We start from the raw sequence: 115,343 nt of genomic DNA on the forward strand, positions 1-115,343 counted from the left end.
ATCGATTTGTGCAAGGTCTTACTGAGGCTGGTCACAATGTTGAGATATTGGATTTACATGGGATTGGCTTCGATCCTATTCTGCGAGGCATGGATGAACCTGATTACACCCAACCGAATCAAATGTTTTCCCCTGAGGTTAAAACGGAGATGGAGCGATTGAAGAAGCATGATGCTGTGGCTTTTGTGTTTCCCCTCTGGTGGTGGCATCTGCCAGCCATGCTGAAAGGGTATGTGGATCGTGTCATGAACAACGGATTTGCCTACGGTTCGAACAAGCTTCACCATCAGAAGATCATGTGGATCGCGCTTGCAGGCGTGACCGAAGATCAGATGAAGAAGCGAAACTACGATGAATCGATCACGAACCTGCTCAACGTGGGAATTGCAGATTACTGCGGCGTCTCTAACTCCAGTGTTGAATTTCTGTACGAGACGTTGGATGCCAAGCCCGAGCACTATGAGAACCTGCTTAACCAGGCGTATCAATTGGGACTGAAACATGACAAGGATATACGCTAACCATACGCAAGTCGGGTAATCGAAATGAGACGCACACGCATAATCAACCCAAAAAGGTCGCTCCGAAGAGCGACCCTGTCTGTTCTAAGCATTATTTTACTGTCGAAAGAAGAAACTTCTCCAGCATGGTGAGGTCGGTAATGCTATTGTTGCAAGCCGCGCTATCCATGCATACGTACTGGCCAATGGAAGCAAAGTTATCCGGCGAGTGACCCTTCGTCTTCACGTTGAAGAATCCAAGCTCCTGATGTCGATTACAGAACATGCAGTACCCCTTCTTGTTCGTAGCCGTAATCCGTCCCTCGATGCCGAGAAACTTCTCTTCGTACGGGTACACAATGAACAGGCGATTGGTAGCAATATCCGTCCATCTCAAATAGGTCGTATGTGCGTAATCGACCGTTTCCAGATCGGGCAGTTTGAGTTTCTTCGCCTTCGAAAATAGCTTCTGAATCTGCTTCGCCGACACTTGTGGGAATGGAATCAGATGTGCTTCGAGCCGATTCAGATATGCCTGCAGTTCATGTGCTGTGTCATAAGTGGATAACTGCTCCAGCAGTTGCTTCTGGTCCGAAGTGAGTCCTTTGAAGATGCCGACTGCATTCGTCCCGACTGTGTAACGGACAGTTTCTAATACTTTTCGATCCACGACCGAGCGTAGCGTTTTGAGCAGGAAATCAGCTTGTTTTTGAATATAATTAAATTGATGATTGTGGATAAATGGTGTTTGCATGGCTTTCAGCCCCTTATTTTTATTGGTAAAACAAATAAGGTGCAAAGCCTGCGGGATCATACGTTTATGCTTCATTCAGGGCGATCGATGTTCTTCTCGTCGCGCCCTACACAAAGTCCGCCCCTAACAGGCTTTGCGTAAGGCCTTTCTAGCGAACGAGCAATCCGGCGCTGCCAATATTGCCACGGTATAACCCCCAATGCAATAGATATACCGGAATTATAACAGCACTGGGACTGTATGGGCAACGGAGTTTGTACCGATTTTTCGCAATTTGTATCGTTCACTACTAATTCTTCGTAGTTATTCGGACCACACTCTGACCGTTATTGGATTCCCAATGGATCTCTTTTCCATATGCTTCACTAACGGCTCTTAGCGGTAAATAAACTCTTCCATCCACCATTATGGTTTTACTCTTTAATTCAATTTGCTTGTCGAACTCGGTAAAATGGCTTTCTCCCACCTTGAAGGTTAACCTTGGCTTGGGGTAATCATCTATGTCTACATATGCAAAAGTTACACTTTTAGCTTTGTTATCCCACCATATCCCTTTACCAGGCACAGCGAAATCTAGCACACTAACGATATAGACTGGCGAAACCAGTATATGACCTGCAGAGATGATATAATCAGTTCCTTCTACTAACTGGAAGGTCTCTTCGTCAATCTTTACCTCAATTGATTTTTGATGAGCTTCGGCACTTATTGAATTGGCACTAGTGATAAATAGAAAAATCGCAAAGATGAATAATATTAATTTTTTCATTCTATGATCTCCTCAAATTTAGTGAGTTTTCCTGACTTCGCTTAACTTACTCGTATTCACGAGATATCCCGCAATGTCTGGTGAGTCCATCCCTCTTCTTCATACCTCAAAATTTTCCGGTCAAGATATCCATACACTACTTTATTGCACTAGTAAAACTCGCTTTAAAAATAAGATCATATACATTTGTATATGATTCGTAATACTCAAGTGCCTGTTTTCTTGCTTGATAGAAAGACTTCAACTTTTCCTTGTCTCCAGTATCGACATAAGCTATTAACTCATGCACTGCTTTTTTGTATGCTTCCACACTTTCCCTGGCAGGAGAAAAATCAAAAGAATTATAATCCAATACAGGAGTAAAGTTATCCGGACTAATTCCGGCATTCGATCCAGCTTCCTCAATGAGCTCATGTAATCTTGAGAAGTCTGTTGGCTCTTCTAATATCACTTTGCCCAATATATTAACTACTTCTTGGTCGATCTTGTTGAATCTAGTTGTAAATACATGTTTGAAAACATGCATTTCCATTAAATTTTTCGTGTAGTGAAAATAGCTATTCACCAAATGAAGCGTTGAGTTTTTATACTCTACCGAAAACCTGGCACTTCGAAGGACAGTGGCCGGGATGTACACACGATTATCGATGAGTTTGGCTTCAGTACCTGCTTGAGTCTTTATTTCCTTTTCATTAAGTACGATGTCGATCTTTTTTGTTGCACTTGTAGCTGTAAAAGCCATGGATCCGCTTAATAATACACAAGCAAGAGTAACTACCATCATCTTCTTCACTTCTTACTCACCCCCTCATGGTCAAAATGCTAACGCTCGGAACCCCACCCATAATACCATTTAATTCAAATTAAGGTAATTACATCTTTTTCACATAAAAAAGAGCCACCTCCCTGGCCTGAGACCAGTTCAGCAACTCCCTTTTCACAACCCTATTCCATCCGCTTCACGCGGCTACTCCTTCACAGCCCCCACCACAATCCCCGTTACAAAGTACCGTTGCAGGAATGGATAAACAAGCAGGATCGGCAGCGCACTAATAAAGATCTGTGATGCCCGAATCGTCCGCTGTGACAGGTTCGCAATCGCTTCCGGATCAAGCTTCGTCATGTCGGCCTGCACGATGATCGTCTGCATGAATGTCGCGAGTGGCAGCTTTTCCGAATCACGGATATAGATGATCCCGTCAAAATATGCGTTCCAATGACCAACCATCATGAAGAGAGAAACGGTGGCGATAACAGGCACGGAGACAGGCAGATAGATTTTGATGAACGACTGAAAGTGTCCTGCTCCATCGATAAATGCAGCCTCCTCCAGATCCTTCGGCACCGTACGGAAGAAATTCAGCAGCAGGATGATATTGAATACCGCCACGAGTCCCGGCAGAATGAGTGCCCACAATGTGTTCATCAGCCCGAGCTTCAGAATGAGGATATACCCCGGAATGAGACCTCCGCTGAACAGCATCGTGACAACAAAATACCACAGATAGATGTTACGTGCCCGGAACACACGTGTCTCCTTGGAGAGTGCATAGGCAGCAATCGTATTCACGATGAGCGCAAGCCCAGTTCCCAGCACCGTCCGCTCCACGGACACCCACAGGGAGGACAGGAAATTGGCGTTATCGAACGTCTTGGCATATGCTTCAAGCGTAAATCCAATCGGCCAGAACGTCACCAGACCGGCATTCGCAGGTGCGGACGCGCTGAGCGATACCATCAGCAAGTGATATAGAGGCAGCAGGCAGAGCAGCGAAAGGATGGTCAGGAACACATTATTGAAGATGCTGAATATGCGATAGGGCAGCGTTTTATGATACATGGCTCGTCATCATCCTTTCTAGAAAATTCGGTATCCGGCGAATCGGTAGGCCAGTCGGTAAGAGATCACGATGAGAATCAGACTGATGACCGATTTGAACAGATTCACCGCAGTAGCGAAACTGAACTGCCCACTCAGCAGACCTTCACGATACACGAACGTATCGATGATATCCGCTTGCTGGTAGATTAATGGACTATATAAGTTGAAGATTTGGTCGAAGTTGGCGTTAAGCACATTCCCCAGTGCCAGTGTGGCGATTACGATTCCGATAGGAATCAGCGCCGGGATGGTGATATAGATCGTCTGCTTCCATCGTCCCGCCCCATCCACTTCAGCTGCTTCGTACAGTGACGGATTAATGCCGGACAATGCCGCAAGGAAGATAATCGTGTTGAAACCAAACTCTTTCCAAACATCACTCGCAATGATCGTAAATCGGAACCAGTTGCCATCCCCCAGGAAGAAAATCGGCTTGATGCCGAACACCGAGACAAGGAACTGATTGAGAATACCCGTCTGTGCCAGAATATCGATCAGGATACCGGACAGCGTTACCCAGGACAAGAAGTGTGGCAGATACACGAGTGTCTGAATGGTTCTTTTCAGCGCCATCTTCCGTACCTCATTAAGCAATAGCGCGAAGACAAACGGTATGATCAGATTCATGATGATTTTGGAGCAGGCAAAGAACAGCGTGTTCCACGTAATCTGCAGGAAGTAATCATTTTCCCACATATACCTGAAATGCTTCAGTCCCACCCATTCCGAACCCGCGAACCCAAGCGCAGGCTTGTAATCCTGAAATGCCATTAGAACTCCCGACATCGGAATATACGAAAAAATAAAAACCATAATGGCCGCCGGCAGCACCATGAAGTGCAGTACCCACGGCTGTTTGTAGCGTTTCTTTCTCTTCTGTTCCAGCTTGTTCCCCACATTCGCCTGTGGGACCCGTTGACCCTCCATTTTAGCCTCCATAGTGCCCTTCTCCTGTTCCCAAAAAAAGTTTTGTGTGTTAATGGGGTTCTCTGCTATAAATAGTATCAGGCCATTCTGAGCTCTGACTATATAACATTGTTAGGCCGGATAGGGTTTTGTTAGGAATCTGGTGAATACCAGTCTTTACGAACACCAATACGAAGGAGACTTTTTATGCATATATGGAAGCGCTTTATATTATTCGAAAAAAGGACCCGTTCCCGCTTCAGCCTGTTTGCAAAAATCAACTGTTTGATCGTGTTGCTGTTCATCCCCATTATTATCATGTATACCTACTCGAACAACGTCACCTATAACGTGGTCAGCAAAGAACTGCAGATTTCGAATACGAAACAGCTCACGTTTCTGGCCAGTCAGATCGATTCCCGCATTAATCAGATGATGGATTTCAGTCTGATCCTTTCAAGAGATCCCAATGTCCGCGCATTTAACGGTCTGAACATATGGGATGATCGGTATGATCAGATGCAGACCCGCTATGCCATTCAGGAAAAAATGGTGCTCCAATCCGGCGTCACGGATATATGGAACACCCGATATGCCGTATACTCACAGCAGAATCAAGATGTTATCGCCAACTACAACCGCTCATCCGGGTATGACGAAGACTATCTGAAACGCAATATGAGCGGACAATGGACATACGGGGATCAAGGGGCCGAATCGCAGGAGGGTATGCAGTCCTTTTACTGGTTTTACACCGATTCCTTAGCCCAACCGGGGATGTTGACCGGCAGCAATCTCGTCATTGAGGCCAGCTTCAGTTATGAGAATATTCAGAACATGCTCGATACGTACAAGGCAGGTGGGCAGGGAGATCCTTTCCTTTATCACAAGGGCAATGCCCCCATTATGAATCGTAGTGCGGACAGTCAGTTATCGGAGGAACTTATTCAATATCTGGATACACACTCCCTGGAGGATACTACACAGGACGTTGTGAAACTGAATGGGAAAAAGTATCTGGTGAGCGCAGTCAAATCATCCTATCTGGATTGGCATTTGGTCGACGTGGTCCCGCTATATCAGATCTTGCAGCCAATTTCGCTCAGCCGAAATTTGTTCTATCTCTTTATGACGCTGCTGTTTGTCGTGGGCATATCCGCTTCGATTCTGCTGTACAGAAACATTCAATCTCCGATCAAAAAGTTGATCCAGGGCTTGCGACGCGTGCAGCGAGGTGACTATTCCGTACGACTGCATAGCAAGGATCAGAATGAGTTCTCATTCCTGTTTCATCGATTCAATGATATGTCTCACCAGATTCAAGACCTGATCGAGAATGTATTCCATGAGAAAATCAGAGCCAAAGAAGCAACCCTGAAGCAGCTGCAGGCGCAGATCAATCCCCATTTTCTATATAACTGTCTTGGCTACATCATCAACATGGCTCAAATGAAGGACGAGCAGGCCGTCGTTTCCATGGCACATAATCTGAGTGCATATTATCGGTACACCACCCGCATGGAACGGGAGACGTCCTCGCTTCGGGACGAGATCAAGCTGCTCATCAACTATCTGGATATTCAAAAGCTGCGCAATGGACGAATTGAGTATCATATCGATATCCCTGAGGACATGCTTGCCCAGTCTGTACCGCGATTAATGCTTCAGCCGATGGTCGAGAATTCCGTTATACACGGTGTGGCGAAGTCCTATTCATCCGGGGAGATTCGCATTACCGGCGAGAGCGTGGATGGTTTCGGCAAAATCTATATCGACGACGACGGCCCCGGCTTAAGCTCGGAACAGTACGAAGCGCTGAACCTGAAAATGCAGGAGCCACTACAGGAGGAAATGGGCTGCGGCCTCTGGAATACGAACCAGCGAATCATGCATCTGTTCGGCAGCCAGTCCCACCTTCAATTCGGCCCATCTCCACTTGGCGGATTCCGCACCGAAATCGTCTGGGAGATGCCGAAGGACGATACAAATTCTGAGTGAGATACCGACATTAATATAAGTTGAGCCATTTCATTTGAAACGAAATATCTACACGTGAACGTAGAGGACAGAAAAAACCTGAAGAAGCGAAGCGTTCGCCTTTATCCCCAGATTTTCACCTTTATAAAGTATTCATAAAAAATCTGGGGGTAACAGCGATCGGAAGGTTGTTCTGTCATTGGAGTGGCAAGTGTAAATAAGCCTTAGTTCAATCAACAAGGAGACGAAAGAATATGCAGATGATCATCGTAGACGACGAAGCACACTGGGTCGATAACCTGTCCATGACCAAGCCCTGGCACACCCTGGGGATCGAACAGGTACATAGGGCGTACTCCGCACATGAAGCCTTACAACTGATTGATACCCACCCCATCGATATCGTGATCTCAGACATTCAGATGCCGGAAATGACAGGCATTGAACTGATCGAACGCATCCGGATCCGGGACAAAAAAATAAAATGCATTCTATTATCGGGTTATTCCGAATTCGATTACGCCAAAAAAGCCATCCAGTACGAAGCCGTGGACTACCTGCTCAAACCGCCGACAGACGATGAATTAATGGGCGCCGTGCAGAAGGCCATCGATCAATTAAATCATGAATGGGAGCTCGTCAGTTCACTGAGTCGGACCCAGTTTACTTTACGAGAGAACCTGCCACACTTGCGTGGACGACTGCTTTTGGAGGCATTGCAGGGGCACCAGTTTTCATCCGGCGAATGGGAGCGGAAACTCACCAATTATGATCTACCCTTTCAAGCCGGGGACGCCGCACTCATGCTCGTTCGGTTGGATGAAGAATTCGGACACTATGACAGCCATGATCAGACCCTGATCGAATATGCCATCATCAACATGGCGGAGGAAATTATGGGTGAGTTTATGCACGTGTGGGGTGTGAAGGAGGAGCACGGATATGTGGTGTTTTTGCTGCAGCTGAAGGAACAGAATGACGATATTGGAAAAGAGACCATTCTGGAGAAGCTGTCCATTCAGCTTCAATCCAAAGTAAAACAGTTTCTGAAAGGCTCCCTCTCCATTGTCATGACCGAGTGGTTCACCTTTCCGGATCAGCTCTACGATCGCTTCCGTCAGGCCTCCGCGTATTTCCGGCAGATCGTCGGGGACGAGCGCGAATTCGTCATGCGCGTCAGTGATGTGGAGACACCTTCAGCTCAAGGTCCGCTGGACGTGCTGTACACCCCGCCCACCTTCATCCATCTGCTGGAGAGCGGACAATGGGATGCTGCTGAGGAGAAAATACTCGCCGTCTGCGCAGAGCTGGATGAGAAATGGTCCGAATCGTGGGAGCATTGCATGGAGGCTGGTTTTCTCATCACGGCTTCGTTCACTAACCTCGCCCACCGGAACAAGCTTACCCTGACAAGCCTCATGGGCAGCGATATTGAGTATCTTCAGAGCGGGGAGGCCTTCTCCACCATCGGCAAATTACGGAAGTGGTCGCTTGGCGTCCTCGCCAAGCTCAAGGAAGGTACATCCAACGAGATCAAGGATATCCGGTCCGAGTATGTGAAGAAGGTTCAGGAGTTTACGGATAAGAATCTGCATCTGGATGTGTCTTTGCGTGTGCTCGCCGATCATGTCAATCTGCATCCGACCCATCTGTCCAAGATTTACAAGATCGAAACGGGCGAAGGAATAAGTGAATATATCTCGCGCCTGCGCATGGATCGGGCCTGCCACAAGCTGGTCACGACCACCAAAAAAGTATATGAAATCAGCCTGGAGATTGGCTATATGGACCCGGCGTATTTTATCAAAGTGTTCAAACGTCAGTTCGGCGTTACGCCACAGGAGTACCGAGACCAGCATTAATAACATAATAGAGTCCTATCGAAACTAACAAACTCATATAGATGCCCTCCCGCCCGACTTGGTACAGTTACACTTGTAAAGATCATACACCGTAGGGGGATTGAACAATGATCAAATTCAAAACATGGTGGTCCTTGCTCATGGTCATCGCACTCATCACCATCACTGCGTGCGGCAGTGGCGATTCAGCCAGTGAGAATGGTACAGACGATACGCCGGCGACGGTCGGCTCAGCCGAAGCTGAAGCTGCTTTTGCCAAAGGAAAATATGATCCACCCATCGAATTCAGTTCGGTTCGTATGCCGAAGAAATACGTACAAGGTGACACCAAAGAAAACAACGTACACGATCGCTGGATGCTCGAAACGCTGGGCATGAAGCATAAGGATTCGTGGTATCCTGCCAATGACGATCAATACAGACAGAAGCTGCAGCTGGCCATTGCTTCAGGCGAGAAATTGCCTGATTTCGTATCCGTTCCAACGAACGCAGTACTCACCAATCAGCTGATCGACTCCGGTCAATTCATCGCCATCGATGAACTGTTCGACAAGTACGCCAACAAAATTCTGAAGGATCACGCTGCAGCGCATCCCGAGCTGTGGTACCCGTTCACCAAGGATGGCAAGAGATACAACATGCCGATCCTGGAGTACACGGATAACGACGATACCCTGCTCTGGCTCAGAGAAGACTGGATGGAGAAGCTGAACCTGGAAGCACCTAAGACCATCGCAGATCTTGAGAATATCATGGATAAATTCAAAAACGAGAACCCGGACGGCCTGTCTCCGGATAAAGTATTCCCACTGGCAATCTCGCTGAAAAATAACACCAACACCTGGATGGGCTCGCTCGATTGGTTGTTCGGCGCTTACGGCACGATCCAGGAACAATGGAACAAAGATGCAAACGGCAATCTGGAGTACGGCTCCATTAATCCCGGTGCCAAGCAAGCCCTTGCCAAACTGAATGAATGGATGAACAAAGGGTATATCCATACCGACTCCGCGCTGTGGGACGAAGGTAAATCCGCCGAGAGCTGGACTGCTGGCACGGCTGGTATCCTGCCTGGCGCAAACTGGGTACCCGACTGGCCTGCACCAGACCTGCTCAAGAACGTACCTGGCGCGAAATACAAAGCCTACCCTATTCCGGCTGGTCCAGACGGCAAGATCGGTACGAAGTGGCAGAACTCTGGCGTCAACGCCAGCATCATGATCAATAAGGATGCCAAGCATCCGGAAGCGATTTTCCTGTACTACAACTACCTGCTAGATAACCTGGCCAACCCGGCTGCGGGCAGTCCATATGAGTACGGCTTTGCCAAAGGATACGACTGGGATATCATTGACGGTAAACCGACCAGTGACAAAGAGAAGATCAAAGACTTCTCCAACGAGTTCCCGTTCCTGACCGGTCCGGCCCGTATTCCGGATTTGTACATGAAAACCCTCGTGAAGCTGGCTGACGGCGAGAAGCCCGAAACCCCATACGAGAAACAAATGGCCGAATTCCGCAAACCTGAAAACTGGGCCGCTGCCAAAGTCGTGATGTCGCAGCTCGACATTCGTAAACAAAACTACTTCACCGGCGCAGCCACACCAACGATGGTCTCCAAATGGAACCTGCTCCGTCAGTCTGAGATGGAAACCTTCAACAAAATCATTTACGGCAAGCTGCCGATCGATGCCTTTGACCAATTCGTCGCCAACTGGAAGTCCAATGGCGGAGATCAGATCACACAAGAAGTGAATGATTGGTTTAAGTCGGTAAGTGCGAAGTAAGATTGGGTTATAGTTTAGTTAAAAAGTAAACAAACAAAAAACAAGCCGAAGCGTGTATTTCTGCCGCTTCGGCTTGTTTTATTCGTTCAAGATTAGGATAACCACCCATTGTTTATGCGAACCTCTGAGTGGTTTTAAGATGGATAATACCCATTTCTATTGTTCGGTCAACTCATACCACGTCTCGTACCCCTCAATGTTTGTATCTGAGTGGTCACTGGCGTCGGATGTCTTGAAATACCTAGCATAATATGCATGTTCAATTGTCTTTTTATTCTTATCCGTGTTGATATCCAGATAGATTTTGGATATTTCCAACCCCCATTTGACACTTCGAGCAATCTCGTTGATATTATCTACAGTTGAAAATTCGTCCATTTCCATAAGAATGGATTCCAGTTCCTCTTTACTCGGCTCTTCACTCATATCTATTCTGCAAGAAAGGTTTGGACGAGTAAATGTAAGTTGGACTCTTTCGATTGACGGAGAAAGTTCCTTCAAGTTTTTTGTTAATTCTTTGGTTGTATCGGTGTTGATCCTGTATGTAGTACTGCAACCTGTTGCAAATAGAAGGAAACAAATTAAGAGTACGATCCATTTATTCATTTCGCACCTTCTCAAAGATTTCATACAACGTTCTTGCACAGACAACGCTCAAGCGACTTATACGACAAAGGAGCGAACACGATGCTCAGGCGATGCGGATGTGCCCGATGAGCTGCTTCCCTGCCTATTGTTTCCCGTGGACCGAGGATCCATTAGGCTCCGATGTGTGGATATGATTTTAGTATATGTCTCCTGCAATCCAGATTAACTTTCAACAGTTCTTTACCTGTTCCGTTGTATACAATCCTTCTTGGAAAATTAAACAATTCAACTGCATTCCATATGCACACCCGCCATCAATTCCTATCTTGTCATCACTAAACCAAATATCGGTTGTGCCATGGATATCCATCGTTCGTGTATGTCCAAAGATAACTTTTTTATTTAGATTCTCAAAAGTGTGTCGAATGAATTCATCTTTAATATACATAAAATCACGCTCTGGCTGGTTCTTCCAGTCCATAACACTGGGGTTCAACCCCGCATGAACATAAATGTGATTATGGTCCTCGTGATATAAAGGTAATTTACTTAGAAAATCGATGTGGTGACCAAAAGAAGTCTTCATTGCAGCCTTCACTTGATTAAATATCTCATTAGATATTTCACTATTTATGTTATTCATATCACAATAACTTTGAAGGGTTGGTATTCCCCCATGTTCGATAAATTTAGATCTAATCAATTCGCTATCATTATTTATTAAATCAACCAATCGTTGGTCATGATTACCTCGTAAAGCAATGGCATGATGAACAGTTACTAACTCGATTACTTTATCAACTACTGCTTTACTATTAGGCCCTCTATCTACATAATCCCCGAGCAAAATCAACTGATCATCTATCGAATTAAATTCGATCAGATGCAGCATTTGATTCAATGGATCAATACATCCATGAATATCGCTAATCATAATTGTTCGCTTCATAGAGGCTCCTAACTGTAATTTTATGATTATTTGTTATTTTGAAATAAGGATGTAATAATAATTTCCGCACATTCTTCTGGCGAATTTAAACTTGTATCAACTGAGCAGCTATAGCGAATGTTTTGCGACATTATTTTGTTTTGCTCATCAGATTGATCTTCCCTTCTGTCACCACGTTCTACATTTCTCTTACGACAGATATCCAAAGGACAATACACTTCAACGATATCCAAAGGATACCCATTAAAAACTTCTATGACCTTATCGTAATGTGGCTTTAACTCAGGTCTTTCAACAAGTATCCCATCGATTAAGATATTCTTTCCACGATCCGAAAATAATGTTGCTGTGTGATACATCATAATTATGGCTTCACTTAGATGCTTCCAGTAATTATCTTGTAGGTGTTTATCACCAATCGTATTTTCAAAAAGATCATTGGCCACTACATAAAAAAACGGTTCAGAGTAAGTTTGCATAGCTTCTACTATTGAGGTTTTACCTGAACTTGTTACACCATTCAAAAATATAATTCTCCCTTTTTCCATATTTCTCATCTTCCTTTGCATCGGTTATTTTATAGATTCGGGGCCGGATAACTGTATGTATTCACCAACCCGAAAATTTTATGGCAGCTACAGCCGATCCGCAGGTGAATATAACGATAGCTGCTGTTTCTGCCTTCTTAGAAATACTAATAATTACAATTCCTAAAAAAACCACTCATACATTCTATCTTTCATTTTATTAGCTGTAGCTTGATCTCTTCGATAAATCCAATCAAAGAGCGGCTTATCAATAAAATCTTTCAAGTCATATTGGGATTGCTCAAGACAAGATAAAATTTCTTCAAACTTAAAATCAATATGGAAAACGTCCGATCTATCATTAGAATCTGGATCATCAGACCAGACGAATGCCATGTTATCCTTATAAGTTATTTCCGGTGAAGGATCATGTCCAAGCCATGGACTCTCTCTATTAAGAATAGAATTATAAATCTCCTTAAATTGTTCTAGACCACAACAACAACTTGGCATAATATATTTTTCTTCACTTTCATAAAAAGCAACACCACCCAAAATAGCTACAGATTCATTCGCAAATAGTTCATTAAAAGTATCTTCCATTGATTGATCTATATTTGTATTGCTATATCCAAATAAATGTATTAAAAAGAGTTCCACTTCAGAAGATGTGCACTTGCCCGAGAGCGTAAGATAATCTGAACGATGCACATCATTATCAAACCACTTTGGACAAGCATAATAAGGTTCTCTAATAACCGGTTTTGTATAAGACATCTCTGAATGTACACCTCTAAATAGGTAGTTTAGGGAATTTAGCTAACGTTTATTTTATCTACGAACCAAAGAGGTTTAAGAAGCGACAGACTTAGCCCCGTAGGGTGGTAAGATGAATCCGCTTCTCTGGTTACCTCAGCTTGCAAATCAACGGCCGAATGGAATGCAGCGAAGAAGCTTTGTTATCAGATGTAACCGTCTACCTGAAATACACTTAAATATCTTGATATTCATTCATTATTCTCGTAATAAATTCTGTCTTTCCAGCACTATAGGCTTGGCGATTGTTTCTGTATTTATTTGCTAGTTGGAATTTTAAATTCGCATACTCAGATACTAATAAGGGATGCTTTCTTAGTATATTTCTGAACATTATATGTCTTTTCAATTCTTCACTTTCCCTATTGCATACGTATAGATGATGTTCGTGCTTCTCATTGCCTTCACTAGTGTAGGGTACATAAACGTCCCTTCTTGCAAATGCTTCTCTGTTTTTAATCCCCAAATCACCTTCATGAATATATCCCAATTCTTCTAGCTTTTTGATTACCTGTGGTAGGCAGTCCATAGATTCAATTACTACATCTATATCAATAATTGGTTTGGCTGAAAGACTCGGGATTGATGTACTTCCAACATGTTCAATTTCTAATACCAGACCATTTAATTTGTTGGAAATAACCGATTCTATTATATTGAACGATCTTGGCCATTCATTATTGTATCCTTCAATAATTACTGGTTTTTGAATCTTCATTGGATGCTCCTTGCGTAATTATTATTTACGAAGATTCCTGATAGTGTTCTTGTATTCTCGAAACGACCCAGTTATAGATAATCTTATCTTCGGCTGGGTCGTATGTTATCTGACTGTTCTTCCATGATTATACATCTAAAAACCAAAGGGTGGTATCCAGCAGCTTGAATACAGAGATATACGCCGTTACTGCATTCGAAGCATCACCTAAAAACCTTTTTCAACTTTATTTTTTATTTTGGTAAACAAACTCAACTTCACTATCTAGTAAATATCGATATTCCAATAATTGCATTGTTCTTTCTCTAATTCTCTCCCTTATAGAAGTTGTTAGGCTTACCGGTCCTTTTGATCCAAGATAACCATTATAAATAAATGTCTCCTCTACAAATTTTGATTCCCTTAAGTGATACTGCAACCATTCTTTCTGCGATTCAATTAGTGCTTCTCTTGGTTCTCTATCCAACTTAGAAAGAAGCGTTTTATATATTTGATTCAACTCTTTATCCCAAATCTCTGTATATTTGCTTTCAAATGCCCCCCATTCCAATGTTGTAATAATCTCTTTAGAATTTTGAAATTCATTAAATTCCAATTCATAATCATGATCTATAGGGTTACGAAGCATTTCATCATAAAATTCTCCTTTCGAATCAAGCTTTCCAATGCTCATGGGTAATATTTTATTGTTAGCAGGATCTGATCGACCTTCCGTTTTTTCTTTTAATTTTGTTCCATCACCTGTACTCACTACATCAGGAGGAAGTTCAGAATTCTGTATTGAATTAGTTTCGCTGTTCAAAGTAGTCGGTTGACTACTATTTTGACAAGAAGAACACATTATCGTCATAAAAAATAATAAGAGTATCTTACCTTTCATAAGTTATCTCCTTAAATATTATCTTTAATATTTACAGGTAATTACGCATAACGTTCCCGTATTCACAAGCCAGCGTATGCTAAGTGTCCGACGAATCTCCACAGTGTTAATATATTGTTATAGGCAGTGCCCACTTCTACGAACAAGCTATTAACTATCTGTTCTTTAGCTTTTTTAATAGTTCTATCTCCTCTTCCCTTGAAAGTTGTTCTTCCGCTTTTATTCTCGTCTCATCTATCTTCCGTACTTTTAATCCTCTTTTTATGAGCCATTCTTCACCAGGTTTCATTGTAGTTGCTGGATGTGAGTATACATCCTCACTTAGAATCTCCTCATCAATTATGTAAATGTAGCCACATAACTTACCATTATGAAATCTTGCGCCATCCTCGTCAAAAGCAACAATAGATGGTTTGTGTGAAAAGATTCTTGCTAACTCTCGATCCTGAGTTATTGTACTTTCGACTAGTAGTTCATTTAATAATATTGGAGAACCATGAAACCAAGGCTTACTATAGTCCCATTCCTTCATAAGTATCACCTTCTATTAAGTTTTATTATGTTTCTTCTTTTTATTGTTCCTTGGTTTCTTCGTAATGACTTTAGGGATTGCGTCTAGCGTCTGACAGTGTAGAAATTAGTTCTTCGTTTTTTACTTCATAGATATATTCCTTAGCTATGTGATCTCTTCCCCCGTGGAGTTCATACCACTCATTGATCTTCTTATAATGTTCTTTGTCACTTCTGATATTCGTTTCAATCTCTTCATATTTTTCAATACTATCATATTCCCAGATTGCGAAAATCTCAGTTGTTTTCTCTGAATGTGGGAGCATCCATCTACCTACTAGACGAGCTCCATTCTTCAACTGATTAGGTAAATTGGTTTCAATGAAGTGTCTGTTGAAGATGTCAACGAATTCATTATTGAGGACATAATGCTTTCTTCGATAAAACATAGTAATCATCTCCACTAAGTAATATTAAGTACGCTTCGTCTTACGCACTTCGGATGTTTCAGATAACGTTGTTGTATTCACGAAATGACCTAGCCTTAGATAGCTCTTATCTTAGGCTGGGTCATTTGTTGTCTGAGTCTCTTCCATGATTATGCATCTGACAACCGAAGGGGTAAGCCCTGATGCGAGAATATTTTGTTATCAGATATCAGTACCTTCTATGTAAACTCTATCAAATACTCTTAGAGATTTTTAGTCAGTATTACTTCAAGAGGTTGAGTCTCCAATAGTAAACATCCAGCATCACGATATCCAAGCTTCCTGTAAAAATGTTGTGCTTCTTCATTAGATTGCGTTGACGTCATTATTAGTTTAAATCCTCTTTGACGCATAATTTCTTCCCAATACAGTACAATTTTCTTACCGATTCCTTGTCCTCTATATTCTTCATCAATCCATATCATGTTCATAAAAGGAATGTTATCCCAAAAATACCCATATCTCATCCAACCAATTTCTTTCTCTGAATCTTTAAGTATAAAGATCTCCTTTTCTTTAATCTTCGTTCTTACAAGTGTCTCAGGAATATGTCTATCTCTTTCGACAATGTACTTATAATCTTTTTCTGTTGCCAATTCTATCTTCATTGCAAATCCCCCATATACTCTATTTCGTAGATTTTTCATCGTATATACTCCGCACTGATTTTTGATAACGTTCCTGTATTCACGACTCGACGCATGTCGAGTGTCCGGCGAATGCCGGGCCAAGGACGAATGTCCGCAGCGTGAATATATTGTTATGTGATGCTCCAGACCTCTTCGAATTTATCCTACTATATTAATCTCTCCAACTTACGCTGGAATGAACTTCAATCTCTTGTAACATGAATTCCTCGAATGTATAAAATAACTTAATAGCTGATGCCGGGTTTTCCATTCCTTCGTACCAAAGAAATACAGGTGGATTCTCGCCCATATTGACATCAAAAAATCTAATTTCATACCCTTGGTGCATTGAAAAGACAAATGAAGTACTACGAATTCACCCATTTCCTGCGTAGGAGCCAATATATGAAATTCGCGTAATGTTCCCATATATATTATTAGACGAAGAGAGGGCTAATCCTCCATCTCCGACAGGTTGCTTCTTATAAGTCGGTCCAGAGGTTTACATTTATATCAAATCCACAAACTATCGTTCCATCTGCCCGCGGGCCTCATTGTTATGCAGAATGCATTGGTACGCAAAAAGGCAGCTTCTGCTTTACATGTCGCTGCCTTTTTGCTTATTAACTTTTTTCCAACGGACCTATCAATCGTTATCTACATAAAAATCGCGGTCGCCGATTTGGATATCCTGCGAATTCAGATTTCCATCTTTCCCCGAATGGACGAAGAATACGAACCGCTCAGTTTTGCCGTCCGCAAATTTGAGCGTAATCGTATTTCTGAAAATGCTGTATGTTCCCGCGCCGCTTACGACCCACACCCTTACATTTAATCAAATTCAGCATCCCTTCACTGCCTTGGTCCGTCCTAACCTCCCTTGGGTCCCGCATCGCTTGGAGCTTCATTCATTCAAATGATGTTCAACCTTTTATACCGCTAAATGTAATGCCGCTAATAAACGTCTTTTGAAGAAAAAAGAACAAAACGATAATAGGTAATGTCATCAAGGTGGATACGGCCATTAATAGACCCCATTCCGATCCCTTTTGGCTCTGAAATTGCTGCAGTCCGAGCGAAACCGTGTAAGATGGTTCATTGGTTAAATAGAGCAAGGGACCCATGAAATCAGTCCAGCTCCCCATAAATTGAAACAATGCCACGGCTAATACGGCGGATTTGGCTAGTGGAAACATGATCTGTAAATATATGCGGAACTCACTAGCGCCGTCTAAGCGGGCCGCTTCGCGCAGGGCATCAGGCAGTCCCATGAAAAACTGCCGCAACAGAAAAATGTAAATGGGCACTCCAAAAAATTGGGGTACAATCAGTGGAAGAGGTGTCCCTACCCAACCTAATTTAGTAAACAACAGGAATAGAGGAATCATGGTCACCTGTCCGGGAATCATCATAACAGCAAGGGTAACAAAGAAAAGTATACCTCTCCCACGGTACTCTAACTTGGCAAAACTATATGCAACCAAGGGACAGGATATGATCACACCAAGCGTACTAACGATAGTTATAATCGCCGTGTTTTTCAGATATGTCCAGAAAGGGATATACTCAACAGCACGGGAATAATTACTCCACAGAATTGGACGCGGAATCCACTCTGGTGGGAATGTAAAGATTTGTGTGAGTGGTTTAAGAGAAGTCGAAAGCAGCCAAATGAACGGAATCATGAAAAATGCAGAAGCAACAATTAGACATACATAGGCTAACGCACGATTGATTCTTTTGATAGCGGTAGGATTCATCCCTTACTTCCTCCTCCTTATTTCCCCTGATAATGAACCCAGCGTTTAGACGTAATAAAAATAATTCCGGTTAATGCCATAACGATAATAAATAGGATCCAGGCCATTGCGGAGGCATAACCCATTTTGAAATACCTAAATCCGTTCTCATATAAATACATGACGTAGAAAGTCATGGAATTTGCAGGAGTTCCTTGCCCTTTGGTCAACGTATAGGGAAGAGTAAACTGTTGGAATGCACCAATCATTCCCATGACAAGGTTGTAGAAAATAACGGGAGTGAGCAAAGGCAGGGTTACCTTTCTCGTTTTCTGAAACCAGTTAGCTCCATCGATTTGCGCCGCTTCATAGTACTCCTCAGGGATGTCTCCTAATCCAGCAAGGTAGATAACGACAGCTTGCCCAATACCCCAAAGCGACATCAGAATGAGAGAGGGCTTGGACCACGACTCACCACCAAGCCAAGCGGGCCCATCGATACCGATATTCGCTAACATCCCGTTCACCAATCCGAAGTTTGGATGTAACAGCCACATCCACAGAACAGCCAGAGCTACTTGTGGCACGAGAGTAGGTAAGAAAAAGATCGTTCTGAATACAGCCATACCCTTGACCTTCATATTCAACATCATAGCGAGTGCCACACCAATAAATATACTTAAGGGAACAAAAAATACCGTAAAATAAATCGTGTTGTATATGGATTTCCAAAACAAAGGATCATGGAAAAGATCTCTATAATTATTCATTCCGACAAATTCACCAGGCTGTAGAATGCTGTAAGTAGTGAAGCTGAAGTAGATGGACATTAGCATGGGAATTGCATAAAAGCATAGCAGCCCTATAGCCCAAGGTGAAGCAAACAGCCACCCAATCACGTGAGTTCTGCGGAGTGCTCGTTTCCTTGCCGATGGAATTGCTTTTACTTGAACTGGATCGGCCAGTTTCGCCATGTACATTCTCCTTCCAATTGTCATTTATGAATAGGCAAGGAGAGAGAGTTCGCTCCCTGCCTACCGAGCACTCTATTTGTCGTATTTTTCTAAAGCCTTATTAACAGTTTCTGTAACTCTATCCAGGTTCTCTTTCGGAGTACCGTTACCGCGGGTAGCCTTTTCCGTAGCGGAAGCTAACTCGTTCCACAGCAGTTGTCCTTCAGGAATAACCGGGCGGTTATGTGAATTGGGCAAAATATTGATAAATTCCTTCATAATCGGATCGTCCTTGTAACCGTATTTGTCGTTAACCGAATCGATAACTGAAATTTGAGAGTCAGCGTTTAATAACGTTTGCCCCTCTTCTTTCCCTAAGAATTCGAGGAATTCCCAAGCAGCAGCGACGTTCTTGGCGCCTTTAGGGATAATAGCGGACCCGCCTCCCGACCATGTCGTAAAATTAGTACCTGTTGGGGTCGGTATTGGTGCAACACCGTAGTTTAAATCCGGCTTAAATTTTTCGATACCCTTCACCGTGAAGTTTCCACTTATCTTCATGCTGACTTGACCGGAAATGAACGGATCCATTTCCTCCGTACCCGCTGCACTTGTGAATCCGGCGATATCCTCGACATTGTATTTTTTGCCGAAGTCGGTCATCCATTGTAATGCTTCCACGACTTTAGGATCATTTGCGGTAATTTTGCCAGTGGCAGCATCCTGGAATTCTCCCCCAAATGCCCATCCCCAAGTATACAGCCAGCCTTGCGAATACCATGGGATGAACCCGATCCGTTTGAAACGTTTACCTTCCTTGATGGTTAACTTATCGGCGGCCGCTTCAAGCTCGGCGATCGTTTGTGGTGGTTTGTTGGGATCCAACCCCACTTCTTTGAAATGATCCTTATTGTAAAATAGCAGGCGAGAGTCCGTATCCATCGGCATTGCATAAAGCTTTCCTTGATAACTGGACTCCTCCCATGCAAATGGATAATACATTTCCTTACGTATTCCGGATTCTGCTGCCATCGAGGATAAGTCAGTCAGAGAACCTTGCGCAGCCCAAGTACCGACCTTAAACCGATCGAAAAGTGCAACGTCAGGAGGATTACCGCCTGCGACTGCAGTCAGCAGCTTCTGATCGGATCCCTCGTTGGATTCTGTATAAACCAAATTCATTTTGATCGCAGGGTTTTTCTCTTCAAATGCCTTCACGACTTTATTCATATTATCTAAATCAATTGAGGTAAGACCATGCCACATCGTAACCGTTGTAATCCCCTCTCCGGCCTGATCGCTAGAGCCTCCCTTCGTTGAACAAGCCGTTACAAGTAGTAACATAACCAGAAAGCAAACAAGAATTGGAAATGCGGATTTTTTGGATCTCCTCATTCAAAGTCCCCCTTAGTTAAATGAATTCGTTTAACTTGAATTCCTATAGGATCCACTTCATTTTCTGATCATCCACAATTTATGTAAGCGTTAACAACTTTGGTGATATGAACTATTAAAATCAGAAAATGATGAACACCGTGAATTTGTTATAGGAACCCACTCGTTATACTAAGTATATTAATATGACATCATAAAACATGTCAATTGCAATATTACGACATCACTATTCATGATGTATGGCTATAATTTAGATATAGAAATCGACGTTTCAAAGTTGGTTAATCTCCGGTCCCCTAACCAATTCCCTGATGTGAAACATGCTTTACCATAAGAAAATCGCCTTTCGATATACTTCATAGAAGACAGACCGCGTCTAAAAGGGGGGGTTCTTGCGATATCAGGTCAGGAAGGTCCCTGCTTCGAAGTTTATATGTCTGATATCAAAAAAAGTGCCGATAAGCCCCTTGGGACTTCTCGACACTTTGAACAATTGCTTTAGTTTAGCTGCACTTGTATAAACCCTACCCGTTATTTTTCACGACCATACGATGTTTAATAATGTTCAGCTCGGGAACTGCTGTTCCATGCAATTGAGAGATTAACATATCCACTGCCAATTCACCCATCTGCTTCTCATCCTGCTTAATATGAGTGAAGATGGGTTGACCCAGGTGATCGTTCAGGGAGTCGAAACAAACGATCTCGAATTCCTCCAGAGATTTCCCCATCGAGTGGATGACTTGAGCCAGCATGGTAGCTATTAGAAATTCCGATGCGACAAACGCCTTTACATCAGGGTGTTGTTTCAAAAAATGCTCTACTGTTTCTTTATCACTTTCAATCGCTGTTCCGTTTATGTTCTTGGGAAGGGTGCCCTTCAAGTTTGTTAATACATAATCTTTGTTCAAATTCATTCCTTCCTGGGTGAAGGCAAACGTATATCCGAGCAGCCTTTCCTCCAATGTTGAAGTGTTCTCTTCCGGCGGAGATAAAAAGGCAATTTTTTTATGACCTTTGCTAATCAGATGACGCGTAAGATCCATGGCTGCTTTCTTATTGTCTGTATATACCGAACAAACCGGAATTCCTTTTAGATATCTATCGGCCAAAACAATTGGAAACCGATCTAATACAAGTCGAAGCAGTTCAGAATTATAGTGTTGACCATGAATGGGGGTCACGATTAATCCTTTGATGCCTAAACCAATAAATAAGTCAATCGCACGTTTTTCCTCATCCCGATCCCCCCAGGTTCGCTTGATAATGAGTTGATAATTATGCTCAGCACTCCGCTTTTCCATCGATCTAAGAAGTTGTAAACCAAACTCGTCAGAAAAATTCGGTATAATAAACCCGATCAACTGCTTATCATCCTCAGGAACCAAGGTCGTTCTTACCTCTGAATAATGCTTCGGTTCTTGTCCTCCAATGATACCATCGGCCACAAATGAACCCTTCCCTTGTATTCGTTTAATAACTCCAGAATCTGCCAATTTCTCCAGAGCCTTTTTAGATGTAATACGACTGACACCAAATTGTTCAGCCAACTCTTTTTCAGAAGAGACACGGTCTCCTTCTTTTAATCGACCGTCTTTGATCTCTTGTACAATATAGATATATATCTGCTCGTATAAATGCAATTCCACATGACCACCCTGACATCATAATATTAATATACTAAGTATATTACACAAGAAGTAATTCGCAAAGTTAATGAGAATTCTTTTCCGCTCATCCACTTGCACCTCATCGATAACAAAAAAGAGCCCCACACAAGTTGTATCAACTCATGTGAAGCTCCTCTTCTACTTCATGTTTCCTACGACTTTCACTCGAAGCCTCGTCGCATTTCCCGGATGATAAGCGAGCGGGGTTTCTTCCACTTCCACGAGCTCAACCGTTGCCGGATCGGCGCCAGCAAGTACTGCCTGTTTCACGGCTTTTTCCCGAGCATCTCTTAATGCTGCCTCACGGGGCTCTGTAGAATAGATGTAAATCTGCTCATATTGGCCGCTGATTTGGGCAATACACGCACCAATGGCGTTAGCCACGCCCCCGTTCTCAGGCTTAATCATATGAGATACCCCACGAATGGTGTCCGGGATCACCACACTGCCTCCGCCTACCAGCACAAGCTCAACATCACCTGAAGATGTCTTCATTTTATCAATGGTCTGTTCAATGATGGCTGCAATTTCGCCTTGCACCTGTTTAGCAAAGTCTTCATCCAGATGCGCTACCAGGCTCTGATCCCCTACATCTGCAAGACCCAGCCGAACGGCAATGTCCGTAGTCGTGAGCGTATTCCCGCCAAAGACAAGTGCCTCTTGTCCGATCCTGTATCCTACGCTGTCCGGGCCAACTGTAATTTTGCCATTCTCCGAGCGCACGATGCTTCCGCCGCCCAGTCCCACTGAGATAATATCCGGCATGCGGAAATTCGTGCGGATATCGCCCACCTCGACTGCGACCGACGATTCCCTCGGGAAGCCGTCCTGCAAAACGCCGATGTCCGATGTCGTGCCGCCCACGTCGAGAACCATCGTATCTTTGATTTTTGCCAAATAAGAGGCCCCGCGTATGCTGTTCGTAGGTCCACAGGCAATGGTCAGGATCGGAAACTGTTTAGCGTAATCTACTGACATTAAGGTACCGTCATTTTGGCATAAAAACACTGCTGCATCCAGAATGCCTTCTTCTTCCAAAGCCTGCACAAACCCCTCGGTTGTCGTTTCAATGACCTTGCACAGTGCCGCATTGAGGATGGTCGCATTTTCCCGTTCGATTAAACCAACCGAACCAATCAATGAAGAACAGGAAACAGGAAATTCAGGTCCGTACATTTGATGGATGAGATCGCGAACGTGGAACTCCTGGTCATTTTTAAGGGATGAAAATACGCCGATGACCGCTATGGATTCAATACTACCGCGCCACTCCTCCAGAAGAGCTGTGATTTCGCCTTCATCGACTTCTCCAAGCAATTGGCCATCGTATTCGTATCCGCCCTGTACGAGAGCATATTTGCCCGAAAGCTTCTGAACCATATCCTCAGGCCATGACGTGTACGGAGCAACGGAAGCCGTTGCCGGGTATCCCAGACGAATGACACCGACTTGGGCCAGCTTTTTTCGTTCAACAATGGCATTGGTGCATTGTGTTGTGCCTAACATGGCATGTGTGATTTGATTTTTATCAATATTCGCCCCCTGCAGCAGCTGCCGGAGCGAGGTTTCAATCCCTGTGCGAATATCCAAGGTTGTTGGGGATTTCACCGCATGGATCAACTGATGATCCTCGTTCAAAATGATGGCATCTGTGTTGGTGCCGCCTACATCGATCCCGATTCTATACATTCTCAGCCACCGCCTTTTTCACCATTTCCTCAAGTGGTACATAATCGTAATCATAGCCGAAGTATCTTGGACCTGCGGTTTGGATTCCCTTATCCGTTCTCCACTTTTCATGAGCGGGCAATCCAATAACCCGTACGCGTTTACCGTATTTCAGGCTCTCTGTGGTCACAGGCAGCAAGGTTTCGAAATCAACCAGACAGATCAAATCGGGCGTCATCGCTATCACCTGACCGTTCTTTTCAGCAATCAGGTTTTCATTTTGAAAATGAACCTTCATCTCCCCGGCTTTAAACGCCTCGATGCCTTCAAGATGCATGCAGCCTAGATTAAATCCACCCTTGGTTTCACGGATGACATCCACAATTTTTCCTTGGAATAGCTCATAGCCGGATACCCGTTTCAATAGTTCTTGAAGCTTGTCCTTGGCATCTCGATTCTTCGATGTAATGATTGCTCCGATCTGTTCGGACAGGGTTACGATGTGATGAACGCCACTCTGCTTCATTTGTGCACCCGTTGCCGGATACAGGCTGACTAAAGAGCTGGCCCCCATTTCGACTGTAGCTACCCTGGCGAGCCGTTCTGTCCATTTGTTGTCAATGGTCTCAAAGATGCCAATATTCCCTTTCTCATCCGTTATGGCCATCGGTGTCGCTGGAATGCCGTCCAGGTTAAACGTCACCATCTGGAGCTCTGGGAACGCCCGGCCCATACCGTCACAGTCGATCAGAGGCAATCCTAGCTGTGCCGCAACAACAATAGGAATCATGGAATTGACGCCCCCCGCTTCCATCGGAAACGTACCCGCAATCTTGTCTTTTCCTAAATAATTCGCTAATTTCTGAAAAACCTTCACAAACTCGTCCCCGCGAGGGAATTTCTCCACTAATACGGAAGGCGCCCCCATCATCGCAGCTGGAATGAAAAAGTCCTCATCCCCAATCTCGTCCACGGAATATAGTTTGACTGGTCCAAACTTCTTAATGGCCGAGAGAGCCATCAATTTTCCGATATAAGGGTCTCCCCCTCCACCCGTTCCCAGAAATGCTGCTCCGACGGCAATATGTTCAACAGCTGTTTCATCTAAATATCTCATTTATGATTCCTCCAATATAACTGTCTTCTGAGCAAACAAACGATAGCCGATATAATATATGACAAAAGAAATGACAATTCCGGTCAACGGCTGATTGGGTACCTGCGGCAGGCTTGGGAACAAGGATAACACGACAGGCGTGCAGGCTATGATCGCTCCCACAAGCCATGAGACAACGCCCAACACGTTCACGCCCTCTACCTCTTGCCAGCGTCTCTTATCCCCTTTGCCAAGCACCCAATACGAAGCAATCATCACGCCTGCCACCGGCGGAATCATAGCCGACAGAATGGACATGATCGGAGTAAAATAGTTAAGTATGCCAACGACAGCCAGTACGGTCCCAAGGGTTCCCGCAATACCGACAGCCCACTTCTCTTTCTCCTTCGAAACGTTGAACACGTTAATTAAGGCAAAACCACCTGAAATCACATTCACAAGATTTGTTTTCCATGTAGCCAAGATCAAAATCACACCGCTAACAAACGGCGTCATGATGCTCAAAAAGGTGGCTGTGATATCGCTGGCTTGGTAAGCAATCGTCAGGACGGCTCCTGCACCAATCATCAGCAAGCCTGCCGGAACAATCCCGAATAGAGCGGCTTTCAAGACATCAGACCGTTTTCTCGAAAATTGCGAATAATCTCCCGCGATGACTGCCCCCAGCGCAAATGAACCTAGGGTTACTGCGAGTCCGTCGGTAAAATTCATAACGGCCGCAGGCTTATAATTTTGGATGATCTGCAGAGAGTCCCCAGTCAATGCTTCGATCAGACCGTACACGCTGATTCCGATCAATAAAGGGACAGCAATATAACTGATCACCCGCAGCACTTTAACGCCGTACATGGCCGAAACGACCATCACGAGACCGCAGATGAGTGATGCCAGCGGTACAGGAATAGTTATACCGATCTCGGCTAGCAGATTGGCCAAAGCTTCCCCGCATACATTCGCCTGGATCCCGAACCATCCAAGACACGCAATAGCGAGGATAATAGACAAAATCGTTCGAGATCCTGTTTTGCCAAACACCTGACCTGCGACCTGAACCGTCGGCCTTCCCAAATCCGTGCTTTGAATCCCCTGCAAAATCATGAGCAGCACAATAATGGAGTAACCTGCTAACGTGACAAGTAATACCTTCGATACTCCCATGCCAGCGATCAGCGCATTCCCCACCAACAAACTAGGGATGCTGATGACTGCGCCAGCCCAGATGATCCCCAGACTGAACCAGGATTGATGCTCTTTAACGGCTTTCATATGATCCCCCCAATCCTGTTCGTTCGAATATTGTTTTCTTATTGTAAAAGATGAAGGAGGTCAGCGTCTTTTTCAGAAAACAAAAAAAAATCCGATGTTTTTGTCTTATTGGACAAAACATCGGAACTTTTAGTCATGAATGAGACGGTAGACCATGCAGGCGATATAAACATCGTACGATTCGGAATTGATGGTCACATCATATCCGATGAGCTCGCAAATTTTTTTAATGCGATATTTCACCGTATTTTTGTGGACGAACAACAGCTTGCTGCAATCATCGATATTCCCCTTCGCATCCAGCAGAAAAGTCATCAGGGTTTTCAAAGCGTCAGGGTCGTCCATAATTGGTTCCATGACGGACAAGCATTCTTCAGTGATTTCTTCCCCTTGCTTACTGAGGTCTATGGCTCGTTTCATGGAACGAACTTCAGCTGCGGTGTATAGTTTGCGGTGATGATAAATGCGGTGAACCTCTTTAGAGACTCCGTTAACGAGCTGATACATTCGGCGTACGTCCTGTGTGTTACGCATTCTCGGGGAATAAACGATGCTTGATATGTCAGCGATGAGACCCGTCGTTTCGATATATTCCGCTGCGATTTCAAACTCATTGTATTTAGAGGAACAATTCCCTAGCAACACGACAACGCAGTGATCGATCGTTTGAATGACCGCGGTTTTATAATATTGCAGGAGATGTGCTTTTAAGTCTTCCCTTACCCTTCTTTCCTCCGACAAATCCCGAACGTACACGAGCCACATCATTTGAATCCCGGATACGTCAATATGGAGCAAACTGGCCAATCTGCGCATTTTTTCGCTTTCGTCATTCACGATGGCTTTGACCAAAGCGTACTCGCTGACGTCATTATGCTTATCTCCCCACAAATTGATGGCCACCTGCACCACTTCGCTAATTTGATCCATCGTCTTCGGAGGCAGCTTCGTATTCTCTTTAATGAGAAACAGGTAAAGGACCTCCCCGTTTTTTTGATGAACACGTTTGTATTCAACAAAGCAAGACGAATCGTGCTCATCTTCTCCCATTCTGCCGTTCAAAATGGAAGGCGCCATGGACCGAATCAGACTCGTCACATCAAGCGATGAATTGCGCGGCCACATGACACGATTGATGATACCCAGGTTGCTGTTTGTCAGAACGATGTTCGCTTTCATCCGATCCGACAGCAGTTTAAGGGTAATTTCCACGCTCCGCAAATGTTCGGGCAGCAGCGAGACCTTTTCCAGTGATTCATTCACGAAATGCTCATTCACCTTCTGATTGCTTACGATTGCCTCCATGGCTTCATAAATGACTTCATTATACCTAAGCGAGTAATCGTTTCTCGGCATGCAAATGATAATAAAATTCAGCGATTCTGCCAGCTCAAGCACTTCATCGGCGATATCCGGCAATACAATGCCAACATAGTACAAAATCAATCCCATTTCACCAAGGTCATGCAAGTATTGAACCGTCTGACATTGCTGCTCCACGCTGTCCTTAATGGAATAAAAAGAGCTGATGACCAGCTCTTCAGCATACCATTCTTCTTGAACCGTTTGAATAATTTGCGAGAAGAAATTGACATCCGCCACTTCCAACACAGATAAAGAGGAAACGGTCTGATGAAGCCTGCTTGTTCCAGTGAGCACCTGAGCTCCTCTAAATGAAGGAAGCTGCAGTAAATCTTTAACGGTTACCCCAATTCAACCACCACTTTTTTGTTCAATTCATGCTGCTATGTTTCAATCTGTACGTAATCTGTATCTATAATAGACCATTTCAACCAGAAGGAGTTTCTCTTCGTAAAAGCTTGTTAAAACCAGGCTATGATGCACGGCATAACGAAGCAGCCTAAGATAGCTCTCATTATATATTAGTATAACCCTCGCTATGATAAGTAACCAAGTGAGTTCGTGGCCAACTATGAAATTTATTGTATACTCGGCTTAGTCCACTTAGATGCTGAGTCGAGTATCGATCCGTACCGATATCGCAATTCGTAAACCGCTTTATGATTTTCTCATTACATTTAAGGCATTTTCAAAATAGCTATATACTTCATCTGCAATTCCCAGAAACTCTTCAACAAGTACATCACTATCCAAGTAACAAGCATACAGATACTCAACTAAAGCGGAGTCAATCTCGCAATACTTTATTATGGCATTCTTCATCTCAACAATGTCATCTTGCCATACACCTGTATCTACTATAACCAAAGAGTATAATGCACGAATTAATCTCTTCGAATACCCTTTAATATATCTAGTTTTCAGCGTGTCATCACTAGCAGTAAAAAGTGAACGACGTATACGATCTACTTCTTCCTTGGTCTCTATATTTAAGTCTAGAATAAACTCTGGAGAAATAATGAGTGGTGGTACTTTTTCACCAATGTCATCACCATATAGACAAACACAAATGATCTTAACCCAAAAACCCCACTCATTCGGTTTACTTAATACATCGTCAATCGAGCAAATGATCGTATCAATCTTAGTGACTATTGGGTATTCTTTCAAAAGCCTGTCTTTAATATTTGTCAATCTTTCGTAATCAATATCTTTGAGATTTGCACAGACTATAGTAAAGTCCGCATCTGACTTAAAAGGTGTAGCAGTTCCTTTGGGAATTGAGCCACACATATAAACGCTATGAATTTTACCTTTAAATTCGGTAAGGATCTGATCTATATACTTATCAACCAAATCCTTATATTCACTTTGTATTTCAATTCTATCTATAACTTTTTCTAGTATCATATAGACTCCTCCTAAATTAAGAACTTCTTTCGGGCTAACGTTCCCGCTTTCACGACCTAGCGAATGCTAGGTGTCCGGCCCATGCCGGACAAAGGGTGTATGCCCGCAGCGTGAATATTATGTTAGCTGATGGAACTTGTTACCTGAATACTCATCCAAATCTAATTAATTCTTCTATGTCATGTCCAAGTCTTGAAGGGTGTCTTGGATGGCCAGTCTTGGCCATCTTTAAGCAAAATAGTTCAATTCCCTCACTTTTCAATAATTCTATTACTTGCTTATCACGTTTATTAAAGAAATGTTTTTCTCCCCATGCTACGATCACTCTATCAGCTCTTAAAGCCGCTTCTCTTATATGTTTGTTTGTCTCAGAACCAATAGGGTCTATTAAAGATTCCTTCAGTCCTTTTGGATCGGTTGATATTAAACTATAAAGATTAACTATTTCGAGTGAACCGTATTGAAATTTATTAGCAAAATATAGACATTGCTTTGAAGTACGATCCTCCGAAACTTCATTTGCAATACTTGGGTTTAACATTATGTACAACAATTTGGGAAGATTTATATCCCATTCCCTAGTCAATAAATATCTATACTTTCTTTCTGGATCAAATATAGCAGTTTGCTTCATTGGATTCACCTTCTTCTCAATTTTGAAAACGCTCTCTCAAAGTTCTTTCGTATAACGTTTCTGTATTCATGAACCCCGAAGGGACTGTCTATTAAAATTCCTCCTCGAAATGCTTCCCGCAGACGAAGGCTCCATCGGAGCAGCGGCTTGAATATTATGTTAGCCGAGGTTATTGTCCTCTTCGATTTAACTACTCAGCGCCTTATCATCCCTCCATTCCATAAAGCCAAAACCACATCCATTTGTGAATTATACTCGATCTCTTGATCTCCAATTACTTCTTTCCACAAATTTCTTAGCTTTATATCCTTGTCTGTATTGCTTTCTAATAATATTTTTACTGTCTTTAATCCGTAAACCTTCTTCGCATAATCCTAAAAAGGTGTTTCTCGGACATCCTTTTTTTGAGAAGCATTACCTTCCCCGAATATTTCTATTATCACTTCATTCCATGCTTTAAATGGATCATTATGTTTATGTTCATTAAGATAATTGACAGTTCTCACTGCTGCTTTACGATATTTCCCCATAATAATCCTTCTTTCTTTTTTACTATCGCAATAATTTCGGCTAACGTTCCGAGCACTCCCGATGTGAGCGTGTCTGCGACAGCAGATTGGGTCGATTCCTTACAAATTTTCACAAGGGCGTGATAACATCTCATTTTGGGAGTGCTGTGCTAGGTGTAGTGCTGGAAAACTCTTATTTTATCTGTGGAACGCCCTTAATATTTTTCATCCAGTTATTCACTGCATCTTTTTGTTTCGAGGTTATCTTAAAGTTTCTTATAATATAAGTTTTTATGCTTTCCAAAAAATCGTTGTGTTCTTCAAGTTTATCAAGCGCAACATCTATCCAAAATAAGTAATTGTAACATCTTTGCAGATTGGCAAGTTTATATCTTTCATCAGTCTTGTTTTCTATGTTCAAAATGTGCCGTATTTCACGCTCATTAAGTTCTTCATTTTGGCTTTTATTATAGTAATTTTTTAAAACGCTATATGAAACGGAATGATACTTCTCAAATTTCTTTTCTCTAAGTTCAAGATACTCCATCGCTTTTCTTTTATCTTCCTCAGCTCTAATAATTGGCTTTTCTGAATTGCCACCGCCGCCTCCGCCACCATTTCCGCCCAGTGGTTGTGTGTATTTTGTCAAATCAGGAATTGCTGAAAGCTTAATTCCTTGATCAATGTTTTTCTCTGTACAAGATGGACCTGCACACACAATTTCACCGGTTTCCTTATGCTTCAATTTATATGCTTTGAGAGACGTCATATTCTTTGCGCAAAAATGGCACTTTTTCTCACGCTCAATGAGGTCTTTGCATATTGGTTTATAAAGTCTTTCAGGCATTTTGTCCCTCCATACAAACTTGTGCTAGCATTACGCCTAACTTTTGTGTATTTACGAACCCGAGAGGCTTAAGGCGCTTAAGCGCAGTTCCGACGGATTTATCCTCACAGGGTTGTTCGCTGAATCTACTTCTTTGCCTTCCTCATCTTGCGAACCAAGGGCAAAGCCCGAAGCGTAGATATGATGTTAACTGAAGTTCATGACTTCTTGAATCCACTTACGATAATATTTTTCATTTTTTCTAAAAAATCACCTGTAATATCAATAATTTGTATAATATTGTTTTGAATATCTCTAGTGGTTGTATACTTTCCAACACCAAATGCAGTCATTCCATTGTCATAATGATATATTCCAGGAGTTATTTCACTAGGAGAGTAGTTGTGAGTTATATCATTTCTTAGTTTTGTGAATTTTTCGAAAGCTTCTGAATCATGTACAGACTTTATACTTTCATACAACTCAGAATTGATTTTCTCAAGCTCCTTAAGTACTTGATATTTAAAGCCAAGCTTTTGAGGCAATCTAAACTCAAAATACACATTATAGAAATGAAACAAAGTTTCCCATGCTGAAAAGAACTTAAAGAAAAAAATATCAGAATAATAATCATACATATGTTTAATATAATGATGTTTCTCTTCAAAATCGGGGAAGTACTGAATTGATTCTCCATTATCACCAGGAGATTTGTTCCAATTATCGTCTGGAATACCCATATTAAAATAATGAGTAAGAAATATATATGTTTGGCGAACTTCTCCTAATCTATTATTGAATAATCTCAACCAATCTTTTTGTTCTTGATTATCAAATAAATCAAATATGTCCTCAGGGTCAGGAAACTCTATCTCTATTGATAATTTACTATTCAGATCAATCTCATTAACAATCTTCCTCCATTCATCTCGTGAAGGATAACTAAGATATTCTAAGAGCAATGAGACATACCTCCTTAGTTTTATAATCATGAATTTCAGTTAACGTCCCTGTATCCATGACGTCCCTACCGACTTAAGCACCGCAGGGGCGCCGCGATGCGGTTCGGTGGTGCGGATGTGTCCCAGCATACTCTTCGAGTAAACTATATTAAAAAGTCCTTTCTTCTTCCTGAAAGTCGATTCTTTGACTGTCGAAAATTTCTAATTTCAGTTAAGTACTTATTTGCTCCTCTGTTCGGTTCATTTAATCTTTTATAAACCTTCTGAGCCCCAGTAATAACCATCCCAGCGCCTGCTACTTCTTTAATAGTTTCCCAATAACCCGAACCACTTCCTAACGTAAGGGTAACTCCCAATCCAACCTGCACAACTGTAGTGCCAAATTCAAGTAGATCACTAAAAATGCCAGCCTTTGACTCTTCTATATGTTTTATAATTTCGTAATAATTAGATTCGTTAAGTCTACCGTCTTTAAGATTGTTTAGTTCATTAACCGCTTGTTTAAATGATTGTAATCTTTGTTGGTATCTTGGTTTGTCTCGAAAATTTATAATATCATTAATGCTTATATCATCTATATTAGTAGGCAAGTTAAGTTCGATAACTTTCTTTACTGATTTTAATTCATTAAACTTACGATTGTATGACCAATTATCTCTGTTAAGCGAAGATAAAGATCTTTCTTCTTCGATATCGGTAATAACTGATATGTTATTCCTCGATCCTATATTGTGAGCTAATACTGACATATAAATCAAACCAAGTTGATTAGGTATCATAATCCCGTTCCTTGTTCTGTGTCCAAATCCATATTCCATACAGTAGTTTTCAAAATAGAAAGAAAACTTTGAAGAGAATAATTCGAAATTTTGATTGCTTTGTTGTCTCCAGTACTCAACAACATTTATTTTCCCTAATATTCCAAAGTGTCTTTCTGGTTTTGATAAATACTTCTGCAATAAATCAATAGTATCATTACTTGACTTTTCCGTTTCTTCAAATTTAGGTCTGTATCTTTCTAATAAATTTGTCTCCTCTTCAATTAGCTGGTATTGCCTGCTTATAAACTCATCAGCTTCGTTAGGTATAATTGTTTTAATGTTATCCAAATATAACAATGCGAATTTTAACCATCTTGTATCATTAATCTCAAATCCAGGATAATAAAGAAGCTCATTCATTAAAGTAACCCCCATTGAATCATTTTTTATACCAATTTCTTATAACGTTACTGTATCTACGAACCCCAGAGGCTTAAGGGAGCAGCACGAACGCGTCCAACGGACTCAGCGTCGCAGGGTTGTGAGCTGATTCCGCTTCTTAGCCTGCCCCTTCTTACGAACCAAGGGCCGGACGGTCCACAGCGTAGATACTTTGTTTTGAGATGTCATCAACCTCGTCGAAATACTGAAATAATACTTTAGTTTTTAATCACTTCAATACTGCGCTTTAGTAATTCTAATACTGATTTAATATTCTCATACACCACTGATGAGCTAAAATATTCTTGTACATACTCTATCACGAATCCATTGTCATCTGTTCTTCGTACTAATCCTGGCATGTTCGGAGAGAAATTATGAGTTATGGGGTTCCTATAAGTATTCGCATTAATAAATTCAATATTGCTCATAATTTCAGACAGCTTTAGGAACATATCATCATCTTTACCTTTTAGTTGCCTTACCACTTTCTTAAATTCAATTTTCTAAATTATACTGAATATTAAGTATGTGCCCTACTACTTCCCAACATGAAAACACTTTAAAATAAAAGACATCCGAGTAATAATCAAACTTTTTTTATTTCCAAAATGATGTGGTTCAAAATCTTTAAAGATTCTGTTATTATCTCTCTTTTCAGTATCATCAGGTCTTTCTAATTGATAATAAAAAGATAATAAAATATAACTTTCTACAAGTGATCTAAATCTTTGTATTAACAATAATCCATATGAGTTAATTATCGGACTATCAAATATATCAATTGCATTTAGATTAGTGTTATAAAAGCCAGAAGATGAAAAACTAAATCCTAAAATGGCCTATTATTATAGATATTCTTCCATTCTTCTTCGTTAGGATATCTAATATATTTCATTTTTCTCCTTCTTTTCCGATGATTTCTCATAACGTTCCTGTATTCACGACCCGGCGAATGCTGGGCTTAGGGCGTATGCCCGCAGCGTGAATATTATGTTATCTGCTGTTTCTCTCTTCTTCGACGACTAATCAGCAAGCAAGTCTTTCAATAACCATTCATTATTGTTTCCATCCTTCGAAACAAACCAAATATGACTGTACTTTTCTGGCTTATATATTGCACTTTTATATTTTAGAAAATCACTCATCCCATATACTGGAGAAGCATTTCTGATTAAAAGTGCTATGGGATAAATTGCATCATACTTATCTATTTTTTTCTCCTTTTGCTTTAATAATTTGTTTAGAGTTTCTATGTAATTTGTTGAGTCTTCTAATCCATGAAGTTCCTTACTAGATCTTCCCAATAACATCTTGGCTTCTTCTGCATCATAAAATAAGTGAGTTACTTCTATACCTATCAAATCTTCTTTTTTATTCTTTAAAATATAATCAGGGCATTCTTGTTTTTCTACTACTTTTAAAGCATCTTGGCGATTGAAATTATATAGTTCTATAAATATGTTGATAGCAGCTTCTTCTAAAGCAGATTTTTCATCATCATGATTCATTTATTTGTCTCTCCTCCTATATATTTGAGAAATTGCAGATAACGTTGTTGTGTTCACGAAGTCCCACCGACTTAAGGCGACAACGTCGCCGGGGCGATGCGCTTGCGGTGCGGATGTTCTGGTTGGCTCCACTTCTCAGAAATTCCTCTGCCAGACCGAGGGGCTTGTCCCCCGATGTGTGAACACTTTTTTATAAGATGTTGGCACCTTCATGAGTTACTCAATATTAAATATTTCTTTTTTGTAATGATGTGTAACATGACTTATCAGGGAAACATATAGCTTTACTAAATTATTCGTTCTTTCTAAAATAGCTACATAATCATCAGGATTAAGTTCTATTATTAATATCTCTTCATCTATACTCAAGACAATATCCCTAATATCTTGGTCTAAGAGATGAAGCTTTTCATATAAAACATTTCTAGTATACGTTTTATAGTAAAAAATATCGAAAGAAGTTTGATCATCGTTTTCTTCATCATCGTTTTTTACTACTAGGTGCTCCCCATCATATTTTAGTACTTTATTATATATTATAAATTTTTGTATTTTATCTTCTCTTTGATAACTTAATTCTACTTTCTCCTTCTCTTGTAGAAGATTATTTTTGTTAATTCTTATTGCGCTATAAAATGCTAATGCTGAAGCAGTGATTGTAGATATTGCAGTAATTAGGTTGCTACTCCATTGCATATCTGACATCAGTTCTTTCCTTCTTTCTGGATAATGGTTTATTTCGCTAATTTCTTATGACATCTAATTTATGTACTTCGTAAATACCACACATCCTGTACGTTATCCGAGCTACGTATATGATAACCCAAAATGTTACATTTGCGTAGAAAAGTTTGGAGATAAAGGGAGACTTAGAGTAGCCCTCAATCCCCCAAATCCATCCGATCCAACGGGCTTTGAATACGCTGGATATTTTTCGTACTTACATGCGTATATCGCTGAGTTGTACGTGCACTCGTATGACCAAGTAACTCCTGCGCAGGTCTGTCCCCCTTTCCAACAAATGAGTGGCAAAGGAATGCGCCAGTGCATGAATACTTACCTTTTTTCTCAATACCTGCACGCCGTCTTGCTTCTTCAAAAACCTTCTACACGCTCCGCTAGGTAAGATGTCGATCAGAAGATTGCCTCGGAAATTGCCAACAATTGGGTCAGATATTCAGCTATGTGTTTCTGTACCATACCCCAGGCTAGATTTGAAAGAAGCGCTCTCCAACCCTTTTGCCCCTTCCCCTGTCTCACGATGATTGTTTTCCTTTCAATATCCAGATCACTGCTACGCAGACGTACAACTTCACCTACACGAAGCCCAGGAGAATAGGCTGATCTTTTTAACTTTTAGTGCCTTTTGCAAAGGTTCTTTGCTTTTCGTTGGTTGTTTATCTTGCTAGCATTTTATCCAGAATGAAACCATATACTTACAGATAACAGAAAATTTTGCTAGAATAAAACGGATAATGAAGTGATTTTATGTTAAACGCTAAATAAAATAGTCTTTGTGGTCCTACAATTTTAATAATGAAATATGGTAGATGAATAAAAACTGTATTTTTATGAATACAAACATAAGAGGGGTGTTTATTTGATTAACAAGAGGCTAATAATTAGCGTCATCACACTCTGTATTCTTATCATATTGGGTTTTCTCAGGTGGGAGAGTGTTGAATCAAGCGCAGACTTTCGTTATAAGTATGATCGATGGACAGGTCAAAAATGGGTAGAGTTCTACCCACTGCTAGGCTTTTCTCTCAACAGCATGGAGTTTCCACTTATACATATGGATGAAATAAATCAAAATGATATAAACAAATATATAGAAAAACAAGCTCTCTCGGGAGAGTTAGTGAATAAGTGGATTGAAAGAACAAAGTTAACGGATGGATATATAGGTCTATTATTATTGAATATTCTAGTGGTAATTTACAGTTTCATTAAAAAATATATTTTGAGATATAAAAAAATATGATGATCTTGCCTCCCCCTTCAATATGCCGAGGCACTAGTTTCCAACTGTCGTACTAACACAAAGACAGCAGTCCCAGATAAGGAATTGCTGTCTTTGCATCTTATAATTGGTCCACTTATTATGTCACTTAAGTATAGAAGGCATCCTCTAGCCTTTGAAATACTTGAAATACCAATATTCAGCGGTTACCGTTCTAAATATACAAATTCCATCCCACAACAAAAGCAGCCAAGATGAAAGCCGAGATGCCAGGCATGATATACATCACCTTTTGCTTTTTTGCATAACTGCTCTTCCGCAGTTTGTAAATGAGCAAGCTAAGATACGCCACTGCCAGAACTACATATAGCAGGTTAAACCCTAAATTGATGCGTAACGAAGAATATGCGGGATAACTTGGAAGTCTGGTAAGGATGATAAAAAGATTAAGAAGGAGCAACCCACCTGCGAAATTAATAGCTAGATAATATTTATCAAAATGGGTTGGAGGATATCCCCGTTTTTTAAGTTTGTAAAGAAGCATCCGGATTATGTAACCGATCAAAGCAACTAAGCTGTAAATGATGGCTAGCGCAACGGGAATAAGAGATATTGCAATCAAGTTCACCTTTAGATTCGATACAGGTAAGTAATCCATGTAAGGAGTGTAGGAAATTTTCTCAACAACGCCATTATGCTCGACTACATTATAAAGGCTACTTAGCTCCGCTTTTGAAAATTTGGTTATATCCAGCAGCCTAAATAAATCGGTAAATCTAGAGGCGGGCCGCCTTGCGGATTGAAAATATCCTCCCCCCTCAGAAGCAACCGAATTAACGTATGTGCTGTTACCGAAAATCTTGCTAATAAGTCCATAATAATAGACTTCCTCAAACGCAATGTTTGTCATGACCACCATTCCAAATTTGGATTCTGGATCAAAGACAACTTTGCTTGAAAAACCTTTTAAATTCCCCTCATGAAGCAGTGTAGGTACCCAATATTCCATCTCAGCGAACCCATGCGCAAATCGTGGGATCGAAGTCTCGTCATAATACAGACTGGTTGACAACATTTCGTCTAACGTATCTCTCTTGGCAAATAATACACTGTTATCATCAACAGGCATCAGCGCTGCAAGGAATTTCCCTAAATCTTCTGCTGTCCCCATGGCTGCCCCTGTAGGATAGAACGTTACGTATACTCTGTTATCAGGTATCAGTTCCAAATCTTTCGTATACCCTTCAATCTCATTCCTTCTTTGCACAAGGTCTGGACGATCCTGCCCCGTTGGATGAACCGTAGTGTCGTTCATATGAAGCGGTTCAAAAATATGCTGATTAACATATTCATAATAAGGTTGGCCACTTACCAATTCCACGATGTAACCGCCTAGACCAACGCCATAGTTCGAATATCCGACGACGCTATTCGGTTTGTATATCTGTTTCGGCTCGTTTTTACGCAGCGTTTCTCCTAAATCATATTCTTTATTCTCGTCGTAATAATACACTTCGGTCGCTGTTTGATCTTCCCAACCCGCATTGTGATGCATCAGGTTCAATAGGGTAATCGGTTCATCCTATTCGAGCTTTTTGAAAAATCCTTCTGGCAGATATTCTCTGATATCCGTATCCAGATCAAGCTTCCCTTGTTCGACAAGCTGCATCAGACTCGTATAGACCAACAGTTTAGAGATGGAAGCCCATTCAAAAACAGTGGATGGTTCCGCCTTTCGCTGATTCTCAATATCCGCAAAGCCATATGCCTTATTTACTATGAATTCGCCATCTTTGATCGCCACAACAGAAACGGCAGCGGTATACTTCTGATACGACTCAACATAAGAATCAATCATGTCCTCTAACTCTGTTAAAGGAATTCTGGATGGTGTAGTCTGAATCTGTTCTTCTTCCGCGTTGACTGGTACCGCACATGTGATAAGGACGAATACGAGTGACAAAACACATGCAATTACTTTATTTAGCGTGTGAAAACTACGAACTTTCTGGCAATTTTTCTGCATCAGCAACTCTCCTTCAATATCAGATAAGATCGAACCTAACTCACCTCTCCTCTATGTAAATCTAGGAATACACACATTTTGTGAATTTCATCACGATCATTGAGCTGACTAAGACATTTTTAGTAATATGTATTACTTCAATCTTTCATTTAGTATAACAGTAATTTTATTACAAAATAAAGCGTTTTCGTAATTGATCTCAAATAGTGAATATACAAAATTAAAGGGGAGGTTATCTCTGATTGTTTTCGGATTTCTGGAGGGATGTCTATATTAAAAAAGAGTACGGGACAATGCCCTCTCCCACGGCCCTATCGAAAGAACCAAGTTTGAAAGAGGATCATCATCCCAATGTGTCAGTACGTTGTTTTTTCCAAGTCTCTTATTCCCCAATGCCTTATATAACCGTTATTACAGCGTTATTTCCCCTTACGCTCATACCAATAACCAGGAATACCACGTGCAAGACGCATTAACGCTTCCAGGTAAAAGTAGTCGCCCCAAATCATATAATCATCCGGGGATAAGCCGCCATGGATATGGTACGAGCCATGCTTAAGAAAGCCCTCTGCTTCATCGACACCGATTGTAGCATAGTTGTTGATTAGCGATTCCATGCTTGTTGCCAGCATCCGCTCGAAATACAGACGATCCGGATCACCAGTAGCCAAATGGGAGATGAGCTCCACCAGTCCGGCAGCGACGATCGCTGAGGCGGAACTGTCCCGGTAAGTATCCGCAGCTACAGGAGCATTGAAGTCCCAATAAGCAACGCTGTCCTCGGGTAAATGTTCAAGGAAGTAGCGGGCCATGCGTTTGGAAGTCTCCAGAAATGCCTTATTTCCAGTATAACGATAGGATAGCGCAAACCCGTATACACCCCAAGCTTGACCCCGCGTCCACGTCGAACCGTTGCTGTAGCCTTGATGTGTGGCGCCGCCGATGGGAACACCCGACTTCGCATCGAAGAAAAACGTATGATACGAACTATCATCCCCTCTAACGATATAACGCCGTGTTTTCTCTGCTTGGATCTGTGCTATTTCACCATACGTTGGATCCCCCGTCCGCTCGCTTGCCCAATACAATAACGGCAGATTAAGCAGGCAATCAATAATAATCCTCCCCGCTTCTTCCTCATTATCTGGGGCTCCCCACGCTTGAATATAACCGCTGCCGTCACTCGTAGTCCGCCAACGTTTCATTAATACATCAGCTGCAGCAAGAGCCAGCTCCCGAGCGCCTTCATCGCCAGTGATGATCCACTGGGCTTTGGCCGATAAGCTGTACAGAAATCCGATATCATGGTGATCCAGGGAGACATGCTGCTCAAGCCGCTGACGTAAACTTACTACAGCCTCTTCTGCTGCCTTCCGGTAGCGTTCATCGTGTGAATATTCATAGCACAACCACAATATCCCCGGCCAAAAGCCATCTGTCCAGTCGTCGTTATCATTCAAAATATAGGTTCCATTCAGGCTGACATGGGGAAATCGGGTCCCGAACTTTTCCATATTATTTAGCGTTTTCGATAGAATGTCCTCAATGGCTTGTATATAACGTTGTTTTCCTTGTAATTCCGTTGTTTGCATTCCCTCGGTAGACATCGCACTTCAGTCCTCTCTTCATCTATTAGGAGAAATGATCCAGAGAATGACAACACTAAAGGATCATCAACCAAGCTCGGTCAATTGGCCTGCCGTAAGCTCTACGATGTCCGTTTCCACGCTTACCCATACACTTTGTGCAGAAGGATTATGGACGATCCGGTAATCTGCCGAGAATCGGAGCTGCCGTAATGCATGCATATACGAAACAATTTCAGCATTCGTAGCAAACCAGATGTTTTCGTTTCCGGCAACGAGTTCTCCAAACCGATCGATCAGTTCCCAGTTGTTGTCGTTCTCAAATTCATAGCTGTGCCCCCACACATACAGCAAAGCCATCTTGGTATGCCTCTGTTTTAAAGCGAGTAACTGCTGCGCGTACTCCACCATTTGCCGATAATGGCAGGTCGGATGCCATCTCAGGAAGTCTGAAGGCATATTGAACCCGAACTCGTTTGCTGCTGTCCGGGCATACTCTATTCCCAACGAAGGCAGCAGCGAGACTAGCTGGTCATTATATGTACCAAAAGGATAGCTCATCCCACGCACAGGATAACCAAGCAGAGCTTCCAGTCCCTTTCGGTCCTCCGTGATTTCCTGAACCATTTGTTCGACCGGGGACTGTTCGAGAAAAGGATGGCTGACGGTATGTGCAGATACTTCATGCCCTGTAAACAAGGTGCGTATCTCCTCCCGTGTAAGAAATCCTTCTTTTCCGAGCGTACCGCTGTTTAAGTGAAACGTGCCTTTGAGACCATATTCATTAAACTTCTCGACCAGTCTCCTGTCATGAATCTGCCCATCATCAAAACTCATGGTGATGGCCTTATGCACCCCACCCGGAAAGCGATCATAGCGAATTCTCATACCAATTCCTCCTAACGATGGTTCAAGCAAGCGTATACGAGATTTCTCAAGCGTGGATGCACATAGGGCTCTTGATTGTTCAACATATGCTGCGCATACATGACGGTCAGCTGAGAAGACGGGTCTATGATCGCCAGAGCACCGGCTGCGCCGCTCCAGCCAAATTCACCAAGCGGACTGAGGGACCCGCTGGTCTGTTTGGAGCAATGGGTGCGAACACCGAGCCCGTAACCATATCCCGCAAGCTGTGACCACGAGAAATGACTGCGAGTGGCCTCCGTCAGATGATCCGTTCTCATGAGATCCACCGTCTCGGCTGCCAGGATTCGAACGCCTTCGGGGCTTGTTCCTTGTTGGGTAAGTGCATTCAGAAAGACGGCGTAGTCATCCACCGTGGAGTATAACCCGGCACCACCGCTCTCATATTCCGAACCGATCCGGTAATCGTTCCCCTCCTTGGGAATAGGTTTGCCTAAGGACTCGCTATATTCATACTGTGGAGCCAAACGGCTCCGTTTCTCTTCCGATACATCGAAGCTGGTATCACGCATCCCGAGCGGGCCGGTAATTTCCTCCCGAACATAGGCGCCGAACCGTCTTCCATCGACAACTTCGATCAAGGCGGCAAGAACGTCATGGCTTAAACTGTAGCTCCACCTCGACCCCGGTTCGAACAACAGCGGTTCTTCGGCGATGGCCGCCGCAACTTCGCGGGTTGGCGCTCTTCCGCTTGTGCGTCTTACGACTTCCCGGATCGAAAGGGAACGGATATCATAAGAGAGCCCGGCCGACATGGTAAAGAGATCCCGTACCCGGATCGCTCTCTGGGCTTTTTCCAATACCATTTCACCGCTCGGCAAGGTCACCTTCACGGCCATCTCGCCATATTCCGGAAGATAGTCCGACAACGGATCATTTAACAGGAGCGCTCCCTTTTCTACCAGCTGAAGGGCTGCCGTGCAGGTCAGAATTTTGGTCAGTGAATACAGCCGAATAATCTGCTTGTCGTGAATGGGAATACGTTCTTCCAAGTCAGCATAACCACTGCGGTAGCGGAAGACCTCTTGATTACGGTGCATAACCAAAACCTCTGCCCATGGAATACGCCAATCTGTTAAGCGGTCGATAAATATGGATAGCGGTTTGAAGTCCATCGCTTTGCTTCCTTCCTGTCTCAATATCACTCGTAATCGATAACTACCATCTGATGGCATTCAAGCTTCGGAACGGTGTAGCGAACCGAACCCTTCTCCCACTGAAAGGGAATGGACTGCACTTGCGGCGCCAAATACACATTCTTCACTTGATGGGGGGTCCGGATGAACACCTCAACATCATATAGGGGGATGATATCCTCAATGACTTCGATCTGTTTGCCACGGCGGACCGGGGACGCATACAGCAGATGATGGACCAGCCTTTTCTCTTGCTTTTGCTCCTGCAGGGTAGTTACGCCCTGGGCAGGCAGATCGGTGTTCATCGTTTTATTAGGCAGCAGGCGGTTCAACGCATACAGGATCGTTTCCTTCAGAATCAGACTTCCCTGGTTTGCATAATCCTCGAACACGTTCCAGGCCAGATAGATGCCGCTGGCGCTCTCTACCATGCCCGGTCCGCCATAGACATCGCTGCTTGGCGTATGCTGGTGCGAACAGAAGGTAAAGACATCGCGGTTGAAATACGGGTCTTTCCTGCTTCCAAGTTCCGTTCCGCCGGCAAGTTCAAGCTTCTGGCCTTCCGTATACATGACAAAGGAAGCTTCCCCCAGACTCGCAGGCTTAAACAACGGATGAAAAAAGTCCGGACGGTATGGATTCACTCCCACATATCGCACTCCGAAGTCAATGGCGAAGGACGTGCCCTCCTGATCCAGACCCGACCAGCCTGTGGCGAGGACCTTACCTCCCTGCTGCAAAAACAAATCCAGCTTACCCTTCAGCTCGGCATTCACTGCCACATAATCCGGTAAAATCAGCACCTGATAATTCGAAAAATCATGTTCCGTATCAATCACATCAAATAGGATATTGCCTTCCAGCAGCATGCGTACAGCCCCTGCATCCGAATCGTTCCGACTTGTGTCTTCTTGTGCTTTAGGGTGCACACCCGTTGCTTCCAAGGACAACAACGCTACATCCGCAACGTTCACAGCATTCACGCACCATGCTTCCTTGCTTTCGACTTCTCGAAAAGCCGTACCAATTAATTCATAGGTTGCGGGATCCATGCGGCCGTCAGGCTGAAGCTGATCCCCAATCGAACATTTTGCACCATTCGCAAGACTGAGAGCGGTTTCATAGCGAAGTGCGTTTGGATGTTTATATCCGCCGAATTCTCCCCACGCCGTATGAAATTTCCCGGTCATGCCAAGAAATTCGAATCCGAGCGTTTGTACGTACCTGGCCGAAAGAGGAAAATGGTCATACCCCCATCCGCCGGTAGGCAGCGACTCCAGTTCCAAATGGGTATTCATGGCAGCCAGGTCACGACGACCGCGCTTGATATGCCCACCGTTATGGAAAATGGGCAGACCTGGTTTTACCGATTCCACCGTTTCCTTCACCCTGGCTGTGTAATTGGCATATGTGCTCTCCCATAGGCTCTTCATCGCTTCCTCGTTGCGAGGGTCATCCCCCTTACGCCGTATGGTATCCACACAGTTATGACAGTAACATTTGCGTATACCCACAATGTCAAGAAACAATCCGTCTACATCGTATCGGAGCAACACTTCCCGAATCTGTTCGATCAGGATATCGAGATAAGGAGAGTTCATGCAAAATTGATGATACCCTGGCTGCATGAAGCCTTCGGCCCAATTCGTTCGATCATTCATGTCACGGATCAGCCACTCGGGATGACGGCGGGCTAGCTTTTCATCCAAACCGGCCGAAAGGTACACTGGTGTTTTTACGTTGATTTCATGAGCTGCCTCAATCTGCGCCGCAAGCAAATCGAAGCTTAAACCCGGATGAATCTCATTGGCCTCCGAAGGATGATACGCCCAGCCATGATGGCACTTGGAGAACACCGTAATTAAGTCGACATGCCCAAGCTTCAACATGTCTTGAAACTGCTTTTTGTCAAAACGGTCCCCAATGGGGACAATGGCTTCCGAGGTGTGAAAATCCAGATGGACTTGACGGAATCGCATGATTTCGCTTCCTTTCTCGTTCATATACCCCTAATATATTCCTTCCAGCATTGGACGAATAGGTGTAAAGACGACTTTTTATAGCACAATTCCGACCATTCGCAATTCAGTGCATGATACAATAGGTGCATCAAGAAGTAATGGAAAGGGCTGGCCTTATGAATTGTCTAGAGCTAACCATTCCCCCACTTCCGCAATTAGTGACGATCGGTCACTCCATCTGGGATCCGGGGCAGCAGCACCTGAGTCGTTCGTTTAACTTGTATGACATGCTCTTTGTAATGAAGGGCACCTTGTACATGACGGAAGATGAAGTGCCATTCGAAATTACAGCAGGCTCCTTGCTTGTGCTTGAGCCGAACCGTCTGCATGTCGGGCATCTCCCTTGCGAGGAAGAAACCGAAATATATTGGCTCCACTTGGCCCACTCTGAGCCTGTCCGAACAATGGACAGCGGACAAATTCCATGGTCGACTCCCTTCACGCAAGGCTCCAACCTGGATGTCACTCCGCACCGACAGGTCATGTATATTCCCAAATTCACAAGCCTGCACAGCCCAAGCATTCTTCCCTTCCTGCAGCGAATGATAGAGCTTCACCTAAGCTTGTCACCCGCAACGTCCTTGCCGCTGCAGGGTCAGCTCGCTGGCTTGTTGACCGAACTGCAGTCGGCTATGCGCCTGCAGTATGCTCCCCGCTCGAGAATATTGTGTGATCAAACGATAAGCTATCTCGAAGAGCATATCACCCGTCCCTTCGATGCGAAGCATATGGAAGAAACGCTCCATTTCCATGTGGACTATCTCTCCCGCTGCCTGAAGAAATACACAGGACTGAGTCCACTTCAATACCTTCACGAGCTGCAGATGAATAAAGCTAAATCTCTTTTGGAAAATACGAGCCTTCCCGTATCCGAGATCGGTGTGCTGATCGGGATCGAGAATGCCAATTATTTTATTCGCTTATTCCGCAAAAAGCTGGGAATGACACCGGGTCAATATCGAAGCACCCGCTTGGGCCGCACATGACAAAAACAGCAGGAACGTGGAATCGTTCCTGCTGTTTTCTTATAGTTTCCTATAGTTTTCTTATGGGTTCATATTGTTTTCTTATGAGTTCCTATTGTTTTGTTATGAGTTCCTGTTGTCTTCTTATCAAGACGTTTAGACGTATTTCTCACGATATTCCGTAGGCGTACACAGGTAAACCTTCTTGAACTGGCGGGCGTAATAATTCTGGTCCCGGAAGCCGCTCTCTTGAGCCACTTGCAGAATGGACAGGTTGGGATTACGCAGAAGCGTACAGGAATAATCCAGCCTCCGGCGGATCACATAGTCCATGGGCGTCGTTTGGAAGTTCCTTGCGAACTCGCGAAGAAACTGCCTTTTGGACAAATACGCCTTTTCCGCGAGCATATCCAGATTGAGAGGCTCCTGAAAGTGTTCCTCCAAGTACGTAATGGACTCGGCGATTCGCAGCGCTTTATTCTGAGGCCACCCGTTGTTCGCCACATAATAGCGGGAGAGCACACCCATGAGTGCCGTAAAGTAGGAGCGGATCAGCATTCGGTAACCTTCTGGCCGCTGATCATGCTCATCCAGAATAACATCAAGCAGACCGGTGACCTGCCGCAGCTGTTCATCATTCAGGGTAAGCATTCCTTTGAAGTTCATTTCTTTCCGGTAGAACGGCTCGAAATAAAATAAAGCCTGGAAGCCAGCCATCAGCTTCAGTTCCTGCAGCTGAGTCATCTGGTCAGGATGAAACATGACGTTGACGTACTCGATATGATCCACGTCTTTATAGCCGTGAGACACATTGCCATGGATGAAGAACACCTGCCCGGCAGAGATCGGATACTCCCTTCCTTCGATAATGTGAGTTGCGGTTCCTCCAAGAATAACAACTAGCTCGGAATAGTCATGCTGGTGGACATCAAAGTCATGAGTTAGAGGGCATTTTTCGATGCGAAAAATAAAATCCGTTTCCAGCCCCAGGTCCAGATAATGGCTTTTTCTATTCATGTCGCTATTATGCTAAAGAAGGTCACTATCGTCAAGGAATTCTGAAGCCAATTACAGTAACATGGGGATAAAAGACATGAAACTGAGGTGACGTATGTACCGCTATCATTTCCGTGCGCAGTGCCGTGAGAATATGGACCTGAAGCAATTGTTCCACGAAGCTTTACCCGTACTACAAACCCGAATGAAGGAACTCGGCGCCTGTCAACTTAGTCTGTTCCATTTCGGGACACAGCTGTTTCTTTATTATGAAAGTCCAGCCCCGTCGGTTGATCCTCATGAACTCTTCGCTCACTGCCAAGACGCTTTGGAAACCTGGCCCGGAACGAGCAGTGCTAGAAAGTGGGTACCAATGATTGATATTTTCCACTATCAGAAGCCTGTCAGCCAGAAACAGTGGTTAAGACAAAACGCTTCGGCCCGGCCTTATGCCAGAATCGCCCATCTCAAGCCGGATCAAGTCGCCAGTTATGTCTTCTACCATTACCAGTATCAGGAGGAGAAGCCGGGGGATGGCGATAAGTACGGGATGATTGCCCTGCATGAGAATCTGATGTTCTTCTACTCGGAAGATCCGGCAACCATCGAGAAGCCGTCCTATTCAGGCAAGCTCTCCACATCCCATACGCCGTCCGACTGGGCGGGAACGATGGAGCCTCACTTCATACCCTGGGATTCGTCCGATGGGAACTCCCCGATCTGGCTGGAAATCCCGCTCGTGATCCGGGCATAACGATTGTCAAACGAAAGGAGTATTCCTACCATGCGAACTCAATATTGCTTAAACGGTGAATGGAATTTCATGCCTCTGTATGAGCAGGGTACTGGCTTCAGCCTCCCTGGAGAGCTGGTTTACGAAGAGCAGAAGGTTCAAGTTCCCTCCAGCTGGAGAAGTTCCTACGAAAGGCTGCCGGGAAAGAACTTTGGGGGCATTCCCGATTACAAATATGCGCCTTATGATGTATTTCAATATCCGAAGGCGTGGGCGCAAGCCGAAGCGGGAGTTCTTCACCGGTCATTCCGGGTGCCTCCATCCATGAATGAACCAGGGACACGGTTCTTCCTTCGTATGGACGGGATCATGCAAAAGGCTGCTGTGTATCTCGACCATCATCTCGTGACCATGTGGGAGGATGGTTACCTGCCTCTTCTCGTGGAGATTACCGAACTGGTCAGACATGATACGGAGCACGAACTTCATGTAGTCTGCGGCAGCTTTGACAAGGTGGAGATTCCTTCTGGTCAACAAAAAATCACGGGCCTTGCAGGCTCGTGGTTCGGTTCGATTGCCAGAGGGATATGGCAGGACGTATATCTGGAAAGTCGGCCGGAGATTTCGATTGCCGATGTAACGATCCGAACGTCGGTACGGGAGAATCGGCTGGAAGTCGATGCTGCGGTAATCCATCCCTTGGCCTCCTCCTTGAAGACATCCCACAAGGCTATTCTTCATGTGCGCGAAAACGGTGATTCGACGTCCTCCCCCATTCTTCAGGCTGAAGCTGATGTGTTAGCCGTGAGCGGCCAAGGGGATTCAAGACGGCTCACGTTCCGCCTGGATTGGGAGGACGCCAAGTACTGGAATCCGGAGCAGCCTTTCTTGTACAGCTTGGAGCTTGCGCTTCTGGACGGTGAACGGGTTATCGACCGGGTGGTACAGCCATTCGGCTTCCGTGAGATCTGGACAGAGGGTTCGCGGTTTATCCTTAACGGTACGCCCATGAACTTGCGCGGTGACTCCTGGCATTTCCAGGGTGCCATTCAACAAACGCAGGAGTACGTACGCACCTGGTACGGCATGTGCAAGGAGGCCGGAGTGAACTGTGTTCGTCTGCATGCCGCGCCTCATCCGACCTATTATCTGGATATCGCCGATGAGATGGGCATGCTGATTGTGGATGAAACGGCCATCTACGGTTCGAGCAAATCCATGCCTGCAGATCATCCCGCTTATATCGCGAACTGCACAGCCCATGTCCGCAGGCTGGTAGAGCGTGACCGTAATCATCCATCCATTATCCTGTGGAGCTTGCAGAACGAGATGCGCTGGGTGGACGGCCGCGATATATTCAAGCAGCATATGCCTTCCATGATGAACCTCATTCGCGAGTTGGATCCTACCCGCCCGATCATCGCAGAAGGCGATAACCGTCTCCTCCCCAAAGAACTCACGGAGGTGGAGAGCAGGCACTATAACATAGACGGCACAATTGACGCATGGGAACGCAAAGCACCTCTCGTGTTCGGCGAGCATGGCGGCTGGTGGTATGTCTGCCCCCAGAACAGCAGCATGTACGTAGGCTTGGCCGCGTACCAAAACACGGATGAATGTATCCAAGGTCTGGCCGAGAAGGAGCGGCTGTTCGTGGAATATGCGAGGCGGCAAGGCGTTTCGGGAATCTCCACCTTCAACTTCGCCCATTATTTCATGCGGGCCATGCCGGAACGCGATATTGTTCTTTCTCCATCCGCTTTAGATACGCCGGGGCCGAAGCCAAAAGTGATTCCAAAGTATTCTTTAACATTGAACAACGGCCTTCTTCCGCAGGAATATCCGCTGTATACGAAGAACCCGTCCTTCCCGATCATGGAAGCCTCTTTCAAGCCAGCTACCATGATACCGGCAGAATACAACCGTTCCTTCTTCGATGATGGGCCGATTTCCAGAAGCTTTGATGTCTATAACGATACGTTCCATTCAAGTAAGACACGGATTGAATGCAAAGTACGCCAGAAAGGCAGACTCCTTCACCAGGAGCTATTCCTATTCGACCAAGAACCGGCGGATCATGAAATGGTGACCGTAACCTGGAAGCCTGAGCCTGTTACGGACGTAACAGCTATACACGTTCATGCCGTAATGTTTCACGATGACAAGCTCGTTCATGAGCTGAATTTGCAGTACAAACTGTATCCCTCACATTATAAAACCACCCCGGTCTCTATAGGCCGACCTGTGGCCTACATAGGTCAGGACCAAGACTTCCATTTGTTGAGCAGCCTTGTCCCGGAATGCAGACGAATCCGGCTTGAACAGCTTGGTGAACTTTCACCTAATCACCTCGTCGTTGCAGGCAGCGGACTCGAGGATGAGGACGGTCAACTGGAGATGGCGCTCCAAGATTATGTACGGAGGGGCGGCCGTCTTCTGTTGTTGGAACAGCACCATCTGTCTCTGGGTCAATTGACGATTTCGCGGCAGGACTTCATCCGAGCCCACGCGGGCAGCTATGACCATCCAATCCTTCAGGGCTTGGACGATGATGATTTGATGTTTTGGGATGAAAAGATACGTGAGGAAGGTCCTCCTCCTATCATCCACGCCGCTTTCGAGAAACCGATCAAGGGCAATTTCAATATGATCCTGGAATGCAGCGCAGGGGATTTTGGAGATGGCGGGGACCTGTGGTCACCCCTTCTGGAATACCGGGACGGCAGCGGCTTCTTCATCGCTAGTCAATTGCAGCTCATGGAGCACTTCAATACCGTCCCTGCGGCCTGCTGCTTGCTGCGCAACATGCTCGCTTATGCAGGAAACGTTGAAACGATATCGATTCGAACGGGTGCATGGGTCGAACCGGGAGGAGCAGCAGAGCATTTCCTGCGGTCCCTTGGCCTTTCCTTCGACGTGCTTGAGACTATCACAAGCAGCCTTCTTGCGACATATCAACTGCTTGTCGTTGAGCCAAACCTCCTGTTGGATCGGGATTCCATCTCCCTGTTGAATGAATATGTTCGGCATGGTGGTCAACTCGTCGTCCTTCCCGCTGCTCCAGGTCATGAAGCCGCCCTATCTGCACTGTTAAAGCGTCCTGTCTCGATCCTGAAGCATGAAACGTACCACTTGCAGGCGAATTACGATAGACCTGCGGTCCAAGGATTAAGTCCGGTTGACCTGTTCGGTTTCGACAAGGTTTTTCTCTCGCCCAGAGAAGTTGTTAATCGTCCCTTGGCCTCTTACAGTCTGCATACGACCGATGCAGCGGTACTATGTGCAAGCGTAGAAGGGACAGCATGGAAGGATTATTTTGTGCATGGGCATACGTCGGAATACAGCAGGCTGGCATTGGTGGAGTTAAACCGGGATCATCAGCGTCCTGCCGGGAGTTTCGTACTACAAGCGGAACAGGAACAAGGATGTATCATTTTATCTCAACTGCTCCTTGAACCGGATTCCGCCAAGTCCATACGCTTATACAGTCGACTTTTGGCCAATCTGGGGGCCGCCATAGACGACGGTCTTCTCTATAGCTCCAAAGGAGACGCGCACTGGTCCGTTGAAAAGGTCATGGCACTGCCTTGCAAGCCGTGGATTAATTACGAGGAAATGAAGACCTATTATACGGATCCGGAATTCTCGCTGAACAATCTGGGCGAGGGGCTCTACGGCTGGATGCTCAAGAAAGAGCGAAGCTCTTCAGATGGTGCCTTTCTTATACAGAATCCCGGGGATGAGCGCTGGTTCCTGAGCTGTTTCGTTCATGGTTTGGACCCTTCATGTAGTCCGATCGATGGTATCCTTCAAGGTAAGCTTCAAGTCAACACAAACTGCGAATATGAGATTTATATAAACGGGTACCGTGTTCCCGATCCAGAGAGGCATATCGAGCTGCGTGCTGGTATTAATCGTCTGATCGCCATCGTACAAGGAGCCGGTGAGGACATCCGTTTCGGAATGGTATTTAGGAACGAAGCAGGTTCATATATGAGGCATCTTCAATATCGTCTGACCCTGGATGATGTAGAGCCCAAGTAAGTTTACTTTTTCGTATCTACTGCGATAAGGATATTGATATATCATTCCATTTCAAAAGAGGTGGGTTCTATGCATATAAAACATCCGACTGCACTTGAAGTTCTTCTTGATCAAGCAAACGAGAGTCTATCTGCGAACAGTCATGCGATTGCCACTTGGGAAATTCCTGGCTTTTACCAGGATACCGAGGGACACACGCTCGCGAAGCGGCGGATGGAAAAGGACGCCCAGGCGGCCTATACGACTGCACTGGCCTACCGGATGACAGGAACAGCTGCTTATGCAAGCAAAGCGAAGGAAATCATCATGGGCTGGGCAGTAGTTAATCGGGAGATTACAGGTGCGGACGGACCATTGGTATCTGCTTATCTGGGGGTAGGACTCATACTTGCGGCTAATGAAATTAAAGAATACGCGGACTGGAGTAAAGAAGAGCAGAGTGTTTTCACACAATGGATGACCCAGGTATGTCTGCCGGAGTGGGATCGAATCCCCCTCCGCAACAACTGGTGGAGCTGGAGTCTGTATGCCCAGCTAGCGCTGTATCGTTTTATGGATGATAAGCTTCGTTTGGCAGAAGAGGTTACCGCACTCAAAGGACATCTCGACCACTCCCTCTCCATCGAAGGATTCATTCCGGAAGAAGCGTCCAGAGGCAAGCATTCCCTGTGGTATCATTATTTCGCTCTCGCTCCGGTAACGGCTGCCGCCAAGCTCGTCCTGGACACGACGGGAGAGGATTTGTTCCACTGGGTTTCACCGGGCGGTAAAAGCCTCGAGTATGCCGTCGAACAATTCTTTCATTATGTAAACGGGCATCTAAAGGAATGGCCGTATGACGATAATCCGATCTTCCCGGCACAGCTCTCTGCCGGAACATGGCCCCTTGATCTGGTTGAAGCGATGGCGAACATCTATAAGAATCCGGACTTTGAACGTTTTGTCGCCCCTTACCGTCCAATCACGGGCAATATCAATATCAACAGCGGTCTTTATCATGCTTATGCCTGGATCTATCCCGAGCTGCAATTTCAACGTTAGCTATAAGAAAAAAGCCTTTCCGAATATGATCGGAAAGGCTTTTTTCTATGGTCTATTCTGTTGTTACAGCCTGCCCATCCCGAAGCAGGTAGGCTACTGCTTCCTCCGTAATATGTTTGCCGCTCTGGGCTTGAACCTCATGGAGGAATGCTTCCGTATTCCCATTATCCAGCTTCTTGAGCAGGCTGTTAGCGATCCCGCCATTGTCAATCCAGGACTTCTCCCGAAAGAGTGTTACCAGCGCTTTCAGCGAGCTGATATCTGCATAAGTGGAGAACGTTACAACCGCTTCCTGTTCATTTCCCGCTTCGTCTGTGGCGGTTACTGTGAAGGTGTGAGCTCCCAGGGGCAGCGTATAGAGAAGCACCGCCGCTCCATGCTGGATCTGCTGGTCATCAAGCCTTGCTGTACTCTTCAATTCATCAACCCCGGACACCTCATCAACAGCAGTCCATGAGAGATTCAGGGACTCTGCGCTTGAAAAGTCTTTGGCTAGCGGCTCTGCCACCGAAATCATGGGTGCCGAGGCATCCAGATTAAACGCCAGTGATTTCGCTTCCTCCGCGTTTCCGGACGAATCCAGTGAACGGTATAGAATGGTATAACGGCCATCCTGACTGAAGGTCAGAGATTCCTGATAGGCCAGCCAGGTATCCCCTCCATCCAGACTATATTCTGTCGATGCGGATTCAGAAGAGCCTTCAGAAGAATGCAAGGCAAGGGTTACAGGCTGTGTATACCATCCATTCATGCCGTCCGGTTCTGCCGGGCTCATGATAGCCGTGGTCTCAGGAGCCGTTCGATCCGTATCGATCAGGGAAAATTGGATGTCATCAAACCACATTTCGCTGAACCCGCCAACATAGAAGCCTACCGTTCCAGATGGATTGTGCTTGGTATCCGACCCTTCAAGTCTAAGTTCCCCGTTAACGTAAACGCGGATGTCCGCACCTTCGGCCCGGATGCGAATGGTATACTCCGTATCAGGCTTCAGGTCCTCTTCAGACAGATTCGTCGTTTTCAGAGCTGTCCATGCTCCATTATAAAGAATCCATTGTGAAGTGCCGTCCGCCAGCCTCTTGTATGCGATTTTCCCGGATGTGCTGGAGACGGACCGATCATATACATATAGTGTTCCCGTATCCGGCATGACCGCCGGCGTTTTCAGCGTGAAGGTAAGGTCATAGTCGGTATATGTCTTCGGATGAAGAGCCGAGGCACCTTTGAGAATTTTATACTTTTTGTTGCCATCCACAGTTACGATACTGCGGTTCGGGTCTACCGGCCATCCATTCGCTCCCAAATCAAAATCCGTAAAGTGCATCACATTAGACACCTGAATGCGTACGGATGCTGAAGCTTCCGGGTTGGCGACTGATGTTACAGTGATATCAGCCTCGCCTTCCGCCAAAGCAGTTACCAAGCCATGTTCATCCACAGCGGCAATTCCCGGTTGGGAGGTATGAAAAATAACCTCCTTATTCTCGGCATCAAGCGGATCAAATTGAACTTGCAGCTGCTTTTGTTCCCCCTTGACCATGTTGACATGGCTCTCACCCAGCAGCAAACCGGATACTTCCCTGCTTGGAACCGTGAATTTGATGTCATCAAACAGGAGCTCACTGAAGCCGCCGGCATAGAATCCAACCTGGCCGGACGCATTGAATGTCGAATCACTTGCCTTTAGCTTCAATTTGTTATCCACGTAAACACTAATCTCCGGACCCTTAACGATGACTTTCATGTTATAAACCGTATCCGGCTGCAGATCAGGAGCAGCCAGCGTATTCTGCTTCACTGCAGCCCAGGCCGCATTATACAAGAGCCAGGCAGATGTTCCGTTTGCATACTTCCGGTAACCAATTCTTCCACCGCTTCCGCCAGAGTTCAAACGGTCAAACACATAGAATGTGGCATCATCTGCGATGACTTTCGGCGTCTTCATCTTAAAAGTCAGCTCATAATGGTTAAACTCATTCTCGTTTAGCGTTGTTGCTCCTTTAACGAGCTTATACATATGGTTGCCGCCTTCCACCTCGACAATGCTCCGGTTCGGGTCTGTCGGCCAGCTGTTCCTGCCGTTTTCGAAATCGGTATAATCGATAATGCCATCCCCAACTTCAACGGTAACCTGAACCTCATCCTTTAAGGCCGGGTTGTCAGCAGAAACGGCTGTAATCGTTGCGTTCCCTATACTAACCCCCTTCAACTTGCCGCTTGGATCCACCTTAACAATCGATGGGTCGCTCGACGTGTACTGAATAGCGGGGTTCGTTGCGTTCCAGGGAATTACTGCGGAATACAGAGCGTATGACTTCCCAATCCCGATGGTTACGCTTTCGTCATACAATTGGATTCGATCCACAGCAATGTGATCCGGAGCCAGATACGGACCGGCTTTCCCCTGGATTCCTATCTCGCTGAAAGGGATGGCCGGGAAGCCAGGGATCTTTTGGAACACTTCCGCATCCGGCTTCAAATTCAAATCCCCATTTGCCAGATTAACGAAGCCAGGATCATGATCCGTAATCCAGTTGTTCGCATACTGGAGCAGGTTTCGTTTGTCATTTGCTCCCTGATTATTCGTGCCGCTTAATTTCCTCGTCGGGTTATAGATCACATTGTTCTGAAACGTGTTGGTATCCGGAAAATACCGGTTCTCCGTGAAGAAATCCGCCAGTTCCGGGTATTTCTCCATATGCGGCGTGCCTTCGAAATTATTGTTCTTTTCAAACAACGCTTTCCATTTGGGCATATAGTTTTTGGATATTTGCTGATCCGGTTGATCGCCTAGATACATGTCCGAATATTCATACGGTACTTTGGCATCAATAAAAAGATTGTTTCGGGTCTTGATATGGGCACCGCCGTTATTGAGGATGGCATCGTTACCCATGCCGTTAAATATGTTCTCTTCAATGGTAATGCCCATGGTAAAGTTATCGGGATATACCCCTTGAACCCCTGCCTTGCCTTCCCCGATATTGTGGAAATAATTCCGGCGGATTACCGATCCCCGTTCCTGAGGCGACTCGCCCAGATTCATATAGATGGCGCCGAGGTCCGAGAAGGTTTTGCAGACGTCATAAATGTTGTTGTATTCCACGAGATGGTCATTGCCGAAGATCAGCATTCCCGGATGGGGAGCGTCATGAATTTCGTTGTGGGAAACCTTGTTCCCCGCACCCGTCAGGAAGATGCTCGGATTATAGGCTTTGTGGTAGTAAGCAAAATCATGGATATGGCTGTTCTCCACGACATTGTTTCCTGGCTCAAGCGTCTTCTTATCTCCGCCATTCAGAATCACCCCGGTCCCGCCGATGTGATGAATATGGGAGCTGCTCACCGCATGATTCACTCCGTCCACTTTGGCAAAGTCGTTATATAACCAGCGGCTCTGCGTATTGATCAACACGCCTCCATTGGAGAAATTACGTATTTCGCAGTGCTCCAATCGGACGCTGTCCCCGCCCATAATGACTGCTGCGGAGTCCCGGCCATTCTCCAGGATCAGGTCCTCAAAGGTCACATGCGAAAGATTATTCGCGTTAATCATCGGTGTTTTAAGCATCGTAACCATGATCTCAGGATGATCACTTTCAAAGGCAGCCGTAGGCATGAAGTAGAGTTTGCCTTGCTTCCGGTCGATGTAATATTCACCAGGCATATCGATCTCCTCAAGCAAGTTTTGGGCAAAATGGAAGTCCGGGTACCAGTTGGTAAACAGACCGCTCATCTCTCCGTATGCCAAGGTAATCGTCTTGTTACTTGTATTGATGGATGCCACTTGGTTGTACGACCATTCCCAGCTGTAACCGAATATACCATCCAACCAGATGTCATCCGCCTCTTCCCATAGATCCGGTCTTTCGTAATTGTAGGTAAAGGTCCCGCCACGTGTCTGCAAATCCGGGTCACTGCGGGTAGGTCCGGGATCGGTGATGGTGCCCATCTGGACCGTTCCATTGTTGGGCCAGCGGGCAAGGGTCATGCCTTGACCTTCGACATACAGCTCCATCGGCGGAACCTGACTGACGTCATTGGCTTTGTAATAACCATGCCGGCTCATTACACCGTAATCCGTGATGCCTTGAGCTTTCAGGTCTACCTGCAGAACCTTCGTTCTGGCATCCGCACTGATGATTCGGTCCAGGACATTCGTGTCCGTTACCGGAGAAAACCAGCTTTTCTGAAGTTCCAGACCGCCGTTTAACCGCACGCTTTCTCCGGGATAAGCTTTGTAAGTTATCCGCTTATTCTCCGTACCGGAGTCCTGCTCCTCCAGCAGAAAACTTTCGCTTCGATTATAGGTGCCGCCCCTTAAATAGACCGTCACACCGCCTTCAGGCAGCCCGGAACCCTTCTTCAATTGCCGGATTGCATCCCTGGCCTTTTCAAGTGTACGGAATGGAGCGGCTTCCGTTCCCGGATTCGAATCATCACCATCATTTGAAATATAAAAGACAGCACCAGGGTTCACCGCATCTTCCGCATTCACTCCCGTAACCGGCAGACACCCCACCAACAAGACCAAGATTAATGCAATAATGATCCGTCTCCTCATCATCTTCGGAAATACCTCCCTTATAAGATCAATCAGATAAAATGCGAATAATCACTACCCTTTTACAGACCCAATCATGGTTCCTTTTTCGAAATATCGAAGCAGGAAAGGATACATGACGATCACCGGCAATGAGCTGACAATGACAGCCGCCATTTTCAAGCTCTCCGGAGCAGGCGGTGTTGCAAGCGTCGCCGTAGTAAACGGATCAAGTTTGCTCTCGATGAGGATCTGGCGGACAACCTGCTGCAGCACGAATTTGGATGAATCGGTGACGTAAAGCAGGTTATCCATAAACGCATTAATGTGGTAAACCAAATTCCAGAGCCCGATCGTCACAAGAGACGGAATGGACAGCGGGAGCAGGATACGGAACAGAATTCGCAAGTCCCTTGCCCCGTCGATACGAGCTGCTTCGATCAGCGCATCTGGAACGGAACGGAAAAACGAGATCATTACAAGCACATGAAAAGCATTGGCAGCGGATGGCAGCACATAGACCCAGTGCGTGTTAAGCAGATGCAGTTCTTTGATTAATAGATATTGCGGGACAATTCCGCCATCGAAGATCATCGTGAACAACAGCAGCATGATCAGCAGCCGTTTCATGGGCAGATCGGGACGGGAGAGCGGATAAGCTGCGCAGATGGTAACGAGAAGTGTTAAGGCCGTCCCTACGACCATCCGAAACAGCGTATTCGCATATCCTGACCAGATTAATGGATAGTCCAGCAGCCCGCGGTATGCTTCCCACTCGAAATCCCGAGGATAAAAATGAAATCCGCTTCGAAGTGCTTCTCCCCTACCACTGAAGGAGACGGACAGGACATGAATGAACGGGTACACAACGATGAGTGCCAGGATGGACAATATAAGGTAGATCATGGCGGGTGCAATGAGCTCTTGCCATCTTTTTATTTTCATGACTGTCTTCCTCCTGCCTTTACCATAGACCGCTCTCCCCGCGGCTCAATTTTCGCACGGTCAGATTAGCCCCCAGAATCAGCAGGAGCCCCACCAACGATTTAAACAAGCCTATGGCCGCCGTGTAGCTGTACTGGAACTGCTGCAGACCTACCCGGTAGACATAAGTATCGATGACATCACCCGTTTCATAATTGACCGGGTTTAACAGATTGATGATTTGTTCAAAGTTTGCGCTTAAGAAACCACCAAGACTCAGAATGAACATAATAGCGACCGTGGGCATAATGGATGGGATATTAATTCGAATGATGCGCTGCCACCGATTGGCTCCGTCAATGACGGCCGATTCATGCAGCTCCGGGTTGATCGCCGCCAAAGCAGCAAAGTAGATAATCGAGCCCCAGCCGATATCCTTGAGGATTGAAGAAATGACCACAATCGGACGGAAATATTCCTTCTTTCCCATATAAAAGACAGGTTCCCCTCCAAACCACTTCACAATTTCCCCTACAACACCTGACGTGGGAGAGAGAAAATAAATAATCAGCCCGGACATGACGACCCACGATACAAAATGAGGCAAGTACATGGTCGTCTGGATAAACCGCTGGAAATACCTTGACCTCACCTCGTTAAGCAAAATCGCCAGTATGATTGGTGCGGGAAAAGCAAAGATCATCTGATACAAATTCAGGAGCAGGGTATTTTTAAGTAATCGATAAAAATCCCCATTCTGAAATATTTCCTGAAAATGGCGAAATCCGACCCATGGACTTCCCCATATCCCGTCGACGACCCGGAAATCCTTGAAGGCAATGACGACTCCATATAAAGGGCCGTATTTAAATACAACGAAGAAGGCGAAGGCAAATAGAAATAATAAAAGCAGCTCTCCGTGTTTTTTTATCGTTTTCATGGCGCACTTCCTTGTTAAACCAAACCGCCAGCCCTCCCGCAAGAGATGATTAAGCCCTCACGGGTGGCTTAGCCAAGTCAAGGTTATTTTTTGAATTGAGCTTGGTACATCTCATTGGCTTCCTTCGTTAATTCATCGCCGCCTTTTGCCTTCCATTCCGTCACGAAGGTATCAAAATCAGTCAGAGGAATTTCGCCGCTGATGATTTGAGCGAAATATTTTTGCATGAGTGACGTCAATTCCTGTTTGTATTTTCCGTCCGAAGGTAGCACAGAGAATAGCAGCGCATCGGTCCATCTTGGAGCAGATGAATACGTTTTGACCGCCTCATTCAGCTTCGGATCGGAATATTTGTCCCGATAAGCCTGGGTGGTAATGTTACCAAAAGAGAACAGGCGGATTCCCAGTTGATCACGCTGCTCCTGCTTATCGAATCCAGGCAGGAATGTCGTCGCCCCTGAGGTAGCACCGCTTTCAGCAAAATCCCATTGCTCCCCCTTCACACCAAGGCTAGTCATATTGATGGTCTCTTCATCATTGCTCTGTGCCTGTAGAATTTCGAACAGCTTCTCAAGCTTCTCGGGCTGATCCTTGACTTTGCTGCCGATAACCAGGAAATTGCTCTTGATTCCCCAATCCCAGGAGCCGTCACCGCCAGGTCCCTTCGGATTTTTGGAAAATGCCATCTTGGCATCCGGATTCAAGGCCAGCATTTCCTTGACTGTTGCCGATTCCGGCAATGCGCCTTTGCTGATCTGCTCTTCAATGACTCCGATCCGGTTGTTATACAGTTTCTTACGATATGAATCCTGTGTATCTGTAATAAATTCCGGATCGATGACCCCATCCTCATACCATTTGCGCAGCTTCGCCAAGGCTTCCTTGGTCTCCGGCATGATCGATCCATTTACAATCTGACCATCCCTCTCCATCCACATGGTCGGCTCCACACCGAATGCACCAAAGATGGAATAGAACCCGGATGACCACGTGGACGTAGCCGTTCCTGTCAACCCGTACGTATCCTTCACACCGTTCCCGTCCGGATCCTTTTGTGCAAAGGCATAAACGGCTGCCTCGAATTCATCCAACGTCTCTGGGACTTTCTGAATGCCGACCTGATCCAGCCAGTCCTTACGCCACAACATCCCCAGATCGTAAGGCTTCAAATCGATAAACATCGGGATAGCCCACAGCTCGTTATTAACGGTAACAGTCTGAAAAAGCTCTTTCTTTTTCTCAATATCCGCGTAATACTCAGGCATTTTCTCCTTCAACATGTTCTGATCAATGCTCATTAACACGCCCTGATTTTGGTAAGCGATTACATTAGAAGGATCACCGAGCATGAATATGTCTGGTATATCCCCGGAAGCGATGCTGGCGTCCGTTACCTTCACGGGTTTGATCTTTACATTGAACTTTTGTTCCAGCCACTTCTGAACCACCGAGTCATTGACAACTCCATCTGCGGCAAAGTGAATGCCCCAGGAGATTTCGATCGGATTGGAGTTTGCTCCCTTCGTTTCTCCTGCATTAGAACTCGGGCTTGAGGAGTTCGTCTCGGAAGTGCATCCGGTAAGCAAGCTTGCCGTTAAACTTACAGCTAGTAGGATAGCGCTTACAAATTTGATTCTTTTACTCAATAGAACCTACCCCCTGTTGTTGGATTGGTTATGGATTCGAGAATCCCGCATCCTGCATAACGACCCGGCCGGGTATTGGAAACGGTTTTTACATACTTAAAATTTAAGCTTTATACCTTCCCGCGCACAATCCTCTCTTTCCATTTTTTTTATGTTTTTGGCTTCCGAAGCCGTATAGAGCCACTGACGTTATTCCGTTTTTTGTATGTTTTTCAATTTCGATCTGTTCTAATTCCGCTGGTGTGATATATAATGGACTGCACAACTGTTGAGATCATCGACTTTTATTGTAAGCGCTACCACATCTGAGGTAAGGAGGGATTGCCATGAGGGGATTTTTAGCCATGAAAAATAACTCCATGTTCGTTAAACTGCTCCTATCGATGACTGCCATAGCTTTGATCACTGTTGTTCTCATTTCTTCGGTCACTTATATGATTTCGGCTGATAACAGTGTCCGTAACGCCATCAGTTATAATGAATCTGTCTTGACTCAGCAGAAGGAGCTCATTCATAAGGAGCTGACAACCATCGGAAATGCGGCCAATAGTCTGCTTATGGCTCAATCCTATGTGTACCATACCATCGGAGGCAAGCTCTCTGTAGGTTCATTAATTGATCTATCCACTCTTGTAGAAGAGCAAAAAAAGCTCAGTCCCTACATCGATTCCATCTATCTATACTACGCCCCGCTTGAACTTGTCCTGACATCACGTCCGGAGATAAAGACATCTCCTATATCCGACTTTGCTGACCAGTCCTGGCTGGATACCTTAAATCAAGACTCATCATCTCGTACCGTCTGGTTAACGGGAAGATCGAATGGATTTTCTCCGGATCATCCTGCGACCTCCCTGATTCAGAAAATGCCACTGATTGGCCAAGTGGAGGGCGCGATCGTCATTAATTTGAATCTGGATCGACTCTTCGCTGACTACTTAAGTCATTACAATAGCAAGAAAGGCACCATCATGGTCATTGGTCCACAAGGTGAACTCCTCTATTCCGATGCTCATGACAGAGAAGCCCTTCTTCAGCAGTGGGATGCCGAACAGGTAACATCGGAGAGCGGCTACTATATTGGTGATTCCGATCAGATCGTATCCTACAGTGCATCAAATATGACAGGCTGGCGATTCGTCGATATCACCGAACGATCCGTCCTTCTGCAAGGCATGAACCGAATTAAAGTCCTCATTTGGACAGTCGCCATCCTATATATAACGGCTGCTGTTGCTATCTCCTATTTATTATCGAGAAGATTATATCGCCCGCTGCAAAGTGTGATCTCCTATATTGTGAGCTCGGAAGAATCCGAACGGCGCGACAGATCCGGCGCTCCCAGCAGCACGGATGAAGCTGGCTTTATCCGTCATTCATTTGAACAGATGACACGGAACCGCGATATTTTAATAAAAGAAAAGCTGAAAGTGGATGAACTCCTCACCGGAAATCGCACGGCCATTAAGGAAAAGTATTTGAACGATCTCATTCTGGGCAACGTTCCAGAAGAAGCACCAAACAGACCCGACCATGCGGCAGAGCTGCTTGGATTACAGCTTGATTTCAATCGTTTTGCCATCCTGACCCTTGAACTCGAGGAGCATCAGCCGATGAGGGGATCGGAGGATATATTCCATTCCCATCTGCTCCAGTACGGTCTGATGGAAGAGCTGGGAAAGGATATCAACGGAGAAATTTTTGTCAAAGACAGCAGGCACACGGTCATCCTTCTCTCCTTACATCCGGATGCCGATGATACCTTTCCTGTGGAACAAGCCAGAAGTCTCAAATCATATTTTCTCAGTCGTTATGGGATCTCTGTGACCATCGCTGTCAGCCGCATTCACTCCGGAGAACAAGTCGTGCGTGCAGCTTACAACGAGACTCAAGAGGCACTAAATATGAAAATCTACATTGGGAAGGGCGAAATTCTGCCCTATTCGATCCTTGATGAATGGAAATCGGAAGAAGGTACCTACTATTATCCGTATGAACTCGAAACGAAGCTGCAGCAGTCCCTGCTGAAGACGGATAAAGAGGAATGTACTGCCGTAATCCGGGCCATCACCCGGGAGGTGCTAAAGCAAAGGCTGGGTAAGGCCAATATTCATCAGCTGTACGTTCAATTAAGCGGGGAGCTGGTTAAAACACTCGTTCAGACGGGCGGCGAGGTGACCGCTGTTATCGGTGAAGGATCGTCCTATACCGATGCTCTGGCGCGTGCCGAAACCGTTCAGGATATGGAGAAATGTGTGTTAACGATATGCAGCAATATCATTGACTACCACCGGGAGAAGCGCTCCAAAATGACGGATGTGACCCTTCAGCTGGCAACCGAATTCATGGACAACCATTACAATAAGAATATATCAGTGGATAACGTGGCGGAACACGTAAAACGCAGCTCGTCCTACTTGGGTCGCATCTTCAAAGAGTCAACGGGCATGACGGTTAATGACTATCTCATCCAGCTGCGCATCAAACGTGCCATGGAGCTGTTGAAGCAGACAGATGCCTCCGTTGAGGAGGTTTGCCGGGAGATAGGGTACGCAAACGTCAGCTATTTCAACAAAATATTCAAGGCCAGAACAGGACTTACCCCGGGGCAATTCCGGCACCAACACACGGCAGACCAACGGTTAACTCAGGGAAAGGGGCCGAAGACATCCTAATTGGAACCATTTCCGAATGAAGAGCCGATCAGGACTGACCCTATATTCCGTTGTTCTTGTCATTCCGCAAAGAGCGATATATCCCTAAGATGACTCGCCTAGATATGTTAAATGTAAAAAGAAACCGTCCCTTTGGTATGTGATTGCGAACACATCCACTTTACAAGGAACGGTTTCTTTAGGGTTTATCATTTTCAGGATGGCACTCTCAAGCCAACAGAGCCTGAGCAATCTCATCGATGATGCCATTGATGCCGGTTGGTCCATAACAGCCGATCCATGTCGCGGCATCTACGGAATATATATGCTGTCGCTCATCCGTATCCAGCATCCCCCAGACGCTTTGCTCTGTCGCAGACATCCCCTCCTGCATGGTTTCGCTGCTAAGCAAAAAGTAGTGGCTGGCATGTACGGCCGGCAGTCTGTCAACCGAAATATGATAAGCCGTGTCGGAGGGATCGGCTACAAATAACGGGGCAGGCAAACCCAGGTCTCGATAGAGCACAGCACCTGTACGATGAGAAGCTGTATGTACCCGAACCATAGAGTCAAACGGACGAATTAATGCCACGCTCTTACCTGCCAGTACAGGAGCAAGTTCTTCTGACAGCAATGCAGTTCGTCGATGATAATCTGCAACGATTCGCTTGGCCTCTGCACGCTTGCCTGTCAGTTCACCGAACAGACTCAGAATGGTCTGCCAGCTCTCATTACGTTTAAACATGAGAACCGGAGCGATCCGGCTTAACCGTTCATAGTGCGCTTCATGCACCTCCGTACATATAATCAGATCCGGACATAGTCGTTCCACCCCTGGAAGATCGGGATACTCATACGTTCCAAGTAATTCGGTACCCTGAAGCCTTGCCCTGATATATTGAGGGAAATGGAATGCCGCACTTCCCGATCCTACACTGCCTGCCGGGGACACCCCAAGTGCAAGCAGATGATCCGCATATTGTACATCGAGTACAGCAATACGCTGTGGAGATATGGTGACATCATATTGACCTCGCAGATGGCAAATCACGGTGCCTTTTGACGACTCGTACCAGGAAGCCATGCGGTTCTGCGGCAAGGGATACATAGAGAGCTCATTTGCTCTCGAAGCAGCCGTTTGCCTATAGAACTGCGGAGGAACTCCATGATATTTCTTAAACGCCCTGCTGAAATAATACATATCGCGGTAGCCCATTCTCTCTGCAATTTCCCCAATGGGAGCATCGGTATGGCGGAGCATCCGTGATGCACTCTCCATCCGCAGCTGGATGACGTACTCCATCGGTCCAATTTGCTTCTCCTGTTTGAACCTTCGTTGCAGCTGTCTTACGCTGCATCCCGCAAGTGCGGCCAGCTGTTTCAGCTCCAGATTCTGGCGATAATGCCCCGCTATATACGCAGCGACAACATCCACCATGTCTGACGCTGTCCCTCCCTGACCACGTTCATACTCCATAATGAGTTCGTAGAGCATCCCCTGCAGCAGTGCATTGGCGTGAAAACGTTCCAGCCCTTCGCCCCTACTCCATTTCGCTGCAATTTTTTCCGCCATCTGAACCCATTCCGCCTGAGTTCCCGGGTGCTCAACAAATGAAGTACGCAGCGGGTGATTGCGGTGCGAGGGCAAAACAAGGGAGACTCCTTCCATGGAGACTGCCTTATACATGATCAAGATATAATCCATGTTGTCTGAGGTGGCAATCAGTGTAAAGGAGGATCCCTCAATCACATGAGCAGCAAAAGAAGCCCCAATGTGGCAAACTTCACCATCCATTGCAAGCTCCCCTTCTCCGCCGCCTGCCAGCAGCAACAGATTTGACGTTAATTCGGCTTCGCTAAGACTACTGCCTGGCTGCAACGTACCGCTAAGCACGTCAAGCATCTTGATCGTTGTATCACTCCATAGACTTGTTTGTTCTTGCAGCGGCATTTCTCTCATCTCCTGACAATAGCAAAGGTAAGGTTGTTGCTGCTGTCATTTTAATTGAGATTCATTCTCATTGTCAATTTTCGGACATTTGTTGCAATACTCCTCTGACATCTGATAGTACAAGCAGCAGGTGATGCGCTTGCTCTTCACAACAGGAACGTTGTTTTGGATTTCGGTAAATCGGGTAAACGGATTACGTTTTACACCGAACACCTGCCCTGGCGCGCCTTGTGTCAGATAAGTAAAATCATTCTGAACGTGCTGGCTTTCCAGCCCATCATCTGCATCAGGTGTATACAACCGGCCAATACGTACCATGATATTCTCCCAGAGAATACTCATGGATAGAGGTGCAATCGCAGCAAGGGACTTTAACAGCGGTGTAAGCTGTACTGCAAACATCTCCTCTACCACCTTTTCCCGCCACACTTCCCTGTCTCCTGTCACTGCATCTGCTTGAAGCCGATTCACCGCCAGAAAAGGAAAACGTGTACCACCCTCATGAGCGGAGAGCGTCGGATGATAGAGGAAGCTGTTCTCCAGCTCAAAGGAAACATGCTGATGATGAAAAGTCATCGCCGTCACCAGTGGAGCAGTCCACAGATAGCCAATTCGCTTGGCTAGCATTGAAGCGGCAACCTTCATGTCAGGCGCATCGATATACTCCTGAAACCAGCTGATATACTCTCGGCATGCAGATTCTTCATGCAGCTCGCTCAAAGCAATGGTACGGACACTATGTTCAGGCGGCTCACCGAGCCATATCGAATGATCCTCCACCGTTTGTTGCCATAAGTCTGTCGAGAGATATTGGTTCATGTTAATTCGATCCGAGCAGGGCTTCCGAAGCCTGATCTACAATCAGATTAATGGCAAGAGGTCCATAGTATGCGATCCAAAGGGTCGAATTCACATCATACGCACGGTTATTTTTCACAGCATCAAGGGACTTCCACACTGGATTGCTAATCATAGCCTCTGCTTCTGCGGCAAACAGCTCATCCGACAGTACGAAATAACGATCCGCGCCAATCTCAGGAACCTTCTCCATTGAGATTTCAACAGAGGTATCGTCCTTGATTCCTTCAACGAGTGCAGGCATGTTCAAGCCCAGATCCTGATACAGAATGCCGCCTGTGCGATGCTCAATACCATGAACACGAATACCTTCTTTTCTCGGACGGATCAGAGCTACCGTTTCATCTCCCATTTTCTCTGACAGCTTCGCCTTCAGACCAGCAACTTCGTCCTCATACGCCAGACGCACCTTCTCTGCCTCGTCCTGCTTGTCTGTAATCTTAGCGACCGTGGCTAACGTATCGCGCCAATCTTCGTAGAAGTCGAGTACGAGGGTGGGTGCAATTTTGCTTACATTCTCATACTGTTTCTCCTGAAAGTCCGTCATGATAATCAGATCGGGGTCCAAGGCTACAATTGCTTCCAGATTGGGCTCGTCCCGTGTACCCAGAACCTGTACGTCACTTGGCTGATCGCCTAAGTATTCTGGAAAATCGGTGTTGCCTCCAGCAATCACACTACCTGCCGGCTTCTCTCCAACGGCCAACATTTGATCCAGAAACTTAACATCAAGCACAGCAATTTTATTTGGTTTTTCGTTGAGTGTCAGCTCACCCTTCATATGCTTGATCGTTACAGGAAAAGCTCCGGCGGTTTGGGTTTCTTCATTCGCGGGTGTCTCCTCTGGCGTTGCAGCAGACTGCTTACCGCTATCTGTACCTGTTCCGGCACCGCAAGCCGTCAGGACAAGAATCAGAGCCAGCATCAGGCCCATTAACAATCGTGATTGGCGGGCAGTGTAGGCATTGCTTCCAGCCAATTGCCCCTTCGTTCCTTTTTTCATGATGAATCCCCCTTATGTATAATACTGATAATGATTTTCATTATCGAAACATAAGGAGAGTATAAACGATCTCCGCATGGCGTTACCATGTACTTTTGCGACATTTCAGCCGGACTAATGCGACATCAACAAGCCCGTACCTAACACGTTTGATATAGAACTCACCATTTCCAAGCTACTCTGGATACTCCCTTGAGGCCTCGATCAATTCATCTTCTTCATCAAAAACGTTCAAAACTCTCTCAATGTCATTCACTTCATAGCTTCTAACAACAATAAGCTGTTGCATATGAAGACCTGGTGGGTCTATGTTCGGTCGTGACAAGTTATTTAGTAAACGTTCTGGTGTATATAAGATGCTCCACCTTCTGGAGCCGTCCGTGAAATACATTGTAATCTCTATCCAATTCCATTCTTCTGGATGATCCGATCTCACTTCATCATCAAAATGCCACTTTACCAACCTTGGTCTTGAATTCTGTTCTTTTACGATAATGTAACCTCTCTTCTACTCAACTTCTTAAATACCGAGTATTTCTGCTCGGAATTGATATAATCTAATATCTTTGCAGCACAGTCCGCTGAACTGAGTTCTTCCGTATTCACTTCAAGATCATATTCATCATAGGCATATATGTAGTCAAACTGGGAATGGGCAAGTCCGATTGCGCGATCTCCCCTGCTTTGCTCTCTTCTGGTGAGTTCTTCCTTGGAGCAGTGCACGCCCACAAACAATATCGGATAGTCTGAAAGCAAATCATAAAAACCGTTAAACCACTTGTCATTGGTAATGACTGTATCCACAATGACATTCAAACCCATCTCCGAAAACAGTTTAATGGTTGAATAAAACAATGAGACAATCGGGTCAAAAAGGATACCTGTCATCATATGAGGTTCCAATTCTCTTGTAGGTTTCATATCCGGGTATGTACTGTCGATAAACTGGTCATAATTCTGGAAAAATTGATCTACAGACAAATGATGTAACGGAATGTCTCCCTGCTTTTTCATTTCCATCGCGATACTTGTCTTCCCCGAACTTGACGTTCCGTTCAAAAATATAATGAGTCCTCGTTCCACATAAATCACCCTCACGTTAAGATTGGCGTATCTCTCTTTCAGAAACATATTCCCGTATCCTTGTGCTGGGGTAGCCAACACCTGTCGAATCAAGGCCCTATGCCTGCAGCTTGAATATGATGTTATGTGTAGTTATCTACTCTTATCAAGCAGATTTACATATTCTTGCTCAATGGTAAGAAAACCTCTATCTAATACTGTTTTTTCGTGGTCCCTGCTCCTTCGAGTTCTTTTCCAAACCTGTGCTTCAAATAATATGTTATCCCTGCGCGATCCACATCTGAGAACTGTCTTGGATCATCGATCATGCGATCATAGACCTCATCAATTGTTCTCCATCCGATATTTGTCGTTTCGTCACCCTCTTGCAAGAGCTCCCCCTCCACCTGACATATAAAATACATACCGATTGAATCCACAGGCCCTTTAATGGTTTGATATACACAATACGGCTCCAAACATTCAACTTCAAAATTTGGGTTGATCCCACATGTATCTATTCGCTTGTGACTACCTTCTACAGCTACAACGGTCAAGCCTGTCTCTTCATATACTTCTCTTCTCAATGCATCTATGATGGATTCATAAAGTTCCAATCTGCCTCCCGGCAATTCCAATGAAACCTCATTCTTTTTATTTCGAGTCTGAATTATGATTTCTGTTCTATCCCTATCTTGGCGTTCAATAAAAGCTCTGGCATTAACATAGAACATGAATGATTCTCCTTTAGTTAACGTTTCGCACTCAAAGGGTTCATGCACATCTAATTGAAGTGCGTAAAAATAATGTGTAGTTCCTAACTATTATTTTCCCCATCCACCCTTTAACTTCTCAGCAATGTATAACTGCAATCTGTGGATGTCTGAACAAACCTCTTCTTCCTCAGGTGTATTTCCATATTCCCCTAGCCAACGGGGTGTGTTAATATGCCACTCGTTTGACAAATATTGTTTACGATTCCGATAATCTATCATATGGTTCAAGAGATACTCCAGAGAGCCGAAGGATTGCTTACTTCGATCGTTAACTATGATTTGTATTTTTTCAATGATCGCCTGTAACATGTGTTGGATATATTTTTCTGTATTCATGAGCGTCTACCGATAAATAACTTACTCTGAGTCCAATGTAGATTATAGCCATAGCGATATAGTTCAAAGTATGGATACAGGCAGTCTTCTGCCTCCTTCAAACCTTGATAGCGGGGCCACTGCAAGTAATAGGCTACCCAGTAATCGCATGCGATGGAATAGTATGCTTCACTTAACAGCTCGATATTTTCGTTGTAATCGCTACGTGAGCGAAGAAGGTCTCCAAGCGCTTCGTAAACGATCTCACTATCCTCTTCATCCGCACCTTGAATCAATCTTTGCTCTAACCTGCCAATTTCGCCTGGCTGTAATACAACAACTTCCTTCATACATGACAAAGCTCTGAATGCTTCCTTAGCTGCGTCCGCCGCTTCGTCATCCTCCGGTACCTTGGAGAACAGGAGCTTCAATCTTTGGATTAACTCCTCCCCCAGACTACGCAATGAGTCCTCGGAGGCATCCTCATTCCCACCATTGAAATAACCTGGCACATATTCGCCGGCGAAATCCTCTGGATTCAACATCTCATAGATCGGACGTATTCTGTCCAGAAAACGCTGACCGTCTGGAATCGGCTCAAATACTCGTTCAGCCCCTGCTCCCGTTGGCATAAACCACTGAAATAATCCATAGAAATGGTCTGCTTCAACCTCCTCATCATCTTCTGGCTCAAATTCGTCTCCGCCCATCGCTAGTAAATAGCGGCCGTATTCCTGTTGTTCCATCCATACCATCCCTCTCTTGGATCAACTCAATTACTACTCTCTCTCCCTACCAATTATTTTTACCCTATTCTTCCCATAACCTTGTCACTTGCTCTAATTCTATCCCTTCAAATTGAAGCTTATAGATATCGGGTTTGCTGGTTTGATTAGAAAAATCAAAGCCGTAGCTTGCATCAAAGTAATTCATCATCAACGTCATGACATGTCCGTGCGTGCCAATAGCTACTTTTTTTCCTTTATATTCTTCTAGAATGGGTTTCAACACTTCCACAGCTCTGTTCTGGCAAACCGTATTAGACTCCCCTCCTGGTAATGCATAATCAGGGTCTTCAAACATTCGCTTCGAAGCAGGCATAAATTCTTCATCCCTAATATTATCATCTGAAAAATGCCTTTCCCGAAGATCCTCCATAATATGAATGTCTATTCCCAGCGCTGTCGCCAGCCCCTCCAAGGTTAAGACAGCTCGGGTATACGGACTTGAAAAGATGGTATGTATTCCTTCATCCTTTAATATTTCTGTTATTTGGGCTGCATCCCTTTTGCCCTTCAAGGTAAGTCCTCTCGTTCTTTCCGTCCCTTCCGTATACGGTGACTCTGCATGCCTAACCATGTAAATGATGGTCTTCATATGCCCTCCTTGAATCCAACTGACTTATATAATAATTTACAATAATTTTCAGATATGTGTATAGTAGAAATGAAGCAATATTCTTGGAAGGAAACTACATGTAACCGAAAGGATGAGATCATGTTTCTTTTCAAAAAGAAGTATCTACTAATCTATGTATTATTTGTTAAGTGCTCACCGAAATCCTAACATACAACAAAGGAAGGCCCTTCTTCATCCCATGGGGAATCAGACGACCTTCCGATGCTTACAGAACATATAGATGTTGTAAAGGGTAAAGATTAGCGCGGCGTGTGCAATGGCAGGCCGCGTAAGGGTGAGATGCTGCGCCTATTCAGGCGGCACCTCATAGGGAAGCGCCACGACCGCAAAGCCGTGGCGCTTCTTCTGCTGCATGACGCCAATCCGGCGGCCAATGCAGCTTCTTCTTGGCCGCTGCCCCTACATAGCAGCGGCTTCTTCTCCCAGCGGCAGCGTGTAATACTGCGCCTGCTGGTCTTCATGCTGCTGGTATACAACGACCAGCAGCGTCCGGCCTTTCGCGGCAAGCGGGCTGGCGCCAGCTAGCACACGCTCAAGCCGGAACGGAAGCACGTCCAGTACTGCGTGCTTCTGCAGTTCCTTTTCGCCGAGACCAAGGTCGGCGAAAGCCCGGGCACCCATGACCGTCTGTGCGGTCATGGCCGAGGTCATCGGCAGCGCACGCGAAGCGCTGCCGTCCCCACCGTCCGCCGATCCATCCGCGGCGGACTGAGCTGCTTCGCTGCCGATCACACCCGCCGCATCTGCGGCAGAGTTTTCCCCGGCAGCAGCCGAACTTGCCGCAGCAGCACCTGCACCCGTGCCGCTGCTTTCCAGCCATGCCGTACCTGCGGCACCGGCAACGCGCGGCAGGCGAACGTCTTCCGGACGTTCAGCCAGCGTTTTCATATACAACGCCCACTGATCCTTCTCCAGCGCATCGTCCCACCAGATTTTGCGTGGTTTGTACTTGTGGCCGAGGAAATAGTCCAGCTTCATCAGGCCGAGCACGATATCCATATGCGGTGTATTCCGCGATTCCAGGAAGCTATGCAGACGGGTGAACAGATCCTCAAGCTGGTGACCAATCTTCTGCCAGCCCTGACCCTCCCAGTAATCCCCGAACGCCTGGAAGAAGTCGAACGGTGAGTCAAATTCCTGCTCCATCAGATACTTCAGCGTATGGTCCATCCGGTGAGCGTTCCAGTATTTCTCGAGTACATCCTCCAGCCGCTTCAGGCGCACGATGTCGCTGAACGGCAGCACGTCACTGCCCAAAATCTCATACGGCGCGTGATCCATATACGTATAGTTGTACTTCTCGGCATCCAGACGCAGACCGGTACCGCGAAGCATTTTGAGGAATCCGAGCTGAAGCTCTTCCGGCCCCAGGGCAAAGACATCGTTAAACGTCTTACGGAACGTATTGTAATCTTCCTCCGGCAGTCCAGCGATGAGATCCAAGTGCTGGTCGATTTTCCCGCTAGCTTTGACCTTGTTCACTGTACGGCTCAGCTTGGCAAAGTTCTGACGGCGTTTCACCAGTTCATTCGTCGGATCATTCGTGGACTGCACTCCAATTTCGAACCGGAACGTGCCCGGCGGTGCATTCTCTGCCAGATAATCGAGTACCTCCGGACGCATGATATCAGCCGTAATTTCAAACTGGAACACCGTTCCCTGATGATTCTCAATCAGGAATTTGAACATCTCCATCGCGTAATCGCGCTTAATGTTGAATGTTCGGTCCACGAACTTGATCAGCTTCGCACCCTTCTCGATCAAATACAGAATGTCCGACTTCGTCCGCTCAATATCGTAATATCGCACGCCGACCTCAATACTGGACAGACAGAACTGACAGCTGAACGGACAGCCCCGGCTGGTTTCAAAATAAACAACCCGCTTCCCGAGATCCGGGATATCCTCTTCAAACCGGTGCGGTGACGGCAGATCGTTCAGATCCGCCTTCGGCCGTCCTGGCATGAGAATGACCTCTTCCCCTTTGCGATACGCCAGTCCATACACAAAGTGGAACTTTTTACTTCCCTCCAGCTCCGTCAGGAGCTGGTGCAACGTCTCTTCGCCTTCACCCATGACGATGAAATCCACATTGGGAATCCGGTTCATCCAATATTCCGTGTCATAGGACACTTCCGGCCCGCCCAGCAAAATTTTTACGTCAGGCATAACCTTTTTCAGGTTATCAATGACCTTGATCGTCTCTTCAATGTTCCAGATGTAACACGAGAACCCAATCACGTCCGCGCCGCGCTGATACAGGTCAGACACAATATTCATGACGGGATCCTTTATCGTATACTCCGCCAGCTCAATATCAAAATCCTTCTCACTGTACGCCTTCAGACACCTCAAAGCCAGCGAGGTATGGATGTACTTTGCATTTAATGTAGAGAGAATAACCTTCATGGTTCACAACCTTTGCCTGGACACCCAGACCATATTTTTTTGGTAAAAGTAATGCGCCACAGCCATCCACCCCCGGATGCTGTTCATGCAAACCTATTTCGGCACCCAGCTTTGGATGCTGTTCGTGCTAAATCTCTATAAAAAGCCATTCCACGTATCACGGACATATTCCAATTTTGTCTTTCAAAGGGTGGACACCCTTTTCAGAAAGACATCCACACCCTGAGGCCCTTCAATATACTACATATTGACCCATGGACACTCATCGGAACCATATCTTGTGCAATCCAACAATCGCTTTCTTCAAAAGCAATGTCCACCTTATGAAAGACAATCTATCTCATTTCGTCCACCGCATAGAAACACACGAGACACTCCGAGCGATATAACTTTGCCAATGACTGGATTCAAGTTTTGTTCACGATCCATAATCTATGATTAACAATCCACGATTCACAATCCAAGTTCAAAATCCATCATTTCACAAGCACCGTTCTGGAATTGTAGCCTTGCCCTTTTACTTACTCATACTCGTAAAAAGCATCATCATCCGTATCCACTTCTTCGCCCGTCTGCTTCTGGAAGAATTCAAGGAATGGCAGACCGTACTTGCGGTACTTGACCTCACCGACCCCTTTAATCATCAGCATGTCACGTTCCGTCTGCGGACATACCACACTCATCTCGCGAAGCGTTGCATCATTGAAAATAATATACGATGGCACATGCTCCTTCGCCGCCAGATCGCGCCGGATCAGGCGCAGCTGCTCGAATACCGTCTCGTTGACCGCCGACGGCATCGCATCGCGACCCCGACGTCCGCCATAGTTCGTACCCGAAGCCGTAGCCGCTGTCTTGCGCACCACACGCTGCATCACTTCACGCTGGCCTTTCAGCACTTCCACCGCCAGCGGCTGTAAACGCACGACCGGATACTGTCCCTCGGACAGCATCAGATATCCTTCGGATACCATGACGTTGATAATTTCGGCAATTTCACGTTCCGTGCGATTGCCCATGACGCCATAGGTCGGCAAGGAATCGAAGCCGTACTCCAGTACTTTCTTGGCACGCGAGCCCTTGAGCACCGACGCCACCAGAGATACACCGTATCGTTCGCGCATGCGGTGAATACAGCTGAAGATTTTCTGTGCATCAATTGTCATATCCACCAGCTCGCGGTCGTCCGTACAGGAACTGCAGATGCCACATGGCTTGTCCTCATGGATCTCACCGAAATAATCCAGCTGTGCACTGCGCAAACAACGTGTCGTGTAACAGTAGTCCACCATCTGCTGCAGCTTCCGGTAATCGTTCTGTTTGCGGTCGCCCTCCATCGGATTCTGCTCAATCAGAAACTTCTGGGTAATAATGTCCTGCGCTCCGAACAGCAGAATACATTGACTCGGCTCTCCGTCCCGTCCCGCACGTCCGGCTTCCTGTACATATGCCTCCATGTTCTTCGGCATGCTGTAATGCAGCACGTAGCGTACGTTAGACTTATCAATTCCCATCCCGAATGCATTTGTCGCGACCATGACCCGGATATCATCGTACAAAAACTGCTCCTGACTCTGGGCCCGTTCATCGTCCGTCATCCCCGCATGGTAGCGCCCTGCCGGCAAGCCTGCCTGCAGCAAACGCTGATGCAGATCGTCCACGTCCTTACGGGTCGCGGCGTATACAATCCCCGGCTCGCTAGCATGCTCGCGCGCGTAGTTCAACACAAAATCCTTTTTGCTCTCGCCGCGCAGTACGCTAAACGCCAGATTATCCCGCCCAAGTCCGGTCACATATGTCTGCGGGTCCTGCAAACGCAGCAGCCGCAGAATATCGCCCATGACCTCGGGCGTTGCCGTCGCCGTGAAAGCAGCAACCACCGGCCGCTCCGGCAAACTGTCCACAAACGGCGCTACCGCCAGATAGCTTGTCCGAAAATCATGGCCCCACTGTGATACACAGTGAGCCTCATCCACAGCCACGCAGGAGATGGGCAGCTGCCCCATCTCATCGCGGAACCAGTCCAGCTCCAGTCGCTCCGGCGCGACGTAGAGCAGCTTGAGCTCACCGCGCTGCGCTGCGCGGATGCGATCATTCACTTCTTTGCCGCTTAACGTACTATTAATATAAGCGGCGGCAATGCCGGCGGTCGTCAGTGCATCGACCTGGTCCTTCATCAATGAAATGAGCGGGGAAACGACCAGCGTCAGCCCCGGATATAAGAGAGCGGGAATCTGATAACAGATCGATTTACCGCCCCCGGTAGGCATAATGCCCAGCGTATCTTCGTATTCAAGCAGGCTGGACACGATCTTTTTTTGGCCCTCGCGAAAGTCGGGATAGCCATAATATTTTTGCAGGAGACCCTGCGCTTCTTCTAAAGTTGGTGCTTGCACACTCATGTAAAGACTCCTTACTTGTCACTGGTGTTCATCCACCAGCTTGGTCCCATCCGATTCTGACATCCGAACACGGCACCATTGCCGCATCCTTGACAACAAAATGGCGTTCTCATGACTTGTCCGTCAAGCAAAACGCCGCTCTCTTTAGTTTAACGGGCCAGCCCCGAATGAGCAACCGCGTTTTACTGTCAAACGTTTGAAGCTGCATCGCCAAAACAAAAACAACCGTTCATCCTGTTTGGACAAACGATTGTTTTTTGATTATGAACGAACCACACTCATATCCCGGCGGTATAATCAATTGCACCGATCAGCTCGTGTGCTCATTGTAATCCAATGCTAATCTTTCAGCGACTCAATTTCGACTCCAACAGGCCACTGGCTTTCGCGATAACAGAAACTTCAATTCCTAACGAAAGCATATTTTTTGCAATTTCAAGATCCTTTTTACGTTCTCCTTTTTCCGTAGCCCACTCAATCATTGAGGCTTCGTCATGCAAAACCTTTTGCCGCTCTTCATACAAACGACGCGCCTCTCGATCCTGACTTAAAAACTCCAGCGTATCCATTGCTTTCTTCAGCGTAGGTTCATTCATTTGCAGCACCTCCCAATTGGATTTGTCAGCACCTTTCAGGAACAAGAGCCAGTTGATCAGCCCACCTTCCATCGGGACGGATTGATCGTCCAGTTTGGATAATTCCATAAAATGTACTTCAAGATCATCACTTAGTTCAAGCCCCGTATGGTCTTCTCTCAGATGAAATACATTATGGTAACGCTCGTTGGCGATAAACGAGTAATTTAAAATATTGATGGTGACGCACTTCTTAGGTTCCTTATAGGTTTGACCCTCCTGCAGCTGGCTTGAGTAACGCTTGCTCCAGTAGTGTAGTGTACGTTTTTCAATATCGTATTTATTAAATAACTGCATTTCAATATTGATTAACTTGCCTTCCGCTGTTTTCGCCCAGATATCAAATGTAGACTGTTTGTCTAGTGGAGCATCTTTATAGGTATACGGGTAGTGCAGAGCAGTTAAACGATGAAGTCACGCATGTCACCTTGTTTTACTGGCGGCATAAGATTCTTTCCGCTCTGGAGCAGATTCCAACCGAAGCATTTCAAGATATTGTTGAAATGGACGAGACCTACTTTCTTTACTCGGAAAAGGGCAAGCGGAATATTGCCGAACGCAAGCCACGTAATGTGGCGGCAAAGCGAAATACCATGGTATAAGCCACGATCAAGTGTGCGTGCTGGTTGCCCGTGTCCGTCAGAAAAGATCGCCTCAATGGTGTTGCAACAAATTATTTGCAGAATTGCTTGGCGTAGTTTCGTTACTTAGACAGCAAGGAATTTGAGAATACCGCATCGAATAAGAAAAATATGTTGGTCAAATCGTGCCTGTTTACTGTGACCGACACAAACACCAAACTTCGACTTTCTGCTTATTCTTGTTAAGCTAACGGGCAGTTATGCGTAACTTCCAGTGAATGTAAACATCTAAATATAGTAAGGAACGAGGAGGCAGACAATTCATGGGAGGAACGAATGTATGGGATGCGGAGTGGGAGGTTAACGAAGAGCAGGCGCGGGCGCTGATCGGCAGACAATTCCCTCAGCTGTCATCGAAGCAAGTGAAGCGATTGGGCTGGGGCTGGGACAATACGGTTTTTCTCATCGGTGACGAGTACGTGTTCCGGTTTCCAAGAAGAACGATTGCAGTTGGCTCGATTCGTATGGAAGGGAAGCTGCTGCCGAAGCTGGAGTCATATATGACCATCCCCTATCCGAAACCGTTGTTTTATGGCGAAGCCAGTGACGAATACCCGGCACCATTTCTTGGCTATGCCTACGTGCCAGGAGATTTCCCAATCGGTTTGACGGAAGAACGCCGGGCTTTATCGGCAGAGACGCTGGCGAAATTTTTGCGGAGATTGCATGAGTTTCCGGTGCAGGCGGCGCTGACGTGCGGAGTTCAGCAAGATCATCGAAACTTGACGGACATAGCATCGCGCAAAGTTAAATTGGAGGGCTTTCTATCGAAGGTGGTTGAACACTTGTCGCCGGAGGAGTCCGGTGTGATCGAAGCGTATATTAGCAGGCTGCAAAAGGACCGTGTCGAGGCGGTGAATGCACTGCTACATGGCGATCTTCATTTCAAAAATATGCTTGTGAATGAGAACGGGATCGTTTCCGGCATCATTGATTGGGGCGATCTGAGCGTAGGCCATCCGGCTTGCGATTTGAGCGTTGCTTATAGCTTTTTACCACCTTACGCTCGCGGCATGTTTTTCGAAACGTACGGAGGAGCGGACGAGGAAACGAAGCTACTGGCGCGGCTGATCGCGGTATACATCCCCATACTGATCTTAATGCAAGCGGTCGATGACGGGGATGAATCGATTGCGACAGAGGCGAAATCCAACATCATGCGGGCACTGTCGGATTAGGCTCATTATATTCGTTGCGGCTATGGGGCTATGGCTATCGGCACCATTTTGTCGTTTAAAGGCCGCGATAAGGTACGATCCGCCTTCTCTGATGTCGCTTTATGTTGAGGAACACGAAATTCAACAGAGTAAGTCGTTGCTCTAACGGGACACGATAGCAATAAACCGCCTTTTCAACGAAGGCGGTTTTCTTATGGTCAAATATCAACATTAGAATTTAACATAGCCTAAATAAAAGAAAGCAGGATTTGCACTTAGGTACTGAATATTAGGATATTTTTAACTTATTTGTAATCATTAAATCAATTCCTATGATATCATCATTAAATGCAGCTTTAAATGATTCACATGAATAAAACCACCTACATATCCATGTCATTTGACTCCAAAGGAGGCAAAACATCAATGGAACGCCACCAACTGGCTAATTCGAGTTCATCCTCAACCAAGTCCCGTAAGCTCTGGATACGCAGACATCCCATACTCGCGACAACCACCTTATTGATCTTCATACCGTTATTCTTGCTCGTCGCCTATTTCAACCTCCGTCCTTACTTCTCGACATTTGACCGTTCCCAACAGGGAGAACTAAGCTATTCTATGCCTTCACAGAATGGAGAATATACGGCTGAGATTTACGGTGTACCTTACGGCGGTGCAGCCGGTGGAGTAACCATCTGGGTGGATGTGAGGAAAACGAATGATTCGGATGCCTCCCGAGTGAAAACCATCTATCGCGCCGAGCATCACGGGAATAACCATCTGGAATGGGAGAGCGAAAACACACTTCGGATCGAAAACTGGAGTGAATACTCGGATGAAACCACGACGCTCAACATTCACGACGAAATCTATGATGGCCGGGGCTGGGCCTGCAAAAGCCTGCGCATGAAGAAGCAGTATGTGCGGTGTTTATCCCCTGAACAATAAAATTCAACACAAAAGCAGCTCTGCTCGCCAAGTTTCTAGGCAAGAGAGCTGCTTATTTCACTTCTATTAACCTATCCTTACCTTCAAGACTGTGCTTCGTCCTGCTCTTTACGATTCCGAATCTCTTTGCGTAAAATGGCTTCCAGCTTCTGACGATTATCCAGCAGGCCGGGATCGTTCGGCAGAAACTCCCGGGCTTTTGTGTTATGCATGAGTGCCTGTTCCCAATTACCCAGATGGGCATAACAGAGGGATAAACGTGCATGCGGCAGCCAGGTGCGGCAGGCTGTGGGTACCGGGCGCAGACCCGTGTCACGGCTGCTCACATCTACAGCCTGCATATACCAGTAGATGGCTGAGACCAGTTCCTGCCGTTCATGAAAGCAGGCCGCGATCCCACAGCAGAAATCCGCATGCGGCAGATCGTACTGGAACGACTGCAGCAGAGCACCCAGCTTGCATCCCGGCTGCCCCAACCGCTCATAACATTCCGCCAGCCTCGCACAGGCAATGAGCCGATCCTCGCGATAGCCGCTGGGCTGTTCCAGCAGCTTCGCGTACCCCCGAGCCGCCGCCGCATAACGCTGGCGGTCATAACATTCGCCTGCATAGTAGAACAGCAGGCGACCCTGGGCTATGCCCTCTTCGGCGATCCATTTGCGCAGAATGCGCACGTTACGCGCCGAATGATGGCCCGCTTCGCGGCGGTGCGTGACGGCAATGTCTGCCGTAATGACCCCACTCGCCGGGAAGCTGAGCTGCTCGTGCAGCCGGCCTTGCCAGCGGCACCCGGCACCCCGCTTGACCAGGCGAAGCCTGCGGTCCGTCACAAGCGGACTCCCCTCCGGCCCCTCGGCCAGCGTATAGTTCAAGATCACAGCTGCCGTCTCCCCCTCGGACGGCAGCTGCTGCTTCAGCTTCTCCAGCTTCGCCCGCTCCGCTGGCAGCAGCACATCATCCGCGTCCAGCCACAGGATATACTCCTGCGTGGCCTGGTCGAAGGAGTAGTTTCGCGCCGCGGCAAAATCATCTGTCCACTCATACGTGTAGATCTGGTCGGTATACTGCGCAGCGATGTCCATCGTACGGTCGGATGAACCGGTATCTACAATGACGATCTCGTCCGTGATTCCGGCTACCGAATCCAGACAGCGCGCAAGCGTGCGTTCCTCGTTCTTCACAATCATGCACAGACTGATGGTGATCACGTTCCCGTGCCCCTTCCTGTCGTACGCGTATTTCGTTGGTTCTGCCTTCTCCCGTTACCCTTCCGCATTCTCCTGACGACGAAGCCGCTTCACCTGTTCCACCGCTTGATCCAGCGCCTTCTTGCGCAGTTTCATCAGGCGAAGATGGTTCTGCTCGACCTCGGCAAAATGCACATGATCCAGCTGCATCCACTCCGTCACCTGTTTCAGGGTTGGCGACATATGCAGCTGTGTTTTCCGCCGCTTGCGGGCCACGCAACATAAATATTTATGATGAACCTCCAGTTTCAAGACTTCAAAATATGGCATCAGGCACATCGCCAGGTTTCCTGCATAGAACGTCTGCTTGTGGTCATAGAACGGATGATAACCATACGGCACAGTTACGATCAGCGTCCCTTCCTCCTGCAGCAGCCGGTGAACCTGAAGCAATAAGGTCTCCGGATGGGCAAAATGCTCCAGCACTTCTCCGAGCAGCACGGTATCGAAGGTGGTCTTTACTTTCCACTGCGTAATGTCCAGCATGCGAAAATCCACGTTGTTCCTGACAGGTTTGGACTCTTTGGCGAGCTCTGCCTGCGCATACCGGATACTTTCTTCTTCCAGATCGACCCCTGTTACACGAAACCCCTCACGCGCCAGTAAAATGGAGGTGATCCCCTGACTGCATCCAACGTCCAGAATGCGTTTGCCGGTTGCTTCCCGGCACATCCAGTGGATGCGGGTCCGGGTGGCCTCATGGGAATCTTCCGAGTTGATCTCGCCATAATACCGTTCACTTACCCGATCATGATTCGCCATGGGTATCCCCCGATCTCTCTTGAAGATGTGCAGATTCTTCCTGAGCTCCACCCTGAACTTCCGCTGTGTTCGGCTGCACGTGTTCCTCTTCATTCACTTGTTCCTCTTGCACATCATGCACTTCTTGGACAGTTTGCACTGCTGTTATCTCAGGCCGATTAGGCTGCCCCAGTACCACTATATGTCCCCCGTGACACCCGGCTGTCGCATTCCGAGTATCGAAAATGAGCTTCGCATGATCCGCCATCTCCTGATAATTGAAGCCCGAATGGTCAGTCGTGACAATGACCAGATCGGCCCAGGTCCACAAGCCCGGCACAGCAGGCTGAGACTGAAGCACGGAACCATCATCCTTGCGAAAGACCGGCACCATTGGGTCTGTAAAAACAACCTCCGCTCCCGCTGCGCTCAGCAGCCGGAAGATGTCCAGCGCCGGCGATTCGCGCAAGTCGTCGATATCCTTTTTATAGGCCATGCCCGCCAGTACTATGCGCGCGCCCTGAACCTTCGTACCCGCCTGTTTCAGCAGTGCTGCTGCACGCTGAACCACACGCTCCGGCATCTGTCGATTGGTCGCGTCCGCGAGTGTGATAAATTGCAGATCTGACCCCTGCCGTTTAGCGGCCCAGGATAGATAGATCGGGTCAATGGGGATACAATGCCCACCGATGCCAGGACCGGGGTAGAACGGCATATATCCAAACGGCTTGGTTGCTGCCGCGTTCAGCACTTCCCAGATATCCACACCCATTTGTTCACAGGCAGGTGTGAGCTCATTCACCAGTGCAATGTTCACACTGCGAAACGTATTTTCGAACAGCTTCGCCGTTTCGGCCACGGTTGTTGAACTAACGGGTACGACCTCATTGAGGAACGAGCCGTAGAATTCTTTTCCATAGGACAGGCAGGCAGGCGTTGAACCACCGATAATTTTCGGGGTATTTTTCACACCGTAGCTAGCGCTGCCCGGGTCAACCCGTTCAGGAGAATAGCAGACATACAATTGTTCACCTGCTCTCCAGCCAGTGGCTGCTTCAAGCGGCTGCCTCACATGCTCCTCCGTTGTACCGGGGTACGTCGTGCTTTCCAAAATAACCAGGCTTTCCTCCTTCAAATAAGGAGTCATACCATCCACCGCGGCAGCAATATATGAAATATCAGGCTGATGATCAGCCGTCAGCGGCGTAGGTACACATATAATAATGACATCGGCCTGCATTACTGCGGCATAATCCGTACCGGCTGTAAACAGGCCGGCTTGGGTGAGTGATTGTATGGCCTCATCTTCAATCCCGATGACATATGAATCACCCGCACGCAGTCTTGCCACCTTGAAAGCATCAATATCAATCCCGTGAACGCGATAACCGGCATGTGCCATCTCCACCGCCATGGGAAGTCCGACATAACCGAGACCAATCACGACGGCTTTCAGGGAGCGGCTGTTTATTCTGTCCTGCATAGTTTCCCCCTCCAAACGCTCCGCCTCCCTAGTTAGTCGATATAGCCGCCTGCACGTAAAAATTCCGCAATGCCCTGCTGCTTCATCATGTCACTGTCCGAACGGTACTCGGAAAAGGTCACGTGGGGCAGTTTACGATATGCATCGGTCAGGCGCTTGTCCGGTTCTTGCGGCAGGATCACGTAATATTGCTCATCGTATTGATAGGTACGCGGCGCCTCATAAGGCGAAATCAACACTTCATGCAATTTCTCGCCTGGGCGTATGCCGGTAACCTTGTAGTCGCTCGCCGGGCGTCCGGCATGTTCCAGCATGACTGACGCCAGATCCGTCATTTTGCAGGCTTTCATTTTCATCACAAATGTCTCCCCGCCTACCGCAGCTTCAGCCGCCTTGAGCAGCAAGTATATGGCTTCCGTACGGGTTAGGAAAAAACGGGTCATGCCCTTGTCCGTAATGGTCAGTCTTTTGCCTTCATCGATCTGGCGACGGAATAGCGGCACCACACTGCCGCTTGTACCCAGTACATTGCCGCCGCGGATGCAGACAAACCGGGTGTGTTCACTCAGCCAATTGGCGCGGATCATCATTTTTTCGCCAAGAGCCTTCGTCATGCCGTATACGTTAATCGGATCTACGGCTTTGTCGGTCGAAACATCGATGACTTTGGGAATCTGCATGCGGATCGCGGCGCGGATAATATTCTGCGTGCCGATGACATTCGTTTTAAATGCTTCGTCCGGCTGGTCCTCGCATACCGGAACATGTTTTAATGCAGCCAGATGAAAAAGGACGTTCACACCCTTGCACGCATCCTCCACTGCGCGGTAATCCCGGATATCCCCGATAAGGAAACGCAGACGGGCATCATGGTTGAATTCCCGCTGCATGGCAATCTGGGCATATTCATTACGCGACAAAATGCGAATCTCGGCAGGGTCCTGTTGCAGCAGGACCTCAGTCAGCTTTTGACCCCAGGAGCCTGTTCCTCCAGTGATCAGAATCGTTTGTCCTTTAATCATGGATGAATCCCTCCCTGGTCAGTTCATGAATTCACGTAATACCTGAGCCATCTCGTCCGGGCTTAACCGGTCTTTTGGCGGTACCTTTTTAACCGACGTGTTGTTTGAATGAACGATGTTGACATAATTACGCGGAGCCAGCAGCTCGTGCGGCAGATCAATGACATTGCCATGCGTACCTCTGCCTGGAAGCTTAACCCGGTATCCAGCTGCATACTCGGACGTTTTATATAAATAGACATAGAATTGAGGTGAACGGTGAAATGCCGGGGCCATCTCGTTATTCACGCTGTCCCACAGGTAACCGTTCTGATTGATCAGGGCCATCGTCTGCGGCTGTGGCTTTACGTCATAGAGCTGCTGTACGAAGGTCCGGTGATACAGATCATCCGAATCCAAACGGGCAATATAGAGGTGCTCCGCCCCTTCAGCAAATGCCAAAATCGCCCGCACACTCTCGATATTCGTCCCAAAACGAATGTTGGCAGGGAGCGGTTCCTGCTGTGCGAGAATCTCTCGCATCAGTTCTCCCGATTCCTTGGACAGCTTCACTACCGTCAGAAAATCCTGATTCGTCTGTACCTTAAGGCAGTGCAATGTAAATCTGCGAAAAATGTCCATGCGCCGCTCCAACCATTCCCTTGTTAATCGCTGCCGGTCCATCCCATAGTTATTGAAATTAATCTCAATCACGACTTTCCTGGACATTACATTCCTCCTCATCCGAATCTGCCAGTCTTCCTTAGCACAGGTCGGATTTCTTTTTTATAGTTTTGGCAGTCGACTCTATAGCGTATGAAAGGAAGAAGGAACCGGTACGGACGCTTGCACTAGTTTCTATATAAATAGATTGATATACACCCCAAGATTGGCCCTTCGGGTTGAACGTACAAAACGTTAAGGGAACGCGAACATAGAATAGAGCAGTTCCATTTTCAAAGGAGGCTCGAAAGCTGCTATGAATTCAAAATATCTTGAAACGGATGGTGTGCTGGATCAGTTGGAAGAGGCAATCAGAGAACAGCGTCCATTCTCTCTTGTTCGCGTTGGGGATGGCGAGAATATTGTCATGTCCCAGGAAACGGTATGGACGACGGAGCAGGTTCTTCAGGAGCGCTGGGCCATTAAGGCCAACCGGGGTCAAAAAGGACTTCGCCTTCCCAACCTGCAGCTCCGGGATGAGGTTGCCGCTTCCCTGCAACGGGCCAGTCTGGTAGGGGTACTTCCACTCGGTGACCTTACAATTAAAGCTCCGGATTATCTCAAAAGACCGCTGACCGACATGTTGTTTGCGCATTTCGGTATCTCTCCAGCGCTCACTTGCCATGCTTGTGTGAATCGGGAACTGGTCCAGATGCCCCGCTTCTGGAGCATGCTTGCAGGGAAACGGGTGCTGCTCGTTACTCGGCAAATCGAGGAACTTCGTGCAGCACTTGTGCAGGAGCCCTATCATCTGAACATCGCGGCTGCTCTTCCCTTCGATAGTTGGGATCAGATGGCAGAAACGCTGCAATGGATTGTAACAAATCAACATACCTTCGATGTCGCTCTCTTCTCCTGCGGGGTCAACGCCGTTGTACTCGCTGAGCGCACGGCAGCACTGGCGGGCAAAGTCGGCATCGACTTTGGCAAAGCCAACAACATCATTTTGAATGGCCGCCCCAACTGATCTGTGGTCAGATCTCAGTAACGCAGCTCAGTATCAGGAAAAAGTCAATATGATTAGCTTCACCTTCACCTTCATATGCTTTTATAGTAAAAATCCCGGACTCGCTTAAGTCCGGGATTTTTGTGTTTGGTCACTTGCTATTGAACTAGCCAGTGGCTGCAATACCATAGAACATCTCTGGTCCGGTACGCACCGATGTGGAGACCCCCGAAATAAACGAGGAGTACACACTCTCCAGGGCCGGTGGAGCGGCCAGATCCTGTGCTGTGAACGAATGGAATTCGACACCAGCGTTCTCACCTACCGTGCCTTCAGCACGATAGATCACATTTTGCGGATTATATGCGCTCCCACGTACGAGCTCAACAACGAACGTATCTCCTGGTTCACCAATAACACCGATCGTACCGTTCAAGGTGATAATCGGATTGGAAACTCCGAGGGTCTGCAAACCAATGGAGCCGAACATTACCGGGGTATTTGATATGTTCACCCCGGGGAATCCTGCAAATGGCGAGTTCATGGAAGTTCTCATATCCAGAAATACACCCAAGAGTAACACCTCCAATGCTGTGGGATACGTTATTCTATGATTCTCGATTCTCGCTCGCTTGGATGGATAACAGATTCGATCCACCTATTTTTATTTGCACCCGGTTAATGGTATATTGAACTGCATAAACGAAATGAACGGATCGTATGCACACAAGCGGTACAGGCTGTTCAGAAGGAGATTAGTATTCATGAATAAACGCAATCGATCAACAGGCCGTCCATCAGCCAAAGGTAAAGGACCAGCGAGTGCCTCGGCAGCACGTTCCCCGAAAGCAAACGCTTCGACTTCGTCTTCTGGTTCTTCCACATCCCGTAATAGCGGAGCATCGAAGAAGCCCTTAATCTCGAAGTCCTCGGCAGCTTCCAAACCCAAACATTCAGGTGCTCCTAAACGCGCGGGCAATGCCCATTATCGTAAACAGGAACCACCTCGCCAATATAAAGTAACTGAGCCGGATGAGCTGCTGAACTTCCTGCTCCAGCATCTAAAATCAGGCCGGAATGCAGTCAAGTCCATCCTGGGACGGGGACAAGTATCCGTAGATCATACCGTAGTCACCAAGTTTAACCATCCGCTGACGCCTGGACAAATGGTATCCATCAGCAAGGAAGGCGCCGTAGCCGCACCAACCATGTCAGGACTTACGATTTTGCATGAAGACGATGACATTATCGTGATTCGCAAGGATGCCGGACTGTTGTCCATTGCAGCAGATCGGAGCGATGAGATCACCGCGTATCGTCAACTGACCGAACACGTACGCCGCACCGATTCGCGGAACCGCATATTTGTCGTGCACCGGCTTGATCGGGATACATCAGGTGTCATGATGTTTGCGAAGAGTGAAGAAGTGAAGCAGAATCTGCAGGACAACTGGAAGGACAAGGTGCAGGAACGCGTATACGTGGCACTTGTCGAAGGTCAGGTAGCCAAACCCGTGGGCACCATTTCTTCGTGGCTGAAGGAGAGCAAAACGCTGAAGATGTACTCCAGTCCACGTCCCAATGATGGACAGCATGCGGTTACACACTATAAACGGCTTCAATCGAACCGTGAATTCTCCCTGCTCGAAGTTCGGCTGGAGACCGGTCGCAAAAACCAGATCCGCGTGCATATGGAAGATCTCGGCCATCCCATTGCAGGTGACAAGAAATATGGTTCTCGCACCAAAACACTCGGACGTCTTGGACTCCATGCACGCGTGCTATCCTTCATTCATCCTACGACCGACGAACTCATGACCTTCGAGACGGATATTCCGAAGCAATTCCTCTATCCTTTCCGTACAGATGCGCCAGCTTCGAAGTAATCTTGTTGGTTGGGCGTTTAGAGGACAAGTCGTGCTGAGAAGGAGGAAGTTAAGCTGAAAAACCTGTTAATTACCGGATACCGGGCACATGAACTGCAAATTTTCGGGCAGAAGCATGAAGGGATTCCCTTCATCAAAAAGGCCATCTCCTCCCGTCTCACACCGCTTGTGGAGGATGGACTGGAGTGGGTGCTGACTCCTGGACAATATGGTGTGGACCTGTGGGCCTGCGAGGTGGTACTTGAGCTAAAAAAGACCTATCCCCACTTGAAGCTGTCCATCATCACTGCGTTTCAGAACCCGGAGGAACAATGGAAGGAAGACAAGCAGGAATACTACCGCACCATCCTTCAGGGCGTAGATTACTACGGAGCGGTCAGCAAGCAGCCTTACATCGGCCCATGGCAATTTACAGCACGTGATGACTTGCTGCTGCGCAAAAGCGATGGCATCCTGCTGGTCTATGATGAGGATGCCGCAGAGGGCAGCCCCCGTTTCGTGAAGGAAAAAGCCGTGAAGAAACAGCAGAATGAGGATTACACCATCATTAGTGTCACTTCCGAGGATATTCAGTCCATCGCCGAGGACGAGCGGATGAACAGTGTAAGCGAATATGAGGACTCCTCATTCTAATGCGGCTGGATAAGCCGGAATTCATACTTATGTTTTTTTTGGCGAAAGGTTGGGTATAAGTAGTATTAAAACTGCGATTACCATGTCGTATGGATAAAGGGGAACTGCAGCCATGACATTAACGCCTGAGCAGCGCATTCAACTGCATGGGTTCAACAACCTGACCAAGTCGCTGAGCTTCAATATGTACGACATCTGCTACACGAAAACCAAAGAAGAACGCGAAGCTTATATTGAATATATCGATGAACAGTACAACGCGGATCGGCTGAGCAAAATTCTGAAAAATGTCGCGGACATCATTGGTGCGCATGTGCTCAATATCGCGCAGCAGGATTATGTCCCCCAAGGGGCCAGCGTGACGATGCTTGTCTCGGAAGGGCCGATCGTGGAGGTTCCGGAGGAATCGTTTGAAGAATCCCCAGGTCCGCTCCCTGATAATGTGGTCATGCAGCTCGACAAGAGCCATATCACCGTGCATACGTATCCTGAATTTCACCCCAGTGAAGGGATCAGTACCTTCCGTGCCGACATCGACGTCTCCACCTGTGGGGAAATCTCGCCGCTGAAGGCGTTAAATTATCTGATCCATTCCTTTGACACGGATATCATGATTATGGATTATCGGGTTCGTGGATTCACGCGGGATACGAGCGGCCGCAAGCTGTTTATTGACCATGAGATCGGTTCGATTCAGAACTATATTCCGGACGAGATCAAAAAAGGCTTCGACATGATTGACGTTAACGTGTATCAGGAAAATATTTTCCACACGAAATGTAAACTGAAGGCGTTTGACCTCGACAACTACCTCTTTGGTTATACCAAGGACAAGTTGAGCCAGGCGGAACAGCATGAAATTACGGAGTGGCTGAAGCTTGAGATGGATGAGATTTATTATGGCAAAAATATAAACCGTCCTTCTGTACAGAATTCCGATTCGTTATAATCCATCATCGGGCTATGCGCCCCACCAACAGGGCTTTGCTGACAACCGGGTCGGCAGAGCCTTTTTGCTGTCTTTCGGTAATTGTCTGGCATCCATAGTATAATAAACATACAAGATATTTTTCAGCTTACACGACCTAAAACCTAAAACAGATTACAAATCAAAAGAGGTGTACGCAGCATGGCTCCACGTAACTTGAATGCTTTTCACGGCTCCAAAGTCCGGCTCGCCGCCCCATGCCCGGAAGATTGCATGCGTCTGGCACGTTACACGGACAATTACGAATATTTGCGCAACCTGGATACAGACATTGCGGTTCCGCTAACCCCGGACGAGACAGGTTCATCTGCCGTTCGAAGAGACAACGGTTTTGAATTTGCCTTGCGAACACTGGAGGACAATCGATTTATCGGATTTACCGCCCTCTACCGAATTGAATGGAACAATCGCTCTGCTCGCCTTGCCATTGGCATTGGTGAAGATAAGGATCGTGGTCAGGGATACGGGAGTGATGCACTAGCCCTGATTATTCGATATGGCTTTCATGAACTGAATCTGAACCGGATTGCGCTGGAAGTGATCGAATACAATGAAGCTGCCAGACGCGCGTACTTGAAAGCCGGATTCCGGGAGGAAGGTCGGCAGCGCTCCGCTGTATTGCGGGATGGAACCCATTATGACCTGATCTCCATGAGCATTCTGGCGGAGGAGTGGGCTGCCCGAACCGGACTTCCGCTGTCGTTCCAATCCACGTCGCCGAAGCTGAAATCCGAGTACTCGGCATCCACTATGCCGGTCGCAGCTGCCTCCGATCAACCTCGTATTGGTGTCGGAGCCGTGATCCTGAACGAACGCAATGAGGTGCTTCTCGTATGGCGGAATCGTCAGCCGGAGCAGTACACGTGGAGCATTCCTGGAGGCAAAGTCGACCCTTACGAATCACTGGAAACGGCGGTCATTCGGGAGATCAAGGAAGAAGTGGATCTAGATATTACCATCGATCAATTGCTCTGCACCGCTGAGACCATTCGTCCGGAACGAGAAGAACACTGGATATCCGTCCTCTACTCGGCTCGGAATATCCGCGGCATCGCCCGAAACCTGGAAGAAGGCGGTGCAATTGGTGAGATCGGCTGGTTCCCGCTCCATGACCTGCCTTCCCCACTCGCCTGTTTTGCCGTACCTGGTCTAGAGGCAGCTAAGCGACTTTATATGGATTAGAATGGAGGTCTCATCTTATGCCTAAGACCCCTGAAGCCCAGTCTTCTCTCTCTCCATTTATTTTGCATGAATCCAGGCCCCAATTCGACTGGGAAGGCAGTGGATCTCTGTCGCTAAAAACGTTCCGTTACGGAAAAACACTCTATGAAGCAGGGCACGGGCACTTCTCGGTCGACGACGAACGTTACTTGCTTCTTAACGAGGGACAGGAATACAGTCTGCATATTAATTCGCCTGTACCCGTCGAATCATTCTGTGTCTTTTTTCCTCCTGGCTTTATGGAAGATATCCGCCGTAATGCTCTGAGCACTGACCAGCAGCTGCTGAATGAACCCCATGCCGCTTCTTATTCTGGCTCAATTGAATGGATAGAGCGTACATATCCTATGGTTAATAGGCTTGGTACAGCCCTGAGTCAATTCCGATCATCATACATTATGGGTACGCTTAATGGCTGGGGACTTGAAGAACAACTTCATCAGCTTGCCATTCATATGCTGGATTCACATCGTGAAGTTCGGATTGAGATTGACGGACTTGATATGGCCAAGCCTTCTACTCGAGAAGAATTATATCGCAGAATATATATTGGTCATGAATACATATGCGCCTACTACAATCGGCCCATAACATTGACGGAGACGGCATCCATTGCGCATTTATCTGTTAATCATTTTCTCCGAAATTACAAGAAGCTGTTCGGCATCACGCCTCATCAGTATCTGACTGAGCTCAGACTTCAGGCAGCCAAGCGGCTTCTGCTGGATACAGATAAACCAGTCACCGAAGTGTGTTATGAAGTTGGGTTTGAGAGCCTTGGCTCGTTCAGTACTCTATTTTCCAAAAGATTTCACACATCTCCCTCCCAACTTCGGGCAAAAAGGTGATTATCAAGAAGAACCTCTAGGGAGTGTTCCCTATAATTGAACTATCTCACGAATAGCCAATTGAAGTGAGTGATCCAAAAGAAGGAGGTCATTCGGTTGAATCAATCCGAAGCAATTCACGCTTTATTTCAGGCAGCACAACATGGAGATGTAACGAACCTGCAATCGGTTCTTGCAGCCTTCCCTGAGCTGGCCAATACCGAGAACGGAGATGGGCTTACCCCACTGGGATATGCCTCGCATTATGGACAAGCAGATGCAGTTCATATTCTCCTGGATCATGGAGCAGATGTAAATGCCATTTCTCATTCCAGGATCTCATTCATTCCTTCCAATACGGCGCTGCATGCGGCGCTTGCAGGAGAGCGTTCTTCTGAGGTCATCCGTCTGTTGCTGGAACACGGAGCATCTTGCAGCATCCTTGACAGCGATGGACAGAACGCCCTCCATTCTGCAGCATTTCATACGAATCAGGCTGAACTGATCCAACTGCTGCTACAGCATGGTGCGGACCCGAATGCTCTGAATGCAGCAGGTCAAACTGCACTGGACATTGCAACTGAACGCGGCAACCCTTCCACAGCCTCCTATCTGCGAGAAGCAGATGCAACGAAATAGTAATCCATCACAGGCAAAGTGAAACCAAACTTGAATAACCGTCAGGACTCTTGTTGAACTACAAGAGACAGCCTGACGGTTGTTTGCAATCTGATTCAAGGTACTGAACGAGAATTTGAGCAATAATCTACATATTTTTCTAAAAGCAAGAACCGATTGGCCCTTCACACGGTCTAATACGAAACAAAGCCATGAAAGGAGGCGCCATGTGACCCCTACAGAGCTTACTGTTGCCGCACAAAAAGGGGATGCTGAAGCTTTTGCTGCCTTAATGGCAATGCATCAGAGCCGCTTGTATCGGATCGCTTACGCTTACCTGCACAACGAGGGTGATGCCCTGGAAGCGATACAGGAGTCTACATACCGAGCATACCGCAAACTAAAAAAACTAAAAGAGCCTTCATACTTCGGCACCTGGCTCATTCGTATCCTGCTCAATTACTGTGCAGACGAACGCAAACGGAAGAACCGTTACAGCCCCGTCAAGAAGATGCACGAACCGAGCAGCTGGGACCGGCCCGAAGACCCGGATCTCTCCGCAGCAGTATCTGCATTGGACCCGGATTGCAAGCAGATTATTATCCTGAGTTATTTCGAAGGATTCTCCCTGACCGAAACCGCAGAGATCCTCGACATTCCGGTTGGTACGGTCAAATCCCGACTTCACCGGACACTTGGACAGCTTCGTGCTCAGCTAGAAATGAAAGGAGATGTATGATCATGACCGATGAACAGAAGCAGTTTGAGGAGTTGGAACAACGTCTGCATGGACGTAAAACAGAATATGATGCAATCATCGTTCCGGATGCGGCTGTACATCAGTCCGTACAGACCGGAGTACGACAGGCTGCACGCAGGCGCAAATCGCGGGTACGCTGGTACATGAGCTCGATCTCCGCAGCGGCCATCATCCTGCTGTTTACCGGATGCATCCGGGTCTCCCCCGCCTTTGCCTCCTTCGTGGAGCAATGGCCTGGCATGGAAGGCATCGTCAGCATGATTCGCCAGGATAAAGGGCTGCAGATGGCGATTGATCAATCCCTGCTGCAGAAGGTCGGGATTACCGACGAGCATGACGGCGCTTCCGTGACCATTGACGGCATAATAACGGACGAGTCACGCATGGTTATTTTTTATACGATGAAAGGCATGAAAGATCCGGAGAAGGGTGAGTATGATATCGACTTGCTGGATGAGAATGGTAACCATCTTCCTGTTGGGTTTAGCTACGCTTCACCGAGAGAGACTTCTGATGAGAATGTTTACGAAAATATGATTGATGTTGTCTTTACCAACGAGGCCACCCCTCCCGACGAGCTGAGTGTGGTGTTCAAAACCAGAGGTAAAGCGAACCCTGGAGAATGGAAGGTCACCTTACCTGTGGACAAAAATTTAACCAAAGGCATGAAGAGAGTTCTGCCGGTGAATCAAACATTAACGGTAGATGGGCAGCGTATTGATGTCAAACAAGCTACGCTTTACCCTACTCGTCTCGTGCTTGATGTGGCATTCGATCCAAGGAATACGAAGAAGGTGTTCGGGCTCAGTGATCTTCAACTGGTTGATGAGCAAGGACGTGCATGGAGAACAGACACAACAATGGGTGGCGATGACGAACGTTCCATTTACTTTGAGAGCATGTATTTCTCCATTCCGAGAAAGCTTACTTTGCAAGGGTCAGGTCTTTCTGGTCTGGATAAGGATGAACTGGATCTCTCCCTTGAATTGGAGTCTGGGACTATTACAGGAGGTCCTCCAACTATGAAGTTTATGGGAAGCCAGATTGCTGGAAAAGACCGGATTCTAATGTTCTCTGTACCAGACATGGAGGGCGGATTTGCTTTGGGCTTTACCGAGATTAAGGACGAAGCTGGCAAGACTTACAATGTGCCAACCTCAAGTTACCGCTCTGGAGATGGAGATTCTTCAGGGATTACAACTGTCCACTCTACTGTAGAAAACGGAGCAAAAATAAAAGGCCATCTACAAATGAAGCTGAGCACTTATCCAATGAAAATCAAAGCGCCGTTCTCTCTCGAAATTCCTTTGGATAACTAATTCTAAAATAACGTCTGGAATAAATAGGGATAACTTATATAATGGAAATCATCTAGCAAAAAACAATGATCAACAGAAACGGAGGCTTACACAATGAATACCCATTCCATCCGTTACCCCCAGCCGCTTGCTTCAGGAGACACCATTGGCGTAGCCGCGCCTTCAAGTGGTGTGGATGAATCCCTGCATCATTATCTGAATGAGAGCAAACGCAATATGGAGCGACTTGGTTTTCACGTTCAGGAGAGTCGCTGGCTGCGGCAAAATATCAAGTGTGTAAGCTCATCCAAAGAAAACCGTGCAGAAGAGTTAAACACCTTTTTCCATGATCCAGCGATCAAGACCATCATTCCACCGTGGGGCGGAGAGTTTCTGATGGATATCCTGCCCTTGCTGGATTGGGAAGCTCTACGGACATTACCGCCGAAATGGGTTTTGGGCTACTCGGATATCAGCACCTTTTTATTCGCCTATACCCTGCTCACGGGAACGGCTACGGCACATGGCACCAACTATGTGGACCTCAGATCGAACAAGCTCGATCCGGTGACTGACCGCTGGATTGATGTATTGCAGACGGGTCAGGGAGGACAAATTACGCAATCTTCCTCCACTCATTATCAATCGGCCTGGATACGGGAGGCACCCGGTTTCAATCTGGACACCCCTTCTCGCTGGAAACTTCTCGGTCAACCTGATGATTCGAACACCTCTATTACGTTCTCGGGACGACTCTTGGGCGGCTGTATGGATACGATCACCTGCCTAATCGGCACTCCTTACGCTCCGGTTGCATCGTATCTGGACCAGTATTGCGCAGATGAAGGCACCGTGTGGTATTTGGAGAGCTGCGAGATGAACGCAGGGGATATTTATCGCCATCTGTGGCAGATGAGACAGGCCGGCTGGTTTGCGGGCGTAAAGGGCTTTTTGTTCGGCAGACCAGCGGGTTATTCGGATACCGGAGATTTCAACTTCACCGATGCTCTGTCCTCGGCATTGGGGGATCTGAATGTGCCTGTACTTTACGATGTGGACCTCGGTCATATTCCCCCGCAGATTACTTTTGTGAATGGAGCACTGGGCCATGTCGATGTTCAGGATGGACGCGCGGCACTTGAGATGTCATTTGTGTAATCACCTTTTGTAGGCGGATGCATACCTTGAAGTAAGAACTTATTTCGAGGAAGGGTTGTGCACCATGTCTGAATCCACATCCACACCATCCGCACGCGTCGTCTACCAAGCCAATCAACCGATGCTCCAATCCGTGCAAAGTGTGCGGAATATGCTTCATCATACAGCCCGGCAGTATGTGGGCCAGAAAGTACAGGTCCAAAATATCGATGGTCAGGTATGGGAAGGCGTCATCATCAGTGCAGATCGAGGAATTCTGTATCTTCAGGTTACACCAATGCATGGATATCCGGAGCCGCGCGCACTGTTTGGACCAACCATCCTGCCACTCGTGCTGTATGAGCTGCTGGTTATTACCCTGTTAATGTAGTCCATACAATGTGTAATAACGCAACATTCAAAAGGCTTCGCTCCTGTAACCTTCGGGGATTAGGAACGAAGCCTTTTCGGTGCTGTTGCAAACGATTGAGCGGTTGTTTTAAATATGTGTTCATGACTTTTCCTCTCGTGCGGTATGTTTCCGTGTTCACGTGTGAAATATGATACAATGGTGTCGGCCCCAGGCCTTATCTCATAAGAAACGGAGCATGATCCCGCTTGGAATACAACTCTCTTGATCCCCTTCCCACGGTCCAGACCGAGAAGGTCATTGCGGAAAAGAATACGACTGAACAGTCCCGCGTGATAGCCATCTGCTTGTTGGCAGGCAAAATCATGCTGCAAAGCGGGGGTGAAACCTACCGTGTGGAAGATACGATGAAACGGATGGCTGCCGCCCTGGGACTCCCTCATTCACATAGCTATGTTGTACCGACAGGTATCTTTTTCTCGGTGGATGCTACCGAACCAGCCAAGCTGATTCGCATCTCCGAGCGTACCACAGATCTGGATAAGGTTTCCGAAGTGAACGCTGTCTCCCGCCGAATTGGCCAAGGGGAACTCTCCGTTCAGGAAGCCCATGATCTGCTGCTGCAGATTGAAGGTAAACCCTCTTCTTATTCTGCACGGGTCAAACTGCTTGCCGCAGCACTTTCGAGCGGTTGTTTTACCATCATGTTCGGCGGAGGCTGGGATGACTTCCTGCCTGCTGTGATCTGCGGAGGCATCGGTTATGCCGCAGTTATCGTTTTCCACCGGCTGGTGCTGGTCAAGTTTTTCGCAGAGCTGAGCGCTTCTTTTGTTATCGGCTTGCTCGCCTTCTTACTTGTTGCTATCGGAGCTGGACATGAACGCGACAAAATCATTATTGGATCGGTCATGCCACTCGTACCCGGACTCCTGATAACCAATGCTGTGCGTGATCTGATGGCTGGACATCTGGTGTCCGGGTTATCTAAGGGAGCTGAGGCGTTCCTGACGGCGTTTGCCATTGGTACAGGCATTGCGGTTGTATTTTCACTTTTTACGTAAGACGGAGGTATGCAGGTTATGCTTCATTTTATAGAACAAGCCCTGACCAGCTTTGTCGCTTCAGCTGCGTTTGGCATCATATTCAATGCACCACGCCGCATGCTGCTACATGGTGGCTTCGTCGGCATGATCGGCTGGATTATCTATGTTGTGCTGGAATATGCAGCAGATGCCGTTCCTGCAACACTTGCAGCTACCATCGCAGTTGGTGTGATCAGCCAAATGTTCTCCCGTCTGTTCCGGGCGCCGGTCATTATCTTCAGCGTCGCGGGTATCATTCCACTCGTCCCTGGTGGTCTCGCGTATAACGCCATGCGCAGCTTTGTACAGAATGACTATAGTGCGGCTATCGAGATGGCTGCCAAAGCACTAATGTTATCGGGAGCCATCGCTGTAGGGCTTGTCCTCTCTGAAGTTCTCAACCAGACGATACGCCGGCTGCCTGGCGCGCTAAGAGCCAAGTCATAATCGGTTCTGAAATTACATGTCGACTTATACAACAGACAGTCATAGAAAAGACCCGTTTCGTCAGGATTCAACCTGATCATAACGGGCCTTTTAACAATATTATTTTTGAATGATGGCTTGGTAAGAATGGATTACTTTATGAATGTGTTTTTCACCCGGACCGACTTCAGAAAATATGGAATGAAGATACAGCATGTTAGTATCGATCTTATGGTTAAATTCCGTGTGGGAGTTGTATCGAACGCGTTCAGCGCTCCTGGAATCTCAGTCTGACCAATCATGATCCATGTCCCGATGGCAGCCAGCACGTTAGCCAAGTACAGCACGATCATCATGCGCGGAAACTGCCTTTTTTTCATATACAACAGGACCAAATTCACAATAACGATGATCAGAAGAATGACGTTACTTATCGCTCCGTACCATAATAACGGGTTCATGACACGATAGTACAGGTCCAGATCCGCTTCACTGAACATTCCCCGATCGGCCGGATTCATGATAACAGAAACCTGGGACAGATCCACAACAAGTAGCAGCAGCGAAGCAATTAAGCTAATCTGAATTAAAATAAGCCAACCGCCCAATCCGGATATTCCAGGCAGCTCCACTCTTGTCCCGGGTTCAGAAAATAATGATCTTGTGTCAACATCAATGTTACGTTCTTGATCTCCCATCTCATCCTCCCTCCAAATCGTTAAAACGTACATTATACCTCATGATCCATATTTTGTGTTGTAAATCAGGAAATATAAGACAACAGGTTGGATCCATTTCAACTCTACCGATCTGCACGGTTCATTACTGATGCAAACAAATCTGCTGCCGCACCACTCCCCGAACGCATGTAATGTTCTGCATCGGTGTAGTCAAATCCCATCCAGACAGCTGCAGTCCACTTGCTCGTGTACCCGACAAACCATAGATCCCGATTACCCTCCCTGCCGATCCCAGGTACGGCGGCCTGTGTCGTTCCCGTTTTCCCCGCCACCTTATACCGGCTCAGCTGAGCCCGGCTGCCGGTTCCCTGGCTAACCACATTTTGCAGCATCATGGTCATTGTATTAGCCGTAGTGGACGTGATCACCTGCTTGTTCTCGGGTCGATACGCGTAAATGATTCGTCCATTCGTGTCCCTAATCTCTCGAATTAGATGTGCTGTATTGAATCTGCCATCATTGGCAAACACGGAATAGGCCTGGGCCATTTTCAGCGGCGATACGCCTTTATGTACACCTCCCAGCGCAATGGAGAGGTTGAAATCTTCCTGATCCAGTTCAATCCCCAGTCGGCTAGCAAACTCATGTGCCTGCTTCAGCCCCGTCTGATTCAGAAGCCATACCGCTGGTGCATTAATGGATTTCTGGAGTGCAAATGACATCGTGACAGAACCTCTATACTGTCCTCCCAGATTGCTTGGTCGATAACTGCCATACGATGTGCGTTTGTCAGGCAGCATGCTCTCCGGTCTAAAATGACCCGATTCCAGAGCTGGACCATACGCAATAATCGGCTTAAATGCCGAACCAGGCTGCCTTGCGTCGGTGATTGCCCGGTTCATGCCACCCGTCACTGGATTTCGTCCACCCATCATTGCTTTCACTTCACCATTATGCTGATCAACTATAACCATACTCGCCTGTACCTGTTCATCTTCCCGATCATCGCTAAACCTTGAGGGGTCACGGAATGCTTCCTCCATGGCAAGCTGCGCCTGGCTGTCGAGTCCGGTGTGAATGGTCCATCCTGCGGATTGAATATCCGCTTCTCGTTTGCCCGTGAGACAAGCAGCTTCCTGCATCACTGTATCCACAGCAGATATATAATCCGGCATAGGTTGATCTACTGCAGCTGACACAGATGCTGCTTCAGGCGGCGTATAGTCCACTCGGCGCGCTTCCTCCATTTGTTCTCGGGTAATCAGCCCCTGTTCGTACATGAGAGTAAGGATGACGGAACGCCTGTGCTTGGATCGCTCATCATCATCCACCGGATTATAGATGGAAGGCCCCTTGGGAATACCCGCCAGCGTAGCGATCTGCCATAGCTCAAGCTGACGCAGGTTTTCATGGCCGAAGTAACGCCGCGCGGCGGCTTTCACTCCATACTGCTGGCGCCCCATATAAATATGATTCAGATACATCTCCAGCAGTTCATCCTTGTTAAATCTCTTCTCCAGTGAAATAGCTATCGACATTTCGTTCACTTTCCGCACCAGCGTTTTCTCTCCACTCAAGTACAGATTTCTGGCCAACTGCTGCGTAATGGAGCTGCCTCCCTGACTCCAATCCATGTGTGCGATATCCTGCACAACAGCCCGGCCTATACCGATATAATCGATCCCTTCATGCTGATAAAAGCGGCGGTCTTCCGTAACCAGAAATGCCTGTATTAACAGCTCCGGCATGTCTTCGAGATCCGTATATTCTGCAAACCCGCTCGACTGCGTACGGAATCTGGCAATTTCGGCTCCAGTCGAGTCAGTAATAACGGTCGAAGAGGCTTTGGCTATGGCCTCCGGATGATTACGCACCATAGCCTCACCGTATAGAGCCATATAGAGACAACCCATCAGTAACAAAACAACAACGACTACTGCTGCATCAAAAATAGGATATATGGCCTTCTTTAATTTACTTCTCAATATCCCTGCTCCTTGCCTTCCTGTTCTTCAGGGAAGGCATGTTTACTCGCATCCAGGTGAACGGACTCAAGTGCATGCTGTAACAGTAATGTCTGTTCATAGGCCATTCTTGCCCAATGCTCTATCTCAGCTTGGTCCCGGCAGTGTCCTTTCATGATTTCCTCCAGAGCAGATCGAACTCCATACAGCGTCAGTTTGATAGGCAAATCGGATTGCACCGAACCTCGCTGCACTTCATCTCTTTTCATCTTCTCATCAGCATGATTATCGAAACCCGGAGTATGTTCAGTCAGTGAAGCGAAACCTTCACGTCCATTCAACTGTCCCTTATGCATGCCAAGCGCGATCTCATTCAGGTTGGCTGCGATCTGCCGGAGCTCTCCTCGATTCAACACCTCAATCGGGGCGGGGATCTGCCCCGCCGCCATCTCCTGTGTTCCCATGGTAATCCGATTCATATCGTCTGAAATTTTCTGGGATCGAATCCAAAAGAACAGAGCAAATAAGGCTCCTCCGATGAATATCAAGAAGGGCCTTGTTCCGACATGGTTGATTCCCCAGTTGACCATACGAGTCACCACAGTTGTCTCAGAAAAGAGGTGATGATAAGCGAAACGTGTCATGCGATAAACGACAAACAGGAGCATGGCGCTAAGCAGCGCACTTGCTCCACAGATGTATATGTATCTTAATCTGACTGTACGTAATGAACCTCTCATATCCGGTCTCCTCCTCCATTTAAGTAGATCCTTGTGGATTGAGGTTAAGCTTACCGAATACTTCTTAATAAGGAAGTGGTTAACTTCTTATCATTTTCTTAATATATGCCGCTTCTGTTACCTTCACTGTTCCTCTGAATCATGATGAATAAAGGCAGGTGCCAGCGGGAAGCGGGTCACAAAATCCGTTCTGCCATTTTCACTGAATGCGGCGATACGGCCATGATGCAGCTCAATCATGGATTTGGCAATAGCGAGGCCAAGCCCCGTGCCTCCTGTTTCGCGCGAGCGGGATTTGTCGACCCGGTAGAACCTTTCAAATAAATGAGGCAGATCCTGAGCAGGGATAGATTCTCCATAATTACTGATACGGACCACTGCTTCTCCCTCATCAAGGGATAATGCAATTTCAACCACTTTCCCTTGTGCTCCATACCGGATTGCATTGCTGAACAAGTTCTCGTAGGCTCGGACAAGCTCTCCAGGAGCTGCCATAATCCAGAGCGGCTCCTGACCGCCAGTGATCTTGTACGTCATGCCTGCCTCTTCCAGCATGGGAGCAAACTCCTCAGCCAGCTGCATCAGGAACGGATTCAGATTAAGCGGTGTCAGAGACAAGGGAAGGCTTCCACCGCTAACACGTGTATACTCGAATAAATCATCAATCAATTTCCTTAAGGTTAAGGATTTCTCATATGCAATGCTGACATAATAACGCATTTCAATCTCGTCCTGATACCGATCCTTCTCGATGTACTCCAGGAAACCAAGAATGGAGGTCAGCGGCGTTCGGAGATCATGAGAAATACCCGTGATCAGGTCATTTTTGGCAGTTACCGCACTTCGCTCTTCCTGCAGCGATTGCTGCAATTGCTCGGCCATTTGATTGATGCTGGCAGCAACCACGCCGAATTCATCCGATGTCTTCACCTCGATCCGGTGTGACAGCTCCCCTTTGGCTACCTCCTGAATACCGTCCGTAATTTCATCCAGAACCAGCATCACCCTGCTCGTGAACAGGAAAAAGAACAGCACAAAAGCTAGCACGCCGATCATAATCATCAGCGGAACAGAACCAATATGGTTAATCAGCCACCGGATTCCTCTGGCCGGAATGGAGTAATCGTGATAGACCTGGGCTGCCAGAATGGATTGCACAACCTTGCTGCCGCCATACAGAATAGCTGCCGTCAAAATTCCGCTCAGTAGAAAGGCATAGATAAACTTCCACCGGACCGTATTAATTAATTTTGAATTCATATACAAGACTCCCTGCTCATGTGCTTCAACTGCCATGCAACGTTGCGATATAATCGAGCATTCGTGTTACGGTTTAATCATTTTGTAGCCGACGCCCCACACGGTTTGAATAAACTTCGGATGTTTACTGTCGACTTCAATTTTCTCGCGAATCTTCCGGATATGTACCATCACCGTATTATTGGATTCCATAAATTCTTCTTTCCATACCTGTCTGTAAATTTGCTCCATGCTTAATACAGAGCCTTGATGACGTGCGAGCAGCTCCAGGACGGCGAATTCCCGCGGAGTCAGACGAACAGGCTGCTCGTCTACCCAGACCTCATGTGTATCGGTATTGATGACCAAATCATCGATGACCCATTCATGCTCCTTGTGTTCCCGTCCTTCATTGAACGTATAGTACCTGCGAAGCTGGGATTTGGCCCTGGCAACAAGTTCGAGGGGATTAAACGGCTTGGTCACATAATCGTCCGCACCAATGCTTAGTCCCGTTATCTTGTCGATATCCATACTCTTGGCGGACAGCATGATGATGGGCATCTTCTGCTCTTCCCTGATCTTCATGCACGCTTCGAGTCCGTCCATATTCGGCATCATGACATCCAGAATAATCAGATCGATCTGTTCTTTCTTCAGTTTTTCCAGTGCTTCCAGTCCGTCACTTGCCGTCAAAACCCTGTAACCTTCATTGCCAAAATAAATCTCCATCAATTTAATAATTTCCTGCTCGTCATCCACAAGCAGAATTGTAGCTGGCTGTGCCACGGCATTATTCCTTTCGATTCCATGAATCATTGATTCTTCAAATTATACCACTGGGGAACGAATCTGCGAAAATCATCATGATCTTCCCGGACACGCTCAATCTTGTCCATCATGTCATTTGTCTCTTCCGGTTTCACCTGCTGGATCCATACGACAGAAGATACAAGCGCCATTGCTGTGTATAAGGAATACAATCTCCAGAACTGCTCGTCAGGCTCATTCCCGCCCAAGTAACCCTGGATCTGTCCAATGGAATAGGGAATGCTCGTCTCGGATGCAAACAAGCCCAGCTTCAGAAATTCATGAACCGGATCACCCTGGTCAAAACAGTTAAAATCGATAACACCTGCGAGCCTATCGTCCTTGATTACAAGGTTGCCCGGATGAAAGTCATCATGCTGGAACCCATCGGGCCGATGTTTCATCCAGTCCAGATTCTCCTCGATAAATGCCAGAACATGCTGATCATGTTCCATTTTGACAGAACATTGTCTATACTTCTCCGCATAACGCTTATGCTTCTTGCTCTTACGTATGTACCACGATTCTGCTTGATCCTCTAGCTTGAATTGGTGAATTTTCCGCAGCTCAGCACCTGCTTGCACACCTATAGCCCACTGGCTCTGTTGGTTCATCTGTGGGAGCACCTTCGATGCGTCTTCACCCTCTATGTAGCTAAGCAGCATATAGCCATTTTCTTCATCAAGTCGCCCCATGCTAACCGGAAACGGACAGCGAACCCCCAACTCCTGCATGCCCGCCATACATTGATATTCATTTCTTTTCAAGGGTTCTTGAGACAAGTCAAATGTGCGCAGCAAAAAATCCCCTCGACCCGGGATTTTAACCTTGAACTTCAGATCAGAAGAATAACCTTCCATTATTGGCTGAAGCTCCATCGCCTGTTGCAGCTTAAGAATATTTCGTAGCTTTTCTTTTAACGCATCATACATCATTTTCTGTCCCATTCCTCCTCCTAAATCATTGAAGCGTATGATCAGCTTGTTGCTCCAGTGTGCGTTGCCTGCAATCAATTGCACGATTCTATGTATGGAGTAGATAGACACGATTCGGGAAATACCAAAATGTACTATGTAGTTCACTATGCAAACAATACTACGCCAGGCTCGATCCCCTCCAGAGTCAGCATCGTGTACAACTGCCCTCTGTGATGATATATATGCCCCATCATTTCGAGCAGCCATTCCAAACGGCTGTATGAAGCCCCCCAATAAGAGTCTGTTACCTTCAACAGTTCCTCTGTGTTAAACTGCCTGTACCGCTGATACAGATACATCCGATTCTCCGCCAGGGACTGCTTGACCTCACTCAGCGTACGGGGATGATTCATCTCGTAGAACATCGTCATCTCTTCTTCCGTTGCACCTTCGGATATGTACACATCTGCACGGCAGATCAACGACAGATGAGACAGCAGTTCACCAACCGAGCGCTTCCCCTCAATCGGAGTTAAAGCCAAGTCCTCTTCGGACAGCTGATCACAGATGTCAATCAACGATGTGACTGCCACATCAATATGTTTGAATACGGATTCTATCACCCGAACCACTTCCTTTTTATCCCATTATACAGAACATATGATCCCGTTTCAACCCAGACCATACCCCCTATATAAATAAACAGGTTGTGCACCAAAACCAACATTCACTGAACAAAAAAATGAACAAAAAAATCCCTCTTCCATCATATGGACGGAAACAGGGACATTTTTGTTGCTTCTATACATTTAATCCGGATCTTAGCTTGAATATAACGAACAATACGTTTGGTCGAATCTTCCGGCAAACAGATCCGATTTACGAATGAAAAATTGCAGTTCTCCGCAATCCCACCACTGGAAACCAATGCCGTCATGGGTATCTATCTTAAGAAGCAGTAAGGTATCCTCCAGTTCCTGCAGTGTGCGTTCCGGATCTCCGCCATAATGGGCGGTCAGCTTGTTCTCGCATTTCTCTTCGTCATACTCGTATTCTTCACCAAGTACGATCTGTAACAGGGCTTGATGCTCTGCATCCGGGTGCTGGCCGTCAGGGTAACCGAACATTCCGCCCCAATTCTGGGTACTCGGATGATTCCAGTCCGATTCGAATTCAAGATACCGCTCATACAGCCCCCCTTCCGGGTCTGCCACTTCATTCTCGCCCGTCTGCTGTACGGATAGTGCATTCAGCGCCTGGGCATCAACATAAGCATATGTAGGAAACTCCAAATTAGGCAGTACCGTAACGGCATATGCAGCAAATTCGGTCTCCAGCGCGGTAACGCCTTCAGGCTCACGCCTAGTCAAGTTATGCGAATCCGGCTCATAGATCACATGATGTTCAATATTGTAGGCGGGCTCATCGACTCCAATAAAAAAGTAGAGCATTCCCCGTTCAGGCAAGCTCACGCGTCCATCATTCGGGGTATATGGAAGCAAGTCCACAAGATTCAGCTGGGCAAGAAAAGTCATCGGCACACCATCCTGTGTCAGCGGCCACTGGATATGCTCAGGGAGGTCCGGATTGCCGCCCACACGTGAATTGCCCGTTCGGCGATATTCATCGAGTGTCGATACATCCAGCCGGATTCCCCAGCGACTTGAAGATACCAATAGATCAGCGGCAGTGCCCAATCCGTACTCCTCCAGCGTTTTGCGAGCTTTTCTAGTCAGACGTTCACATTGTTCGGGTTTAATCATTCAGATCCTCTCCTTCAGCCAATACATCTATGGTGAGACATATTCACGTTCACACCTGTATATTCTTCCGGCATGAGTTCTTTCCCTGCTTAAAGTTAAAAAAAGAGACCCGCAGAACGATCTACAGGTCTCCTTACATATATAACCTTGTTAACGAATCTGCTCGGACGAATCACGCTGTAAAGCCCGAATGTGCTCTTCTCCATCGAGAAACTCATGAGCCTGATGCGCAGCCATCACGCCATGGTAGCTAATATCCAGTCCCAGATCTTCCTCTTCTTCCGTGGAACGAACAGGTACCATTTTGCCAATGAGCTTCAGACCGAACCAGGTCATGACAAAGCCCCAAATGACAAGCGCCGCGAGTCCCAGTGCCTGGACACCGAGCAGCTTCCATCCACCGCCCATGAATAACCCGCCGTCTGTTGCGAACAGCCCTACAGCAATCGTACCCCACATCCCGGATGCCGCATGGACAGGAAAAGCACCAACCGGATCATCAATCCGGCGACGTTCAAGCCAATTGGTTGCTGCCATCATGAGCAGGCCGGATACTGCACCAATAAAGATCGCTGCTGCATCACCTACAAATGCACAGCCTGCCGTAATCCCCACCAGACCGGCAAGAGATCCATTAATGACCGACGGAGCATCTGAACGTTTGAAGCGGAACAGCGTGTATAACATCGTAACCGCTCCACCCGAGGCAGCTGATAGCATGGTGACAATCGCTATATGACCGATTCTTGGATCCGTGGCGCTCAGCGTGCTCCCTGCGTTGAAGCCGAACCAGCCAAACCACAGCAGAAATGCGCCTACGGAAGCAAGCGGAAGATTGCTGGGAAGAGCAATTGCACTCACGCCATGAGGCGTGTATTTGCCTTTGCGCGGACCAATAATGATCGCTGCAGCCAAGGCCGAGAATCCGCCCAGGGCATGAATGACAGCCGATCCGGCAAAATCCTGCATGCCCAGCTCGCTGAGCCAACCACCGCCCCATGCCCAGTGACCGCCAACCGGGTATATTATAGCCGTCATCAAAATGATATACAGGAGATAGGCCCGGAAGTTGATCCGTTCTGCTACCGCACCTGATACGATTGAAATAACAGCGATGGTGAATGCGGCCTGGAACAGCCAGAACGTTTCAAGCGATACAGGCACGTCGATATGAGACAGATCGCCATTCAGGAAGAATCCCGTAACTCCAACAAAACCTCCGGCATCAGAACCGTACATCAATCCGAATCCAACAGCATAAAACAGTAATGTGCCTATCGTAATGTCGGCAAAAACCTTCATAATAATGTTCACACTATTTTTATAACGGACAAACCCGGCCTCCAGGAGGGCAAATCCACCCTCCATCAATAAAATCATGGCCGCACTCAGTACTACCCAGACCGTATCGATCCCGGAGCTTAACGTCTCCAAAGTCATGCTTGTACATCCTCCGTTTCACTAAGCTGTCTGATCTCGCGGATCATATCGGGCGGAAGCTCAATCTCGCCTTTCTCCTTGATGTGAGGGTGCTCGATTTGCTCCATAATCCGATCCAGTTCACGAATATGACGGCGGATCTGTTCCATCTTGCGAAAGCGCTCCTTCACCTGCACCATATATTCCACGGCCTGATGATGGGACGCAGGACGGCCTGCGAACCACTTTCGTACGGTCGACATGGATTGATAGGCGACTTCCTCCGCACGCTTCTTTTGTTCAAATTGTTCAATTTTATGTTTGAGGGTTCCAATCTCATTTTCTTTTTTGACCTTCAACTGCTCGATAAGGTACAATAAATCGGACGATGATATTTGCAATGCTGTATGGTGATACACCTCGTCGATCACTAACATATCATGTCAGGACTCCTTACATATCAAGTTACTTGTTACCGATTATAGTTTGCCGTGGTCTGCTCGTCAATCTTTTTTTGGAGTCCGTTTATTTGGATGAGAAGTCGTTTTTCGCAGACGGCTTTATTTTTGTTTATATCACTACACATAACAACATCAATTCGGCACCATTCGCATTTCCCGCTTCGATCCTCTATGCTATAGATCAAGCATCCGCATTTCAGTACTGGACCCACACAAATTGACATCTAGAACCCATGTATAAGGAGAGGATTGCAACATGTTAACTCGCAATGACGATATTCGGCACCAAATCTGGCTGACCGTCTCAGAGCTGGACGAAGAACAATTGAACCGGAAACCTGCACCGGAGCAATGGAGTGTTATGCAGGTACTACGTCACTTGAACCTAATGGAGCGCATCATCGTGAAGCAAGCTGAGCTTGCTCTGCAGAAGGAACAAAATATGACTGTGGATAAAAAACCTTACGAACTTTCACTGGACCGCAGCCGTTCCGTTGATGCTCCCCCCCATTTGCAGCCACCCGTAGAGCCGGAATCCCTTGCTGACGTTCGCCGAGATCTGGAACAATCCCATCAGGCATTGACTGATTTCGCCCAAAACAATGACTCCTCCCTGCTGCGCAGCAAGTCTTTCCCTCATCCTGTATTTGGAGAGATGGACCTTGCCCAGTGGGTTGATTTTGCAAGCTATCATGAAGAACGCCATCTCGGGCAGATCAAGGATATCAAGCAGCAGCTCGGATTTTAAGAGCTCTCCGTATCTGCAATAAATACGTAAAAAAACCTCCAAAGCACATCATCGTGCTTTGGAGGTTTTTTGGGTTCAAAGTAGTCATTATGAATTAAATTCATGGCTCATGGCCTGACAGCAGATCATTCACATTATTTTTTTGCCCAAAATCGCCAAATCCCGGTTCACACCGTCCAGTACTGCCACTTCCGGATAGTAGCCCCATTGCTCAAAGCCATGCTTGCGCAGCAAACCAAGACTTGGTTCATTATGTCCAAATACAAAGCCCAGAATCGTTGTAATTCCCAGCGCAGGACAAGCAGCAAAAATCGTATTTAACAAACGTCCACCAGCCCCGATACCCCGGCATCGCTCGTCAACGTACACACTCACTTCCACTGTACCGTTGTATGCCGGCCGTCCGTAAAATGAACTCAGACTGGCCCAGGCCACAACTTGTCCTTCAAGTCTCATCACCCAGAGTGGACGACGGTCCGGTGAATGCTCCTCAAACCAAGGCACGCGCTGCTCAACCGTAACAGGCTCCAGGTCTGCTGTCACCATTCGGCTCTCAATTGTGGAATTATAAATCTCCACAATTCTCGGCAAATCCTCAAGACGCGCATATTCAATCTGCACACGTTCCAGCTTCATCTCTATTCCCCCATCATTCCATATCGAACTCTAGTATGACGAATATTATAACGGAGAAGACAAGCAGACGTCATCCCCCAAACATTCCTATGAAAAGGCGAGGGAATACCATACCATGAACGGTTTACTCCATTGCTTTTAGTTGATGGCTTTACTCTCTACAGGTGAAGAAAGTCTAATCAAGGTCGATGGCTGTCCAAATGACATTGAAGCATCTATAAAGCTCTCTAGAGATTGAACTGAATCCGTCAAAACCTTGATTAAATAGTTGTACGATCCAGCCAGCCGATGACATTCGATCACACCTGTATGATCTTTGCAAAACGCTGTGAACTGTTCACACTTTGTATTGTTATAGAGGATAAATGCTGTGATAGGTTTGTCTATTTTATCCGGATTAATGATTGCTTTATAGCCAGCGATAATCCCTTTCTCTTCAAGCTTCTTAACTCTCTCGTTCACTGCAGGGGTGGATAACCCTACTTTTTTCCCTAATTCCGTAAAGGAACACCGGGCATTTTCCTGCAAGTGTAATAGTATGTCTCGATCAATCTCATCCATGGTTATAACTCCTCATTAAGAATTTTAAGTGAAACGCTATTTTTTCAATTAAAAAGAAAGTCATTCTATAAAATTACAATCAGTTCATTATGTAAGGGGAGCAACGTATTTATTAAAATTAGATCATTAGAACGTTTCAATAAAATAAAAAACAGGAGGTCTTTACCTTGTCTTTAGAAATGAGAAATACCTGTGAAACATGCGAAAGCAGGCTCCATACGGATTCTTTAGCTTATATTTGTACGCATGAATGTACTTTTTGCCATGAGTGTACTGTGGAAATGAATTATGTGTGCCCTAATTGTAAAGGAGAACTTGTACAAAGGCCAAGAAGTAAATCTTCAATGAGTTGTCCCCTATCACCTGTTAAATGAACAAAAGCAGTCGATCATGGATCGGCTGCCTTTTTAAAATTTCTTGTTGAGCTTCCTTATTCCCTTCCCTCAATATCATTCATGAATTTCAAGACAGCTTCGCTCATCTCCTTGGAGTGGGTCCAATGAAGGTAATGATGGCCTTGCAAAGAGATGATTGTACTCGCAGGATGATCCGTAAGTTGGGTTTGTAAAAAAGTAAATAAAGATTTACGATCCCCCCTCACCCTGTCATCTTCTCTGCTAAAAAACAACACAGGCATATCTGATGGAAATGACATATGAGCTGTTTTTTTCACATTATTACCCAATTCATTGGTCTCTTGAACGACATTTTTGTTGTAACCTTTCCATGCTGTAATGGCTTTGGTCATTGCTAGATTCTTGTCCGAATAAGTACCCTCACTCGCAAGGGGAAGATAATTACGAGCATCCAGGGAGATGGCGAGCCTGGCTAATCCAGCGGGTGCCACATATCTCATATAACCTGGCATGGATGGAGGAGTTTCATTGAAGTATTCTAGAGCTGCTGGCAGTGTTGCGTCTATGCCTACAACCGCCTTAACCTCTTCAGGATATTCATGAGCATAGTACATGCTATAAATTCCGGAAACAGAATGCGGCATTAATACATATGGCCCTGGGATATTCAGTTGCTGCAGTGCACTTCTCAGTTCCCCAACGATGTGTTCCACCGTTCTTTTCTCATCGGTCATATCACTCCAGCCATATCCGAATGGCTCTATCACAACAACTTTGTTATGGGTGGACATTTCATTAATTAAAGGCTCAAAATCCAGCACAGGCGAAGCTGTTCCCAGGCCGTTTAATAACACAATGGTGTTTGGTCCGTTCCCTTTCGTGTAGACATGCATCCGTCTATCCTCTACTTGGATATACTTTCCTAATGCCGGGTATTTATCTCTTTCTACCAGCTTCATGATGTGATGAAAGCAAATCCAGATGAGTACAACGGACAACATGAACACAAGCATTCTCTTGAAGATGGTTAGAATCTTACTTTTCTTATTGACACTCACTTCATACTTGTCTCCCCTCCATATTTTTTTCGTCATCAAAAATGCTTTTTTCATTCCTCCATTTGTTATTGATGATCACCTTGGAAACGATCATAACCCTCCAGGTTAAAGGTGAAGTACGGACCCAGTTTAAGTTAAGTTTAAATTTTGGTTTTTTTCATCTTTCTTGATAAGTGGATGGTCAGTGGTGTATTGCAATTCGGGTGCTGTTGCTTGCTTACAGGAAATGTTCGTGCACTTCCATTTGTTAAAAGAAGCCAACCCGTCATAATGACGGGTTGGCTTCGCTTCTTGAACGGTCTTTTCGTAAAATTGGTTGCTTTGAATTATAACAACGAGCAATTTACTTTTTATGGTATTATATACATCAAAACATCCTAAAAGGAGTGTGTAATATTGGATAGTGAGAATACAATCAATATTTCTCCATTAAATGATGACCTAATAAAGGATATCAATAAGACCAATGATTCTTTTAAGATATATGGTAGAGTTGTCCCCAGTTTACAATCAGGAAGATGGTCTTATACTGAAGAACTTTATGATGAAACGAGAGAAACACGTTTTCCAGATGACCAACTTGATTGGAGCCATTATATAAACCGAGAGGATAAAACGTTGTTTTTAGCTTATATGAATAATACTTGCGTAGGACAAATCAGAATCATTAAGGATTGGAATCGTTTCTGTTATATTGAAAATATCGCTACTAAAAAAGATTATAGAGGCAGCGGCGTCGGAAAGTTGCTCTTACATAAAGCAGAAGAATGGGCCAAACAAAGAAAACTTATCGGAATGTCCTTGGAAGCTCAAGATGATAATCTAGATGCATGCCGGTTTTATGTGAAACAAGGATTCATACTAGGTGGAGCTGACTCACTGAAGCAGTCGTATACTCCTAATATTGAAACCACTTTATACTGGTATAAGTTGTTCAAGTAACAGGGAATTAGCGAAATAAAGGATACAGTTATTCCAACATAGGAAGGGCTGTTTTTTTATAGCTTACAACTCGCCTATTTTCACGAAATTCACTTCTGAAAAGCTGCTATTCGGTCCTTTCATTAAGGTTCCATTTTGATGTTTTAGATATAAATCGAAGAAATCCAGCATGTAGGCATTGATAGCGAAGTTAGCTCTTTGGGGCGCAATCTTTCCTGTAATGCCTAGCAGGTTGAAAATCGGAGAAATGAACTGTACATCGGTAAAATTCAAGTGTTCCGTATTTTCGATATAAAGGATTTGCCCCCCTTCATCGGCCGCTAGTCGCATCCGGTCAAGCTCTAACTTTTTGTCTTCCGTTACTTGATCCTCCCACTCTCTTGTTGAACCCATACGTTTAAGTTCTTCATCCGTGTAGACCCGGTTTTCCATCACCATTTTTAATTTTTCGAAATAGCTTTCCGAGTTGATAAACAAAAAAGGCTTTTGCAGACCCTCTCTGTCACTCAAACGATAAAGCCCTCCATCAAGATCTATTCCGACCGCGATTCGCGGATCGTATGAAGCGTCATAAGCCGTCGCTCCGCCGATGGAATGACCGAACACTCCGATATGACCCAGATCCAACCTTCCCTTTAGATTACTAGGAATCTGTCCCGATTGGATAAGCTCGAACTGGTCCAGCGTAAAGATTACATCTTTAGTTAACACTTCCCCCAACTTGTCGCGAATGCTTCTACTCTCCCTATAATCCTGATCCGGCGAAAATAAGTCGTTGGTTGTGTCGGTTGTAATTCGACCGTCTGGAAACTCGGTTGCAAATGTATTGTAGGTGTGGTCAATCACTGCAACGATATATCCGTGACTCGCGAGATGTTCAGCTTGCGTCGTGTGAAGGAACCTCGAAGAGCCAAAACCCGGACTTGCAATGATCAATGGGTATGCTTTCTGTTTCGAAGAGACTTTGGCCTCCAAATTAGCATGATTGGATACATACTGAAGGTGCTGAAACGTAAACCCGGGAAGGCCATAATTCCCAGCCATATAACGTAAAATCTCCGTATCAGGAATAAAGGAAGTGTAATGGCCAGTGCCAGCCTGAGCCGGATACCATACCTGAACCATCAATTCCCTTTTACCTTTCGCGGTTTCCCCAAACGTCTCCTCGCGGCTTGAATCAATAAAATGGAAAGCTTGCGTACCAACTTTCAACTCACCGGTTGGCACCGGAAGGTTGAAGACGGGAAACACGTAGAGGAGGCACCCTGTTGCCATTAGCCCTATCCCGATAAAAAGCCTACCGAGTACCCTTTGCATTCGAGAGACATTCCGAACGACTCTCGGCTTGATGAACATGCCAATAAGCGAAGTGATAAACATCAGGATTATGAATCCGTATAGAAATAAAAGCTGAATTCTGTATCCTTCGACAAGCCAATGTACCACTAAAAAAATGAAGCTTGCTCCGCTTGTCACGAGCAAGGTTGATTTTCGAATACGTGGATTATTGACGAACAGGAGCACCAACAAGCAAACACTTAAAAAGAAAAGCAGCATTTCTAAAAGCCTCACGCCAACTCCCCCTAGAAAATAATTCTATATGTGGATTAGTCTAAAGGAGAAGCTATGTGACTACCATTGATTTAAATGACAATTGCCTTACACGCTTGTAAGAATCTTCAACACACATTTCCCAGCTATAGATTCCAGTCAATTTAAAATGCCCGGTTCAACACCCGGGCAACATACACTTTTGTATGAGCCTTTCCTGTTTATCCGGATAAACAGGATTTGTGTCATGAGCTCCTGACATGGTAAGAACCTCCTCTTGATTTACATTGAATTAGACACCAGAGACTGTCAGAAGGCCACGTAAAAGTAAAATAAATATGTATTCAACCTTTCAAGCTTGTGGTTTGCTCAACTACTTATGATGTTGATTGAACAAACGTTTCTCGTTAGCGTAATAAAGCTGCCGATCTGCCGGCATCTTCAAACTTGTTTCTACGATAGAAATAAAGCTCTTCGTTAGTTCTATCGTTCCTTTTTCTTTACTGGTATCCAGATCTCACCTTGTGTATGCAATATTTGTTTGTCATTTTGTCAGTAGATGTTCACTCATCCGAACTATTGTTGAAGCGGAAACAAAAAATCAATATAATTATTATATCGTGTATCATAGGGCAGGAGGAACAGTCGGCCATGAACAAACAGGAACTAGTTGTGATGGAATTTAGGGACTTATTTAACAAAATGGTGTGGCTTAATAAAAGTAAGATGGAAGACAGACTTAAGGGCCATAAGCCTTCAGAAGTTCATTGTATTGAATACATTGAAAAAAATGTAGATCCGAATGTTACAAAACTTGCGGAATCCCTATATATGACCAAAGGTGCCATAAGCAAACTAACGAAGAAGCTTATGGGGAAAGGTCTCATTGAATGCTACCAGAAGTCTGAAAATAAAAAGGAAATTTATTTTAGGCTCACTGAGCAAGGGAAGGAAATTTATAATATCCATGAGGATCTACATCAAGAGTTTCAGGAGCGGGATAAAGACATCTTTGAACAGGTAACCGAGGAACAGTTTGAAAGTATGCGTAGCTTCATAAAAAAGTATAGTCAGCATCTAGATGCAGAAATAAAAAAACTGGGTCTAGAAATTAATTAAGCTGGAGAGTTTTGAATTATAGAAACTGAAATTACAGGAGCCGAGCTCTATTGAGAGCTGGCTGCTTTTTTATGGATAACATTTTGTTGACAAGGAAACTAAAATGAAATAACATTTTGTTGACCAGGAAACAAAAACTTCTGAAGAGGAGAATTACAATGGCAGAAAATAAAGTAAAGAAAATAGGCTTGCCCAAAGAAGTCCTTATGGCCGCCTGGGCCATTGCACTTGGAGCTATTGCTCCCATGCTTGACTCCACGATGGTGAATATCGCCATTGACAAACTGACGAAGGACTTTAGCACAACATTGGATATCATTCAATGGGCTATAACTGGTTATGTTTTAGCTCTTGCGATAGCGGTTCCCGTATCCGGCTGGCTTATGAACAAATTCAACGGCAAGAAAATTTTCGTTGGGGCCGTCATCGCTTTTGGTGTAATTTCTGTTTTAGTAGGAGTTAGCTGGGACATCTCCAGCTTCATCCTTTTCCGTCTGCTTCAAGGTTTTAGCGCCGGAGTAATTACCACGCTAATGTTCACGCTTTTAGTCAAAACAGCGGGGCAAGAAAATTTGGGCAGAGTAATGGCAATCGTCAGTACCCCAATGATCTTTGGTCCCATCTTAGGACCTGTTATTGGGGGGTTCATTGTTCAAGGGGCATCCTGGCGCTGGATTTTCTTTATAAACGTGTTCATCGTTTTGATTGCTGCGCCGCTGATGATGAAAAAGGTACCCCATTTTGAACCGTTCAACAAAGATAGTAGACTCGATCTATTTGGGATTATCAATTTGTCACTAATGAGTGCGGCATTGATTTATGGAATTACAAAAGCCGCGGATCATGCTTCATTTAACAATAGCGAAACTGTTATTTGGGTTGGCCTTGGTCTTGTCTTAGCCTTCATCTACTTCGTATATAATCTAGTAAGAAAAAATCAAACCGTGCTCCCATTGAATTTATTTGCACATAAGAGCTTCACAGCCTCCAGCATCGGGTTATTCCTGACAAATGCCGCTATCATGGGACCTATGTTAATTCTCCCTTTATACTTTCAGAACTTCCGTCATTTCACAGCGACCGAAGCAGCGCTTGCGTTAATTCCTCAAGGGGTTGGGATGCTTGTGACCAGACCTCTGATAGGAAAAATGATTGACAAGATCGGTGCAAAATATGTGGTTATGGTCAGCTTAGTCCTTTCACTTATTGGGTCTGTTCCGCTTATCTTTATCACCGATAAAACAAGTATGTTTTGGATCTCCATTATATTGTTTATCCGTGGTGCCAGTGTTGGAGGAATCAGCCTTCCTTTGACAAGTGATGCCTATACAGGACTTGACACTAAACAACTCCCTGAAGCAGGTGTTGGGATTAATATTATAGAGAACTTGGGCTCAAGCTTTGGTTCAGCTGTTATCGCAACCGTTGTCGCAGCTACCCTACAAGGATTGCAGCCAACCATAGCAAATCATATAAAGGGTTATCATTCCGGGTTTTTATTATCCGCTATTGCTCTAGGGGTAATCTTTATTCCAAGTCTCTTCCTTACAAATAAAAAGAATGCCTAACAAAGAACCCGCGCTTAAACATTTTAGCGCAGGTTCTTTTGAGATCTATCTTCAAGCTGAAGCATGTCGTATTCGCGACATTAGTGAGCGTTCAGGCAGAAACACGTGAACCGGATAAAGATGCTTCGGATTGCTCTCATGAGACTAAGACTAAATGAATGTCTATTTGGGGGCAGATTTACGGATTCATTGAACTAAACTAACCGTTAGTTGAACAAAAGCAGCCAATCTCATGGATCAGCTGCTTCTTGATTGAATTGAACTAATGTTTCCTTTTAGTTTAATGAATTAGTGCGAAGATTGATTAGGTTATGTCTAGTCGGTGATTAGAAACGAGGGGTAATACAATTGAGCTAAATTACAAAGCTGTTAATCTAGGAATGCTACATGGTACGATTGATGCGGGGAGTTGTATAAGAAGCCAATTACCAGAAAGGAATTTATTGAGTGCCTTCCTTCATCAATCATCTGTAAGCTCCTGCTCCTTCAAATTTTCCATTCACAAAATCCATCCTGTTTATCTTTTCCTGGTTGCCAGCGACATCGGTACTGAAATACTCCACGGTTTTGACATCAGGAGCATAAATCTTTATCGGTTCGGTAAACGTAATCCACGGCCCACCGTTGATTCTGTACTGTATTATTTTCAAGCCCGATCCATTAACTTCGTCCTCTGCTCTCAACCTAAAATTAAATCCATTAATGTATTGTTTCCCGTTGGACATCTCTGTCAAAGGGACTAGAGAATATTTGGTTACAGGTGGGGTCTTGTCCAGATTACTCTTGAGAATAAAACCAAATGTATTTTCATGTCCTTTAATTAGAGTAACCTTTATTGTTTGCTTGAGATAACCATCCGCTTCAACAGAGATTGTGCTTGATCCGGGAGACAGTCGATTCATGGAGTACTTTCCTTGATTGTCTGTTTTTGTGC

Annotated in this window: 102 protein-coding genes and 7 pseudogenes (2 of these 109 only partly in view); 33 read left to right on the forward strand and 76 right to left on the reverse strand. The window is 46.1% G+C overall.

Annotation, left to right across the window (positions count from 1 at the left end):
* Positions 1–521, forward strand: partial view of an NAD(P)H oxidoreductase gene (locus tag CHH60_RS17930; RefSeq protein ID WP_095360433.1) — the 3' portion only. The gene continues 61 nt to the left of window position 1, outside the view; 521 of the gene's 582 nt are visible here — the last part of the coding sequence; the start codon falls outside the window, past its left edge; its stop codon occupies positions 519–521.
* A 91-nt stretch (positions 522–612) separates the two neighbouring features.
* On the opposite strand, the gene CHH60_RS17935 is transcribed toward CHH60_RS17930, so the two are convergent.
* The 5 genes from CHH60_RS17935 to CHH60_RS17955 form a co-directional block, all read right to left on the reverse strand.
* Entirely contained in the window at positions 613–1,254 is a 642-nt protein-coding gene (locus CHH60_RS17935; RefSeq protein ID WP_095360535.1) for a FusB/FusC family EF-G-binding protein, read from the reverse strand.
* Positions 1,255–1,543: 289 nt separating this feature from the next.
* Entirely contained in the window at positions 1,544–2,023 is a 480-nt protein-coding gene (locus CHH60_RS17940; protein ID WP_095360434.1) for a stalk domain-containing protein, read from the reverse strand.
* Positions 2,024–2,159: 136 nt separating this feature from the next.
* Complete coding sequence (locus CHH60_RS17945; protein ID WP_095360435.1) at positions 2,160–2,816, reverse strand: hypothetical protein; 657 nt, start codon at positions 2,814–2,816, stop codon at positions 2,160–2,162.
* Between the two features lie 174 nt (positions 2,817–2,990).
* On the reverse strand, positions 2,991–3,863 hold the full coding sequence (locus tag CHH60_RS17950; RefSeq protein ID WP_095360436.1) for a carbohydrate ABC transporter permease: 873 nt from the start codon (positions 3,861–3,863) through the stop codon (positions 2,991–2,993).
* Between the two features lie 18 nt (positions 3,864–3,881).
* Complete coding sequence (locus tag CHH60_RS17955) at positions 3,882–4,832, reverse strand: ABC transporter permease (protein WP_095360536.1); 951 nt, start codon at positions 4,830–4,832, stop codon at positions 3,882–3,884.
* A 186-nt stretch (positions 4,833–5,018) separates the two neighbouring features.
* On the opposite strand from CHH60_RS17955, the gene CHH60_RS17960 reads away from it, so the two are divergent.
* The 3 genes from CHH60_RS17960 (at position 5,019) to CHH60_RS17970 (ending at position 10,437) form a co-directional block, all read left to right on the forward strand.
* Positions 5,019–6,809, forward strand: a complete 1,791-nt coding sequence (locus tag CHH60_RS17960) for a cache domain-containing sensor histidine kinase (RefSeq protein ID WP_095360437.1) — start codon at positions 5,019–5,021, stop codon at positions 6,807–6,809.
* Between the two features lie 233 nt (positions 6,810–7,042).
* Positions 7,043–8,650 carry a response regulator transcription factor gene (locus CHH60_RS17965; RefSeq protein ID WP_095360438.1) on the forward strand — a complete coding sequence of 536 codons (1,608 nt, stop codon included), beginning with the start codon at positions 7,043–7,045 and terminating at the stop codon, positions 8,648–8,650.
* A gap of 107 nt (positions 8,651–8,757) precedes the next feature.
* On the forward strand, positions 8,758–10,437 hold the full coding sequence (locus tag CHH60_RS17970) for an ABC transporter substrate-binding protein (RefSeq protein ID WP_095360439.1): 1,680 nt from the start codon (positions 8,758–8,760) through the stop codon (positions 10,435–10,437).
* 156 nt (positions 10,438–10,593) lie between these two features.
* Here the strand turns inward: CHH60_RS17970 and CHH60_RS29590 are convergent, their stop codons facing one another.
* The 9 genes from CHH60_RS29590 to CHH60_RS18015 form a co-directional block, all read right to left on the reverse strand.
* A complete protein-coding gene (locus tag CHH60_RS29590; RefSeq protein WP_141236965.1) occupies positions 10,594–10,863 on the reverse strand; it encodes a hypothetical protein in 270 nt (89 codons plus the stop codon).
* Between the two features lie 391 nt (positions 10,864–11,254).
* Complete coding sequence (locus CHH60_RS17980; RefSeq protein ID WP_095360441.1) at positions 11,255–11,974, reverse strand: metallophosphoesterase family protein; 720 nt, start codon at positions 11,972–11,974, stop codon at positions 11,255–11,257.
* A gap of 26 nt (positions 11,975–12,000) precedes the next feature.
* Positions 12,001–12,522 carry a phosphotransferase-like protein gene (locus CHH60_RS17985; RefSeq protein ID WP_095360442.1) on the reverse strand — a complete coding sequence of 174 codons (522 nt, stop codon included), beginning with the start codon at positions 12,520–12,522 and terminating at the stop codon, positions 12,001–12,003.
* Between the two features lie 162 nt (positions 12,523–12,684).
* Positions 12,685–13,278, reverse strand: a complete 594-nt coding sequence (locus tag CHH60_RS17990) for a hypothetical protein (RefSeq protein WP_095360443.1) — start codon at positions 13,276–13,278, stop codon at positions 12,685–12,687.
* A gap of 214 nt (positions 13,279–13,492) precedes the next feature.
* Positions 13,493–14,035, reverse strand: coding sequence for a GrpB family protein (locus CHH60_RS17995; protein WP_095360444.1), 543 nt, complete (start codon positions 14,033–14,035; stop codon positions 13,493–13,495).
* A 226-nt stretch (positions 14,036–14,261) separates the two neighbouring features.
* The gene (locus tag CHH60_RS18000; RefSeq protein ID WP_095360445.1) at positions 14,262–14,915 is read right to left on the reverse strand and encodes a lysozyme inhibitor LprI family protein; all 654 of its coding nucleotides are present in this window, start codon (positions 14,913–14,915) and stop codon (positions 14,262–14,264) included.
* Positions 14,916–15,069: 154 nt separating this feature from the next.
* Complete coding sequence (locus CHH60_RS18005; protein ID WP_095360446.1) at positions 15,070–15,447, reverse strand: hypothetical protein; 378 nt, start codon at positions 15,445–15,447, stop codon at positions 15,070–15,072.
* Between the two features lie 70 nt (positions 15,448–15,517).
* Positions 15,518–15,874: an NIPSNAP family protein gene (locus CHH60_RS18010; RefSeq protein ID WP_095360447.1), complete on the reverse strand. Its 357-nt coding sequence runs from the start codon at positions 15,872–15,874 to the stop codon at positions 15,518–15,520.
* 242 nt (positions 15,875–16,116) lie between these two features.
* The gene (locus tag CHH60_RS18015; RefSeq protein ID WP_095360448.1) at positions 16,117–16,521 is read right to left on the reverse strand and encodes a GNAT family N-acetyltransferase; all 405 of its coding nucleotides are present in this window, start codon (positions 16,519–16,521) and stop codon (positions 16,117–16,119) included.
* A gap of 580 nt (positions 16,522–17,101) precedes the next feature.
* Between CHH60_RS18015 and CHH60_RS18020 the strand changes: the two genes are divergently transcribed.
* Positions 17,102–17,377 carry a hypothetical protein gene (locus tag CHH60_RS18020; protein ID WP_095360449.1) on the forward strand — a complete coding sequence of 92 codons (276 nt, stop codon included), beginning with the start codon at positions 17,102–17,104 and terminating at the stop codon, positions 17,375–17,377.
* A gap of 88 nt (positions 17,378–17,465) precedes the next feature.
* On the opposite strand, the gene CHH60_RS18025 is transcribed toward CHH60_RS18020, so the two are convergent.
* From CHH60_RS18025 to CHH60_RS18135, 24 genes and pseudogenes are all read right to left on the reverse strand, one after another.
* Positions 17,466–18,302, reverse strand: a complete 837-nt coding sequence (locus CHH60_RS18025) for a carbohydrate ABC transporter permease (protein WP_095289351.1) — start codon at positions 18,300–18,302, stop codon at positions 17,466–17,468.
* A 17-nt stretch (positions 18,303–18,319) separates the two neighbouring features.
* Positions 18,320–19,255 (reverse strand): carbohydrate ABC transporter permease, encoded by a 936-nt coding sequence (locus tag CHH60_RS18030; protein ID WP_095289350.1) that lies wholly within the window; start codon positions 19,253–19,255, stop codon positions 18,320–18,322.
* Positions 19,256–19,327: 72 nt separating this feature from the next.
* Complete coding sequence (locus CHH60_RS18035; RefSeq protein WP_095360450.1) at positions 19,328–20,629, reverse strand: ABC transporter substrate-binding protein; 1,302 nt, start codon at positions 20,627–20,629, stop codon at positions 19,328–19,330.
* 524 nt (positions 20,630–21,153) lie between these two features.
* Positions 21,154–22,278 carry a GntR family transcriptional regulator gene (locus tag CHH60_RS18040; protein WP_095360451.1) on the reverse strand — a complete coding sequence of 375 codons (1,125 nt, stop codon included), beginning with the start codon at positions 22,276–22,278 and terminating at the stop codon, positions 21,154–21,156.
* A gap of 159 nt (positions 22,279–22,437) precedes the next feature.
* Entirely contained in the window at positions 22,438–23,988 is a 1,551-nt protein-coding gene (locus CHH60_RS18045) for a hydantoinase/oxoprolinase family protein (protein WP_095360452.1), read from the reverse strand.
* Positions 23,981–25,084, reverse strand: a complete 1,104-nt coding sequence (locus CHH60_RS18050) for a DUF917 domain-containing protein (protein WP_095360453.1) — start codon at positions 25,082–25,084, stop codon at positions 23,981–23,983. The genes CHH60_RS18045 and CHH60_RS18050 overlap by 8 nt, the downstream gene beginning before the upstream one ends.
* The gene (locus CHH60_RS18055) at positions 25,085–26,350 is read right to left on the reverse strand and encodes a cytosine permease (RefSeq protein ID WP_095360454.1); all 1,266 of its coding nucleotides are present in this window, start codon (positions 26,348–26,350) and stop codon (positions 25,085–25,087) included.
* Positions 26,351–26,479: 129 nt separating this feature from the next.
* Positions 26,480–28,063: a PucR family transcriptional regulator gene (locus CHH60_RS18060; RefSeq protein ID WP_095360455.1), complete on the reverse strand. Its 1,584-nt coding sequence runs from the start codon at positions 28,061–28,063 to the stop codon at positions 26,480–26,482.
* Positions 28,064–28,369: 306 nt separating this feature from the next.
* Positions 28,370–29,122, reverse strand: a complete 753-nt coding sequence (locus CHH60_RS18065) for a nucleotidyltransferase domain-containing protein (RefSeq protein ID WP_095360456.1) — start codon at positions 29,120–29,122, stop codon at positions 28,370–28,372.
* Between the two features lie 151 nt (positions 29,123–29,273).
* A complete protein-coding gene (locus CHH60_RS18070; RefSeq protein ID WP_095360457.1) occupies positions 29,274–29,756 on the reverse strand; it encodes a DUF1643 domain-containing protein in 483 nt (160 codons plus the stop codon).
* A gap of 194 nt (positions 29,757–29,950) precedes the next feature.
* Positions 29,951–30,286: pseudogene (locus CHH60_RS30600) on the reverse strand (DUF6979 family protein).
* A gap of 172 nt (positions 30,287–30,458) precedes the next feature.
* The gene (locus CHH60_RS18075) at positions 30,459–31,112 is read right to left on the reverse strand and encodes a hypothetical protein (protein ID WP_095360458.1); all 654 of its coding nucleotides are present in this window, start codon (positions 31,110–31,112) and stop codon (positions 30,459–30,461) included.
* A 197-nt stretch (positions 31,113–31,309) separates the two neighbouring features.
* Positions 31,310–32,053, reverse strand: a complete 744-nt coding sequence (locus tag CHH60_RS18080) for a Cthe_2314 family HEPN domain-containing protein (protein ID WP_095360459.1) — start codon at positions 32,051–32,053, stop codon at positions 31,310–31,312.
* Positions 32,054–32,196: 143 nt separating this feature from the next.
* Positions 32,197–33,234: a hypothetical protein gene (locus CHH60_RS18085; RefSeq protein WP_095360460.1), complete on the reverse strand. Its 1,038-nt coding sequence runs from the start codon at positions 33,232–33,234 to the stop codon at positions 32,197–32,199.
* A 239-nt stretch (positions 33,235–33,473) separates the two neighbouring features.
* Complete coding sequence (locus CHH60_RS30535; RefSeq protein WP_369680194.1) at positions 33,474–33,758, reverse strand: Cthe_2314 family HEPN domain-containing protein; 285 nt, start codon at positions 33,756–33,758, stop codon at positions 33,474–33,476.
* Positions 33,754–33,840, reverse strand: a pseudogene (locus CHH60_RS30540) (hypothetical protein); the annotation flags it as partial. The pseudogene CHH60_RS30540 and the gene CHH60_RS30535, both read right to left, overlap by 5 nt.
* Before the next feature lie 440 nt (positions 33,841–34,280).
* Positions 34,281–34,766 (reverse strand): hypothetical protein, encoded by a 486-nt coding sequence (locus tag CHH60_RS18090; RefSeq protein ID WP_095360461.1) that lies wholly within the window; start codon positions 34,764–34,766, stop codon positions 34,281–34,283.
* 216 nt (positions 34,767–34,982) lie between these two features.
* Complete coding sequence (locus CHH60_RS18095; protein ID WP_095360462.1) at positions 34,983–35,471, reverse strand: hypothetical protein; 489 nt, start codon at positions 35,469–35,471, stop codon at positions 34,983–34,985.
* A 429-nt stretch (positions 35,472–35,900) separates the two neighbouring features.
* Positions 35,901–36,068 (reverse strand): hypothetical protein, encoded by a 168-nt coding sequence (locus tag CHH60_RS30290; protein WP_369680195.1) that lies wholly within the window; start codon positions 36,066–36,068, stop codon positions 35,901–35,903.
* Positions 36,069–36,943: 875 nt separating this feature from the next.
* Positions 36,944–38,755, reverse strand: a pseudogene (locus CHH60_RS18110) (serine hydrolase domain-containing protein).
* Positions 38,756–39,174: 419 nt separating this feature from the next.
* The gene (locus CHH60_RS18120) at positions 39,175–40,269 is read right to left on the reverse strand and encodes a glycoside hydrolase family 88 protein (RefSeq protein WP_369680190.1); all 1,095 of its coding nucleotides are present in this window, start codon (positions 40,267–40,269) and stop codon (positions 39,175–39,177) included.
* Positions 40,270–40,428: 159 nt separating this feature from the next.
* Positions 40,429–41,229 (reverse strand): polysaccharide deacetylase family protein, encoded by an 801-nt coding sequence (locus tag CHH60_RS18125; protein ID WP_095360466.1) that lies wholly within the window; start codon positions 41,227–41,229, stop codon positions 40,429–40,431.
* Between the two features lie 11 nt (positions 41,230–41,240).
* Positions 41,241–42,443 (reverse strand): serine hydrolase domain-containing protein, encoded by a 1,203-nt coding sequence (locus CHH60_RS18130; RefSeq protein ID WP_255247988.1) that lies wholly within the window; start codon positions 42,441–42,443, stop codon positions 41,241–41,243.
* Positions 42,410–44,383, reverse strand: coding sequence for a beta-galactosidase trimerization domain-containing protein (locus CHH60_RS18135; RefSeq protein WP_095360468.1), 1,974 nt, complete (start codon positions 44,381–44,383; stop codon positions 42,410–42,412). Before CHH60_RS18135 ends, CHH60_RS18130 begins: the two co-directional genes overlap by 34 nt.
* A 158-nt stretch (positions 44,384–44,541) precedes the next feature.
* Here CHH60_RS18135 and CHH60_RS18140 point away from each other — a divergent pair, with 158 nt between their 5' ends.
* Positions 44,542–45,411 (forward strand): helix-turn-helix transcriptional regulator, encoded by an 870-nt coding sequence (locus CHH60_RS18140; protein ID WP_095360538.1) that lies wholly within the window; start codon positions 44,542–44,544, stop codon positions 45,409–45,411.
* 135 nt (positions 45,412–45,546) lie between these two features.
* On the opposite strand, the gene CHH60_RS18145 is transcribed toward CHH60_RS18140, so the two are convergent.
* The gene (locus CHH60_RS18145) at positions 45,547–46,407 is read right to left on the reverse strand and encodes an AraC family transcriptional regulator (protein ID WP_095360469.1); all 861 of its coding nucleotides are present in this window, start codon (positions 46,405–46,407) and stop codon (positions 45,547–45,549) included.
* A gap of 94 nt (positions 46,408–46,501) precedes the next feature.
* On the opposite strand from CHH60_RS18145, the gene CHH60_RS18150 reads away from it, so the two are divergent.
* From CHH60_RS18150 to CHH60_RS18160, 3 genes are all read left to right on the forward strand, one after another.
* Positions 46,502–47,140: a hypothetical protein gene (locus CHH60_RS18150; RefSeq protein ID WP_095360470.1), complete on the forward strand. Its 639-nt coding sequence runs from the start codon at positions 46,502–46,504 to the stop codon at positions 47,138–47,140.
* 30 nt (positions 47,141–47,170) lie between these two features.
* Complete coding sequence (locus tag CHH60_RS18155; RefSeq protein ID WP_095360471.1) at positions 47,171–51,163, forward strand: glycoside hydrolase family 2 protein; 3,993 nt, start codon at positions 47,171–47,173, stop codon at positions 51,161–51,163.
* Positions 51,164–51,232: 69 nt separating this feature from the next.
* The gene (locus CHH60_RS18160; protein ID WP_095360472.1) at positions 51,233–52,204 is read left to right on the forward strand and encodes an alginate lyase family protein; all 972 of its coding nucleotides are present in this window, start codon (positions 51,233–51,235) and stop codon (positions 52,202–52,204) included.
* 52 nt (positions 52,205–52,256) lie between these two features.
* Here the strand turns inward: CHH60_RS18160 and CHH60_RS18165 are convergent, their stop codons facing one another.
* From CHH60_RS18165 to CHH60_RS18180, 4 genes are all read right to left on the reverse strand, one after another.
* A complete protein-coding gene (locus CHH60_RS18165) occupies positions 52,257–56,771 on the reverse strand; it encodes an Ig-like domain-containing protein (protein WP_095360473.1) in 4,515 nt (1,504 codons plus the stop codon).
* A gap of 51 nt (positions 56,772–56,822) precedes the next feature.
* Positions 56,823–57,692, reverse strand: a complete 870-nt coding sequence (locus CHH60_RS18170) for a carbohydrate ABC transporter permease (protein WP_095289326.1) — start codon at positions 57,690–57,692, stop codon at positions 56,823–56,825.
* Between the two features lie 19 nt (positions 57,693–57,711).
* Positions 57,712–58,611: an ABC transporter permease gene (locus CHH60_RS18175; RefSeq protein WP_095360474.1), complete on the reverse strand. Its 900-nt coding sequence runs from the start codon at positions 58,609–58,611 to the stop codon at positions 57,712–57,714.
* Between the two features lie 83 nt (positions 58,612–58,694).
* Positions 58,695–60,257 carry an extracellular solute-binding protein gene (locus tag CHH60_RS18180; protein ID WP_095360475.1) on the reverse strand — a complete coding sequence of 521 codons (1,563 nt, stop codon included), beginning with the start codon at positions 60,255–60,257 and terminating at the stop codon, positions 58,695–58,697.
* 326 nt (positions 60,258–60,583) lie between these two features.
* On the opposite strand from CHH60_RS18180, the gene CHH60_RS18185 reads away from it, so the two are divergent.
* Positions 60,584–62,932, forward strand: coding sequence for a helix-turn-helix domain-containing protein (locus CHH60_RS18185; RefSeq protein WP_095360476.1), 2,349 nt, complete (start codon positions 60,584–60,586; stop codon positions 62,930–62,932).
* Between the two features lie 208 nt (positions 62,933–63,140).
* Here CHH60_RS18185 and CHH60_RS18190 read toward each other — a convergent pair whose 3' ends face one another.
* The 11 genes and pseudogenes from CHH60_RS18190 to CHH60_RS18240 all read right to left on the reverse strand — a co-directional run.
* Positions 63,141–64,862: a helix-turn-helix domain-containing protein gene (locus tag CHH60_RS18190; protein WP_095360477.1), complete on the reverse strand. Its 1,722-nt coding sequence runs from the start codon at positions 64,860–64,862 to the stop codon at positions 63,141–63,143.
* 45 nt (positions 64,863–64,907) lie between these two features.
* Positions 64,908–65,681, reverse strand: a complete 774-nt coding sequence (locus CHH60_RS18195; protein ID WP_095360478.1) for a (2Fe-2S)-binding protein — start codon at positions 65,679–65,681, stop codon at positions 64,908–64,910.
* A 1-nt stretch (position 65,682) separates the two neighbouring features.
* Positions 65,683–66,723, reverse strand: a complete 1,041-nt coding sequence (locus CHH60_RS18200) for an ABC transporter substrate-binding protein (protein ID WP_095360479.1) — start codon at positions 66,721–66,723, stop codon at positions 65,683–65,685.
* A 486-nt stretch (positions 66,724–67,209) separates the two neighbouring features.
* Positions 67,210–67,806 (reverse strand): chloramphenicol phosphotransferase CPT family protein, encoded by a 597-nt coding sequence (locus CHH60_RS18205; RefSeq protein WP_095360539.1) that lies wholly within the window; start codon positions 67,804–67,806, stop codon positions 67,210–67,212.
* Between the two features lie 191 nt (positions 67,807–67,997).
* Complete coding sequence (locus CHH60_RS18210; protein ID WP_095360480.1) at positions 67,998–68,519, reverse strand: NUDIX hydrolase; 522 nt, start codon at positions 68,517–68,519, stop codon at positions 67,998–68,000.
* Between the two features lie 90 nt (positions 68,520–68,609).
* Positions 68,610–68,897 carry a hypothetical protein gene (locus CHH60_RS29865; protein ID WP_095360481.1) on the reverse strand — a complete coding sequence of 96 codons (288 nt, stop codon included), beginning with the start codon at positions 68,895–68,897 and terminating at the stop codon, positions 68,610–68,612.
* The gene (locus CHH60_RS29595) at positions 68,894–69,622 is read right to left on the reverse strand and encodes a hypothetical protein (RefSeq protein ID WP_141236966.1); all 729 of its coding nucleotides are present in this window, start codon (positions 69,620–69,622) and stop codon (positions 68,894–68,896) included. Before CHH60_RS29595 ends, CHH60_RS29865 begins: the two co-directional genes overlap by 4 nt.
* Positions 69,623–69,686: 64 nt before the next feature.
* The gene (locus CHH60_RS18225) at positions 69,687–70,253 is read right to left on the reverse strand and encodes a histidine phosphatase family protein (protein WP_095360482.1); all 567 of its coding nucleotides are present in this window, start codon (positions 70,251–70,253) and stop codon (positions 69,687–69,689) included.
* Between the two features lie 441 nt (positions 70,254–70,694).
* A complete protein-coding gene (locus CHH60_RS18230; RefSeq protein WP_095360483.1) occupies positions 70,695–72,704 on the reverse strand; it encodes a B12-binding domain-containing radical SAM protein in 2,010 nt (669 codons plus the stop codon).
* Positions 72,705–73,225: 521 nt separating this feature from the next.
* The gene (recQ, locus tag CHH60_RS18235) at positions 73,226–75,106 is read right to left on the reverse strand and encodes a DNA helicase RecQ (RefSeq protein ID WP_095360484.1); all 1,881 of its coding nucleotides are present in this window, start codon (positions 75,104–75,106) and stop codon (positions 73,226–73,228) included.
* A 347-nt stretch (positions 75,107–75,453) separates the two neighbouring features.
* Positions 75,454–76,128: pseudogene (locus tag CHH60_RS18240) on the reverse strand (Rpn family recombination-promoting nuclease/putative transposase); the annotation flags it as partial.
* A gap of 26 nt (positions 76,129–76,154) precedes the next feature.
* Between CHH60_RS18240 and CHH60_RS30605 the strand changes: the two are divergent.
* The 3 genes and pseudogenes from CHH60_RS30605 to CHH60_RS29605 form a co-directional block, all read left to right on the forward strand.
* Positions 76,155–76,387: pseudogene (locus CHH60_RS30605) on the forward strand (IS1595 family transposase); the annotation flags it as partial.
* A gap of 258 nt (positions 76,388–76,645) precedes the next feature.
* Entirely contained in the window at positions 76,646–77,560 is a 915-nt protein-coding gene (locus CHH60_RS18250; RefSeq protein ID WP_095360486.1) for a phosphotransferase, read from the forward strand.
* Between the two features lie 405 nt (positions 77,561–77,965).
* Positions 77,966–78,490, forward strand: a complete 525-nt coding sequence (locus CHH60_RS29605; RefSeq protein ID WP_141236967.1) for a DUF5412 family protein — start codon at positions 77,966–77,968, stop codon at positions 78,488–78,490.
* 83 nt (positions 78,491–78,573) lie between these two features.
* Here the strand turns inward: CHH60_RS29605 and CHH60_RS30295 are convergent, their stop codons facing one another.
* Positions 78,574–79,164: a tetratricopeptide repeat protein gene (locus CHH60_RS30295; RefSeq protein ID WP_255247995.1), complete on the reverse strand. Its 591-nt coding sequence runs from the start codon at positions 79,162–79,164 to the stop codon at positions 78,574–78,576.
* A gap of 318 nt (positions 79,165–79,482) precedes the next feature.
* Positions 79,483–79,638 (reverse strand): annotated as a pseudogene (locus CHH60_RS30300) (glycosyltransferase); the annotation flags it as partial.
* On the opposite strand from CHH60_RS30300, the gene CHH60_RS30305 reads away from it, so the two are divergent.
* Entirely contained in the window at positions 79,565–79,774 is a 210-nt protein-coding gene (locus CHH60_RS30305; RefSeq protein ID WP_255247996.1) for a hypothetical protein, read from the forward strand. The pseudogene CHH60_RS30300 and the gene CHH60_RS30305 overlap by 74 nt on opposite strands.
* On the opposite strand, the gene CHH60_RS18265 is transcribed toward CHH60_RS30305, so the two are convergent.
* Genes CHH60_RS18265 through CHH60_RS18280 form a run of 4 tightly spaced genes read right to left on the reverse strand, consistent with a single transcriptional unit; the run spans position 79,753 to position 83,691 of the window.
* Positions 79,753–80,499 (reverse strand): class I SAM-dependent methyltransferase, encoded by a 747-nt coding sequence (locus CHH60_RS18265; protein ID WP_095360488.1) that lies wholly within the window; start codon positions 80,497–80,499, stop codon positions 79,753–79,755. The two genes, CHH60_RS30305 and CHH60_RS18265, sit on opposite strands and share 22 nt — an antisense overlap.
* On the reverse strand, positions 80,486–81,961 hold the full coding sequence (locus tag CHH60_RS18270; protein WP_095360489.1) for a nucleotide sugar dehydrogenase: 1,476 nt from the start codon (positions 81,959–81,961) through the stop codon (positions 80,486–80,488). The genes CHH60_RS18265 and CHH60_RS18270 overlap by 14 nt, the downstream gene beginning before the upstream one ends.
* Positions 81,962–81,993: 32 nt before the next feature.
* A complete protein-coding gene (locus CHH60_RS18275) occupies positions 81,994–82,983 on the reverse strand; it encodes a polysaccharide biosynthesis protein (RefSeq protein ID WP_095360490.1) in 990 nt (329 codons plus the stop codon).
* 18 nt (positions 82,984–83,001) lie between these two features.
* On the reverse strand, positions 83,002–83,691 hold the full coding sequence (locus CHH60_RS18280) for a glycosyltransferase (protein ID WP_095360491.1): 690 nt from the start codon (positions 83,689–83,691) through the stop codon (positions 83,002–83,004).
* A gap of 250 nt (positions 83,692–83,941) precedes the next feature.
* Between CHH60_RS18280 and CHH60_RS18285 the strand changes: the two genes are divergently transcribed.
* Positions 83,942–84,652, forward strand: a complete 711-nt coding sequence (locus CHH60_RS18285; RefSeq protein ID WP_095360492.1) for a GT-D fold domain-containing glycosyltransferase — start codon at positions 83,942–83,944, stop codon at positions 84,650–84,652.
* Between the two features lie 145 nt (positions 84,653–84,797).
* On the opposite strand, the gene CHH60_RS18290 is transcribed toward CHH60_RS18285, so the two are convergent.
* A complete protein-coding gene (locus CHH60_RS18290; protein ID WP_095360493.1) occupies positions 84,798–85,205 on the reverse strand; it encodes a hypothetical protein in 408 nt (135 codons plus the stop codon).
* A 190-nt stretch (positions 85,206–85,395) separates the two neighbouring features.
* On the opposite strand from CHH60_RS18290, the gene CHH60_RS18295 reads away from it, so the two are divergent.
* The 13 genes and pseudogenes from CHH60_RS18295 to CHH60_RS18355 all read left to right on the forward strand — a co-directional run bounded on the left by CHH60_RS18295 (position 85,396) and on the right by CHH60_RS18355 (position 95,898).
* Entirely contained in the window at positions 85,396–86,517 is a 1,122-nt protein-coding gene (locus tag CHH60_RS18295) for an RluA family pseudouridine synthase (RefSeq protein ID WP_095360494.1), read from the forward strand.
* A gap of 54 nt (positions 86,518–86,571) precedes the next feature.
* The gene (locus CHH60_RS18300) at positions 86,572–87,150 is read left to right on the forward strand and encodes a DUF1273 domain-containing protein (RefSeq protein WP_095360495.1); all 579 of its coding nucleotides are present in this window, start codon (positions 86,572–86,574) and stop codon (positions 87,148–87,150) included.
* 112 nt (positions 87,151–87,262) lie between these two features.
* Positions 87,263–88,099: an adenosylmethionine decarboxylase gene (gene speD / locus CHH60_RS18305; protein ID WP_095289300.1), complete on the forward strand. Its 837-nt coding sequence runs from the start codon at positions 87,263–87,265 to the stop codon at positions 88,097–88,099.
* A 180-nt stretch (positions 88,100–88,279) separates the two neighbouring features.
* Positions 88,280–88,771, forward strand: a pseudogene (locus tag CHH60_RS18310) (GNAT family N-acetyltransferase); the annotation flags it as partial.
* Between the two features lie 117 nt (positions 88,772–88,888).
* Positions 88,889–89,320: an NUDIX domain-containing protein gene (locus CHH60_RS18315; protein ID WP_095360542.1), complete on the forward strand. Its 432-nt coding sequence runs from the start codon at positions 88,889–88,891 to the stop codon at positions 89,318–89,320.
* 17 nt (positions 89,321–89,337) lie between these two features.
* Positions 89,338–90,207 (forward strand): helix-turn-helix transcriptional regulator, encoded by an 870-nt coding sequence (locus CHH60_RS18320; protein ID WP_095360496.1) that lies wholly within the window; start codon positions 89,338–89,340, stop codon positions 90,205–90,207.
* Positions 90,208–90,303: 96 nt separating this feature from the next.
* Positions 90,304–90,825 (forward strand): ankyrin repeat domain-containing protein, encoded by a 522-nt coding sequence (locus tag CHH60_RS18325; protein WP_095360497.1) that lies wholly within the window; start codon positions 90,304–90,306, stop codon positions 90,823–90,825.
* 208 nt (positions 90,826–91,033) lie between these two features.
* Positions 91,034–91,543, forward strand: a complete 510-nt coding sequence (locus CHH60_RS18330; protein WP_095360498.1) for a sigma-70 family RNA polymerase sigma factor — start codon at positions 91,034–91,036, stop codon at positions 91,541–91,543.
* Positions 91,544–91,545: 2 nt separating this feature from the next.
* Positions 91,546–92,883 carry a DUF4179 domain-containing protein gene (locus CHH60_RS18335; protein WP_176476113.1) on the forward strand — a complete coding sequence of 446 codons (1,338 nt, stop codon included), beginning with the start codon at positions 91,546–91,548 and terminating at the stop codon, positions 92,881–92,883.
* Positions 92,884–92,976: 93 nt separating this feature from the next.
* The gene (locus CHH60_RS18340; RefSeq protein WP_095360500.1) at positions 92,977–94,020 is read left to right on the forward strand and encodes a S66 family peptidase; all 1,044 of its coding nucleotides are present in this window, start codon (positions 92,977–92,979) and stop codon (positions 94,018–94,020) included.
* A gap of 64 nt (positions 94,021–94,084) precedes the next feature.
* Positions 94,085–94,390 carry a hypothetical protein gene (locus tag CHH60_RS18345; RefSeq protein WP_095289295.1) on the forward strand — a complete coding sequence of 102 codons (306 nt, stop codon included), beginning with the start codon at positions 94,085–94,087 and terminating at the stop codon, positions 94,388–94,390.
* A gap of 278 nt (positions 94,391–94,668) precedes the next feature.
* Entirely contained in the window at positions 94,669–95,430 is a 762-nt protein-coding gene (locus CHH60_RS18350) for a threonine/serine exporter family protein (RefSeq protein WP_095360543.1), read from the forward strand.
* An 18-nt stretch (positions 95,431–95,448) separates the two neighbouring features.
* Positions 95,449–95,898 (forward strand): threonine/serine exporter family protein, encoded by a 450-nt coding sequence (locus tag CHH60_RS18355; RefSeq protein WP_095360501.1) that lies wholly within the window; start codon positions 95,449–95,451, stop codon positions 95,896–95,898.
* A 131-nt stretch (positions 95,899–96,029) separates the two neighbouring features.
* On the opposite strand, the gene CHH60_RS18360 is transcribed toward CHH60_RS18355, so the two are convergent.
* The 10 genes from CHH60_RS18360 to CHH60_RS18405 all read right to left on the reverse strand — a co-directional run bounded on the left by CHH60_RS18360 (position 96,030) and on the right by CHH60_RS18405 (position 105,846).
* On the reverse strand, positions 96,030–96,575 hold the full coding sequence (locus tag CHH60_RS18360) for a DUF2569 domain-containing protein (protein ID WP_176476114.1): 546 nt from the start codon (positions 96,573–96,575) through the stop codon (positions 96,030–96,032).
* 104 nt (positions 96,576–96,679) lie between these two features.
* A complete protein-coding gene (locus CHH60_RS18365; protein WP_255247989.1) occupies positions 96,680–98,542 on the reverse strand; it encodes a transglycosylase domain-containing protein in 1,863 nt (620 codons plus the stop codon).
* Complete coding sequence (locus CHH60_RS18370; RefSeq protein ID WP_095360504.1) at positions 98,539–99,261, reverse strand: HAMP domain-containing protein; 723 nt, start codon at positions 99,259–99,261, stop codon at positions 98,539–98,541. Before CHH60_RS18370 ends, CHH60_RS18365 begins: the two co-directional genes overlap by 4 nt.
* A gap of 123 nt (positions 99,262–99,384) precedes the next feature.
* Positions 99,385–100,521: a sensor histidine kinase gene (locus CHH60_RS18375; RefSeq protein WP_095360505.1), complete on the reverse strand. Its 1,137-nt coding sequence runs from the start codon at positions 100,519–100,521 to the stop codon at positions 99,385–99,387.
* Positions 100,522–100,587: 66 nt separating this feature from the next.
* On the reverse strand, positions 100,588–101,319 hold the full coding sequence (locus CHH60_RS18380) for a response regulator transcription factor (protein WP_176476115.1): 732 nt from the start codon (positions 101,317–101,319) through the stop codon (positions 100,588–100,590).
* Complete coding sequence (locus CHH60_RS18385) at positions 101,316–102,257, reverse strand: aminoglycoside phosphotransferase family protein (protein ID WP_176476116.1); 942 nt, start codon at positions 102,255–102,257, stop codon at positions 101,316–101,318. Before CHH60_RS18385 ends, CHH60_RS18380 begins: the two co-directional genes overlap by 4 nt.
* Before the next feature lie 134 nt (positions 102,258–102,391).
* Positions 102,392–102,850, reverse strand: coding sequence for a DinB family protein (locus CHH60_RS18390; protein WP_095360507.1), 459 nt, complete (start codon positions 102,848–102,850; stop codon positions 102,392–102,394).
* 198 nt (positions 102,851–103,048) lie between these two features.
* The gene (locus CHH60_RS18395; protein ID WP_095360508.1) at positions 103,049–103,990 is read right to left on the reverse strand and encodes a YwqG family protein; all 942 of its coding nucleotides are present in this window, start codon (positions 103,988–103,990) and stop codon (positions 103,049–103,051) included.
* Between the two features lie 150 nt (positions 103,991–104,140).
* Positions 104,141–105,430, reverse strand: a complete 1,290-nt coding sequence (locus CHH60_RS18400; RefSeq protein ID WP_095360509.1) for an ammonium transporter — start codon at positions 105,428–105,430, stop codon at positions 104,141–104,143.
* Complete coding sequence (locus tag CHH60_RS18405) at positions 105,427–105,846, reverse strand: hypothetical protein (RefSeq protein ID WP_095289285.1); 420 nt, start codon at positions 105,844–105,846, stop codon at positions 105,427–105,429. Before CHH60_RS18405 ends, CHH60_RS18400 begins: the two co-directional genes overlap by 4 nt.
* Before the next feature lie 280 nt (positions 105,847–106,126).
* Here CHH60_RS18405 and CHH60_RS18410 point away from each other — a divergent pair, with 280 nt between their 5' ends.
* Positions 106,127–106,618: a DinB family protein gene (locus CHH60_RS18410; RefSeq protein WP_095360510.1), complete on the forward strand. Its 492-nt coding sequence runs from the start codon at positions 106,127–106,129 to the stop codon at positions 106,616–106,618.
* 129 nt (positions 106,619–106,747) lie between these two features.
* On the opposite strand, the gene CHH60_RS18415 is transcribed toward CHH60_RS18410, so the two are convergent.
* Positions 106,748–107,254 carry a GNAT family N-acetyltransferase gene (locus CHH60_RS18415; RefSeq protein ID WP_095360511.1) on the reverse strand — a complete coding sequence of 169 codons (507 nt, stop codon included), beginning with the start codon at positions 107,252–107,254 and terminating at the stop codon, positions 106,748–106,750.
* A 138-nt stretch (positions 107,255–107,392) separates the two neighbouring features.
* On the reverse strand, positions 107,393–107,815 hold the full coding sequence (locus CHH60_RS18420; RefSeq protein WP_095360512.1) for an Lrp/AsnC family transcriptional regulator: 423 nt from the start codon (positions 107,813–107,815) through the stop codon (positions 107,393–107,395).
* A gap of 167 nt (positions 107,816–107,982) precedes the next feature.
* Between CHH60_RS18420 and CHH60_RS18425 the strand changes: the two genes are divergently transcribed.
* Positions 107,983–108,189, forward strand: coding sequence for a DUF1272 domain-containing protein (locus tag CHH60_RS18425; protein WP_095360513.1), 207 nt, complete (start codon positions 107,983–107,985; stop codon positions 108,187–108,189).
* A 56-nt stretch (positions 108,190–108,245) separates the two neighbouring features.
* On the opposite strand, the gene CHH60_RS18430 is transcribed toward CHH60_RS18425, so the two are convergent.
* Positions 108,246–109,184 (reverse strand): alpha/beta fold hydrolase, encoded by a 939-nt coding sequence (locus CHH60_RS18430; RefSeq protein WP_095360545.1) that lies wholly within the window; start codon positions 109,182–109,184, stop codon positions 108,246–108,248.
* Between the two features lie 441 nt (positions 109,185–109,625).
* On the opposite strand from CHH60_RS18430, the gene CHH60_RS18435 reads away from it, so the two are divergent.
* Positions 109,626–110,171 (forward strand): GNAT family N-acetyltransferase, encoded by a 546-nt coding sequence (locus CHH60_RS18435; protein WP_095360514.1) that lies wholly within the window; start codon positions 109,626–109,628, stop codon positions 110,169–110,171.
* Positions 110,172–110,234: 63 nt separating this feature from the next.
* Here the strand turns inward: CHH60_RS18435 and CHH60_RS18440 are convergent, their stop codons facing one another.
* On the reverse strand, positions 110,235–111,743 hold the full coding sequence (locus tag CHH60_RS18440) for an alpha/beta hydrolase family protein (protein WP_176476117.1): 1,509 nt from the start codon (positions 111,741–111,743) through the stop codon (positions 110,235–110,237).
* Positions 111,744–112,373: 630 nt separating this feature from the next.
* Here CHH60_RS18440 and CHH60_RS18445 point away from each other — a divergent pair.
* Both CHH60_RS18445 and CHH60_RS18450 read left to right on the forward strand, forming a co-directional pair.
* Positions 112,374–112,841 carry a MarR family transcriptional regulator gene (locus CHH60_RS18445; protein ID WP_095360515.1) on the forward strand — a complete coding sequence of 156 codons (468 nt, stop codon included), beginning with the start codon at positions 112,374–112,376 and terminating at the stop codon, positions 112,839–112,841.
* Between the two features lie 158 nt (positions 112,842–112,999).
* Positions 113,000–114,409, forward strand: coding sequence for an MDR family MFS transporter (locus CHH60_RS18450; RefSeq protein WP_095360516.1), 1,410 nt, complete (start codon positions 113,000–113,002; stop codon positions 114,407–114,409).
* Between the two features lie 464 nt (positions 114,410–114,873).
* Here the strand turns inward: CHH60_RS18450 and CHH60_RS18455 are convergent, their stop codons facing one another.
* Positions 114,874–115,343: the 3' portion of a carboxypeptidase-like regulatory domain-containing protein gene (locus CHH60_RS18455; protein WP_095360517.1), read on the reverse strand. It continues 748 nt past the right edge of the window; 470 of the gene's 1,218 nt are visible here — the last part of the coding sequence; its start codon lies off the right edge, out of view; its stop codon occupies positions 114,874–114,876.

Origin of the sequence: Paenibacillus sp. 7523-1, from assembly GCF_002276415.1 — a bacterium.
GTDB classification, from domain to species: domain Bacteria; phylum Bacillota; class Bacilli; order Paenibacillales; family Paenibacillaceae; genus Paenibacillus; species Paenibacillus illinoisensis_A.

Excerpts from the sequence above, each read along its gene's own strand:
- CHH60_RS18085 (WP_095360460.1), bottom strand. The coding sequence starts at position 33,234 with ATGAATGAGCTTCTTTATTATCCTGGATTTGAGATTAATGATACAAGA.
- CHH60_RS18045 (WP_095360452.1), bottom strand. The coding sequence starts at position 23,988 with ATGTATAGAATCGGGATCGATGTAGGCGGCACCAACACAGATGCCATC.
- CHH60_RS18265 (WP_095360488.1), bottom strand. The coding sequence starts at position 80,499 with ATGGCGAATCATGATCGGGTAAGTGAACGGTATTATGGCGAGATCAAC.
- CHH60_RS18005 (WP_095360446.1), bottom strand. The coding sequence starts at position 15,447 with ATGAAGGAATGGGACTATAGTAAGCCTTGGTTTCATGGTTCTCCAATA.
- CHH60_RS18315 (WP_095360542.1), top strand. The coding sequence starts at position 88,889 with ATGCCGGTCGCAGCTGCCTCCGATCAACCTCGTATTGGTGTCGGAGCC.
- CHH60_RS18035 (WP_095360450.1), bottom strand. The coding sequence starts at position 20,629 with ATGAGGAGATCCAAAAAATCCGCATTTCCAATTCTTGTTTGCTTTCTG.
- CHH60_RS18175 (WP_095360474.1), bottom strand. The coding sequence starts at position 58,611 with ATGAAAACGATAAAAAAACACGGAGAGCTGCTTTTATTATTTCTATTT.
- CHH60_RS18405 (WP_095289285.1), bottom strand. The coding sequence starts at position 105,846 with ATGTTAGTGATCGACGAGGTGTATCACCATACAGCATTGCAAATATCA.
- CHH60_RS18160 (WP_095360472.1), top strand. The coding sequence starts at position 51,233 with ATGCATATAAAACATCCGACTGCACTTGAAGTTCTTCTTGATCAAGCA.
- CHH60_RS17960 (WP_095360437.1), top strand. The coding sequence starts at position 5,019 with ATGCATATATGGAAGCGCTTTATATTATTCGAAAAAAGGACCCGTTCC.
- CHH60_RS18135 (WP_095360468.1), bottom strand. The coding sequence starts at position 44,383 with ATGCGATTCCGTCAAGTCCATCTGGATTTTCACACCTCGGAAGCCATT.
- CHH60_RS18270 (WP_095360489.1), bottom strand. The coding sequence starts at position 81,961 with ATGCAGGACAGAATAAACAGCCGCTCCCTGAAAGCCGTCGTGATTGGT.
- CHH60_RS18130 (WP_255247988.1), bottom strand. The coding sequence starts at position 42,443 with ATGCCATCAGATGGTAGTTATCGATTACGAGTGATATTGAGACAGGAA.
- CHH60_RS18055 (WP_095360454.1), bottom strand. The coding sequence starts at position 26,350 with ATGAAAGCCGTTAAAGAGCATCAATCCTGGTTCAGTCTGGGGATCATC.
- CHH60_RS18185 (WP_095360476.1), top strand. The coding sequence starts at position 60,584 with ATGAGGGGATTTTTAGCCATGAAAAATAACTCCATGTTCGTTAAACTG.
- CHH60_RS18295 (WP_095360494.1), top strand. The coding sequence starts at position 85,396 with ATGAATAAACGCAATCGATCAACAGGCCGTCCATCAGCCAAAGGTAAA.
- CHH60_RS18030 (WP_095289350.1), bottom strand. The coding sequence starts at position 19,255 with ATGGCGAAACTGGCCGATCCAGTTCAAGTAAAAGCAATTCCATCGGCA.
- CHH60_RS18225 (WP_095360482.1), bottom strand. The coding sequence starts at position 70,253 with ATGAAGACCATCATTTACATGGTTAGGCATGCAGAGTCACCGTATACG.
- CHH60_RS18410 (WP_095360510.1), top strand. The coding sequence starts at position 106,127 with ATGTTAACTCGCAATGACGATATTCGGCACCAAATCTGGCTGACCGTC.
- CHH60_RS18090 (WP_095360461.1), bottom strand. The coding sequence starts at position 34,766 with ATGAATCATGATGATGAAAAATCTGCTTTAGAAGAAGCTGCTATCAAC.
- CHH60_RS29595 (WP_141236966.1), bottom strand. The coding sequence starts at position 69,622 with ATGGAACAACAGGAATACGGCCGCTATTTACTAGCGATGGGCGGAGAC.
- CHH60_RS18065 (WP_095360456.1), bottom strand. The coding sequence starts at position 29,122 with ATGATACTAGAAAAAGTTATAGATAGAATTGAAATACAAAGTGAATAT.
- CHH60_RS18015 (WP_095360448.1), bottom strand. The coding sequence starts at position 16,521 with ATGAAGATAGAATTGGCAACAGAAAAAGATTATAAGTACATTGTCGAA.
- CHH60_RS18450 (WP_095360516.1), top strand. The coding sequence starts at position 113,000 with ATGGCAGAAAATAAAGTAAAGAAAATAGGCTTGCCCAAAGAAGTCCTT.
- CHH60_RS17970 (WP_095360439.1), top strand. The coding sequence starts at position 8,758 with ATGATCAAATTCAAAACATGGTGGTCCTTGCTCATGGTCATCGCACTC.
- CHH60_RS18150 (WP_095360470.1), top strand. The coding sequence starts at position 46,502 with ATGTACCGCTATCATTTCCGTGCGCAGTGCCGTGAGAATATGGACCTG.
- CHH60_RS18195 (WP_095360478.1), bottom strand. The coding sequence starts at position 65,681 with ATGAACCAATATCTCTCGACAGACTTATGGCAACAAACGGTGGAGGAT.
- CHH60_RS18070 (WP_095360457.1), bottom strand. The coding sequence starts at position 29,756 with ATGAAGCAAACTGCTATATTTGATCCAGAAAGAAAGTATAGATATTTA.
- CHH60_RS18025 (WP_095289351.1), bottom strand. The coding sequence starts at position 18,302 with ATGAATCCTACCGCTATCAAAAGAATCAATCGTGCGTTAGCCTATGTA.
- CHH60_RS18140 (WP_095360538.1), top strand. The coding sequence starts at position 44,542 with ATGAATTGTCTAGAGCTAACCATTCCCCCACTTCCGCAATTAGTGACG.
- CHH60_RS18340 (WP_095360500.1), top strand. The coding sequence starts at position 92,977 with ATGAATACCCATTCCATCCGTTACCCCCAGCCGCTTGCTTCAGGAGAC.
- CHH60_RS17935 (WP_095360535.1), bottom strand. The coding sequence starts at position 1,254 with ATGCAAACACCATTTATCCACAATCATCAATTTAATTATATTCAAAAA.
- CHH60_RS18415 (WP_095360511.1), bottom strand. The coding sequence starts at position 107,254 with ATGAAGCTGGAACGTGTGCAGATTGAATATGCGCGTCTTGAGGATTTG.
- speD (WP_095289300.1), top strand. The coding sequence starts at position 87,263 with ATGACATTAACGCCTGAGCAGCGCATTCAACTGCATGGGTTCAACAAC.
- CHH60_RS18200 (WP_095360479.1), bottom strand. The coding sequence starts at position 66,723 with ATGAAAAAAGGAACGAAGGGGCAATTGGCTGGAAGCAATGCCTACACT.
- CHH60_RS18145 (WP_095360469.1), bottom strand. The coding sequence starts at position 46,407 with ATGAATAGAAAAAGCCATTATCTGGACCTGGGGCTGGAAACGGATTTT.
- CHH60_RS18335 (WP_176476113.1), top strand. The coding sequence starts at position 91,546 with ATGACCGATGAACAGAAGCAGTTTGAGGAGTTGGAACAACGTCTGCAT.
- CHH60_RS18165 (WP_095360473.1), bottom strand. The coding sequence starts at position 56,771 with ATGATGAGGAGACGGATCATTATTGCATTAATCTTGGTCTTGTTGGTG.
- CHH60_RS17980 (WP_095360441.1), bottom strand. The coding sequence starts at position 11,974 with ATGAAGCGAACAATTATGATTAGCGATATTCATGGATGTATTGATCCA.
- CHH60_RS18120 (WP_369680190.1), bottom strand. The coding sequence starts at position 40,269 with ATGGAAAAGTTCGGGACCCGATTTCCCCATGTCAGCCTGAATGGAACC.
- CHH60_RS18010 (WP_095360447.1), bottom strand. The coding sequence starts at position 15,874 with ATGTTTTATCGAAGAAAGCATTATGTCCTCAATAATGAATTCGTTGAC.
- CHH60_RS18210 (WP_095360480.1), bottom strand. The coding sequence starts at position 68,519 with ATGTTCTATGTTAATGCCAGAGCTTTTATTGAACGCCAAGATAGGGAT.
- CHH60_RS18445 (WP_095360515.1), top strand. The coding sequence starts at position 112,374 with ATGAACAAACAGGAACTAGTTGTGATGGAATTTAGGGACTTATTTAAC.
- CHH60_RS18385 (WP_176476116.1), bottom strand. The coding sequence starts at position 102,257 with ATGGGACAGAAAATGATGTATGATGCGTTAAAAGAAAAGCTACGAAAT.
- CHH60_RS17940 (WP_095360434.1), bottom strand. The coding sequence starts at position 2,023 with ATGAAAAAATTAATATTATTCATCTTTGCGATTTTTCTATTTATCACT.
- CHH60_RS18170 (WP_095289326.1), bottom strand. The coding sequence starts at position 57,692 with ATGAAAATAAAAAGATGGCAAGAGCTCATTGCACCCGCCATGATCTAC.
- CHH60_RS17990 (WP_095360443.1), bottom strand. The coding sequence starts at position 13,278 with ATGTCTTATACAAAACCGGTTATTAGAGAACCTTATTATGCTTGTCCA.
- CHH60_RS18400 (WP_095360509.1), bottom strand. The coding sequence starts at position 105,430 with ATGACTTTGGAGACGTTAAGCTCCGGGATCGATACGGTCTGGGTAGTA.
- CHH60_RS18020 (WP_095360449.1), top strand. The coding sequence starts at position 17,102 with ATGCAGAATGCATTGGTACGCAAAAAGGCAGCTTCTGCTTTACATGTC.
- CHH60_RS18000 (WP_095360445.1), bottom strand. The coding sequence starts at position 14,915 with ATGAAAGGTAAGATACTCTTATTATTTTTTATGACGATAATGTGTTCT.
- CHH60_RS18320 (WP_095360496.1), top strand. The coding sequence starts at position 89,338 with ATGCCTAAGACCCCTGAAGCCCAGTCTTCTCTCTCTCCATTTATTTTG.
- CHH60_RS18155 (WP_095360471.1), top strand. The coding sequence starts at position 47,171 with ATGCGAACTCAATATTGCTTAAACGGTGAATGGAATTTCATGCCTCTG.
- CHH60_RS17995 (WP_095360444.1), bottom strand. The coding sequence starts at position 14,035 with ATGAAGATTCAAAAACCAGTAATTATTGAAGGATACAATAATGAATGG.
- CHH60_RS18375 (WP_095360505.1), bottom strand. The coding sequence starts at position 100,521 with ATGAATTCAAAATTAATTAATACGGTCCGGTGGAAGTTTATCTATGCC.
- CHH60_RS18230 (WP_095360483.1), bottom strand. The coding sequence starts at position 72,704 with ATGAAGGTTATTCTCTCTACATTAAATGCAAAGTACATCCATACCTCG.
- CHH60_RS29605 (WP_141236967.1), top strand. The coding sequence starts at position 77,966 with ATGGAACGCCACCAACTGGCTAATTCGAGTTCATCCTCAACCAAGTCC.
- CHH60_RS29590 (WP_141236965.1), bottom strand. The coding sequence starts at position 10,863 with ATGAGTGAAGAGCCGAGTAAAGAGGAACTGGAATCCATTCTTATGGAA.
- CHH60_RS17985 (WP_095360442.1), bottom strand. The coding sequence starts at position 12,522 with ATGGAAAAAGGGAGAATTATATTTTTGAATGGTGTAACAAGTTCAGGT.
- CHH60_RS18285 (WP_095360492.1), top strand. The coding sequence starts at position 83,942 with ATGAATTCAAAATATCTTGAAACGGATGGTGTGCTGGATCAGTTGGAA.
- CHH60_RS18280 (WP_095360491.1), bottom strand. The coding sequence starts at position 83,691 with ATGTCCAGGAAAGTCGTGATTGAGATTAATTTCAATAACTATGGGATG.
- CHH60_RS18125 (WP_095360466.1), bottom strand. The coding sequence starts at position 41,229 with ATGAGAATTCGCTATGATCGCTTTCCGGGTGGGGTGCATAAGGCCATC.
- CHH60_RS18250 (WP_095360486.1), top strand. The coding sequence starts at position 76,646 with ATGGGAGGAACGAATGTATGGGATGCGGAGTGGGAGGTTAACGAAGAG.
- CHH60_RS18050 (WP_095360453.1), bottom strand. The coding sequence starts at position 25,084 with ATGAGATATTTAGATGAAACAGCTGTTGAACATATTGCCGTCGGAGCA.
- CHH60_RS17950 (WP_095360436.1), bottom strand. The coding sequence starts at position 3,863 with ATGTATCATAAAACGCTGCCCTATCGCATATTCAGCATCTTCAATAAT.
- recQ (WP_095360484.1), bottom strand. The coding sequence starts at position 75,106 with ATGAGTGTGCAAGCACCAACTTTAGAAGAAGCGCAGGGTCTCCTGCAA.
- CHH60_RS17955 (WP_095360536.1), bottom strand. The coding sequence starts at position 4,832 with ATGGAGGGTCAACGGGTCCCACAGGCGAATGTGGGGAACAAGCTGGAA.
- CHH60_RS18075 (WP_095360458.1), bottom strand. The coding sequence starts at position 31,112 with ATGCCTGAAAGACTTTATAAACCAATATGCAAAGACCTCATTGAGCGT.
- CHH60_RS17965 (WP_095360438.1), top strand. The coding sequence starts at position 7,043 with ATGCAGATGATCATCGTAGACGACGAAGCACACTGGGTCGATAACCTG.
- CHH60_RS18370 (WP_095360504.1), bottom strand. The coding sequence starts at position 99,261 with ATGAGAGGTTCATTACGTACAGTCAGATTAAGATACATATACATCTGT.
- CHH60_RS29865 (WP_095360481.1), bottom strand. The coding sequence starts at position 68,897 with ATGAATACAGAAAAATATATCCAACACATGTTACAGGCGATCATTGAA.
- CHH60_RS18380 (WP_176476115.1), bottom strand. The coding sequence starts at position 101,319 with ATGATTCATGGAATCGAAAGGAATAATGCCGTGGCACAGCCAGCTACA.
- CHH60_RS18095 (WP_095360462.1), bottom strand. The coding sequence starts at position 35,471 with ATGTCAGATATGCAATGGAGTAGCAACCTAATTACTGCAATATCTACA.
- CHH60_RS18345 (WP_095289295.1), top strand. The coding sequence starts at position 94,085 with ATGTCTGAATCCACATCCACACCATCCGCACGCGTCGTCTACCAAGCC.
- CHH60_RS18360 (WP_176476114.1), bottom strand. The coding sequence starts at position 96,575 with ATGGGAGATCAAGAACGTAACATTGATGTTGACACAAGATCATTATTT.
- CHH60_RS18395 (WP_095360508.1), bottom strand. The coding sequence starts at position 103,990 with ATGATTAAACCCGAACAATGTGAACGTCTGACTAGAAAAGCTCGCAAA.
- CHH60_RS18355 (WP_095360501.1), top strand. The coding sequence starts at position 95,449 with ATGCTTCATTTTATAGAACAAGCCCTGACCAGCTTTGTCGCTTCAGCT.
- CHH60_RS30305 (WP_255247996.1), top strand. The coding sequence starts at position 79,565 with ATGTCCATCGTACGGTCGGATGAACCGGTATCTACAATGACGATCTCG.
- CHH60_RS18420 (WP_095360512.1), bottom strand. The coding sequence starts at position 107,815 with ATGGATGAGATTGATCGAGACATACTATTACACTTGCAGGAAAATGCC.
- CHH60_RS18430 (WP_095360545.1), bottom strand. The coding sequence starts at position 109,184 with ATGCTTGTGTTCATGTTGTCCGTTGTACTCATCTGGATTTGCTTTCAT.
- CHH60_RS18190 (WP_095360477.1), bottom strand. The coding sequence starts at position 64,862 with ATGCCGCTGCAAGAACAAACAAGTCTATGGAGTGATACAACGATCAAG.
- CHH60_RS18275 (WP_095360490.1), bottom strand. The coding sequence starts at position 82,983 with ATGATTAAAGGACAAACGATTCTGATCACTGGAGGAACAGGCTCCTGG.